The organism is Shinella sp. 20P9.1.1 (assembly GCF_057798995.1).
In genome coordinates, this window is the sequence record NZ_JBYOLC010000001.1 from 283,369 (window position 1) to 395,746 (window position 112,378).

At 63.7% G+C, this 112,378-nt stretch carries 105 protein-coding genes and 2 pseudogenes (2 of these 107 running past the window's edge); 77 read left to right on the forward strand and 30 right to left on the reverse strand.

The window, feature by feature from the left end:
- The 3 genes in view from AC27VQ_RS01290 to phnN are tightly spaced (at most 1 nt apart) and all read left to right on the forward strand, a layout consistent with a single transcriptional unit that may run on beyond the window.
- Positions 1-13: the end of a DUF1045 domain-containing protein gene (locus AC27VQ_RS01290; RefSeq protein ID WP_488714878.1), read on the forward strand. 695 nt of this gene lie to the left of the window's left edge; 13 of the gene's 708 nt are visible here — the last part of the coding sequence; its start codon lies beyond the left edge, outside the window; the stop codon is at positions 11-13.
- 1 nt (position 14) lies between these two features.
- On the forward strand, positions 15-1,148 hold the full coding sequence (locus AC27VQ_RS01295) for an alpha-D-ribose 1-methylphosphonate 5-triphosphate diphosphatase (RefSeq protein ID WP_488714879.1): 1,134 nt from the start codon (positions 15-17) through the stop codon (positions 1,146-1,148).
- Positions 1,145-1,732, forward strand: coding sequence for a phosphonate metabolism protein/1,5-bisphosphokinase (PRPP-forming) PhnN (phnN, locus tag AC27VQ_RS01300; protein ID WP_488714880.1), 588 nt, complete (start codon positions 1,145-1,147; stop codon positions 1,730-1,732). Before AC27VQ_RS01295 ends, phnN begins: the two co-directional genes overlap by 4 nt.
- On the opposite strand, the gene AC27VQ_RS01305 is transcribed toward phnN, so the two are convergent.
- Together AC27VQ_RS01305 and AC27VQ_RS01310 are read right to left on the reverse strand one after the other, a co-directional pair.
- The gene (locus AC27VQ_RS01305; protein ID WP_488714881.1) at positions 1,708-3,147 is read right to left on the reverse strand and encodes a cryptochrome/photolyase family protein; all 1,440 of its coding nucleotides are present in this window, start codon (positions 3,145-3,147) and stop codon (positions 1,708-1,710) included. The genes phnN and AC27VQ_RS01305 overlap by 25 nt on opposite strands.
- A 4-nt stretch (positions 3,148-3,151) precedes the next feature.
- Entirely contained in the window at positions 3,152-3,484 is a 333-nt protein-coding gene (locus AC27VQ_RS01310) for a YbaN family protein (protein WP_488715235.1), read from the reverse strand.
- Positions 3,485-3,657: 173 nt separating this feature from the next.
- Between AC27VQ_RS01310 and AC27VQ_RS01315 the strand changes: the two genes are divergently transcribed.
- From AC27VQ_RS01315 to AC27VQ_RS01325, 3 genes are read left to right on the forward strand one after another with little or no spacing between them, the layout of a single operon-like run.
- Complete coding sequence (locus tag AC27VQ_RS01315; protein ID WP_488714882.1) at positions 3,658-4,470, forward strand: N-formylglutamate amidohydrolase; 813 nt, start codon at positions 3,658-3,660, stop codon at positions 4,468-4,470.
- On the forward strand, positions 4,467-6,365 hold the full coding sequence (locus AC27VQ_RS01320) for a flavohemoglobin expression-modulating QEGLA motif protein (RefSeq protein WP_488714883.1): 1,899 nt from the start codon (positions 4,467-4,469) through the stop codon (positions 6,363-6,365). The genes AC27VQ_RS01315 and AC27VQ_RS01320 overlap by 4 nt, the downstream gene beginning before the upstream one ends.
- Positions 6,366-6,376: 11 nt before the next feature.
- A complete protein-coding gene (locus tag AC27VQ_RS01325; RefSeq protein ID WP_488714884.1) occupies positions 6,377-7,423 on the forward strand; it encodes a glutathione synthase in 1,047 nt (348 codons plus the stop codon).
- A 14-nt stretch (positions 7,424-7,437) separates the two neighbouring features.
- Here AC27VQ_RS01325 and AC27VQ_RS01330 read toward each other — a convergent pair whose 3' ends face one another.
- Positions 7,438-7,755 carry a DUF2934 domain-containing protein gene (locus tag AC27VQ_RS01330; RefSeq protein ID WP_488714885.1) on the reverse strand — a complete coding sequence of 106 codons (318 nt, stop codon included), beginning with the start codon at positions 7,753-7,755 and terminating at the stop codon, positions 7,438-7,440.
- A 217-nt stretch (positions 7,756-7,972) separates the two neighbouring features.
- Here AC27VQ_RS01330 and AC27VQ_RS01335 point away from each other — a divergent pair, with 217 nt between their 5' ends.
- The 8 genes from AC27VQ_RS01335 to AC27VQ_RS01370 all read left to right on the forward strand — a co-directional run bounded on the left by AC27VQ_RS01335 (position 7,973) and on the right by AC27VQ_RS01370 (position 15,939).
- Positions 7,973-8,551, forward strand: a complete 579-nt coding sequence (locus AC27VQ_RS01335; protein ID WP_488714886.1) for a hypothetical protein — start codon at positions 7,973-7,975, stop codon at positions 8,549-8,551.
- A gap of 100 nt (positions 8,552-8,651) precedes the next feature.
- Positions 8,652-11,570 (forward strand): monovalent cation/H+ antiporter subunit A, encoded by a 2,919-nt coding sequence (locus AC27VQ_RS01340; RefSeq protein WP_488714887.1) that lies wholly within the window; start codon positions 8,652-8,654, stop codon positions 11,568-11,570.
- Positions 11,570-11,908 (forward strand): Na+/H+ antiporter subunit C, encoded by a 339-nt coding sequence (locus tag AC27VQ_RS01345; protein WP_117370310.1) that lies wholly within the window; start codon positions 11,570-11,572, stop codon positions 11,906-11,908. The genes AC27VQ_RS01340 and AC27VQ_RS01345 overlap by 1 nt, the downstream gene beginning before the upstream one ends.
- Entirely contained in the window at positions 11,905-13,542 is a 1,638-nt protein-coding gene (locus AC27VQ_RS01350; protein WP_488714888.1) for a monovalent cation/H+ antiporter subunit D, read from the forward strand. The genes AC27VQ_RS01345 and AC27VQ_RS01350 overlap by 4 nt, the downstream gene beginning before the upstream one ends.
- A 1-nt stretch (position 13,543) precedes the next feature.
- The gene (locus AC27VQ_RS01355; protein WP_488714889.1) at positions 13,544-14,020 is read left to right on the forward strand and encodes a Na+/H+ antiporter subunit E; all 477 of its coding nucleotides are present in this window, start codon (positions 13,544-13,546) and stop codon (positions 14,018-14,020) included.
- The gene (locus AC27VQ_RS01360) at positions 14,017-14,298 is read left to right on the forward strand and encodes a K+/H+ antiporter subunit F (RefSeq protein ID WP_313527417.1); all 282 of its coding nucleotides are present in this window, start codon (positions 14,017-14,019) and stop codon (positions 14,296-14,298) included. Before AC27VQ_RS01355 ends, AC27VQ_RS01360 begins: the two co-directional genes overlap by 4 nt.
- Complete coding sequence (gene mnhG / locus AC27VQ_RS01365; RefSeq protein ID WP_488714890.1) at positions 14,295-14,693, forward strand: monovalent cation/H(+) antiporter subunit G; 399 nt, start codon at positions 14,295-14,297, stop codon at positions 14,691-14,693. The genes AC27VQ_RS01360 and mnhG overlap by 4 nt, the downstream gene beginning before the upstream one ends.
- A gap of 70 nt (positions 14,694-14,763) precedes the next feature.
- On the forward strand, positions 14,764-15,939 hold the full coding sequence (locus tag AC27VQ_RS01370) for a GumK N-terminal domain-containing glycosyltransferase (protein ID WP_488714891.1): 1,176 nt from the start codon (positions 14,764-14,766) through the stop codon (positions 15,937-15,939).
- Positions 15,940-15,945: 6 nt separating this feature from the next.
- Here the strand turns inward: AC27VQ_RS01370 and AC27VQ_RS01375 are convergent, their stop codons facing one another.
- Positions 15,946-17,454, reverse strand: a complete 1,509-nt coding sequence (locus tag AC27VQ_RS01375; protein ID WP_488714892.1) for a lipopolysaccharide biosynthesis protein — start codon at positions 17,452-17,454, stop codon at positions 15,946-15,948.
- A gap of 89 nt (positions 17,455-17,543) precedes the next feature.
- Here AC27VQ_RS01375 and AC27VQ_RS01380 point away from each other — a divergent pair, with 89 nt between their 5' ends.
- From AC27VQ_RS01380 to AC27VQ_RS01425, 10 genes are all read left to right on the forward strand, one after another.
- A complete protein-coding gene (locus AC27VQ_RS01380) occupies positions 17,544-18,482 on the forward strand; it encodes an ATP-grasp fold amidoligase family protein (RefSeq protein WP_488714893.1) in 939 nt (312 codons plus the stop codon).
- Positions 18,483-18,661: 179 nt separating this feature from the next.
- Positions 18,662-19,384: a FadR/GntR family transcriptional regulator gene (locus AC27VQ_RS01385; protein ID WP_488714894.1), complete on the forward strand. Its 723-nt coding sequence runs from the start codon at positions 18,662-18,664 to the stop codon at positions 19,382-19,384.
- Positions 19,381-20,553 carry a PLP-dependent transferase gene (locus AC27VQ_RS01390; RefSeq protein WP_488714895.1) on the forward strand — a complete coding sequence of 391 codons (1,173 nt, stop codon included), beginning with the start codon at positions 19,381-19,383 and terminating at the stop codon, positions 20,551-20,553. The genes AC27VQ_RS01385 and AC27VQ_RS01390 overlap by 4 nt, the downstream gene beginning before the upstream one ends.
- A 38-nt stretch (positions 20,554-20,591) precedes the next feature.
- Positions 20,592-21,851 (forward strand): ABC transporter substrate-binding protein, encoded by a 1,260-nt coding sequence (locus AC27VQ_RS01395; RefSeq protein WP_421592285.1) that lies wholly within the window; start codon positions 20,592-20,594, stop codon positions 21,849-21,851.
- Positions 21,852-21,940: 89 nt separating this feature from the next.
- A complete protein-coding gene (locus AC27VQ_RS01400; protein ID WP_421592284.1) occupies positions 21,941-22,864 on the forward strand; it encodes a carbohydrate ABC transporter permease in 924 nt (307 codons plus the stop codon).
- A 4-nt stretch (positions 22,865-22,868) separates the two neighbouring features.
- The gene (locus tag AC27VQ_RS01405; protein ID WP_488714896.1) at positions 22,869-23,699 is read left to right on the forward strand and encodes a carbohydrate ABC transporter permease; all 831 of its coding nucleotides are present in this window, start codon (positions 22,869-22,871) and stop codon (positions 23,697-23,699) included.
- An 11-nt stretch (positions 23,700-23,710) separates the two neighbouring features.
- Positions 23,711-24,778, forward strand: a complete 1,068-nt coding sequence (locus AC27VQ_RS01410; protein WP_488714897.1) for an ABC transporter ATP-binding protein — start codon at positions 23,711-23,713, stop codon at positions 24,776-24,778.
- Positions 24,779-24,885: 107 nt separating this feature from the next.
- Complete coding sequence (locus tag AC27VQ_RS01415; RefSeq protein ID WP_488714898.1) at positions 24,886-27,591, forward strand: DNA translocase FtsK; 2,706 nt, start codon at positions 24,886-24,888, stop codon at positions 27,589-27,591.
- A 253-nt stretch (positions 27,592-27,844) separates the two neighbouring features.
- Positions 27,845-28,888, forward strand: coding sequence for a class II fructose-bisphosphate aldolase (gene fba, locus AC27VQ_RS01420; RefSeq protein WP_488714899.1), 1,044 nt, complete (start codon positions 27,845-27,847; stop codon positions 28,886-28,888).
- Positions 28,889-29,108: 220 nt separating this feature from the next.
- On the forward strand, positions 29,109-30,257 hold the full coding sequence (locus AC27VQ_RS01425; protein WP_313523874.1) for an alpha-hydroxy acid oxidase: 1,149 nt from the start codon (positions 29,109-29,111) through the stop codon (positions 30,255-30,257).
- Positions 30,258-30,264: 7 nt separating this feature from the next.
- Here AC27VQ_RS01425 and AC27VQ_RS01430 read toward each other — a convergent pair whose 3' ends face one another.
- From AC27VQ_RS01430 to AC27VQ_RS01445, 4 genes are all read right to left on the reverse strand, one after another.
- On the reverse strand, positions 30,265-31,299 hold the full coding sequence (locus tag AC27VQ_RS01430; protein WP_488714900.1) for a histone deacetylase family protein: 1,035 nt from the start codon (positions 31,297-31,299) through the stop codon (positions 30,265-30,267).
- Between the two features lie 2 nt (positions 31,300-31,301).
- Positions 31,302-32,690 carry a glutamine synthetase family protein gene (locus tag AC27VQ_RS01435; RefSeq protein WP_488714901.1) on the reverse strand — a complete coding sequence of 463 codons (1,389 nt, stop codon included), beginning with the start codon at positions 32,688-32,690 and terminating at the stop codon, positions 31,302-31,304.
- A complete protein-coding gene (locus AC27VQ_RS01440; protein ID WP_488714902.1) occupies positions 32,687-34,060 on the reverse strand; it encodes a transaminase in 1,374 nt (457 codons plus the stop codon). Before AC27VQ_RS01440 ends, AC27VQ_RS01435 begins: the two co-directional genes overlap by 4 nt.
- 79 nt (positions 34,061-34,139) lie before the next feature.
- Positions 34,140-35,189, reverse strand: a complete 1,050-nt coding sequence (locus tag AC27VQ_RS01445) for a helix-turn-helix domain-containing protein (protein WP_488714903.1) — start codon at positions 35,187-35,189, stop codon at positions 34,140-34,142.
- 266 nt (positions 35,190-35,455) lie between these two features.
- Here AC27VQ_RS01445 and AC27VQ_RS01450 point away from each other — a divergent pair, with 266 nt between their 5' ends.
- On the forward strand, positions 35,456-36,328 hold the full coding sequence (locus tag AC27VQ_RS01450) for a hypothetical protein (RefSeq protein WP_488714904.1): 873 nt from the start codon (positions 35,456-35,458) through the stop codon (positions 36,326-36,328).
- Here the strand turns inward: AC27VQ_RS01450 and AC27VQ_RS01455 are convergent.
- The 4 genes from AC27VQ_RS01455 to AC27VQ_RS01470 form a co-directional block, all read right to left on the reverse strand.
- Positions 36,325-36,732 (reverse strand): DUF3307 domain-containing protein, encoded by a 408-nt coding sequence (locus AC27VQ_RS01455; RefSeq protein WP_488714905.1) that lies wholly within the window; start codon positions 36,730-36,732, stop codon positions 36,325-36,327. The two genes, AC27VQ_RS01450 and AC27VQ_RS01455, sit on opposite strands and share 4 nt — an antisense overlap.
- Before the next feature lie 36 nt (positions 36,733-36,768).
- Entirely contained in the window at positions 36,769-38,001 is a 1,233-nt protein-coding gene (locus AC27VQ_RS01460) for an AGE family epimerase/isomerase (protein WP_488714906.1), read from the reverse strand.
- A 351-nt stretch (positions 38,002-38,352) separates the two neighbouring features.
- Positions 38,353-39,651, reverse strand: a complete 1,299-nt coding sequence (locus AC27VQ_RS01465) for a glycosyltransferase (RefSeq protein WP_488714907.1) — start codon at positions 39,649-39,651, stop codon at positions 38,353-38,355.
- Positions 39,652-39,657: 6 nt separating this feature from the next.
- Entirely contained in the window at positions 39,658-40,599 is a 942-nt protein-coding gene (locus tag AC27VQ_RS01470) for a GntR family transcriptional regulator (RefSeq protein WP_488714908.1), read from the reverse strand.
- 195 nt (positions 40,600-40,794) lie between these two features.
- Between AC27VQ_RS01470 and AC27VQ_RS01475 the strand changes: the two genes are divergently transcribed.
- From AC27VQ_RS01475 to AC27VQ_RS01520, 10 genes are all read left to right on the forward strand, one after another.
- Positions 40,795-41,853, forward strand: coding sequence for a polyamine ABC transporter substrate-binding protein (locus AC27VQ_RS01475; protein WP_488714909.1), 1,059 nt, complete (start codon positions 40,795-40,797; stop codon positions 41,851-41,853).
- Between the two features lie 173 nt (positions 41,854-42,026).
- Positions 42,027-42,827: an ABC transporter permease gene (locus AC27VQ_RS01480; RefSeq protein ID WP_488715236.1), complete on the forward strand. Its 801-nt coding sequence runs from the start codon at positions 42,027-42,029 to the stop codon at positions 42,825-42,827.
- On the forward strand, positions 42,824-43,615 hold the full coding sequence (locus tag AC27VQ_RS01485; RefSeq protein ID WP_314088518.1) for an ABC transporter permease subunit: 792 nt from the start codon (positions 42,824-42,826) through the stop codon (positions 43,613-43,615). Before AC27VQ_RS01480 ends, AC27VQ_RS01485 begins: the two co-directional genes overlap by 4 nt.
- Entirely contained in the window at positions 43,612-44,661 is a 1,050-nt protein-coding gene (locus AC27VQ_RS01490; RefSeq protein ID WP_488714910.1) for an ABC transporter ATP-binding protein, read from the forward strand. Before AC27VQ_RS01485 ends, AC27VQ_RS01490 begins: the two co-directional genes overlap by 4 nt.
- Positions 44,662-44,674: 13 nt before the next feature.
- A complete protein-coding gene (locus tag AC27VQ_RS01495; RefSeq protein ID WP_488714911.1) occupies positions 44,675-45,967 on the forward strand; it encodes a nucleotide disphospho-sugar-binding domain-containing protein in 1,293 nt (430 codons plus the stop codon).
- On the forward strand, positions 45,960-46,322 hold the full coding sequence (locus tag AC27VQ_RS01500; protein WP_488714912.1) for a cupin domain-containing protein: 363 nt from the start codon (positions 45,960-45,962) through the stop codon (positions 46,320-46,322). Before AC27VQ_RS01495 ends, AC27VQ_RS01500 begins: the two co-directional genes overlap by 8 nt.
- Positions 46,323-46,350: 28 nt before the next feature.
- Positions 46,351-46,698 (forward strand): cupin domain-containing protein, encoded by a 348-nt coding sequence (locus AC27VQ_RS01505; RefSeq protein WP_117370281.1) that lies wholly within the window; start codon positions 46,351-46,353, stop codon positions 46,696-46,698.
- A 162-nt stretch (positions 46,699-46,860) separates the two neighbouring features.
- On the forward strand, positions 46,861-48,366 hold the full coding sequence (locus AC27VQ_RS01510; protein ID WP_488714913.1) for an aldehyde dehydrogenase family protein: 1,506 nt from the start codon (positions 46,861-46,863) through the stop codon (positions 48,364-48,366).
- A 263-nt stretch (positions 48,367-48,629) separates the two neighbouring features.
- A complete protein-coding gene (locus AC27VQ_RS01515; RefSeq protein WP_313523828.1) occupies positions 48,630-48,791 on the forward strand; it encodes a hypothetical protein in 162 nt (53 codons plus the stop codon).
- A 299-nt stretch (positions 48,792-49,090) separates the two neighbouring features.
- Positions 49,091-50,848 (forward strand): ABC transporter ATP-binding protein, encoded by a 1,758-nt coding sequence (locus AC27VQ_RS01520; protein ID WP_488714914.1) that lies wholly within the window; start codon positions 49,091-49,093, stop codon positions 50,846-50,848.
- Between the two features lie 28 nt (positions 50,849-50,876).
- On the opposite strand, the gene AC27VQ_RS01525 is transcribed toward AC27VQ_RS01520, so the two are convergent.
- A complete protein-coding gene (locus AC27VQ_RS01525) occupies positions 50,877-51,779 on the reverse strand; it encodes a LysR family transcriptional regulator (RefSeq protein ID WP_488714915.1) in 903 nt (300 codons plus the stop codon).
- Positions 51,780-52,047: 268 nt separating this feature from the next.
- On the opposite strand from AC27VQ_RS01525, the gene AC27VQ_RS01530 reads away from it, so the two are divergent.
- From AC27VQ_RS01530 to AC27VQ_RS01570, 9 genes are all read left to right on the forward strand, one after another.
- On the forward strand, positions 52,048-53,553 hold the full coding sequence (locus AC27VQ_RS01530) for a leucyl aminopeptidase (RefSeq protein ID WP_488714916.1): 1,506 nt from the start codon (positions 52,048-52,050) through the stop codon (positions 53,551-53,553).
- 21 nt (positions 53,554-53,574) lie between these two features.
- A complete protein-coding gene (locus AC27VQ_RS01535; protein ID WP_488714917.1) occupies positions 53,575-54,480 on the forward strand; it encodes a proline iminopeptidase-family hydrolase in 906 nt (301 codons plus the stop codon).
- Positions 54,481-54,494: 14 nt separating this feature from the next.
- A complete protein-coding gene (locus AC27VQ_RS01540) occupies positions 54,495-56,156 on the forward strand; it encodes an ABC transporter substrate-binding protein (RefSeq protein WP_488714918.1) in 1,662 nt (553 codons plus the stop codon).
- A gap of 41 nt (positions 56,157-56,197) precedes the next feature.
- Complete coding sequence (locus AC27VQ_RS01545; RefSeq protein ID WP_488715237.1) at positions 56,198-57,193, forward strand: ABC transporter permease; 996 nt, start codon at positions 56,198-56,200, stop codon at positions 57,191-57,193.
- On the forward strand, positions 57,193-58,164 hold the full coding sequence (locus AC27VQ_RS01550) for an ABC transporter permease (protein WP_488714919.1): 972 nt from the start codon (positions 57,193-57,195) through the stop codon (positions 58,162-58,164). Before AC27VQ_RS01545 ends, AC27VQ_RS01550 begins: the two co-directional genes overlap by 1 nt.
- On the forward strand, positions 58,161-59,120 hold the full coding sequence (locus AC27VQ_RS01555) for an ABC transporter ATP-binding protein (RefSeq protein ID WP_488714920.1): 960 nt from the start codon (positions 58,161-58,163) through the stop codon (positions 59,118-59,120). The genes AC27VQ_RS01550 and AC27VQ_RS01555 overlap by 4 nt, the downstream gene beginning before the upstream one ends.
- Positions 59,117-60,115: an ABC transporter ATP-binding protein gene (locus AC27VQ_RS01560; protein WP_488714921.1), complete on the forward strand. Its 999-nt coding sequence runs from the start codon at positions 59,117-59,119 to the stop codon at positions 60,113-60,115. The genes AC27VQ_RS01555 and AC27VQ_RS01560 overlap by 4 nt, the downstream gene beginning before the upstream one ends.
- A gap of 299 nt (positions 60,116-60,414) precedes the next feature.
- The gene (locus AC27VQ_RS01565) at positions 60,415-61,566 is read left to right on the forward strand and encodes a CaiB/BaiF CoA transferase family protein (RefSeq protein WP_488714922.1); all 1,152 of its coding nucleotides are present in this window, start codon (positions 60,415-60,417) and stop codon (positions 61,564-61,566) included.
- On the forward strand, positions 61,563-62,699 hold the full coding sequence (locus AC27VQ_RS01570; protein WP_488714923.1) for an ABC transporter substrate-binding protein: 1,137 nt from the start codon (positions 61,563-61,565) through the stop codon (positions 62,697-62,699). Before AC27VQ_RS01565 ends, AC27VQ_RS01570 begins: the two co-directional genes overlap by 4 nt.
- A gap of 12 nt (positions 62,700-62,711) precedes the next feature.
- Here the strand turns inward: AC27VQ_RS01570 and AC27VQ_RS01575 are convergent, their stop codons facing one another.
- Entirely contained in the window at positions 62,712-63,500 is a 789-nt protein-coding gene (locus AC27VQ_RS01575; protein ID WP_421592256.1) for an IclR family transcriptional regulator, read from the reverse strand.
- Positions 63,501-63,657: 157 nt separating this feature from the next.
- Between AC27VQ_RS01575 and AC27VQ_RS01580 the strand changes: the two genes are divergently transcribed.
- The 10 genes from AC27VQ_RS01580 to AC27VQ_RS01625 all read left to right on the forward strand — a co-directional run bounded on the left by AC27VQ_RS01580 (position 63,658) and on the right by AC27VQ_RS01625 (position 73,052).
- Complete coding sequence (locus AC27VQ_RS01580) at positions 63,658-64,974, forward strand: type 2 periplasmic-binding domain-containing protein (protein WP_488714924.1); 1,317 nt, start codon at positions 63,658-63,660, stop codon at positions 64,972-64,974.
- A gap of 126 nt (positions 64,975-65,100) precedes the next feature.
- The gene (locus AC27VQ_RS01585; RefSeq protein ID WP_313523789.1) at positions 65,101-65,997 is read left to right on the forward strand and encodes a carbohydrate ABC transporter permease; all 897 of its coding nucleotides are present in this window, start codon (positions 65,101-65,103) and stop codon (positions 65,995-65,997) included.
- 13 nt (positions 65,998-66,010) lie between these two features.
- The gene (locus tag AC27VQ_RS01590) at positions 66,011-66,877 is read left to right on the forward strand and encodes a carbohydrate ABC transporter permease (RefSeq protein ID WP_313523787.1); all 867 of its coding nucleotides are present in this window, start codon (positions 66,011-66,013) and stop codon (positions 66,875-66,877) included.
- A 3-nt stretch (positions 66,878-66,880) separates the two neighbouring features.
- Positions 66,881-67,978, forward strand: a complete 1,098-nt coding sequence (locus AC27VQ_RS01595) for an ABC transporter ATP-binding protein (RefSeq protein WP_421594510.1) — start codon at positions 66,881-66,883, stop codon at positions 67,976-67,978.
- 1 nt (position 67,979) lies between these two features.
- Complete coding sequence (locus AC27VQ_RS01600; RefSeq protein WP_488714925.1) at positions 67,980-69,098, forward strand: mandelate racemase/muconate lactonizing enzyme family protein; 1,119 nt, start codon at positions 67,980-67,982, stop codon at positions 69,096-69,098.
- Positions 69,099-69,101: 3 nt separating this feature from the next.
- A complete protein-coding gene (locus AC27VQ_RS01605) occupies positions 69,102-69,431 on the forward strand; it encodes an L-rhamnose mutarotase (RefSeq protein ID WP_488714926.1) in 330 nt (109 codons plus the stop codon).
- Positions 69,424-70,494, forward strand: a complete 1,071-nt coding sequence (locus AC27VQ_RS01610) for a Gfo/Idh/MocA family protein (RefSeq protein ID WP_488714927.1) — start codon at positions 69,424-69,426, stop codon at positions 70,492-70,494. The genes AC27VQ_RS01605 and AC27VQ_RS01610 overlap by 8 nt, the downstream gene beginning before the upstream one ends.
- A 13-nt stretch (positions 70,495-70,507) precedes the next feature.
- Positions 70,508-70,957 (forward strand): MaoC/PaaZ C-terminal domain-containing protein, encoded by a 450-nt coding sequence (locus tag AC27VQ_RS01615; protein ID WP_488714928.1) that lies wholly within the window; start codon positions 70,508-70,510, stop codon positions 70,955-70,957.
- A gap of 21 nt (positions 70,958-70,978) precedes the next feature.
- A complete protein-coding gene (locus tag AC27VQ_RS01620; protein WP_488714929.1) occupies positions 70,979-71,713 on the forward strand; it encodes an SDR family oxidoreductase in 735 nt (244 codons plus the stop codon).
- Between the two features lie 61 nt (positions 71,714-71,774).
- The gene (locus tag AC27VQ_RS01625; protein ID WP_488714930.1) at positions 71,775-73,052 is read left to right on the forward strand and encodes an L-fuconate dehydratase; all 1,278 of its coding nucleotides are present in this window, start codon (positions 71,775-71,777) and stop codon (positions 73,050-73,052) included.
- A gap of 34 nt (positions 73,053-73,086) precedes the next feature.
- On the opposite strand, the gene AC27VQ_RS01630 is transcribed toward AC27VQ_RS01625, so the two are convergent.
- The 3 genes from AC27VQ_RS01630 to AC27VQ_RS01640 are packed head-to-tail and all read right to left on the reverse strand — an operon-like array spanning position 73,087 to position 74,781.
- Complete coding sequence (locus AC27VQ_RS01630) at positions 73,087-73,860, reverse strand: anti-sigma factor family protein (RefSeq protein ID WP_313523764.1); 774 nt, start codon at positions 73,858-73,860, stop codon at positions 73,087-73,089.
- Complete coding sequence (locus AC27VQ_RS01635; protein ID WP_488714931.1) at positions 73,857-74,423, reverse strand: RNA polymerase sigma factor; 567 nt, start codon at positions 74,421-74,423, stop codon at positions 73,857-73,859. The genes AC27VQ_RS01630 and AC27VQ_RS01635 overlap by 4 nt, the downstream gene beginning before the upstream one ends.
- Positions 74,407-74,781 (reverse strand): COG4315 family predicted lipoprotein, encoded by a 375-nt coding sequence (locus AC27VQ_RS01640; protein ID WP_313523758.1) that lies wholly within the window; start codon positions 74,779-74,781, stop codon positions 74,407-74,409. Before AC27VQ_RS01640 ends, AC27VQ_RS01635 begins: the two co-directional genes overlap by 17 nt.
- Between AC27VQ_RS01640 and AC27VQ_RS01645 the strand changes: the two genes are divergently transcribed.
- The 6 genes and pseudogenes from AC27VQ_RS01645 (at position 74,780) to AC27VQ_RS01670 (ending at position 80,201) form a co-directional block, all read left to right on the forward strand.
- Positions 74,780-74,950: a hypothetical protein gene (locus tag AC27VQ_RS01645; RefSeq protein WP_488714932.1), complete on the forward strand. Its 171-nt coding sequence runs from the start codon at positions 74,780-74,782 to the stop codon at positions 74,948-74,950. The genes AC27VQ_RS01640 and AC27VQ_RS01645 overlap by 2 nt on opposite strands.
- Before the next feature lie 30 nt (positions 74,951-74,980).
- Positions 74,981-75,451, forward strand: a pseudogene (locus AC27VQ_RS01650) (potassium-transporting ATPase subunit KdpA).
- A 274-nt stretch (positions 75,452-75,725) separates the two neighbouring features.
- Positions 75,726-76,241 (forward strand): annotated as a pseudogene (locus AC27VQ_RS01655) (potassium-transporting ATPase subunit B); the annotation flags it as partial.
- A gap of 2 nt (positions 76,242-76,243) precedes the next feature.
- The gene (gene kdpC, locus AC27VQ_RS01660; RefSeq protein WP_488714933.1) at positions 76,244-76,813 is read left to right on the forward strand and encodes a potassium-transporting ATPase subunit KdpC; all 570 of its coding nucleotides are present in this window, start codon (positions 76,244-76,246) and stop codon (positions 76,811-76,813) included.
- Positions 76,814-76,821: 8 nt separating this feature from the next.
- A complete protein-coding gene (locus AC27VQ_RS01665; RefSeq protein WP_488714934.1) occupies positions 76,822-79,518 on the forward strand; it encodes an ATP-binding protein in 2,697 nt (898 codons plus the stop codon).
- A complete protein-coding gene (locus AC27VQ_RS01670) occupies positions 79,515-80,201 on the forward strand; it encodes a response regulator (RefSeq protein ID WP_488714935.1) in 687 nt (228 codons plus the stop codon). The genes AC27VQ_RS01665 and AC27VQ_RS01670 overlap by 4 nt, the downstream gene beginning before the upstream one ends.
- On the opposite strand, the gene AC27VQ_RS01675 is transcribed toward AC27VQ_RS01670, so the two are convergent.
- Positions 80,198-81,217 (reverse strand): LacI family DNA-binding transcriptional regulator, encoded by a 1,020-nt coding sequence (locus AC27VQ_RS01675; RefSeq protein WP_488714936.1) that lies wholly within the window; start codon positions 81,215-81,217, stop codon positions 80,198-80,200. The two genes, AC27VQ_RS01670 and AC27VQ_RS01675, sit on opposite strands and share 4 nt — an antisense overlap.
- Positions 81,218-81,498: 281 nt before the next feature.
- On the opposite strand from AC27VQ_RS01675, the gene AC27VQ_RS01680 reads away from it, so the two are divergent.
- From AC27VQ_RS01680 to AC27VQ_RS01700, 5 genes are all read left to right on the forward strand, one after another.
- Complete coding sequence (locus AC27VQ_RS01680) at positions 81,499-82,545, forward strand: ABC transporter substrate-binding protein (protein ID WP_421594498.1); 1,047 nt, start codon at positions 81,499-81,501, stop codon at positions 82,543-82,545.
- A 91-nt stretch (positions 82,546-82,636) separates the two neighbouring features.
- Positions 82,637-83,446, forward strand: a complete 810-nt coding sequence (locus AC27VQ_RS01685) for an ATP-binding cassette domain-containing protein (protein WP_488714937.1) — start codon at positions 82,637-82,639, stop codon at positions 83,444-83,446.
- Complete coding sequence (locus AC27VQ_RS01690; RefSeq protein ID WP_488714938.1) at positions 83,443-84,687, forward strand: sugar ABC transporter permease; 1,245 nt, start codon at positions 83,443-83,445, stop codon at positions 84,685-84,687. The genes AC27VQ_RS01685 and AC27VQ_RS01690 overlap by 4 nt, the downstream gene beginning before the upstream one ends.
- Positions 84,688-84,713: 26 nt before the next feature.
- Positions 84,714-85,442 carry an SDR family oxidoreductase gene (locus AC27VQ_RS01695; protein WP_488714939.1) on the forward strand — a complete coding sequence of 243 codons (729 nt, stop codon included), beginning with the start codon at positions 84,714-84,716 and terminating at the stop codon, positions 85,440-85,442.
- A gap of 62 nt (positions 85,443-85,504) precedes the next feature.
- Positions 85,505-87,136 carry an FGGY-family carbohydrate kinase gene (locus AC27VQ_RS01700; protein ID WP_488714940.1) on the forward strand — a complete coding sequence of 544 codons (1,632 nt, stop codon included), beginning with the start codon at positions 85,505-85,507 and terminating at the stop codon, positions 87,134-87,136.
- Here the strand turns inward: AC27VQ_RS01700 and treY are convergent.
- Entirely contained in the window at positions 87,133-89,733 is a 2,601-nt protein-coding gene (treY, locus tag AC27VQ_RS01705) for a malto-oligosyltrehalose synthase (RefSeq protein WP_488714941.1), read from the reverse strand. The genes AC27VQ_RS01700 and treY overlap by 4 nt on opposite strands.
- A gap of 165 nt (positions 89,734-89,898) precedes the next feature.
- Between treY and AC27VQ_RS01710 the strand changes: the two genes are divergently transcribed.
- Entirely contained in the window at positions 89,899-91,410 is a 1,512-nt protein-coding gene (locus tag AC27VQ_RS01710) for a malonate--CoA ligase (RefSeq protein ID WP_488714942.1), read from the forward strand.
- On the opposite strand, the gene AC27VQ_RS01715 is transcribed toward AC27VQ_RS01710, so the two are convergent.
- Positions 91,398-92,255: a LysR family transcriptional regulator gene (locus tag AC27VQ_RS01715; RefSeq protein ID WP_488714943.1), complete on the reverse strand. Its 858-nt coding sequence runs from the start codon at positions 92,253-92,255 to the stop codon at positions 91,398-91,400. The two genes, AC27VQ_RS01710 and AC27VQ_RS01715, sit on opposite strands and share 13 nt — an antisense overlap.
- A 131-nt stretch (positions 92,256-92,386) precedes the next feature.
- Here AC27VQ_RS01715 and AC27VQ_RS01720 point away from each other — a divergent pair, with 131 nt between their 5' ends.
- A complete protein-coding gene (locus AC27VQ_RS01720) occupies positions 92,387-93,583 on the forward strand; it encodes a cyanate transporter (protein WP_488714944.1) in 1,197 nt (398 codons plus the stop codon).
- A 51-nt stretch (positions 93,584-93,634) separates the two neighbouring features.
- On the opposite strand, the gene AC27VQ_RS01725 is transcribed toward AC27VQ_RS01720, so the two are convergent.
- Together AC27VQ_RS01725 and AC27VQ_RS01730 are read right to left on the reverse strand one after the other, a co-directional pair.
- Positions 93,635-94,471 (reverse strand): bifunctional allantoicase/(S)-ureidoglycine aminohydrolase, encoded by an 837-nt coding sequence (locus AC27VQ_RS01725; protein WP_488714945.1) that lies wholly within the window; start codon positions 94,469-94,471, stop codon positions 93,635-93,637.
- Positions 94,472-94,550: 79 nt separating this feature from the next.
- Positions 94,551-95,141, reverse strand: a complete 591-nt coding sequence (locus AC27VQ_RS01730) for an ankyrin repeat domain-containing protein (RefSeq protein ID WP_488715238.1) — start codon at positions 95,139-95,141, stop codon at positions 94,551-94,553.
- 283 nt (positions 95,142-95,424) lie between these two features.
- Between AC27VQ_RS01730 and AC27VQ_RS01735 the strand changes: the two genes are divergently transcribed.
- The 9 genes from AC27VQ_RS01735 to AC27VQ_RS01775 all read left to right on the forward strand — a co-directional run bounded on the left by AC27VQ_RS01735 (position 95,425) and on the right by AC27VQ_RS01775 (position 103,253).
- The gene (locus AC27VQ_RS01735) at positions 95,425-96,342 is read left to right on the forward strand and encodes a cation diffusion facilitator family transporter (RefSeq protein WP_313523726.1); all 918 of its coding nucleotides are present in this window, start codon (positions 95,425-95,427) and stop codon (positions 96,340-96,342) included.
- 94 nt (positions 96,343-96,436) lie between these two features.
- Positions 96,437-97,222 carry an ABC transporter substrate-binding protein gene (locus AC27VQ_RS01740; protein WP_488714946.1) on the forward strand — a complete coding sequence of 262 codons (786 nt, stop codon included), beginning with the start codon at positions 96,437-96,439 and terminating at the stop codon, positions 97,220-97,222.
- A 75-nt stretch (positions 97,223-97,297) separates the two neighbouring features.
- Positions 97,298-97,948 (forward strand): amino acid ABC transporter permease, encoded by a 651-nt coding sequence (locus AC27VQ_RS01745; RefSeq protein WP_488714947.1) that lies wholly within the window; start codon positions 97,298-97,300, stop codon positions 97,946-97,948.
- A gap of 3 nt (positions 97,949-97,951) precedes the next feature.
- Positions 97,952-98,611, forward strand: a complete 660-nt coding sequence (locus tag AC27VQ_RS01750; protein WP_488714948.1) for an amino acid ABC transporter permease — start codon at positions 97,952-97,954, stop codon at positions 98,609-98,611.
- Entirely contained in the window at positions 98,608-99,372 is a 765-nt protein-coding gene (locus AC27VQ_RS01755) for an amino acid ABC transporter ATP-binding protein (protein ID WP_488714949.1), read from the forward strand. The genes AC27VQ_RS01750 and AC27VQ_RS01755 overlap by 4 nt, the downstream gene beginning before the upstream one ends.
- 44 nt (positions 99,373-99,416) lie before the next feature.
- Positions 99,417-100,787 (forward strand): aminotransferase family protein, encoded by a 1,371-nt coding sequence (locus AC27VQ_RS01760; protein ID WP_488714950.1) that lies wholly within the window; start codon positions 99,417-99,419, stop codon positions 100,785-100,787.
- Positions 100,788-100,797: 10 nt separating this feature from the next.
- Complete coding sequence (kce, locus tag AC27VQ_RS01765) at positions 100,798-101,727, forward strand: 3,5-dioxohexanoate:acetyl-CoA acetone transferase (RefSeq protein ID WP_488714951.1); 930 nt, start codon at positions 100,798-100,800, stop codon at positions 101,725-101,727.
- Positions 101,728-101,736: 9 nt separating this feature from the next.
- Entirely contained in the window at positions 101,737-102,231 is a 495-nt protein-coding gene (locus AC27VQ_RS01770; protein ID WP_488714952.1) for a GNAT family N-acetyltransferase, read from the forward strand.
- Positions 102,228-103,253: a histone deacetylase family protein gene (locus AC27VQ_RS01775; RefSeq protein WP_488714953.1), complete on the forward strand. Its 1,026-nt coding sequence runs from the start codon at positions 102,228-102,230 to the stop codon at positions 103,251-103,253. The genes AC27VQ_RS01770 and AC27VQ_RS01775 overlap by 4 nt, the downstream gene beginning before the upstream one ends.
- Here AC27VQ_RS01775 and AC27VQ_RS01780 read toward each other — a convergent pair.
- Positions 103,250-104,203, reverse strand: coding sequence for a LysR family transcriptional regulator (locus AC27VQ_RS01780; protein ID WP_313523709.1), 954 nt, complete (start codon positions 104,201-104,203; stop codon positions 103,250-103,252). The two genes, AC27VQ_RS01775 and AC27VQ_RS01780, sit on opposite strands and share 4 nt — an antisense overlap.
- A 92-nt stretch (positions 104,204-104,295) precedes the next feature.
- Here AC27VQ_RS01780 and AC27VQ_RS01785 point away from each other — a divergent pair, with 92 nt between their 5' ends.
- Positions 104,296-104,712 carry an acyl-CoA thioesterase gene (locus AC27VQ_RS01785; protein WP_488714954.1) on the forward strand — a complete coding sequence of 139 codons (417 nt, stop codon included), beginning with the start codon at positions 104,296-104,298 and terminating at the stop codon, positions 104,710-104,712.
- On the opposite strand, the gene AC27VQ_RS01790 is transcribed toward AC27VQ_RS01785, so the two are convergent.
- The 7 genes from AC27VQ_RS01790 to AC27VQ_RS01820 form a co-directional block, all read right to left on the reverse strand.
- A complete protein-coding gene (locus AC27VQ_RS01790) occupies positions 104,709-105,155 on the reverse strand; it encodes a pseudoazurin (RefSeq protein WP_313523705.1) in 447 nt (148 codons plus the stop codon). The two genes, AC27VQ_RS01785 and AC27VQ_RS01790, sit on opposite strands and share 4 nt — an antisense overlap.
- A gap of 122 nt (positions 105,156-105,277) precedes the next feature.
- Positions 105,278-106,366: an ABC transporter ATP-binding protein gene (locus AC27VQ_RS01795; RefSeq protein ID WP_488714955.1), complete on the reverse strand. Its 1,089-nt coding sequence runs from the start codon at positions 106,364-106,366 to the stop codon at positions 105,278-105,280.
- A 10-nt stretch (positions 106,367-106,376) separates the two neighbouring features.
- A complete protein-coding gene (locus AC27VQ_RS01800) occupies positions 106,377-108,623 on the reverse strand; it encodes a glycoside hydrolase family 2 protein (protein WP_488714956.1) in 2,247 nt (748 codons plus the stop codon).
- Between the two features lie 10 nt (positions 108,624-108,633).
- On the reverse strand, positions 108,634-109,449 hold the full coding sequence (locus AC27VQ_RS01805) for a carbohydrate ABC transporter permease (protein WP_488714957.1): 816 nt from the start codon (positions 109,447-109,449) through the stop codon (positions 108,634-108,636).
- Complete coding sequence (locus tag AC27VQ_RS01810; RefSeq protein WP_313523698.1) at positions 109,446-110,342, reverse strand: carbohydrate ABC transporter permease; 897 nt, start codon at positions 110,340-110,342, stop codon at positions 109,446-109,448. Before AC27VQ_RS01810 ends, AC27VQ_RS01805 begins: the two co-directional genes overlap by 4 nt.
- A 100-nt stretch (positions 110,343-110,442) precedes the next feature.
- Positions 110,443-111,699: an ABC transporter substrate-binding protein gene (locus tag AC27VQ_RS01815; protein WP_409530336.1), complete on the reverse strand. Its 1,257-nt coding sequence runs from the start codon at positions 111,697-111,699 to the stop codon at positions 110,443-110,445.
- A gap of 143 nt (positions 111,700-111,842) precedes the next feature.
- Positions 111,843-112,378: the 3' portion of a LacI family DNA-binding transcriptional regulator gene (locus AC27VQ_RS01820; RefSeq protein ID WP_488714958.1), read on the reverse strand. It continues 511 nt past the right edge of the window; 536 of the gene's 1,047 nt are visible here — the last part of the coding sequence; its start codon lies beyond the right edge, outside the window — the gene reads right to left on this strand; the stop codon is at positions 111,843-111,845.

The window sequence follows — 112,378 nt, forward strand, 5'->3', positions numbered from 1 at the left end:
AAAGACCGCCTGACATGACCCGCGAAACCGTTCTTTCCAATGCCCGCATCGTGCTGGAGGACCAGATTCTCGAAGGCACGCTGGTGCTGCGCGATGGCCTCATCGCCGACATTTCCGAAGGTCCTTCGGCGGCCGGCGAGGACATGGAAGGCGACTTCCTGATCCCGGGCCTTGTGGAACTGCACACCGATCACCTCGAAGCGCATTACTCGCCACGCCCCGGCGTGCGCTGGGGCAAGACGGCGGCGATCCAGTCGCACGACGCGCAGGTGGTGACGTCAGGCATCACCACGGTCTTCGACTGCCTGCGCATGGGCTCGGACGCCGATGGCGGCTTCGAGAAGGGCGAGATGCGCGCCATGGCCGATGCCATCGCCGAGGCGCAGAACGAGGACCGTCTGCGCGCGGAACATCTCATCCACCTGCGCTGCGAGGTTTCGTCAGAAAACGTGCTCGATCATTACGAGGAGTTCGAGGACGATCCGCTGGTGCGTCTCGTCTCGATGATGGATCACGCGCCCGGCCAGCGCCAGTTTCAGACCATGGATCAATACATCGTCTATTATAAAAAGAAGCGCGGTTTGTCAGACGAAGAATTCGAGGATTTTTGCAAGCGCCAGCAGGACCAGTCCGCCCGCTATGCCAAGCCCCACCGCGACGCCATCGCTGCGTCCTGCGCGGCCCGCAACATCTCGGTCGCCAGCCATGACGATGCGACATTGGAGCATGTCGAGGAAGCGATCGGCTACGGCATCCGCCTTGCCGAATTCCCGACCAGCTTCGAGGCCGCCAAGGCCTCGCATGGCGCCGGCATGAGTGTCCTGATGGGGGCGCCGAACATCGTGCGCGGCAAGTCGCATTCCGGCAATATCGCCGCGCGCGATCTCGCCGAGATGGGCGTGCTCGACGTGCTCTCCTCCGACTACGTGCCCTTCAGCCTGATGCATGCGCCCTTCATCCTCGCCGACGAGGGCATGGACCTCTCCAAGTCGATCGCCATGGTCTCGACCACGCCCGCCCGCACCGTCGGCCTCGATGATCGCGGGGCCATCGCCAAGGGGCTGCGCGCCGATATCGTGCGCGTGCGCCGCCCGTCCGGCGTTCCGGTCGTGCGTTCGGTCTGGCGGCAGGGCAAGCGGGTGGCATGAGCGTGACCGGCACCATGGTGGTGGTGGTGGGCCCGAGCGGAGCAGGCAAGGACAGTGTCATGTCCTATGCCTTCAGGCACTTCGCCGACGAGGCGCGGGTGAAATTCGTGCGCCGCGTCATCACACGCCCGGCGGATGCCGGTGGAGAGGCGCATCAGGCGATCGACGTTGACGGGTTTCGCCGCCGCGAGGCCGGGGGCGGCTTTGCCGTCTCATGGGATGCGCACGGACTGTCCTACGGCATTCCGCGCGAAACGCTCGATGAGCTTGCCGATGGCGTGACGCTGGTCGCCAATGGCAGCCGCTCCGCGCTGCCGGCTTTCGCGGCAATCTATCCGCGGCTGAAAGTCGTTGTCGTCACCGCACGCCCGGAAATTCTCGCCGCTCGGCTTGCCGCCCGCGGCCGGGAAAGTGCTGAGGCGATTGCAAAGAGGCTCGATCGCGCGGTGCCGGAAATCGTGGTGGCGGCGGACACCGTCGTCATTGACAACAGCGGCGCGCTTGATGATGCGGGCGAGGCCTTCGTGTCGGTGCTCACGGCAGCGATGGCGCGCGCGGATCAATCGCCTTTCAGCGCCTTGTAGGCGCAAAGCGCCCGTTCGCGCGCCTTGGCGTGGTCGACGAGCGGCTTGGGATAGGTTTTTCCCAGTACCACGTCGGCCTTCTTCAGCACACTTTCGGGCGCGTCGAAGGGTTTGTGGATGAAGGCGGCATCCAGCTTTTCGAGTTCAGGCACGAAGTAGCGCACATAGGTGCCGTCAGGATCGAACTTTTCGCCCTGCAGGATCGGGTTGAAGATGCGGAAGAAGGGGGAGGCATCGGCGCCGGAACCGGCGACCCATTGCCAGTTCGCCGCATTCGACGCCGCATCCGCATCGACGAGCGTATCGCGGAACCATTGTTCGCCGCGCCGCCAATCGATCATCAGGTGCTTGATCAGGAAGGAGGCGGTGATCATACGCACGCGATTGTGCATGAAACCGTGTTTCCAGAGCTGCCGCATGCCGGCATCGACGATGGGATAGCCGGTCGCGCCGCGCGTCCAGGCCTTGAAATCCGTGGTGCTGCCTTCCCACGGAAAGGCGTCGAAACGGTCGTTCCAGTTCTTCTCCGCAAGGGCTGGAAAGTGGAAATGCAGGTGATGGCAGAATTCCCGCCAGACCAGTTCCTTGCGGAAATGGATCACATCGACCGTCGGCGCCTTCAGGCCCCGCGTTGCGTGCCATACCCGCGCGGGCGAGATTTCGCCCATGGCCAGATGCGGCGACAGCAGGGAGGTGGCGTCGATGGAGGGGTGGTCGCGTTTGGCCTGATAGCCGTCGATAGCACCCTCCACGAAGGTTTCGAAGCGCTCCATCGCCGCCTCCTCGCCCGGCGTCCAGACCTCGCCGAACGTGGCCGCCCAGTCCGGCTTGCTGGGCAGCAGGTTCCAGTCATCGAGCGTTTCGGATTTCGGTGCCGGATGAAGAGCGACGAGTTTTTCCGGCGCATCGATCGGCTCATGCGGCTCGCCGTGCCGCTCGAAGGCGCGCCAGAAGGGTGTATAGACGCGGTAGGGCTTCGTCTCGCCTGTCAGCAGGCGGGTCGGGTCGTGCAGCAACTCGCCCGCAAAACTTTTCGCGACCAGACCCCGCCCTTTCAGCGATGCCTTGATGTCCGTATCGATCCTGATGCCGACAGGGTCGTGCCGGCGGTTCCAGTAGACTGTCTCGGCGCCGGTTTCCTCGATCAACGCATCCAGAATTTTACCCGCATCGCCGCTGCGCAGGATCAGCGGCGTTCCTAGCGCCTTGAGCGACTTGCCGAGCGCCGTCAGCGAATGGTGCAGCCACCAGGCCTGCGCGGCACCGAGCGGGCCGGTTCCCTCCGCCGCTTCGCAGATATAGAGCGCCACGAGGGGCTGGCCGCTCTCGGCCGCAGCGAAAAGGGCTGCGTTATCATCCGTGCGCAGGTCACGGCGGAACCAGACGATGACGGGCGGCTTGCTTTTGTCCGACATCGTCTCATTTTCCTTTCGGCAGCGGGCGGGTGAGGATGAAAAGGGCGCTGCAGGACAAAACGAGGCCTACGATCACAGCCAGAAGCACCGGTGGCTGGGTGCGGTAGAAGAAGAAGGCGTAACTCGCGACGATCAGGCTGACGGCGACGATCTTGGTGCGGCCGGAAATCGCACCCTCGCGCTGCCAGTTGGTCAGCGGCGGGCCGAACGTTCTGTGGGTCAGCAGCCATTGTTCGAGACGGGGCGAGGAGCGGGAAAAGCACCAGACCGCGACGAGCAGAAACGGCGTCGTCGGCAGGAGCGGCAGGAACGCACCGACGATGCCGAGCGCCGTCATGAAGAGGCCGGCCATCATGTAGATCGTGCGCACAGGGATCCTCGCCGAAAATCGCATCGCTTGTTCAGATAGAGTGCTTCGCGCCTATCTCCAAGGTGCAAGGTGCCGCGGTTTTGGAACGAAGATGATCGTCGGGCATTCCTGTGGCACCTGGGACTGGAGCACGGTGACGCATGTTGGACGATAGCGAATTTACCGGCGATCACGTATGGTGGATGACCTCGCGCGGGCCCTCGCCGATCGTCGGCACCGCTATACACAATGGTCACTCCGTTCGAGAAAACCTCCTCTCCAGGATGGCGCTCGATGACGAAGGGCGGCTGCGCGAAGAAGATCCCTTCACCGCCGAAACCATCCACGACCTTGCCAACCGTATCGTCTTCCAGCGCTCGCGCTTCGAAATCGATCTCAATCGGGCACGGGATGCCGCGGTCTATCAGCGGCCGGAGCAGGCCTGGGGCCTGAACGTCTGGCGCGAGCCGTTGTCCGACGCGGACCTTGCCGAGAGCCTGGCGCTGCACGATGCCTATTACGGCATGCTGGAAAACTATCTGCGCGGCGTCGAGGCGCAATATGGCGCGTTCGTCGTGCTCGATATCCACAGCTACAACCATCGGCGTGACGGTGCTTCGGGCACACCGACGGCGGCAGCCGACGCGCCTGATATCAATATCGGCACCATCTCCATGGACCGCACCCGCTGGGCGCCCGTCGTCGATGCCTTCATGGATTTCTGCGCCGACTACGATTTCCTCGGCCGCCGACTGGATGTGCGCGAAAACGTCGCCTTTCAGGGGCGCGGCGAGCAGACGCGTTTCATCCATGAACGCTTTCCGTCAAGCGGCTGCGCCATCGCCGTCGAGTTCAAGAAGGTTTTCATGGACGAATGGACCGGCGTGCCGGACTGGCAGGCGATCTCCGCGCTCCGCTCCCTCATCGCCGCCTCGGTGCCGGTGCTTGAAAGCGCATTGCGGGAGGTCACATGACCCCAGCCAGGACGGCTCGCAAGCCGCGTGCGAAAAAGAAGGAAAAGAGCCTTGTCGAGGAGGTGATCGCGGCGCTGGAGGCCGGCAAGCCGGTGCGTCGCGAATTCGAAGGCGGACGTCTGCATATCGACCGGCCGCAGCCCTTCCTCTGCCTTCACGTCGGGAATCCCGAGCGGCATGTCGTGGCGCGCGAGGTGGCGAGCGCCAATGCCTCCTATCTTCTCGCCACCGATATTGATGAAGCCGTCGAACTGATCGCGCCGATCGCCGCCGTATTGCGCAAGACGTTCGGCACATTCCTCCTGATCGATGTCGATGAACTGGAGCGCGACCGGCTGCTTTCCGATGACGCGCCCTTTCTCCAGCCGTTCGAGGTGACCCTGTCGACGACACGCGGCATTGCCGCACACCGCGCGATGAAGGCCTTCGAGAGGGCAGTGAAGGCTTTCGAGGCGCGGTTTCGCACACCGCATGTCGATCTTTGCGAGGCGCAGGAGGATCCCTGCGCCCGGCCGGACCTGCTGAAACTGCGCCTGCCGCTCGTCACCCTGCGTTTTGCACCGATCTATCGCGTCACCGGATCGGACGCGACCTACCCGGACCTGCGCGAACGCCTCGTCGACAACTTACTCGATGCCGGCCTGCGTGCCGTCGCCGCCTTTCTAGAAGCCGACGGTTTTCCCAAACCCGTCACCTACCGCGCTTTCGGCCGCAAGGCTTTCGTCGATGCGGTGGAGCGGGCCGATCGCGGGATGGACGATGTCGCCTCCAGCTTCGATTTTCTGCTGTGCGTGACGCCGATCAATGCGAACGCCGCCTGGCGGGAGTTCAAGGCGAACCGCTACGACAAGCCGCCGCGCTTTCTCTACCGGCCGCTGAGCCTGCTGGTGGAGCGGGAAAAGCGGCGGCTCTATTCCATTTCGCTCGACCGCCTCGAAGACCCGGTCCTGCATCAGATCTACCGCGACAAGCAGCAGGAACTCGACCTGCAGCTGACCCTCATCGGCCACCGGGAGAAGGCGCGGTTCGTCGAATTCGGACGCGCACTCTATGGTCCTGTCGAGCCCTCGCTGCTGAAGGCTGCGCGAGAGGTTCTTGAGGGCACCGAAGAGGCGCGGCGCGTACCGGCGCTCACGCCTGACGACGACGAGGTGGTCGACTGTTTCTTCGTCGAGCATCGTGCCCGCACGATGATGACGGATTATCAGCGGCGCTATGACGGCTTCGACGCGGCGATCGAGTTGCGCGACGACGTGCCGCCCGGCCTCCTCGTTTCCGGGCCAAGGCTGCTTATTTCGCGCCGTACGCGCATGATGCGTCACCGTGTCGATGCGCTGCTGAGCCACGAGGTCGGCGTGCACCTGCTCACCTATTTCAACGGTTCGGCGCAGGGGCTGCGCGTCTTCCGCACCGGCCTTGCCGGCTATGAGGGCATGCAGGAGGGGCTGGCGGTCTTCGCCGAGTTCCTGGCGGGCGGTTTCACGCCGGAGCGGCTGCGGCTGCTCGCCGCCCGTGTCATCGGCTGCGATCTGATGCTGTCGGGGGCGTCCTTCGTCGAGAGCTTCCGGCTTCTGACGGGACGCTACGATTTCGATGCGGAAACTGCTTTCGGCCTGCTGCTCCGCGTCTTTCGCGGCGGCGGGCTGGCCAAGGATGCGATCTATTTGCGCGGTCTGCTGTCGCTTCTCAGCCACCTGAAGGGCGGCGGCGCGCTCGATCCGTTCTGGATGGGCAAGATTTCCGCCGCCGATTTCAGCGTGATGGAGGAACTCGGTGCCCGCGGCCTGCTGAAGGCCCCGGTGCTCAGGCCTCTTTGTCTGGAAACCGAACGCGGGCGCGCAAGGCTGGAGCGCGCCCGTGCCGGCCTCACCCCCCTTGCCATGCTCGAAGCTTGAGGAGAGCAACCATGCGTATCGCCTTTTTCGTCAACTCGATCGAAGACGAGACCCCGACCTTCACCACGACGTCGCTTGCAATGGCCGCACTCTCGCGCGGCCACGACATCTGCTACCTCACACCGGGCGATTTCGTGCTGCGCGCCGATGACAGCCTTTCCGTGCGCGGCCGCGTGCTGCCCGGCAAACGCTACAAGAAAGCCGAAAGTTTCCACGCCGCGCTTCAGGGCGACGAGGCAACGATCGAGACCATGGATGTCTCCGAGGTCGACGTGCTGTTCCTGCGCAACGACCCGTCGCTCGATGCCGATGTTAGGCCTTGGGCGGCGCATGTCGGGGCGATGTTCGGACGGCTTGCCGCCGCGCGTGGCACGCTCGTCGTCAACGACCCGGACGGTCTGTCGCTTGCCCAGAACAAGCTCTATTTCCAGGGGTTTCCGCAGGCCGTGCGGCCGCAGACTTTGATTTCCAAGAGCATCGACGAGATCCGCGGCTTCATCGACCTGCACAAGGAGGGCGTCATCATGAAGCCCTTGCAGGGCTCCGGCGGCAAGAACGTCTTCAAGATCGGTTCGACCGGCGAAGCCAACCTGAACCAGATTTTCGAGGCCGTGAGCGGTGAGGGCTATCTGATTGCCCAGAATTATCTGGCGGCGGCGACCGAGGGCGATATCCGCCTGTTCCTGATGAACGGTCGCCCGCTGGAAAAGGACGGCACCTATGCCGCGATCCGCCGCGTGCCGGCCAAGGGCGAGGTGCGCTCGAACATCCATGCCGCCGGAACGGCGGTGAAGGTTGAGATCACGCCGGACATCCTGGCGATTGCCGAAATGGTGCGGCCGAAACTGGTGGAAGACGGCATGTTTCTCGTCGGCCTCGATATCGTCGGTGACAAGATCCTGGAGATCAACGTCTTCACACCCGGCGGGCTGAGTTCGATGTTCGATCTCTACGGCGTGGATTTCTCCGAAAACGTCATCGTCGCGCTGGAAAACAAGGTCACCCAGCGCGACGCCTATGCGGGCGCGATCGCCAACAGGATATTGGCGACGCTCTGATCAGATCGGCCAGATCATATTAGCTTGCTGTTTGCCGCCTTGACGGATTTCGCTTTCGCGACCGCCTTGGCGGCGGCGGCCGGTTTTTCGGCGCCGGCGGTTTTCTTCTTCGGCTTGGTGGCCTCGGCGTCCTTGCCCTTGGAAATCTGGATCAGCGGTTTTTTCGCCGATTTCGCGGGCGCGGCCTCCGGCACGAGGGCCACCCGTTCGAATTCGTCGCGCTCGCGCACGGCCTGTTCCCAGTGGGTGTTGTCTTCACCATGGGGCCGGCCTGCTTCTTCCCAGATCGAATAGGCCCGTTTGCTGATCCATTCCTTGCGTGCATCCGTCATCGTGTATCCCCGGTTGAGAGTGAACTGACGCCGTGCCGGGATGCTGCGGAATGTGCGGGCAGAAACCGGAACACGGAACTCGCTGGACGGCCCCCTAGCCATGACAATGACCATTGGCAGGTCCAGATATTCGACGCACCTTTCGCTCCCGGCGTAAGCCGTGCCGGAGCAGGTCTGCTACATGCGATTCGCACCGGTAGAATGCGCCGAAAGGCCGATGGCATCAAGGCGCGGCGCCTGCGACACCCTTTCCCGCAAGAGGAATGGTCAAGGAAATCCTTGCGCGAAGTGCGATAAATTGCCGGAATTTCGCAAAAGTTTTCCCTTGCGGGTGGACAGTGCCGATCCCGCCAACGTATTGTCCGGACGAGAGAATATTCTTGGACAACGGCAGCGAGAGGCAGGGCGTTTGACAGCAACACGGCAGCAGCATCGACCGGTTCGTCGGGCTCTTGGCCTCTTTTGCACAGCGTTCACCTGCCTTCTTCTGTTGATAACCACGCTGCCGGCGCCATCTGCTGCAAGCAGCGTCGCAAAAGTGCTTCGTTATGGCACGCAGAAACCGGCGGGATACGCCTCTTCCACGAACGAGCGGGATTGCCGCAAGCGCGGCAGCGTCGCCAAAGTCGCTCCCCCGTCGACTGGGAGCGTCGATTTCGCCTGTCTGCCGGGCGCGTTTGCGCTTCGTTTGAAGGCTGTGGAGAGCATTGCCATTGCCACGGTTTCGCCCGGCGGCGCCGGCAGGAGCAATGTTGAGGCGCGGGGTGCCCGTGCCCCTCCGGCGGTTTTTGCCTGACGGCCGTATCGATCTCTGGCATCGATCGCGCGGCTTTCCGATGGTGCCGGTTCGCGGCATTTTAGAGATGCTCTGACGTTCGAAAGCGATCGATCAAACGATGACAGGTGAAATGATTCTGGTCCTGCTGGTCTGCCTTCCCTTCGCGGGAAGCCTGGCGGCGATCGTTCTGCTGAAGACCGATTCGCGCGTCCTTGCCGCGCGCATGGCAGGCGCCGTGACCCTGGTCGCCCTCGTGCTGACGGCGGTGCTCTATCCCTCGGTGCGCGATGGCGGCAAGGTGCGGCTCGACCTCGAATGGCTGCCGCAGCTCGGGCTGAACGTCACGCTGCGCATGGATGGTTTCGCCTGGCTCTTTGCGATGCTCGTCACCGGCATCGGTTTCCTCGTCGTCCTCTATGCGCGTTACTACATGTCCGAGGAGGACCCTGTTCCGCGTTTCTTCTCGTTCCTGCTCGCCTTCATGGGCTCGATGCTCGGCATCGTGCTGTCGGGCAACATCATCCTTCTCTCGGTGTTCTGGGAACTCACAAGCATCTTTTCGTTCCTGCTGATCAGCTACTGGCACAACAATGCCGCCGCCCGCGACGGCGCGCGCATGGCGCTCACCATCACCGGCATCGGCGGCTTCTGCCTGCTCGCCGGCCTGCTCGTGCTCGGCCATATCGTCGGCAGCTACGATCTCGACGTGGTGCTGGCCTCGGGCGACCTGATCAAGGCGCATCCGCTCTATCTCACCGCGCTCGTGCTGATCCTCATCGGGGCGCTGACCAAGAGCGCGCAGGTGCCGTTCCATTTCTGGCTGCCGAACGCCATGGCGGCGCCCACGCCCGTCTCGGCCTATCTGCATTCCGCGACCATGGTGAAGGCCGGCGTCTTCCTGCTGGTGCGGTTCTGGCCGGCACTGTCGGGCACCTATGAATGGTTCATGCTGGTCGGCATCGCCGGCATCAGCACGCTGATCCTCGGCGCCTATTTCGCGATGTTCCAGCAGGACCTGAAGGGCCTGCTCGCCTATTCGACGATCAGCCATCTCGGCCTCATCACCACGCTGCTCAGCCTGGGCAGCCCGCTCGCGGCGGTTGCGGCGATCTTCCATATGATGAACCACGCCACCTTCAAGGCGTCGCTCTTCATGGCCGCCGGCATCATCGACCACGAGACCGGCACGCGCGACATGCGGCGATTAAGCGGGCTTCTCAAATACCTGCCGATCACGGGAACGCTTGCCATGGTGGCGAGTGCCGCCATGGCCGGCGTGCCGCTGCTCAACGGCTTCATCTCCAAGGAAATGTTCTTCGCCGAAGCGGTGGAAACGCATGCCGATTCCGTGCTCGACCGCATCCTGCCCTATATCGCCACACTGGCCGGGGCCTTCTCCGTCGCCTATTCGCTGCGCTTCATCCATATGGTCTTTTTCGGTCCGCCGCCGACCGACCTGCCGAAACCCAAGCCGCACGAGCCGCCGCACTGGATGCGCTTCCCCATCGAGTTCCTCGTGCTTGCCTGCCTTGTCGTCGGCATCATCCCGAGCCTGTCGATCGGCCCGTTCCTGCATTCCGCCGTCATCTCGGTGCTCGGCGATCGCACGCCGGAATACAGCCTCGCCATCTGGCACGGCATCAACACGCCGCTGATCATGAGCCTGATCGCGCTCGTCGGCGGTGCGGCGCTCTATTTCGTGCTGAAGGACTATCTTGCCAAATGCGACGACGGACCGCCGCTCTTCCGGCATCTCGGCGGCCAGCGCATCTTCGAGCGCGTCCTCGTCACCGTTTCCTGGAAGTGGGCGCGCTGGCTGGAAAGCAATCTCGGTACGCGCCATCTCCAGCCGCAGCTCCGCCTCGTCGCGGCCGCGGGCTTCCTGGCCGGCGCGGTCTCGCTCTATCTTGCAGGCTTTTCGCCGAAACCGCTGGTCTTCAAGGATATCGATCCGACCTTCGCCGCCGTCTGGGCTATCGGCGCGTTCTGTGCGCTGGGTGCCGCCTACCAGGCGAAGTATCACCGGCTTGCGGCCCTCGTCCTGCTCGGCGGTGCCGGCATCACCACCTGCATCACCTTCGTGTGGCTCTCAGCACCCGACCTTGCCATCACGCAGCTCGTCGTCGAGATCGTCACGACGGTTCTCCTGCTGCTAGGCCTGCGCTGGCTGCCGAAGCGCTCGGAGAGGGTCGACAATGCCGTGACGTTTTCCGCGCGCAGCCGCCGTTTCCGCGACTTCCTGCTCGCGATTTCCTGCGGCTTCGGCATGTTCCTGTTCTCCTACGCCATCATGACGCAGCCGGTGCCGGATGCGATTGCCAGCTATTTCCTCGACAAGGCCTATAGCGAGGGCGGTGGGCGCAATGTCGTCAACGTCATCCTCGTCGATTTCCGTGGCTTCGACACGATGGGCGAGATCGCGGTTCTGGCGATCGTGGCGCTGACGGTCTTTGCACTGCTGCGCCGTTTCCGCCCGGCGCCTGATAGTATCGAAAAACCCGAGCAGCAGCGCATCCAGAACGCTTTCGATGCGGAGCGCCCCGAGCGTTCGGCGGGCGATACCGTGCGCGACTACCTGCTCGTGCCCTCTGTCATCATGCAGTGGATGTTCCCTGTTATCGCGACCTTTTCGGTCTATCTCTTCCTGCGCGGCCATGACCTGCCGGGCGGCGGCTTTGCCGCCGGCATCACCATGGCGATCGCCTTCCTGCTGCAATATCTGGCGGGCGGTGTGCGCTGGGCGGAGGATCGCCTGCGCATCCTGCCGCTGCGCTGGATGGGCTTCGGTCTCATCACGGCGGCGGCAACGGGCATGGGCGCATGGCTGCTCGGCTATCCGTTCCTGACCACCCATTCGCAATACATAGAGGTGCCGTTCATCGGCAAGGTGCCGGCCGCCAGCGCGCTGCTCTTCGATCTCGGTGTCTTCTCGCTCGTCGTCGGCGCGACGGTGCTGATCCTCATCGCGCTTGCCCACCAATCCGTACGCATGCATCGGGTCCGCGGTCTCGACGCCCCCAAGGCGGAGGAAAACTGATGGAACTCGTTCTCGCAATCGGTATCGGCATCATGACCGGCTCGGGTGTCTGGCTCATCCTGCGTCCGCGCACCTACCAGGTCATCATCGGCCTGTCGCTGCTTTCTTATGCCGTCAATCTCTTCATTTTCGGCGTCGGCGGCGTGAAATCCAATGCGGCACCGCTGCTTGGTGAAGGCGTCGATGTCTCGACTTTGACGGACCCCGTGCCGCAGGCGCTGGTGTTGACGGCGATCGTCATCGGCTTTGCGACGACGGCGCTGTTCCTCGTCGTGCTGCTCGCCGCCCGCGGGCTGACCGGCACCGACCACGTCGACGGCAGGGAGCAGCCGAAATGAGCGACTGGCAGCAACACCTCATCATCGCGCCGATCGTCATTCCGCTGATCGCGGGGGCGCTTCTCCTGTTCTTCGATGAGCGCCAGCGCGTCGTCAAAGCCATGATCAGCGTCGTCTCCACGCTGGCGCTCGCTGCTGTCGCCATCAATCTCTTCCGGCTGGCGAATGGCGGTGGCGAGGCTTTCGACAGCGTCTATCTCCTCGGCAACTGGCCGGCCCCCTTCGGCATCGTGCTGGTCGTCGACCGGCTTTCGGCGCTGATGCTGGTGCTCGCCGCGATCCTCGCCATTCCGGCGCTGGTCTACGCGCTCGCCCGATGGCATGCCGCCGGCGCGCATTTCCACTCGCTGTTCCAGTTCCTGCTGATGGGGCTCAACGGTGCTTTCCTGACGGGCGACCTCTTCAATCTCTTCGTCTTCTTCGAGGTGATGCTCGCCGCCTCCTATGGACTTCTGATGCACGGTTCCGGCCCGATGCGCGTCAAGGCGGGCCTACACTATATCGCCGTCAATCTTGCCGCGGCGCTCTGCTTCCTGATCGGCGTCAGCGCGATCTACGGGTCGGCCGGTACGCTCAACATGGCCGACCTTGCGCTGCGTATCGGCGAGATCGAGGGCGAGCGGCGCATGCTTTTGGAGGCCGGTGCGGCCATTCTCGGTGTCGTCTTCCTCATCAAGGCCGGTATGTGGCCGCTGAACTTCTGGCTGCCCGGGGCCTATAGCGCGGCTGTCGCCCCGGTCGCCGGCATCTTCGCCATCATGAGCAAGGTCGGCATCTACGTGATCCTGCGCCTCTCGCTGCTCGTCTTCGGTCAGGGTGAATCCGCCGGCCTCGGCCTCAATGTGCTGCTCTATGGCGGCATGGCGACCATCGCCTTCGGCACGATCGGCGTGCTCGCCTCCCAGGCGCTTGGCCGTTTGGCGAGTTACTCGGTGCTCGTCTCCTCCGGCACGCTTCTGGCGGTCCTCGGGCTCAGCAATGGCGAGGTCACGGCGGGTGCGCTGTTCTACATGGTCAGCTCCACGCTGACGATCGGCGCCTTCTTCATGCTGATCGAGCTCGTCGAGCGCGGCCAGGATGCCGGCGCCTCGGTTCTCGCGGTCACCATGGAAGCCTATGGCGATGCGGACGAGGAGGAGCAGGAGGTCGAGATCGGCGTGACCATGCCGGGAACGATCGCCGTGCTCGGCACCTGCTTTGCCGCCTGCGGCATCCTCCTGTCCGGCCTGCCGCCGCTCTCCGGCTTCGTTGCGAAATTCGCCATGCTGACGGGCATGATCGGCATGGGCGTCAGCGCGGACCAGCCGGTTCCGGCCTCCGTCTGGTGGATTGTCGGCCTGCTCATCCTCTCGGGCCTTGCCGCGCTGATCTCGATGACCCGTGCCGGCATCCGCACCTTCTGGGCCTCGATGGAAGGAACGGTGCCGCGGGTGCTCGTCATGGAAATGGCGCCGGTCATGCTGCTGATCGCGCTGACCCTGACGCTCACCATCAAGGCCGGCCCGGCGATGCATTACATGGAAGAAACCGTACGCAATCTTCAGCAGCCCGGCACCTATATCAATGCGGTGATCAATGCGCGTCGCGCCGGTGTCGCCGAAGCAAGCGGGCCGGATGGCGGGGGAGGGATCTGATATGCTGCCCTATCCGCTGCTCAGCGCCTCGCTCGTCCTCATGTGGCTCGCCCTCAACGGTTTTACGCTCGGGCATCTCTTTCTCGGCAGTGTCGTCGCGGTCTTCGCCTCCTGGGGCATGGCGGCGCTGCGACCGGCAAAACCGCACATGCCGAAATGGTATCTGCTGCCTAAGCTCGTCGGCATCGTGCTCTACGATATCGTGCGCTCCAACATTGCCGTCGCCTCGATCCTGGTCGCGGGGCGCGGGCGGCGTTTCCGGTCCGGCTTCATCACCGTGCCGCTCGACCTGCAGGACCCGACGGCATTGGCCGTGCTGGCGGTCGTGGTCACAAGCACGCCGGGCACCGCCTGGCTGGAATACAATTCGCTGAGCCGGACCGTGCTGATCCACGTGCTCGACCTGGTCGACGAAGCGGAATGGCAGGTCCTGATCAAGGGCCGCTATGAAGCGCTGCTGATGGAGATTTTCGAATGAGCCACACGATCCTCTCCTGGTCGATGGTGTTTGCGCAAGTCTGCCTCGTCATCGCGATGGCGCTTGCGGCCTTGCGTATGGCGCGCGGCCCCCGTGCGCAGGACCGCGTTCTCGCGCTCGACACGCTCTATGTGAATTCGATGCTGCTTCTGATGGTCTTCGGCATCCGCACCGGCAAGATCATCTATTTCGAGGCGTCGCTGGTCATCGGCATGCTCGGCTTCGTCGCCACGGTGGCGCTCGCCAAATTCCTGATGCGCGGCGAGGTGATCGAATGAGCAGCATCGAACACGCCGCCGATCTGCCGGCCTGGGCGGCGCTTGCCGTCGCCTTCTTCCTCGTCATCGGCGCCGGCCTGACGCTGATCGGCACGATCGGCTTCGTGCGTCTGCCAACCTTCTATGAGCGCATCCACGCGCCGACGCTCGGCACCAGCTGGGGCACCGGCGGCATCGTCATGGCCTCGATGATCTTCTTCACGGTGCTTTCGACAAGGCCTGTCGTTCACGAGATTTTGATCGGCATCTTCGTGACCGTCACGACGCCGGTGACGCTGATGCTGCTGGCCCGTGCGACCCTGCACAGGGACCGGGCCGAAGGAAATCCGGATGTTCCGGGCGAAGCGCCGGCGCAAGCAACGATCGAGGGCGGCACGGCCAGCCAGGCAGATTGACCCGATAGTGCACAAAAAGTTGCCGGCGTTATTCCAGCAATGTTAAGGCTATCGCGTATAACTTTTCGCCATGGACCACAGCCGCTCATTTTCCATCGACCGCGAAACGTCGATCTCGGGGAAGCCGATCCCGGATGGCAGGAAGATTGTCATCCTGTCGTCGCACGTCTTCCTGGAAGGGTTTCGGAAAGCGAGCATCCATTTCGTGGCGCGCCGCTGGGCGTCGGCCGGTAATGACGTGTTCTTCACCACGGTCGGTCACAGCGCGCTGAGCCGCTTCAAGCAAAAGGATCGCTACGAAGCGTTACGCCGAGAGCAGGGCAACCGTTACGCTGAGATCGAGCCCCATCTCTTCGCCGGGGCCTATCTGCCGCCGCTTCATGCTTTCAGCACGGCAAGGCCACTGGTCAATGTGCTGGTAAAGCCGTTCTTCGCGCTTTACGGCCGTCACTTTCCCGCCTTCGTAAGAGACAGGATAGAAGCCGCCGATCTCGTGGTGATCGAAAGCGGCACACCCATCGTTTTCCTAGATGTCGTGCGCCGACTGAATCCGCGGGCCAAGCTTCTGTACTTTTGCCGCGACCTCCTGCGAAGTGTCGGAGCGGCACCCTATCTGCGGGAGGTCGAGCGGCGCGGCATCGGGCTTTTCGACAGCATCTGCGTGCCCTCGCGTCGGCTGGGCGAGATGCTGCCGCTTGGCGGCAAGGTGCATTTCGTGCCGCAGGGCATCGAAGGCGGCGTGTTCGACCGCGCCGAGGTCTCGCCCTATCCCGAGGGCAGCCGTAATGCGGTCGCGGTGGGCGACATGCTGTTCGATCAGGCTTCCGTCGAGGCGATGGCGGCTGCTGCGCCTGAAGTCACCTTCCATCTCTTCGGCATCCGCTGGCGCGGCGATGCGCCGGTCAATATCCGCGTGCATGGCGAACAGTCGTTCGAGACGCTGGCCGCCTATATCCGCCATGCCGATATCGGCCTGGCGCCCTACCGGGTGAACAGCAGCGAAGTCTATCTCGCCGAATCGAGCCTCAAGCTCCTGCAATACGGCTATTGCCGCCTGCCGGTCCTTCTGCCCGACATCATCCCCGTTTCGCGCGGCAACGAGATCACCTATTCGCTCGAGAGTGAGAACGATTGGCGCGCGATTGTCGATGCAGCCCTCGTCTTGCCGCACCGCGAAGCCTATCGTGATGGCATCCTGACCTGGGATGACGTGGCCCGGCAGACGCTCGCCACGGTTTTTGCCTGAAAGCGATCAGCTGGACATCGGCGCTGCGGCGATGAGCCCGACGAGCCGCCGGGCAAGCGGGCGCAATCGTCCCGGCAATCTTCCCTCGACCATGCCGACGATCCGCGCCGCCTCCTCGGCGGCGATCAGGCCGAGCAGCCGGGCCGCGCCGGCATAGACGAGAGCGCCCAGCATCACCGCGACCGGGAGGCCGATGAGACCCGGCAGGACGACCGTCGTCGCGAAGGCGACGACACCGCAGGCGCATGCGGCAACGGATATGCGGGCGAGGCCGCCCCAGGGAACGGTGGGGCCGCCATGGGCGCCGACGGCCATCAGCAGAAGTCCGAGCGTCAGGCCTTCCGAGAGGATGCGCGCCGCACCTGCGCCGAGAATGCCGCCGGTGGGAACGGCAACGACCAGCAGCAGGAAGAGAAGCGCTGCGGAGACGAGCGTCACGCGCAACAGCTGGCCGCCCTGCTCGTGCGCCGCAAGATAGGCCCAGGGTACGACGGCAAGGCCCGCCGGCACGGAAGCGAGCATGAACAGCACGGCGGCACTGGTCGCCGGCCGGAAATCCTCGCCGAAGACGATAGGAATGAGCTCGGCGATAACAGCCGCGCCGCCGATACCGAGCGGCATGACGAAGAGCGCGGTCAGCCGCAGGCTGTTGCGATAGAGTGTATCCGGCGCGCCGGCGCCGTCACCCGCCGTGCGTGCGGCAAGGCCGACGAGGAAGGCCGGCGAAAGCTGCAGCGTCAGCTGGCCGACCAGTCCGGCGAAGACGACGGCGGCGGCGAAATAGCCGACATCCGCATCGCCGAGGAAATAGCCCACGATGAGGAATTCGATGCGTGTGAGAAGAACGATGTCGATCGCATCCGTCGTCCACATGCTGCGCCGGTAGCGGTGCATTTCAGGTGTCAATGCGGCGGGATTGGAGGGTGTGCGGCGGTCGAGATGGTGGGAAAGACTGAAGACCTGCGGAAGATAGCGGGTCAGCATGCCGATGAGCGCGCCGCCCGGGCCGACGAAGACGGCACCGGCGAAGACAACCGGTACCTGGAACAGGCTGCCGACGGCGGTGGTCGCGGCGACCTCGCCGAAATGCCCGCGTCCACGCGCAACTGCCGCCGAAAAGGCGGCCAGCACATAGGCCAGGAAGAGCAGGCTGGCGCCAATCCATATCCAGGGCGCGGGTGCGCCCGAAAGCCTGTGGTAGATGCCGAAGGCCAGCATGACGACGAAGGCGAGGGCGACGGAGGGCAGCAGGGCCGAAAAGGCACGGCGCACGATCGGCGCCCAGGCATCCTCGCCCCTGTCGCGCGCGGCGGCGACATAGCGCAGCACCATCTGCGGAAAGCCGCGGTCGGTAACGGCTGCCGTGCAGACGATGACCCACATGGCATAGGCGACGAGGCCTGAGCCGGCGGGGCCGAGAACGCGCGCATTGATGACGCTGACGAGGAAACCCGCAACCAGCGATACGAGCGTGGCTGCCAGGTTGAGCAGGGAGGAGCCGAGAACGCTGGTCATCCGCCCTTTTCCCACGAAAAGATAACTTTGAATTAAATAAAGCCGGTCATTGGTGAGGTATGACAAAATAAAGGTGTTTGGGGACGATCATGGAGAACCCGGTTCGCAAGGAAACGTTCCTTGTTCCCGGCTACCAGCAGCGGACGCTCAAGGAGATGTTCCGCCATCTGATCTGGCGCATCATCGCGCCGCTGCCGGACAAATCTTATCTGAAGCTTAAATACTGGTCGATCAAGGGCGAGTGGCCCGACATCGACCGCCCCAAGACCTTTTGCGAGAAAGTGCAGGCGCGCAAACTCTATGACCGCAAGCCGATCTACGCCACGCTGGTCGACAAGGCCGGCGTAAAGCCTTTCGTCGCGGAAAAGCTCGGCCCCGCCTATGTCACGCCGACCTATTGGGTCGGAACGGACCTTTCGACGGTGGACTGGTCGACGGTGCCGCTGCCGGCCGTGGTGAAGCCGACCCATGCCAGCGCACAGGGCCGCTTCCTCTACACGCAGGAGGACATAGGCCGGCTGCTCGAAGACAATCCGGTGCCGGCCTGGCTTGCGCTCGATCATGCGCATTACAATCGCGAATGGGCCTATAGCCAGGTCAAGCCGCAGGTCCTCATCGAGGCGATGCTGGTGGTCGATGGCGGCGTACCGTGGGATTACCGTTTCTTCACCTTCGACGGCGTCGTCTCGCATGTCGAGGTGAACCTGCGCGTGGACGGCAAGGGCTATGCCTGCCATTACACGCCGGATTGGCAGCGCCTGCCGTTCCATGATCCCGATTACCTGACGCCCTATCCGGGCGAGGTGCCGAAGCCGGCGCGCTTCGACGAGATGATGCGCATCGCGCAGACGATCGGCAAAGGCTTCGATTTCCTGCGGATCGACCTCTATGCCGCCGACGGCTGGATCAAGCTCGGCGAGTTGACGCTCTATCCGGGCGGCGGCTTCGAGCGGTTCGACCCGCCGGAATACGATCGGCTGCTCGGCGACAAATGGACCCTCGGCTTCGAGATCCCGAAGGTCGCCTGATCTCCCGCTTTCCCCGCGAATTTCAACAAGGGCCGGTCCGAAAGGATCGGCCCTTTGTTCGTTCATGGATGATCGATCTGCTTACGGATGATTAACCTCTTGACAGGAGGAGTTCGCCGCATAATGCTAAGATGTCAGACCAATTTGAGAAGCTGACACGCAACAGGGAAATTGGCGTCATGCCATCAGAACCGAACAGCAGGCCGACGATCGCGCCTTTGCCGCCCATCGACCGTGCGCGGCAGGTGACGGAGGCATTGGCCTCCTACATCGACCGCGCCAGCCTCAAGGCGGGTGACCGGTTGCCGGCCGAACGTGAGCTGATGGCGGCGCTGGTGGTCGGCCGCTCGACGATCCGCGAGGCGATCCGCCATTTCCAGGCGCTCGGCGTCATCGAAAGCCGCAAGGGCAGCGGCACCTACCTCCTGAAGCCGATCACCACGGCGACCGTGCACATGCCGCTCTCCTTCGATGCGGCGCATCTGCGCGATATCCTCCTCCAGACGCTGGAGGTTCGCCGTGGGCTCGAATGCGAGGCCAACATGGTGGCAGCGCGGCGCCGCACGGCCGAGGACCTCGTCATCATCGAGGAAAAGCTCAACGAGATGGAGCGCGTGCATATCGCCAAGGGCACCTCCGGCCCCGAGGACCTGGCCTTCCACCTAGCCATCTACGACGCCACGCACAACCCGTTGTTCAAGCAGCTTCTCGAACAGATGCGGGACGCTTTCGAGCGCTTCTGGGAAGAGCCTTTCGACCGGCAGGATTTCGCCCGCCGCTCCTTCCCGTTCCACCGCACGCTCTTCAATGCGATTGCCGCGCAGGATCCCGAGACCGCGCGCATCGAAACTCTAAAAATCCTCGAAGTCGTCGAGGAAGACATCAAGGAAATGTCCAAATGACCAACGGAGCCGATCCGTTCGAGCTTGCCTCGCTCATCGTCGCCCATGACGAGGCGAATGCCTTCGAGTCCGTGGTGCCGCCGATCGTGCAGACGTCGCTCTTCACCTTCGGCAGCTATGACGAGATGGTCTCGGCCTATCGCGGCGAGATCGTGCGCCCGATCTATACGCGCGGCCTCAACCCGACGGTGCGCGCCTTCGAGGAGATGCTGGCGAAGCTCGAAGGCGGCGAGGATGCGCTGGGCTTTGCCAGCGGCATGGCGGCGATCTCGTCCACAGTGCTCTCCTTCGTCGAGCCCGGCGACCGCATCGTCGCCGTGCGCCATTGTTATCCGGATGCCTTCCGCCTGTTCGGCACGCATCTGAAGCGCATGAAGATCGAGGTGACCTATGTCGACGGGCGCGACGAGGAGGCCATGGACAAGGCCATGCCCGGCGCCAAGCTGCTCTATCTCGAAAGCCCGACGAGCTGGGTGATGGAGGCGCATGACGTGGGTGCGCTCGCCGCGATTGCCAAGCGGCACGGCGCCATCAGCGTCATCGACAACAGCTGGGCAAGTCCGATCTTCCAGAAGCCGCTGTCGCTCGGCGTCGATCTCGCGCTGCATTCGGCGTCGAAATATCTCGGCGGGCACAGCGACGTGGTCGCGGGTATCGTCACCGGTTCGAAGGAGCTGATCGGCCGCATCCGCTCGGAGGCCTATCCCTATCTCGGCGGCAAGCTCTCGCCCTTTGATGCCTGGCTGTTGATCCGCGGCATGCGCACCCTGCCAATCCGCATGAAGGCGCATGAGGCGGCGGGGCTGGAGATCGCCAAGCGGCTGCAGGCGCTCGATATCGTCGAGACGGTCTGCCATCCCGCGCTCGCCAACCGCCTGCCGCCGGGCCTGACCGGCACCTCCGGCCTGTTCTCCTTCATCTTCCGCGAGGGCGTCGATATCAGGGCCTTCTCCGACCATCTCAAGCTTTTCAAGCTCGGCGTCTCCTGGGGCGGGCACGAGAGCCTGATCGTGCCCGGCGAGGTCGTGCTGGAGCAGAAGGCCCAACCCAATTCCGCGCATGCCTTCGGCATCCACGCGCGGTCCGTGCGTCTTCATATCGGCCTGGAGGGAACTGAGGCCCTATGGAGTGATCTGGAAGCGGCGATGACAGCCGCGACCGAAGCCTGACGTCAAAATCCAAAGCAAAGAGAAAAGAGGGAACGACCATGAAGAGACTTTTGACCGCAGCTCTGCTCACCGCCTTGATGGCGACGAGTGCGCTGGCCGACACGACGCTGAAGCTCGTCGAGGTGATCACCAGCCCCGAGCGCACCGAGACGCTGAAATCCATCGTTGGCAAATTCGAGGCAGCAAACCCCGGCACCAAGGTCGAGATCATCTCGCTGCCCTGGGGTGAGGCGTTCCAGAAGTTCGCTACCATGGTCTCGGCCGGTGAAGTGCCTGATGTCGTGGAAATGCCCGATACCTGGCTGTCGCTCTATGCCAATAACGGCATGCTCGAAAGCCTCGAGCCTTATCTCGCCAAATGGGAGTACACAGCCGGCCTGACGCCGCGTGCACTGGAGCTCGGCCGTGATATCAAGGACACGGCCTACATGCTGCCCTACGGCTTCTATCTGCGCGCCATGTTCTACAACAAGAAGCTGCTTGCGGAGGCCGGTGTTTCCGAGCCGCCGAAGACGATGGACGAATTTGCGGAGGCCTCCAAGAAGGTCTCGGCCCTTCCGGGCAAGTACGGCTACTGCCTGCGTGGCGGTCCGGGCGGCCTGAACGGCTGGGTGATGTTCGGCGCCTCCATGGCCGGCTCCAATACGTTCTTCAACGAAGACGGCACCTCCACCTTCAACAGCGAAGGCTGGGTGAAAGGCCTGACCTGGGTGATCGACCTCTACAAGAACGGTTATGCGCCGAAGGACAGCGTCAACTGGGGCTTCAACGAGATCGTCGCCGGCTTCTATTCCGGTACCTGCGCCTTCCTCGATCAGGATCCGGATGCGCTCATCGCCATTGCCGAGCGCATGAAGGCGGAAGACTACGGCATCATGACCATGCCGAAAGGGCCTGATGGCAAGACCTTCCCGACGATCGGTTTCGCCGGCTGGTCGATGTTCGCCTCCAGTGCCAACAAGGACCTTTCCTGGAAGCTGATCGAAACGCTTGAAGGCCCGGAGGGCAATATCGAGTGGAACAAGCGCACCGGCGCATTGCCGGTCCATATGTCCGCCGAGAAGGACCCCTTCTATGCCAGCGAACAGTTCAAGGGCTGGTTCGCCGAGCTTGAAGACAAGGATGCCGTGCCGACCGTCATGCCGACGCATCTCGAAGAGTTCGCCTTCTTCAAGGATTCGCTCGTCATCAAGACCTCGCAGGAGGCTCTTCTCGGCGACATCACCCCCGAGGAATTGGCCAACCAGTGGGCCGATTACCTGACCAAGGCACAGCAGAAGTTCCTCGCCAAGAAATAGGCCTGAGGAACCTCCGGGCGGAGATACGAGGCTCCGCCCGGAGACATTCACGTTCTTGAAACGCCCCGCCACCTAACGGAAGCGAGACGATGACCCTTGCCGCCCATTCGCACGCCGCAAAGCCGCTTCGAAAGCGGATCGCCGACGCGTCGGAACCGTATCTCTATAGCGCGCCAGCGCTGATCCTTGTCGTCGGCATCATGCTGGTGCCGCTGGCGCTCGGCATTTCCTATGCCTTTCGCGATATCCAGCTGTTGAACCCGTTCTCGGGCGGTTTCATCGGGCTGGATCATTTCCGCGCGCTCGGACAGGATCAGGCCTTCTTCCGCGCGTTGCGCAATACGCTCTGGTGGACCGGCGCGTCGGTCTTCCTGCAGTTCATCTTCGGTCTCATCCTCGCACTACTCCTGGACAAGCCCTTCGCCGGACGCGGTCTGGCGCAGGCGCTGGTCTTCCTGCCCTGGGCGGTGCCGAGCTTCCTCGCCGGCCTCAACTGGGCCTGGCTGTTCAATCCCGTCATCGGCCCGCTGCCGCACTGGCTTTACGCGCTCGGCCTGCTCGATGCGCCGAATAACATCCTGTCCGACCCGCAGCTTGCCATGTGGGGACCGATCGCCGCCAATGTCTGGTGGGGCATTCCCTTCTTCGCCATCACGTTGCTCGCTGCGCTTCAGGCGATCCCGCGTGACCTCTATGAGGCGGCGAGCATCGATGGTGCAGGGCCGGTGCAGCGTTTTATGTCGATCACGCTACCGTTCCTGGCGCCGACCATCGCCATCACCATCCTGCTACGCACCGTCTGGATTTCCAATTTCGCCGACCTCATCATCGTCATGACCAATGGCGGGCCGGCGGACCGCACCCAGATCGTCGCGAGCTACATCTTCACGCAGGCCTTCAAGCGGCTCGATTTCGGCTATGCCTCGGCGATCGCCCTCGTGTTGCTCGTGCTCCTGCTCGTCTATTCGCTGCTGATCGTGCTGCTGCGGCAGACGCTGCTCAACAAGGGGTGATGCCATGAGAAGCAAACCCGTCCTCACCATCCTGCATCGCCTGGCGATCCTCGCCTATATCGTCTTCGCACTCTTCCCGCTGTTCTGGCTCCTGAAGGTGTCCGTGACGCCGAACGACCTGCTCTACAGCGAGGGCGTGCGGATGTGGCCGTCGCGCACGACGTTCGAGCACTATGCCTTCGTCATCGCGCACAGCGCCTTCCCGACCTTCTTCAAGAACAGCCTCATCGTCGCCGGCTCCACGGCGGTGACGGTGACGATCCTCGCCTCGCTTGCCGGCTATGCGCTGTCGCGCTTCCAGTTCCGGGCAAAATACTGGATCGTCGCGCTGATGCTGATCACGCAGATGTTTCCGCTGGTCATGCTGGTCGCGCCGATCTTCAAGATGCTCTCGCCGCTCGGCTTGACGAACAGCCTCACCGGCCTCGTCCTCGTCTACACCGCCTTTAACGTGCCCTTCGCCACCTTCCTCATGCAGTCCTTCTTCGACGGCATTCCGAAGGATCTGGAGGAGGCGGCGATGATCGATGGGGCGACGCAGTTCGTCGCCTTCCGCCAGATCATCCTGCCGCTGACGCTGCCCGGCATCGCCGCGACCCTCGGCTTCGTCTTCACTGCCGCCTGGAGCGAACTGCTCTTCGCGCTGATGCTGATCTCCGGCAACGACGCGGCCACCTTCCCGGTCGGCCTCCTCACCTTCGTTTCGAAATTCTCGGTCGATTTCGGGCAGATGATGGCAGCGGGCGTGCTCGCGCTCATCCCGGCCTGCCTCTTCTTCCTCCTCATCCAGCGCTATCTCGTGCAGGGCCTGACGGCCGGCGCGGTCAAAGGCTGAAAGGGCTTCCCATGGCTTCCATCGATATCCAAGGCATCCGCAAAAGCTTCGGCGCCTTCCCCGTCCTGCACGGCGTCGATCTCACCATCCGCGACGGCGAGTTTATCGTGCTGGTCGGTCCCTCCGGTTGCGGCAAGTCCACGCTGCTGCGCATGATCGCAGGGCTGGAGGACGTCACGTCCGGCGACATCCGCATCGACGGCAAACGCGTCAACGATCTCGCGCCAAAAGACCGCGATATCGCCATGGTGTTTCAGTCCTACGCGCTCTATCCGCATATGAGCGTCGCCGACAATATGAGCTACAGCCTGCGCCTGCGCCGCTCCACCAAGGAGAAGATCGCCAGCGCCGTCGGCGGGGCGGCCGCCAAGCTCGGCCTGGAACCGCTCCTGGAACGTCGCCCGAAGGCGCTTTCCGGCGGCCAGCGCCAGCGTGTCGCCATGGGCCGCGCCATCGTGCGCCAGCCGAAGGCCTTCCTCTTCGACGAGCCGCTGTCCAACCTCGATGCCCGCCTGCGCGAGCAGATGCGCGCCGAAATCAAGAAGCTGCATGGCGATCTTCGCGCGACCTCCATCTACGTCACGCACGACCAGATCGAGGCGATGACGTTGGCGGACCGGATCGTCGCCATGCATGGCGGCATCGTCCAGCAGGTCGGCTCGCCGCTCGACCTCTACGACCGTCCGGCGAACCTTTTCGTCGCGGGCTTCATCGGTTCCCCCGGCATGAACTTCTTCGAGGGGCGCTATCTCGTCTCGGGCGACCATGCCGATCTGAGACTCCCGAACGGCACGACGCTTCCCATCCGCAAGCGTGCAGGTCTCGAATCAGGGTCTGCGGCGACGCTCGGCATCCGTCCTGAACATGTGATTCTCGCCGACAACGGTGCGCTGGAGGCCGGGGTCGACCTCATCGAGCCGACGGGCTTCGGCATCATCATGCATGTGACGATCCAAGGCATTCCGATGAAAATTTTTTCGCAGGACAGACGGATGCTGAATCCCGGCCCTGTCGTGCGCGTCGACCTGCCGCAGGACAGGCTTCATCTCTTCGACAGCGAGGGCAGACGGGTGGAATGAAACGGGATCGGCAACACGATTTCCGTCCGTTCCAAAGACATTGTTAACCTTCATTTCCTAACCATCTACGCATCCCTATCGGCAATGATCGTCGAGTGTGCAGGTTCATGCGTATTTCCAGAACAAACTTCTATCCCGTCCTCGAATCCGAAGAGCAGAACGACGAGCAATCGGCGTACTCTTCCTATGAAAACAACGCCTTGCCGGAGATGGCACCGGAAATAGAGGATTGGCACGCCGCAAATGAGCCGGTGGCGAACGATGAAGCCTATCATCCGCGGTTCCGCTCGCCGGCGCTGCGCAGCTACGATCCCGGCCAGTTTTCTGATGGCAGCTGGGAGAGCCATTTCTACATGGCCCCGAACGTGCGTTTTACCCGCACGCCCGACAAGGTCGCGGCGAAGATCGAGGAAGCCGCTGCCGAAGAGGCCCAGCAGGTCCAGCCGGCCACTGAAACGGTCGAGCAGCCGGTTCAGGCCGCCCAGCCCATCCTGACGCCGCAGCTCAGCCAGGCAGAACTGCTTCAGCGCCTGCGCGAGGCTCTTGAGGACCGCCGCCGCCGCTTCGAAGAGCAGCAGGCGGAAGCCGCTGCCGCTGCCCCCGCACCGACCGAACCCGCCCCGCCGCTCGTTCAGGCCGTGGTCGATGCCGGCACGACCGGCACGCCCGCCGAGGCCGCCGTGGTGTTCAAGCCGAGCGCGCCCATTGTCCCGCGCATGGCCGCGCCCGACATTGCCGCGGCAAAGCCCTTTGTGAAGGCGGATGCACGCGCTGCCATCGCCCGCTTTGCCCATCTCTCGGACCATGCCTTCTGGGAAACGTTTGTTCCCGATGAGGATGCTGCCGAAGTCCGGGTAAACCCGGCCGTGGTTGCCACCGTCGTGCGCATGCCGCTGCCGACGCCGGCGCCGGTCGTCGTCCCGCCCGCGCCCATGCCGGTCGCCGAGGCGCGCGCAGAGCCGTCCTCCATCGCATCGCTCTTCCGCGTCGTCGAATGCCGCCCGACAACGGCCCGCACCATCATCGCCGAGCCTGCCGTCATCGTGCCGGAGGCGAAGGTCGAGCCGGTCGCAACTGTCCCGACGCCCGTCGTCGAACCGGTCGCCGAAGTCGTCCTGCCGGTTTTCGAATTCAAGCCGGCGCCCGCTGTTGCCGTTTCCCCGGTTACGATTGCCGAGCCCGCCCGCGAAATGCCGTCCTCGGTGCTCTCCCGCGCCAAGCCGTTCCAGGTCACCATGGCGACGCCGGCCGGCGATACCTATGAGTACCCGCCGCGCGACCTCCTGCAGGAACCGCCGCGCACCGTCGGCTTCGTGCTGACGCAGGAGCAGCTGGAACAGAATGCCGGCCTGCTCGAAAGCGTTCTGGAAGATTTCGGCGTCCGCGGCGAGATCATCCATGTCCGTCCGGGGCCGGTCGTCACGCTCTATGAATTCGAGCCCGCACCGGGTGTGAAATCCTCCCGCGTCATCGGCCTTGCCGACGATATCGCCCGCTCCATGTCGGCGCTTTCGGCCCGCGTGGCGGTCGTGCCCGGCCGCAACGTCATCGGCATCGAACTGCCGAACCAGACACGCGAGACGGTCTATTTCCGCGAGATGATCGAGAGCCAGGATTTCGCACGCACCGGCTTCAAGCTGCCGCTGTGCCTGGGCAAGACCATCGGTGGCGAACCCGTCATCGCGGAACTCGCCAAGATGCCGCACCTGCTCGTCGCCGGCACCACCGGTTCGGGCAAGTCCGTCGCCATCAACACGATGATCCTCTCGCTGCTCTATCGCTTCCGTCCGGAAGAGTGCCGCCTGATCATGGTCGATCCCAAGATGCTGGAGCTGTCGATCTATGACGGCATCCCGCACCTTCTGACCCCCGTCGTCACCGACCCGAAGAAGGCCGTCATGGCGCTGAAATGGGCGGTGCGCGAGATGGAAGACCGTTACCGCAAGATGTCACGCCTCGGCGTGCGCAATATCGACGGCTACAACACGCGTGTTGCCGCCGCCCGCGACAAGGGCGAGACGATCTCGATCAGCGTGCAGACCGGTTTCGACAAGGGAACCGGCGAGGCGATCAACGAGGAGCAGGAACTCTCGCTCGAGCCGATGCCTTACATCGTCGTCATCGTCGACGAGATGGCCGACCTGATGATGGTCGCCGGCAAGGAGATCGAAGGCGCGATCCAGCGTCTCGCCCAGATGGCCCGTGCGGCCGGTATCCACCTGATCATGGCGACGCAGCGTCCGTCCGTCGACGTCATCACCGGCACGATCAAGGCGAACTTCCCCACCCGTATCTCCTTCCAGGTGACGTCGAAGATCGACAGCCGCACTATCCTCGGTGAGCAGGGTGCCGAACAGCTGCTCGGCCAGGGCGACATGCTGCATATGGCCGGCGGCGGGCGCATTTCGCGCGTCCATGGTCCCTTCGTTTCCGACGAGGAAGTCGAGAAGGTCGTGCTGCACCTCAAGGCCCAGGGCCGTCCGGAATATCTGGAGACGGTGACGGCCGACGAGGAGGAAGAGGAAGACGAAAAGCCGGCGGCCGGCGGTGCCGTGTTCGACAAGGGCGATATCGCGGCCGAAGACGGCGACGATCTCTACGAGAAGGCCGTCAAGGTCGTGTTGCGTGATCGCAAGTGCTCGACCTCCTATATCCAGCGCCGTCTCGCCGTTGGCTACAACCGGGCCGCGTCCCTGGTCGAGCGCATGGAGAAGGAAGGTCTCGTCGGCCCGGCCAACCATGTCGGCAAGCGCGAGATCATCTCGGGCGAGCGGGGCAGTTTCCAGCCGCCGGAAGCCGACGACGCGGAATAAGTCTTTCGTCCGGCCGTTGATGGTTTTACGGCGGCGATAAGATTTGTCCTATTTATCTGAATCGGAATGTATTTTTGAAATCCGGCCTGTGTGAACGGGCCGGATTTTTACCCTGTCCACGAGAAATTTATTTCCGCTGCGCCATTTAATCGATTTGGCTTACAATCCGGTCTTTCAGGCCTGTTGCATATGGCGGAGCGTTCTGTGAATAGTGCCGCCACCCGTGAAATCAGCATCCTAAAGGAGGACAGGAATGGCATTGATCACCATGCGGCAATTGCTCGACCACGCAGCGGAAAACGACTACGCACTGCCGGCATTCAACGTAAACAACCTGGAATATGTCCAGGCGGTCATGCGCGCTGCGGATGCGACGGACTCCCCGGTGATCCTGCAGGCAAGCCGCGGTGCGCGCTCCTATGCGGGCGATGCGTTCCTGCGTCACCTCATCCTGGGTGCGGCCGAAGAATATCCGCACATCCCGGTCTGCCTGCATCTCGACCACGGCGACCAGCCGTCCACCTGCATCTCGGCCATCACCAACGGCTTCACCTCCGTCATGATGGACGGCTCGCTGCTCGCAGACGGCAAGTCGATCGCCAGCTACGAATACAATGTCGACGTCACGGCGGAAGTCGTGAAGATCGCGCATGCGGCGGGCGTTTCGGTTGAAGGTGAACTTGGCTGTCTCGGCAACCTGGAAACGGGCGCCGGCGAAAAGGAGGACGGCCACGGCTTCGAAGGCAAGCTGACGCGCGACGAACTGCTGACCGACCCGGACCAGGCGCTCGACTTCGTCTCCAAGACCGGGGTCGATGCACTTGCCGTCGCCATCGGCACCAGCCACGGCGCCTACAAGTTCACCCGCGCCCCCGATGGCGACATCCTGTCGATCGAGACGATCGCCAAGATCCACGCCAAGCTGCCGAACACCCACCTCGTCATGCATGGTTCGTCGTCGGTTCCGCAGGACCTGCAGGATCTTTTCACCGCCTATGGCGGCGAGATGAAGCAGACCTGGGGCGTTCCGGTCGCCGAAATCCAGAAGGCGATCCCGCTCGGCGTGCGCAAGGTCAATATCGATACCGACCTGCGTCTCGCCATGACCGGTACTATCCGCAAGAACTTCAAGGAGAAGCCGGACAATTTCGACCCGCGCACCTACCTGAAGCCGGCGACCGCCCGCATGCAGGAAGTCTGCCGCGAACGTTTCGAGGCCTTCCGCACCGCCGGCAAGGCCTCCAGCATCCGCACCAAGCGTCTGCCCGACATGGCGAAGTTCTACGCCACCAAGTAAGCGCGATCGCAGGATCGTTCCGCGCCCTTCCGGTTCTGCCGGGAGGGCGTTTTTGTTTCCATATGGTTCGTTTCGCTCCGAGTGGAGTATTTTATTGATAAATAGTTCATTTACATTCGATTGTGCCCGCGAGCCCTTGCCGCGTCTCCATCCTGCTCTTAAAGATTGACCATCCCGATGGACGGAATGTCGTGGCCGCGGCCCGACGTGTGAGGACGAGATGAGCGTAGAGCAGGCCCTGACGATCGCAGACCTCAAGGAACAAGCACGTCGTCGTGTGCCAAAGATGTTCTTCGAATACGCGGATTCAGGCGCCTGGACCGAGGGGACCTACCGCGCCAACGAAGAGGACTTCCACAAGATCAAGCTGCGTCAGCGCGTGCTCGTCGACATGACCAACCGGTCGCTCGCCAGCGAGATGATCGGCGAGAACGTCTCCATGCCCGTCGCCATTGCCCCGACCGGCTTCACCGGCATGCAGCATGCCGATGGTGAAATGCTGGCCGCCCAGGCGGCCGAGGAGTTCGGCGTGCCCTTCACGCTCTCGACGATGAGCATCTGCTCGATTGAGGATGTACGCTCGGTTACATCAAAGCCGTTCTGGTTCCAGCTCTATGTGATGCAGGACCGGGATTTCGTGCTGAACCTCATCGATCGCGCCAAGGCTGCCGGCTGCTCCGCTCTGGTGCTGACGCTCGACCTGCAAATCCTCGGTCAGCGCCACAAGGACCTGCGCAACGGCCTGTCCGCTCCGCCGCGCTTCACGCCGAAACATCTCTGGCAGATGGCGACGCGGCCCTTCTGGTGCCTCGACATGCTCGGCACCAAGCGCCGCACCTTCGGCAACATCGTCGGCCACGCCAAGGGGGTCGGCGACCTTTCATCGCTCTCCTCCTGGACCTCGGAACAGTTCGATCCGCAGCTCTCCTGGAAGGATATCGAGTGGATCCGTGAGCGCTGGGGCGGCAAGCTGATCCTCAAGGGCATCCTCGACGAAGAGGACGCACGCATGTCGCTCGGCAGCGGCGCGGACGCGATCATCGTCTCCAACCATGGCGGCCGCCAGCTCGACGGTGCCGCCTCCTCGATCAGCATGCTGCCGCGCATCGTCGATGCCGTCGGCGACCAGATGGAAGTCCATCTCGATGGTGGCATCCGCTCCGGCCAGGACGTGCTGAAGGCACTGTGCTACGGCGCCAAGGGCACCTATATCGGCCGTCCCTTCCTCTACGGCCTCGGCGCCGGCGGCAAGGCGGGCGTGCGCCGCACGCTGGAGATCATCCGCAAGGAACTCGACGTCACGATGGCGCTCTGCGGCGAGCGCGACGTGAAGAACCTGTCACGCAACAATCTGCTCAAGGACGTTTGAGAGCGCCTCAGGCGCCCTCAAACCCCTGCAGCACATTCACCGCGTTGACGCCCAGTGCGTCGACGGCGTAGCCGCCTTCCATCACGAAGAGCGTCGGCAGGCCGAAATCGGCGATGCGGCGGCCGATCGTCAGGAAGTGCTCACTCTCCAGTTTGAACTGGGAGATCGGGTCGTCCTTGAACGTATCGACGCCGAGCGAGATGACGAGGGCGGTCGGGGCGTAGGCGCGGATCTTTTCATGCGCATCCTCGAAGGCGGCCTCCCATTCGCTCCAGGGCGTGCCTGATGGCAGGGGGTAGTTGAGGTTATAGCCTTCGCCCTTGCCGGCGCCGCGTTCGCGGGCATAGCCGAGATGGAAGGGAAACTCGAAATCCGGATCGCCGTGCAAGCTCGCCAAGAGCACGTCGTCGCGGTCGTAGAAGATCTCCTGTGTGCCATTGCCGTGGTGGTAGTCGACGTCGAAGATCGCGACGCGGTCGTGGCCGTTATCGAGGAAGCGCTGGGCGGCGATGGCGGCATTGTTCAGGTAGCAATAGCCGCCGAAGAAATCGCGGCCCGCGTGATGGCCCGGCGGACGGCAGAGCGAGAACGCGGCGCGTTCGCCTGAAAGCACCGTATCGGCCCCGGCAAGGGCGGTATCTGCAGCGCGCTTGGCGGCCTGCCACGTCGTCTCGGTGATCGAGCCGGCCATGTCGAAGGAATAGTAGGACAGGCGCGCGTCGAGGCCGGAGGGTGGGGTATCGATCATCGGCATGGAGCGATGGCGCCAGCTGTAGGGCCACACTTCGCCGTCGCGTCCGGCGGCGCGCCATTCGGCGAAGACGTTTTCCAGGAAGTCCAGGTAGTCCGGCGTGTGGATGCGCTCGATAGCGGCGCGGTCGTAAGGCGCCGGCTCCAGCACGGGGCCGAGGCCGACATCCTGCACGCGTTTCAGCACGATTTCGGCGCGCACCGGCTTTTCGAAGGTTTCGACGATGCGGCCGAAGGAGAGCTCCATGCCGCTGTGATGCAGGTGGTGATCGGCGGTGTAGAAGGTTTTCATGGTCAGACGATCTCGCCGTAGAGCGCGCGTTCCAGCGCGGTCACTTCGCTGGCGAAGCGGCGGTATTCGGCACGCTTGAGGGCGAGGAAGACGTGATGCAACTTCTCGCCGAGCGCCTCCTTGAGGAAAGCGGAGCGGGTTGCCGTATCGATGGCACCGCGCCAGTCCGGCGGCAGTTCGTCGCCCGAGGCTTCGGCATAGGCCGTGGTTTCCGGGCCGGGATCGGCCTTGGCAAGAAGCCCCTTGCGCATGCCGGCCAGCACGGTCGCGCCGACGAGATAGGGGTTGGAATCGATGCCGGCGGCGCGCTGTTCGAGATGGCGGCCGGCAGGCGAGCCGGCGGGGATGCGCACGGCGACGCTGCGGTTGTTGGTGCCCCAGGTCGGCGTGGTCGGCGCGTAGCTCTGCGCGGAGAAGCGGCGCCAGGAATTGAAGTGGGGCGCGAAGACGAGCATGGATTCGTGCATCGTTTCGAGCAGGCCGGCGACGGCGTGTTTCAGCAGGGGCGACAGCGTCTCGCCTTGGTCTGCGAAGAGATTGTTGCCGTCGGCATCGGCAAGGCTCGCATGGACATGCATGCCGGAGCCGGCGCGTCCGGCAAAGGGCTTGGCCATGAAGCAGGCCATCATTCCGTGGCGCACTGCAAGCGCCCGGATAAGACGCTTCAGCATGGCGAGATCGTCAGCGGCGCGCAGCGCACTGCCGTGGCGCAGCGTCAGTTCGAACTGGCCCTGGGCATATTCCGAGATCATCGTCTCGACGGGCAGGCCCTGCGCTTCCGCGCCGCGATAGACCGCGTCGATGAAGGGTTCCAGCCGGTCGAGTTCGGTGACGCCATAGACCTGGATGCCATCCGGCCGCTCGCCCGACAGCGGCAGGCGGAGCGGCTGGAAGTTGCCATCGGCAGTTCGCTCACGATCCAGCAGGTAGAATTCCAGCTCATAGGCGAGGACCGGGTGGAAACCCTCGGCTTCCAGCAGTTGCACCCGGCGTGCCAGCGCATGGCGCGGATCGGCCTCCATCGGCGTGCCGTCGAGCTCGAAGAGCGCGAGGCGGACTTCGCCGCGCGATGGCGACGTCCAGGGCAGGGGAACCAGCGAACCCGGTATCGGCCAGGCGCGGCGGTCGGCATCGCCGTCCGCCCAGACGAGGCCGGTTTCCTCGACATCCTCGCCTGTTACGTCGAGACCGAGAATGGAGCCGGGCAGGTGGCGGCCGGAGCGGAAGATCGGCAGCAGTTCATGCCGCCGGATGATCTTTCCACGTGCGATGCCGTTGAGATCGATCAGCACGAGATCGAAAGACGTGATCTCTGGATGCGCGGCAAGGAAGGCCTCGGCTTCGGCAATGTCGGCGGCCTCAGGCGGGCGGCTAGCGAGGTCACGGCTCACGCGGCGGCCCTCCGTTCCGCGAGGCGGCCGATGACGGTGGCGAAGGCAGCGACGAGGCCGTCGGCCTGTTGCTCCGAAAGGGCAGGGCTGACGAGCACCATGTTGTGGAATGGCGTCAGCAGATAGCCGAGGTTGAGCATGGAAAGGTGCAGGGCAGCCTCGATGACATCGGAGGCTGCGGCACGCGCTTCAGCTGCATTTGTCACCGGCACGGGCGAGAAGACGACCTCCAGCCGCGCGCCGACGCGCGAGACGGTCCAGTCGAGGCCGGCAGCGGCAATCGCGGCCTTGAAGCCCGCCTCGATGCGGTCGGCATTGGCCTGCATCTTGCGATAGGCGTCTTCGGTCATGACATGTTCAAGGCAGGCGCGCAGGCAAGCGAGCTGAAGCGCGCTGCCGGAGAGCGTCGTGCCGATGCCGGAATGGCCGTGGCCGCTATGCTCGCGGCGGATGACATGCAACCTGTCGGAAATCGCCTGGGTCATGCCCCAGACGCTGACGGGCACACCACCGCCGATCGGCTTGCCCATGACGACGAGGTCGGGCTCCAGCCCATGCACCATCGAATAGCCGCCAAGGCCGGTGGAGATCGTGTGCGTCTCGTCGATCAGGAGCAGCGTGCCGGCGGCGCGGGTGAGGCGGCGCAGCGCATCGTGGAAGCCGGGGGCGGGCGGGATCATGCCGCAATTGGTCATGACCGGTTCGGCAAGCACGCAGGCGATGTCGTGTGCGGCAAGCGCCTTTTCCAGCGCGGCTTCGTCATTGAAGGGAATGGAGACGGTGAGTTCGCCGAGATCGCGCACCTGGCCAAGCAGGTTGCGGCGCGAAATGGTCTTGCCGTCGACGAGATCGACCAGCGTGTCGTCCACGGCGCCATGGTAGCAGCCGTCGAAGACCAGCAGCTTGGCGCGGCCGGTGACGGCGCGGGCGACGCGAATGGCGAAACGATTGGCGTCGCTCGCGGTCGCCCCCAGCTGCCAGCGCGGCAGACCGAAGCGCTCGACCAGCAGGCGGCCGACGATCTGGGCATCCGAGGAGGGCAGCATGGTGGTCAGGCCGCGCGTGCCCGCGTTCTTCAACGCCTCCAGCACCGGCGCAGGACCATGGCCGAACATGGCGCCGGTATCGCCAAGGCACACATCGACGATGCGGTTGCCGTCGAGATCCACGAGCTCGACGCCGCTTGCCTGATCGACGACGAGCGGGAAGGGGGTGGGCCAGTCGAGCATCCAATGCTGCGGCACGCCGTCGAAGAAGCCCGATGTCGCCTCGTCATGCGCCGCCTCACAGCGCGGCCGCTTCGCGCGAAAAACTTCAGCTTCCGCCTCGACAAGCGCGCGGGCGCGCGCCTCCAGGTTCGCCCTCTCCATCCCGATCTCCAGCTGGTTCATTCGATAAATGTGATCACATATTGTTTGATGTGATGTCAGCTGTCAAACGGCAAGATGGCTATAAGGATCCGACGATACGCAGCCAGTCATGCACGGAGGCGGCGGTCTGCCGTTGGGCGGCGGTCAGCGCGAGAGGGCCGCGATCGCCCATATCGCGCACTTCGCTCGGGCTCATGCCGAACTGGTGACGGAATGCGCGGGAAAACGCGGAAATATCAGGGAAACCACAGGCATAGGCAACTTCGCCCACGGTACGCTTGCCGTCATTCGTCAACAGGTCGAAGGCAGCGCGCAGACGGCGTGTGCGGATATAGTCGGTCACGCCGCCGACCGGCTCGAAAAGCCGGTAGAGCGTGGCGCGCGACAGACCGAACATCTTGCACAGATGATCGGGACCGAGGTCCTGCTGGGCGATGTTCTGCTCGATGTAGCGGCGGACCTCCATGATCACGGCGCCGCGCACGGTAGGGGCGGACTGGCTGCGATTGCTGACCTGCGGCCCGATCAGGTTAGTGACGAGGTTTGCCGTCGCGGTGACGATCGCCGGCGCTTCGGCCTGGGTGATATCGGAGAGATCCTCGAAGAGCGCACGCAGGTGGCTGCCGATCAGCCGGGCCGTGCTGGTCGAGCGCTTCAGTACGAGACCGTGCAGTGCATCGTTCTGCACGTCCTTGCTGAATAGCATGTGGCGCGGCAAGACGAGCGTGAGGTTGCGGCAGTGCTGTGTCTCCGATTGCATGGGACGCGACAGGTCGAAGAGGGAGATGTCGCCGGCCTCGACCAGGATCGTCTCGCCGTTGACGGTGCGCAGGTCGCTGCCTTCGAGCGTCACCTGCACGAAAATCAGATCGAGCCCGGTGCGGGCTATCCGGCGCATGTCGCGCGAGAACGTGTAGGTCGTGCCCGCCATGTCGGCGACGAAGAACAGCGCCGGTCCCATGAAATAGGTGGAAAGGTCCGCATGGAAATCGTCCGGCCGTTCCGGTGTCAGCAAGGTCGTGCGGAACACAGGGTCGAGGGTTTCGGCAAAGAGCTGGCTTGCGCGGCGCAGGTCAGGACCGGCCTGTGCGGTCACGGAGTTAGACGGCAGCTTGTCGGCAGGACTCATTGCGTCTCACGATTGTTGGCTGCGGGCATACACCTTTCAAGTCGGTGCGACGGGCGAAGGTTCCCGGAAATTCGCAAGGCGTTGAAATTTGAGCGGTTTGGCATTGCGTATCATTCTTTTGTCGCTACGTCTCATATCGCGTTGTCAGACAATTGCCACGATTGACAGTTCGCGCCCACTCGAACCCCATGGAAAATAATGGGTCTATTCAGGCCCGCGGGCGCGCCGAAATGGAACATCGCGCCGGTTCGCATAGGGGGGCAGGCATGGATCAGGTCACATTCGACGATTGCTCGGTCGCGTTTCGCGTGCCGCCGTACCAGTTCTTGAGCGCTCCGGGCTTTGCCGAGGCGCGCGACAGTCTGATTGCCGGCAAGCTGGCGCTTTATGAGGGAAACCACCTCTTCAACCGGCTGATCCTCGAGGAGGGGCGGTTTCTGTGTTACCTCGCGGTGCTCGCGCTGCATGCTGGGCAGGACATCACGCAGTCCTCCACCTGGCTGACGCTCGGCCGGCTTCAGCGGGAGGTGACGGACCTCGGCATCGCCAGCCGCAACCGTGTCGAGGCGCAGGTCTCGTGCCTGCGCAAATACGGTTTTCTCTCCCAGCAGCCCCATGCGTCCGACCGGCGCGTCCGCCTGCTCGTGCCGAGCAACGCGCTTCTTGCGCGCGATGCCAGGGTGCTCGGTCTTCTGCTGGATGCGTTGTCGTCGTTCGGCCTGTCGCCCACCGAAGGGCGGAAGGGATCGCCCGATGCGGCGCTGCACAAGGGCATCCGCCGTGCTACGCTCGGGCATCTGCCCGACATCAGCCGCCTTATCCGCCGGCATCTGCCGCTGGCGCCGTTTTTCGCGCATGACTGCGGCTACATGATCATGCTGCTGCTTCTGCGCGGCGCGCAGGAGAATGACGGCGCGGTCGTGACGACAGGCTATCAGCGGCTGGCAACGCAGACCGGCGTGTCACGCACCCATGTGCGCCGGATCGTCGAGGCGGCGCGCGATGCCGGGCTTGTCGAGACGGATGCGCGCGGCGGCCACGATATCAAGCTGACGCCGCTGATGTGGCATGCCGCCGATCGTTGGTTTGCCGATCAGTTTGCGCTGACAGATCTTCTGCTGCGCGAAGCGCTGGCTTAAGCGGCGGACCCGGCCGCTGCGAGCACGATCGCAAGGCCGATATGCGTAAGGTGATGCAGGCTCTGGTCAAGGCCGAACAGCCACCAAAAGGCTGTCTGGCGCGGTGTCAGCGCCTTTCTGCGGGTTGAAAGGCTCTTCAAGCGGTCGATGGCGCCGTGGATCAGCATGTCGGCGAGCCCGAGCCAGGCCAGCGGCGGCGCGATGGCGAGAAAGAGCGCCGCCGTCATAACACCATGCACGCCGGCATGGGCGGTAAGCGGCAGGAGCCAGCCTTTCGGCCGGTCCTTGCCCGCCGCCATCCAGTCGGTTTGCAACAGAAAATCCGCCAGGAAGTGCTTGATCAGGAACGCCACCGATGCGGCGGCGATCCAGGCGGTCGAGATCTGCTCCGGTATGTCGATCATGTCTCTCCCGCCTGCCTTGCGGCAGAAAGAGGCGGCCTAGCGGCCGCCGGATTCGATGATGCCCTTGGTCAGGCTGCCCGTCGCCGGATAGAGCGGGATCAGGCAGGCCTGCAGAGCATGATAGATGTCCCCCTTGCCGGCGAAAAGGGTGTAGCTCGGCACGAGATCTTCCGTCAGCTCCTCATGCCAGCCGCCGCGGTCCTGATCGAGGAAATGGCGGGAAATGGCATCCCAGATCTTGCGGTACCAGATCTCGTGGAAATCGCTCGGCAGATGTTCGGCGAGGAAGGCAGCAGCACCGACGCCCTCGGCCATCGGCCACCACAGCTTGTTGCGCTTGGCGGGTTCGTCGGCCCAGTCGAGCGTATAGAAGAAGCCGCCCTTCTCCTTGTCCCAGCCGAGCGCGATGGACTGCGAAAAGAGCGCCTTGGCCGCGTCCGGCATCCAGTCGTGCTTCTTGCCGCCGAGCGCATAGAGCTGGAGAATGAGGCGGGCCCATTCCAGCCAGTGGCCGGGCGTGGTGCCGGAGGGGCGGAACATCTCGTTGCCGCGATAGTCCTTGTCGAGCACCCAGTTCTCGTCGAAATGCTCGGGCACGCGGAAACCGTTCTCGCCCGCGCGGCGGCGGATGACGAGGTCGGCGATGCTTTCCGCCTTGTCGAGATAGCTTTTCTCGCCGGTCGCCTCGAAGGCGGCCATCAGGGCTTCGGTCAGGTGCATGTTGGAATTCTGGCCGCGATAGCCGGGAACCGGCGACCAGTCCGCCTCGAACTCTTCGGCGATGGCACCGTGCTTGGCGTCCCAGAAGCGGTTTTCGAGCACGTCGGTAACGTCGGCGATCATGCGGTCGGCGTCCGGATGGCCGGCGAGCTTGGCGCTGGAGGAGGCCAAAAGCACGAAGGCGTGGCCGTAACCCTGCTTGCTCGAATCGAGCAGGCCGGAATTGTCGAGCGACCATTGGTAGCCGCCGCGTTCGGCGTCGCGATGCTTTTCCCAGAGGTATTTCATGCCATGGTCGACGATGTCGTCCGAGCCCGGACGGCCGAGCAGGCTGCCGATCGCAAAGCAATGCACCATGCGTGCGGTGGAATGGATGCCGCGGATCGGATTGCCGGCGTTGAGCGGCCGTCCTTCAGCGTCGAGCTCGTGGAAGCCGCCGAGCGGGTTGAAAGCCCGGTTCTGGAAGAAATCGAACAGGCGGTTTGCTTCCCGCCAGAGCCATTGACGATGGTAGTCGCGCTTGCGCCAGGCCGTGCCAAGATGTCCCATGATGCGTTCTCCTTTTTGTCGGTCCGCATTGTCGTTACCCATGCCGGGGCCAACCGGAGCGCGGGGGGATTTGCCGTGGCGTGAGAGATCACGCACGGCCCGCAACACTCTTGATGACGGCTGGCCTTCGACAGGTGGGGAGCGTTTTATGGCCCAGAACGCATGGCGTCGCAACCCGCAAGCGGTGCCCGCCTCAGGCCGGCTTGATACTAGCCCCAGGGCTCTCGTTGTCGAAGGAGATGATCTGCTTGCTCGAGATAGTCCGAACGCCTTCGCCGTGGGGCGGGCTCGATCACCTCTAACATGCGGCTCCAGAGGGGCGAAACCCAGGTGCGGCCGATGACGAGATGGTCACGCCTTCCTGTCTTCGGTTCGGATGGAGGCCTCGCTCAGCACCCTGACGATTTCCTCCGCAGCGCGGGCGACGCCCGCGGCCTTGTGCATTTTTACCGCATTCGCCTTGAGGCGCTTGTGCATGGCCTGATCGCCGAGCAGGCCTTCGATTGCGGCCGTGAGGTCGGCATCGCTCCAGTCATAGCGGTCGAGCCGCCGGCCGACGCCGGTTTCGGCGGCGCGGGCGGCATTGTCGTGACCGTCCCAGCAATAGGGCATGACGAGCGACGGCACACCGTAATAGAGCGCCTCGCAGAAGGAATTGTTGCCGCCGTGATGGATGAACAGGCTCGCCTGCTCAACCACCGAGGGCTGCGGGAACCAGCTGTCGATGAAGACATTGTCGGGCACGTCGCGATAATCCTCGCGCCAGTGCCCGGCATTGACGAGGAAGCGATAGGGCAGCGTCGCGAAGACGGCGATCATGCGCTTCGTCATCGCCACATCCATCGCGCCGAGCGAGCCGAAGCTCGTAAGCACGAGCGGGGCATCGTTGTGGCTGGCGAAACGCGGCGGCGTATAGGGCGCCTCGTGACGCACGCAGCCATCGAGGAAGACGACGTTCTGGGCATCGAGCGGCGCGCGGCGCGCATGGCGGATGATCTCGGGCGCCAGGAGCAGGTTCAGCCAGGGTGAGAGATCGAGGAATGTCGGAGCAGCCGGAGCCTTGAGGCCGCAGTCGGCCAGGAAGGCGGAAAAGCGTCGGTGGGCAGGGGCGACGGTCTTTTCGTAGCGGCTGGCAAATATGGTCCAAGCCTCGCGTTCATTGTCGCCGCAGCCGGAGAGATAGGGCGGGATGGTCTCGTCGGGAATTTCCGTTTCGGCGCAGGAGACGACGCGGATCCAGGGCACGCCGGCATTGGCGATGGCCGGGAACATCACGACGTTGTCGAGCACGATCGCATCCGGCTTCAGCCGGGCCAGAAGCTGGCGCAGCGGCTCCTCCACCCGCATCGCGGTGTCAACGATCGCCTCCCAGGTCGGGCCGACATAGCTTTCGAGCTGATCGAGCGGCGTCTGGCGGAAGGCGTCCTGGTGGCGTTCGATGAAATCGGTCCAATCCGTCGGTGCGGCGTCCGCCTCGGTCAATTGATACTCGGCAAAACCGTATTCGGCAAAGACGCTGGAAAAGCCCGGATGACAGATGAAGACCGGGCGATGGCCCATGCGCCGCAATTCCTGGGCGATGCCGACACAGTTCAGCGCCGCGCCATAGCTTGCTTCCGGGAACAGGGCGATGGTCTTTGCTGACGCCATGGACGACTAACGCACGACAAGCTTGAAGGCGGGGGGGACGCCGCGGCCGGCGAGCCGGGGGCGCTGCGATTGGGAGAGCTGTATATGCACACGCATTAGATCGGCGGCAAGCTCCATCTGGCCGCGCTCGATCTGCTCGAGGATCTGGATATGTTCGAGGTTCGACTGCATCAGCCTGTAAGCGTTGACGTGGCCGGCCGGCGGACTGGCGCGGCGGCGGCGATGGTGGTTGGCAAGCGCTTCCGCCATGAAGGGATTGCCGCAGGAGCGGGCGATCAGCAGGTGGAAATCGTAGTCCGTGCGGTCGAAGAGCTTGCGGTCGAAATTCGTCTCGTTCATGCCGCGCAGGATCAGCATGGACTGGCGCAGCGCCGTCATCGCCGGGATATCGCGCTTGAAATCCGGCAGGGTCAGCGCCAAAGGCTCCGTCGCGAGACGGAACTCGTAGCTTTTCGCCGCCGCGTCGCCGCTGATCGCGAAGTGTTTCAGCAGCCATTGCTGGCCGGCGCCGCGTTCGGCGAGGTTTTCCTCCGCCAGTTTCATCAATGCATTTTGTACCGTCTGGCGCGACACGTCATAGCGCCGCTGGAGGGCGGCGACGGTCTGGTTTTCGGCAATGCGACCGGCTGAGAGATCGCGCAGGATCGCGGCATAGATTTCGCTTTCGCCGTCACCGTCTGCGATGTCTTCGAGGCGTGCCATCGCGGCCGGATCGACCGCCAGGAGATAGCCGCCCTCGGTGTCCGACGTCACCATCTCGCGCTCGGCAAGTATCTGCAAAGCCTTGCGGATCGGCGTTCTCGAGACTTTGCAGAGCGAAGCCAGCGCCTGCTCGGCCAGCCGCTCCCCGGGTGTCATGCCGCGCTCGCCGGCGACATCCAGTATTTTTTGCGCCAATTCGACATGGCGGAAATTGGGGCGTTTCGGCTCGGGGGTCATTCTTTGCATTTGCCTTCCATTGCCGTGCATGCTGCCCTTTGAGCCGTGGTTTCGCAAGTCCGGAAATACGCGGGCCACAAAAATGCATTTGGCCTATTGACGTATTTTTTTTCTAAATAATACTGCCAGCCGACAGGGAATGAGACCGGAGAACCGGCGCGCCCGTCGAAGAGGTTGGAACAACGTAAAACAAGGGAGTCTTCCGTGACCGTGAAGAACCGACTGACTGCGACCTGCGCGGCCGCGGCGCTGGCTGCCGCATGCCTTGCGGCGGGTACGGCATCCGCCGCCGATCTCGTCATCTCGAACTGGGCCGGCTACATGGCGCCCGATATCGCGGATACCTTCAAGGCCGCGACGGGACTGGAAATCGAGGTGGTCAACCACGCCACCAACGAAGAGGTCATGGGCAAGCTGATGGCGAGCGGCGGCAAGGGCTACGACGTCGTCTTCGTCTCCTCGCCCTTCGCCGAAATCCTGAACGGGCAGGGGCTCGCCGCACCCATCGACAAGGCCGCCGTGCCGAATCTCGCCAATCTCTACCCGGAAGCGACGACGCTCGCTTACGATCCCGGCAACACCTTCTCTGTCCCCTATACCTGGGGTACGACCGGTCTTTGCTATCGCTCCGATCTCGTCAAGGACACGCCGGACAGCTGGCTGAACCTGCTCCAGCCGGCCGATGCCATCAAGGGCAAGACGACGATGCTGGCGACCGACCGCTGGCTGATGGCCGCAGGAGAACTCGCCAAGGGTTTCTCCGTCAACGAGAAGGACCCGGCCAAGCTCGAGGAGGTGAAAAACCTGCTCATCGAGGCGAAGAAGACGCTGCTCGCCTATGACGACACGACCTTCTATTCCAAGCTCGTCTCCGGCGAGGCGTCGCTGGTGCATGCCTGGGACGGCTGGTGCAACTACGGCATCACCGAAAACAAGGACATCAAGTTCGTCGTGCCGAAGGAAGGCTCCGACCTCTGGATCGACACGATCGTCGTGATGAAAAGCTCGGAGAAGCAGGAAGCGGCGATGAAGTTCATCAACTTCATCCTCGATGCCAAGAACCACGCCTGGGCCGCGCAGAACATCCTCTACAAGGTGCCGAACAAGGCGGCGATGGAGAGCCTCGACAAGGCGTTGATCGAGCAGTACCCGACCATGGCGATGGCGCCGGCGGACCTCGTGAAATACGAGCTGCTGCGCGATCTCGGCACGGCGCAGAAGGACTATTCGCGCATCGTGAGCGAGATCAAGGCCGCGAACTGAGCGTGGCCCTTCCCGTGGCGGCCGGGAGGCCGCCCGCTGCCGCGGGCGATTTTTCCTCTGAAATCCATTCATGCGCGATGCCGTGACGGCATTGCGGGAGCGAAGCCTTGTCCTTCAATGCCACCAGACCGTACCTGCTCGCCGCGCCCGGCGTCGCCTGGCTCGTCGCCTTCATGGTGGTGCCCTGCGCGCTGGTGCTGAGCTATGCCTTCTTCCAGCGCGGCGTCTGGGGTGGGGTGGAATACACCTTCACGCTGGAGAATTTCGCCCGCGTCCTCGACCCGCTCTATGCGAAGATCTTTCTCAATTCCGCGCGCATCGCGCTGACGGCGACGGTCGTCGCTATCCTCATCGCCTATCCCGCTGCCTACGCGATTTCCCGTGCGCCGAAAATGTCGCAGCCGATCCTGCTGTTCTTCGCCGTGCTGCCCTTCTGGAGCAATTACCTGATCCGCACCTATGCCTGGATCGTGCTCTTGAACCGCGAGGGCCTGATCAACAACCTGCTGCGCTGGTTGGGTTACACCGGCGAGCCGCTGTCGATGCTCTATACCGAGAGCGCCGTCATCACCGGCCTCGTTTATAACTATCTGCCCTTCGTCATCCTCGCGATCTATTCCACGCTGTCGCGGTTGAACCCCGAGCTGATGGAAGCCTCACGCGATCTCGGCGCCGGGCCGGTGCGCACTTTCCTGCGCGTCACGCTGCCGCTCACTCTGCCGGGCGTCGCGGCCGGTGGCGTCTTCGTCTTCGTGCTTTCCATCGGCAATTTCGTGACGCCGGCGCTGCTCGGCGGCGGGCGGTTCCAGATGGTCGGCAACCTCGTCTATGACCAGTTCCTCACGGCGAACGACTGGCCCTTCGGTGCCGCGCTCGGCGCGGCGCTGATCCTCACCATGATCGTGCTGCTCCTCCTGCAGGCCCGCGCCACGGCGCATGCCAGCGGCGAGCGCAAAGGGGAGGCGACGCAATGAACGCCTCGTTTTCCGGCAAGCTGCCGGGCCGCATCGTGCTGCTTCTGGTCTTCGGTTTCCTCTACCTGCCGATTGCCGTGCTCGTGCTGCTCTCCTTCAACGACAGCGGCCTGCCGACCTCCTGGTCCGGCTTCTCCATTCGCTGGTATGGCGCGCTGCTCGCCAACACCGACATTCTGCGCGCCGCCGGCAACACGCTCATCGTCGCGATCTTCGCCACCGTCATCTCCACCGTGCTCGGCACGCTCATGGCGCTCGGCATGGAGACGCGGCGCCGCAAGAGCAACGGGCTGGAAGCGCTCGCCTTCGCGCCGATGGTCATTCCGGATATCGTGCTGGCCGTGGCGCTGCTCACCTTCTTCTCGCGCCTCGGGCTGGCGATGGGCCTGCACACCATCGTCATCAGCCATGTCATCTTCGATCTCGCCTTCGTCTGCTCGGTGGTGCGTGCGCGGCTCAAACATTTCGATTTTTCGATCGTCGAGGCCTCGCGTGATCTCGGTGCGTCGGGCTGGACGACCTTCTGGCGCGTCACCTTCCCGGTGCTGCTGCCGTCGATCGTTGCGGGCGCGCTGCTTGCCTTCACGCTCTCGGTCGACGAGTTCATCATCGCCTTCTTCACGGCGGGCGCTGGGCGCTCGTCCATCACCCTTCCCATGCAGATCTATTCGATGATCCGCTTCGGCATCACGCCCGAGGTCAATGCGCTCGCCACCATCGTCATGGGCGTCAGTGCGACGGCGCTGCTGATCTCGCAATGGCTCAACAGAGAACAGCAGGTCCCATGAACGCATCCAGCAATCCGATCCTGCGCATCGAGGGCGTCGGCAAGGCGTTCGGCCCGGTGACGGCGGTCGACAATGTGACGCTCGATATCCGCGAGAACGAGTTCTTCGCGCTGCTCGGCCCCTCCGGCTGTGGCAAGACCACGCTTCTGCGCATGCTCGCCGGTTTCGAAAGCCTGAATACGGGGCGTATTCTGCTGGAAGGCAAGGACATTTCCCCGCTGCCGCCGGAAAAGCGGCCGCTCAACCTGATGTTCCAATCCTATGCGCTGTTTCCGCATATGACGGTGCGCCAGAACCTCTCCTACGGCCTCGAAATGGAGCGGCTCTACAAGGCCGAGATACGCCGCCGGGTCGACGAGACCATGGCGACGACGGACCTCACGCAATTTGCCGATCGCAAGCCCGAACAGCTCTCCGGCGGCCAGAAGCAGCGCGTGGCGCTCGCCCGCGCGCTGGTGAAGCGGCCGAAGGTGCTGCTGCTCGACGAGCCACTGGGTGCGCTCGACAAGAAGCTGCGCGAAAAGATGCAGCTCGAACTGAAGCGCATGCAGCACGAGGCCGGCATCACCTTCATCATCGTCACGCACGACCAGGAGGAAGCGCTGGTCATGGCCGACCGCATGGCGATCCTCAGGGATGGCCGCCTGTTGCAGGTCGGCGCACCGGAAGACGTTTACGAGCGCCCGGCCGACCGCTTCGTCGCCAATTTCATCGGCGTCATGAACTTCATCGACGGCAATGTCAGCGCGGATGGCGCGTTCGCTGCGGAAGGCTTGCAGGTCAAGGCAACGGGCAGTGCCGGGGCGGCAACGCTGGCTGTGCGCCCGGAAAACATCACCATCGGCCCGCCCGGAGACCTGCCGGTATCCGGCGCCGTCGTCGATATCGCCTATCACGGCCTCGATCGGGTGCTGCATGTCAAGACGGCCGCCAGTGCGTTGCCGCTTCAGGTCCGCATTCCCGCCAGCGGGGCGGGCAACTGGAAGATCGGCGATGCGCTGAGCCTCAAGATCGATCCGGCGAAATGCCGGCTCTTCCAAGAATAAAGAGGGAAACACCATGTCCAAGACCATCGCATTCTTCCCGGAAGCGGCCTTCGGCCCGGCGCTGAATTCCGTCGGCATCGCCCAGGCCGTCGAAGCGCTCGGCCACAAGGCCGTCTTCCTCTCCGATCCCGGTTTCGTCTCGGTCTATGAGGGCTACGGTTTCGAGGCCCATGCGGTGAACCTTTCCGAGCCGATGCCGGCCGAGCAAATGGCGAAATTCTGGGAGGATTTCATCAACGGCCACATCCCGAACTTCCGCAAATCGCCCTACGACCAGGTCGACAACTATGTGAAGGATTGCTGGACGGCGATCGTCGATAGCGCCAAATGGGCACAGAAGGACCTGCCGGCCGTGCTGGCCAGGATCAAGCCGGACCTGATCTGCGTCGACAACGTCATCCTCTTTCCGGCGATCAAGCAATATGGCACGCCCTGGGTGCGCATCATCTCCTGCTCGGAAAACGAGATCGAGGATCCGAAGATCCCGCCGCATCTCTCCGGTTGCGGCGAGAAGGATTTTGCGGGCCATGCCGCCTATCGCGATCACTTCAACGCCGTCATCAAGCCGATCCACGACGACTTCAACGCCTTTCTTGGCGAAAACAATGAGGCGGCCTATCCGATCGGCCAGTTCTTCGAGGCCTCGCCCTTCATGAACCTGCTGCTCTATCCGGAGGCCGTGAAGTTTGACCGCGAGCATCCGCTCGACCCGAAACAGTTCCAGTATCTCGAAGGCTGTGTGCGCAAGGAGAAGCCCTATGAGGTGCCGGCCTTCGCCGAGAACAACGACAAGCCGCTGATTTACATCTCCTTCGGCTCGCTGGGGGCAGGGGATACGGATCTTCTCAAGCGTCTGATCGCGACCATCGGCAAGCTGCCCTACCGGGCGCTGGTCAATGTCGGCGATTACAAGGACCAGTATGAGAACCTGCCGGGCAACGTCATCGTCGACAGCTGGTTCCCGCAGCCCTCGGTCATCCCGCAGGTCGATGCGGCCATTCATCACGGCGGCAACAACTCGTTCACGGAATGCCTCTATTTCGGCAAGCCGGCGATCATCATGCCCTATGTCTGGGATGGTCACGACAATGCGACCCGCGTCGACGAAACCGGCCACGGCTTCAAGATGCCGCGCTACGACTGGACGGATGCCGACCTCGCAGCGAAGTTGGAGGCCTGCGTCAACAACCCGACCATGAAGACGCGCCTTGCCGCCACCAGCGCTCATATGCAGGCCCGCAACGGCCCGAAGAAGGCCGCCGGCATTCTCGACGAACTCGTGAAGACGGGTGCCTACAATGGTTGAGACGACAAATTCTTCGGCGCCGCATATCTACAATGCGACCACCTTTTCCGACCTCGTCGATTGGGGCGACCAGCCGAACAGCCAGGAGGGGCAATCGCATTCCTCCGGCCGGCTCGTCTTCAAGGGGCCGAACAACCAGCCGGAATCCGGCATCTGGGTCTGCACGCCGGGCCGCTGGCGGCTGTCGATCCCGCGCGACGAATTCTGCCATTTCGTGGCGGGACGGGCAGTCTATCGCTCGGACGAAGGCGAGGTGATCGAGGTCGAAGCCGGCACCGTCGTCATGTTCCCTGGCGGCTGGACCGGCGAATGCACCGTCATCGAGACCATGCGCAACATCTACATGCTGGCCTGACGCAATAGACATTGAAAGGAAAAATCCCATGACCGCGACACCGCTGATGCGCAAGCCGCTGGAAGAAACCGACCTCAAGGACTGGGGTATCATCCCCACGATGATCGAGGGCGAAAGCCGCACCTCCGGCAAGGTCATCCACAAGGGTCCGAACGGCCAGTCCGAATGCGGCCTGTGGATCTGCACCCCCGGCAAATGGTTCTGCCATGTCACCAGCGACGAGTTTTGCCACTTCCTCGAAGGGCGCTGCACCTATGTGCACGAGAGCGGCGAAGTGATCGAGATCACCCCCGACACCGCCGCGTTCTTCCCGAAGGACTGGAAGGGCGAATGCACCGTCCATGAGACGGTGAAGAAGGTCTACATGATCCGGTGAGGCATGGCCTCTGCCCCTTATCCGCCTGCCGGCACCTTCTCCCCGCAGGCGGGGAGAAGGGACTTGCCGTGCCCTCTCATCTCGCTCGCCCCGCTTGCGGGGAGAGGGCGGGGTGAGGGGCAAGCGCCGTTCCGATCCGCAGAACGTCAAGGAAATATCGCCATGTTCAACCCCGCCGAACCCGTGTTCTACCGGCATCCGACCTATCTCCCGAGCCAGGGGACGCGCCATCAGGTGATCGACCCCGCGACGCTCGTCACCGTCGGCACCATCGCCGATACGACGCTGGAGAACATGGAGGCCGTGCTCGATGCCGCTGCCGCGGCGCAGCGCGACTGGAAACGGCTCGACGCCAAGACGCGGGCGACGATCCTGCACCGCATCGCCAACCGCATCGAGGCGACCGACATGCGGCGCTGCGCGGAACTGATGTCGCGCGAGATGGGCAAACCCTATCCGGAGGCGATCGGCGAGGTGGCGAACTGCGCCGGCGCCTTCCGCTATTTTGCGGAAATGGCCCGCGATGAGGGCGGCAAGGTGGCGGGCACCACGCAGGCCGGCTCCTTCCAGCACGCGCGCTACGAAGCGCTCGGCACGAGCGTGCACATCATGCCGTTCAATTTCCCGATCCTGCTGATGTGCTGGACGGTCGCGGCGTCGCTCGCATCCGGCAATGCCTGCATCATCAAGCCGGCGCCGGCGACGACGCTTTCGACTTTGGCCTTCATGCCCGTTTTCGAGGCGTTGCCGGACGGCTTGATCGCCTGCCTGCCGGGTGGCATCGAGCTCGGCAGCGCCTTGATCGCCTCTGCCAAAACCCATGCGGTGGCGTTCACCGGCTCCGTTGCGGCAGGCAAGGCCGTGGCGATGGCCGCCGCAGCGCAGATGAAGCCCGCCGTCATCGAGGCGGGTGGCTCGGATCCGATGATCATAACCGCAAATGCACCGCTCGATGTCGCCGCCGCCGGCGCCGTCACGGCCGCATTCCATATGTCCGGCCAGGTCTGCACCTCGGCGGAGCGGTTCTTCGTCGTCGATGCCGTGCATGACGCTTTCGTCGAAAAGTTCGCCGCCGAGACGCGGCGTCTGCGCATCGGCAACGGCCTCAGCCGGGCCGAGATCGGCCCGCTCGTCAGCGAGGCGGCGCGGGCCAAAGTCATCCGGCTGGTGGAGGACGCCAAGGCCAAGGGCGCGACGGTGGTGCTCGGCGGAAAGATCCCGGACAGCGAGCCGACGGGCTGGTTCTACGAGCCGACCATTCTCACAAACTGCACGCCCGACATGGCGATCCTGCGTGAGGAGTGTTTCGGCCCGGTCGCCGCCGTCATGCGGGTGAAGGATTTCGACGAAGCGATCGAACGGGCCAATGACAGCGAATTCGGCCTCGGCGCTTCCGTCTTCACCACCTCGCTCGAAGAGGCGATGGAGGCGGCGGACCGGCTGGAGGCCGGCATGGTCTGGGTCAACAATCCGCTCATCGACAACGATGCGCTGCCATTTGGCGGCTGGAAGAAATCCGGTCTTGGCCGCGAGCTGTCGAAACTCGGCCTCGATGCCTTCCGCCGCTCGAAAATGGTCATCATCGACCACAAGCCGGTGATCCAGGGCTGGTGGTATCCCTATCCGGACGACTGGTTTTACGAGGAGGGCGGGCGCAAGCACGTCTGAAGGACGGGCCGCTATTTTCTACGGAAAGCTGTTTGGAGGCGGCAATCCATGCCTTCAAACGCGGAAAGGGAAAATTTCGTATCGCGAAGCCTGCCGCATGACAGAAGTATGAAACGCGAATTTACGAGTATGGCGAAATTGAGAATAAATACCCTACCAAACTTATAGGGATCCTATATAACTTCCTTCCAGAGAAAGGGGCGGGCATGACTGCACGCCTCCGGAAGGCTCGAAAACGGGCCTCCAAGAAGGGATGATGGCGAATGAGCAATGCGAAACTCGACGGCCGTTCCACCTATGGCGCGCTTGGCGCCATCAACGATCGTCGTGCACGCCGTGCCGAGCGGCAGATTCTCATCAGCAACATCGCCGTCGTCGGCGCTTTCCTCTTCGTCAGCGCCGTCATTTTCGGCTTCGTCGGCTGATATCGGCCGCCATTCGGACTAGGTGGCAATAGCGCCAGCCGGAGCGGTTGTGGCGCTTGCAGCCGTTTTCATTCTTTCACGACATTTGTTGGCCGAGACCCGGACACGGTTTTCCATTGTCCGCCCCGCGCATGCGCATCGCATGCGCGTTATTTCTGCTTTGGCCAGAGAGCGAATGCCCCAAACGAGGCAAGCCGCGCGCAAAAAACCGATCCACCGACCAAAATTTTGTCGCGGATGTGGAAGAGACGGGGTAGTTGATCGTCATAGTCGCAGTGCCGATACTGAAAGCCTGATTGATGTCCGACCTTTTGAAGCGTTTTGCCGCCTATTATCGCCCGCACCGTGGCTTGTTTGCGCTCGATTTCACGTCCGCCGTCGCCGCCGGCCTGCTGGAGCTCGCCTTCCCGGTTGCGGTGACGCTGTTCATCGACCGCCTTCTGCCCACCGGCCAGCTCGAGATGATCGCGCTTGCCGCTGTCGGCCTTTTTCTCATCTATTTCTTCAATGCAGGCCTGCAGGTCATCGTTACCTATTGGGGCCACATGCTCGGCGTGCGCATCGAGGCCGAGATGCGCCGCAAGGCTTTCGATCATCTGCAAAAGCTTTCCTTCGGCTATTTCGACAACCAGAAGACCGGCCATCTCGTGGCGCGGCTGACCAAGGACCTCGAGGAGATCGGCGAGGTCGCCCATCACGGACCGGAAGACCTCTTCATCGCCATCATGACGCTGGTCGGCGCCTTCATCCTGATGCTCTGGGTGCATGTGCCGCTGGCGCTGATCACCGCCGTCATCGTGCCGCTGACGGCCTGGGTCACCACGCATTACGGCGCGCGCATGACGACCACCTGGCACGCGCTCTATGGCCGCGTGGCCGATTTCAATGCCCGCATCGAGGAGAATGTCGGGGGCATCCGCGTGGTGCAGGCCTTCGCCAACGAGGATCACGAGCGAAAACTGTTTGCCGAGAGCAACAACAATTATCTCACGACCAAGATGCAGGCCTACAAGGTGATGGCGGCATCCGCCTCGCTCTCCTACCTCTCCATGCGCTTCGTGCAGGTCGTCGTGATGCTGGCGGGCGCCTGGTTCGTCGTGCATGGCGAGCTTTCGGCCGGCGGCTTCGTCGGCTTCCTGCTGTTGATCAACGTGTTCTTCCGGCCGATCGACAAGATCAACTCGATCATCGAGACCTATCCGAAGGGCATTGCCGGCTTTACGCGCTACACGAAGTTCCTCGACACAGAGCCCGATATCCGCGACCGCCCGAATGCAAAAGAGGTGAGCCGTCTCGAGGGCGATATCGAATACCGCAACGTCGGTTTCGGCTACAGCGCCGACAAGGCGGTGTTCGACGGGCTGAACGTGTCGATCAAGGCGGGCGAGACCATCGCATTTGTCGGTCCCTCCGGGGCCGGCAAGACGACGATCTGCTCGCTTCTGCCGCGCTTCTACGAGATCACGACGGGCACGATCGCCATCGACGGCATCGATATCAGGGACATGACGCTCAGGTCGCTGCGCTCCAATATCGGCATCGTGCAGCAGGACGTCTTCCTCTTTGCCGGCTCGGTGCGCGAAAACATCGCCTATGGCCGGCTCGATGCGACGGAAGCGGAAATCCTGGATGCGGCCCGGCGCGCGCGCCTCGACGACGTGATCGCCAATCTTGCCGACGGGCTCGACACCGTCATCGGCGAGCGCGGCGTGAAACTCTCGGGTGGCCAGAAGCAGCGGCTTGCCATCGCGCGCATCTTCCTCAAGAACCCGCCGATCCTCATTCTCGATGAGGCGACGTCGGCGCTCGACACGGAGACGGAGCGGGCGATCCAGCAGTCGCTCGCCGAGCTTTCGGCCGGACGCACGACGCTGGTCATCGCGCATCGCCTTGCGACCATCGCCAATGCGGACCGCATCCTCGTTGTCGATGATGGCCGTATCGTCGAGAGCGGCAACCATGCCGATCTCATCGCGAAGAAGAACGGCCGCTACCGCAATCTCCAGGCGGCCCAGAGCGAAGGCGGATCGGTGCATCCGTTCCAGATCAAGGGATAGGCGCGGGCTTTCGCGGCCCCGCCCACTGCTATTCGATGTCCATCGCCCGCTTGTGTTCGGCGACCTCGGCGAGCAGCCAGTCCTGGAAGACGCTGGTGCCGGCCTTGTTGCCGACGCTACGACGCTGCTGGAGATAGTAGCCGGCCGGATAGGCATGGCGGGCGGCAAAGGGGGCGACCAGCTTGCCCTGCCGCAACAGGTCTTCCGCCATGATCGTGTCGGCCAGCGCCACGCCGGCACCATTCATCGCCTCGCGCATGATGAGAGTGCAGTCGTGCAGGGTGGAGCTCGCCGGAATGCCGGCGTCGGAAACGCCTTCCTGCTCCAGCCATTGTTTCCAGCGCGTCGTCTCGCATTCGTGGATGATATGGTGGTGCACGAGATCGGCCGGCGAACGCAGTGGTGCCGGCCCTTCCAACAGAGAGGGCGCGCAGACCGGCGTCAGCAGCAGCGGGATCATCAGCGTCAGGGCCGGGCCGGCCTTGTAGACGAACTCGTCGATGATGGCGAGGTCGACATTGGTCCGCTTGCCCGAGGTGGAGATTTCCAGATCGACGCTCGGATGCAGGCGGCGGAAGTTCGGCAGGCGATCGGCCAGCCACAGATTGAGGAAGGTCGGCTCGCACATCAGCTTGACGCGCTGCGCCTTGTGGCTGCGCGGCCCGTCCTGAAGGCTCACATCCTCCGTCGCGCGCCAGATCGTCTCGAAGGCTTCCGAAAGCGTGCGGGCATAGTAGGAGCCGCGCATCGTCGGCGTCACCTGGCGGAAGCCGCGCTCGAACAGTTCCTGTCCCAGTGTCTTTTCCAGAGTGCGGATATGCCGGCTGACCGCCGAAGGCGTCAGATGCAGCTCTTCCGCCGCGTCCTTGATGCTGCCGAGGCGTGCGGCGGCCTCGAAAGCGCGCATGCCGTTGAGTGAAGGTAGGGCCATGGCGGGACCATGGATTATCACCTGAGTTTTTGTCAATCGATATGGTCGAAATTGACGCTTGAACGCCCGCCCCCTTCGGCGCTACCGATTTGAAACGAGCCTCTAAGTCGCCATGAGAAAACGTTTATTTGCTCTGGCACCCATTCGCCATCGGTGATGGCTGGTTTCCGGCACGGCCATCGTTTGCGGACTGGCGAGATACATCGCCCGCGCGGTGGGACATGTCCGTGCAGCCAGCCTTGCGTTGCTGTAACAGGAAGTAGTCTTCATGCCCCAATCGCCCGTCCCGGTCTTCGAAGCGGCTGACGCCATCGCCAAGGATGCGCCCGTCATCGTCATCCTGAAAGCCGACGGACAGGGCCTTGGCCCGCGCGCCGCAGAGCTCGATGCCGCGGCCGGCGGGATTGTTTCGCGCGCCTGTTCCGCCGCTGCCGATGCCGGCACTTGCATCGACCTCGTTCCGCCGCAGGGTGTCGCGGCTCACCGCATTATCGTGCTTTCGCTCGGCAAGGCCGAGGCCGTCAGCGCGCTCTCGCTGGCAAAGGCCGGCGGCAGCCTTGCCGCACATCTGGAGGACAAGGGCGAGGCTGCGGCGACGCTGGTCCTCGATCCCATCGCGGGTGCGGCCCTTTCGGAGGCCGAAATCCTCGCCCGTGTCGCGCTCGGCCTGCGGCTCAGGCGCTATCGCTTCGACCTGCGCAACAAGCGGCCAATCGCGGCCGACGACAAGGCCTGGAAAATCCAGCTGGTCGGCGCGGACAAGACCGCGCTCGATGCCGCGCTGGTGCGTGCCAATGCCGTGGGCGAAGGCGTCGAATATGCCCGCACCCTCGTCAACTTGCCGCCGAACCATCTCCACCCCGACAGTTTCGCCGAGCATCTCGAGCCGCTGCGCGCAGCCGGCATCGAGGTCGAGGTTCTGGACGCCGACCGGCTCAAGGATCTCGGCATGAACGCGATCCTGGCGGTCGGTTCCGGCTCGGTGCGGGCGCCGAAGATCGCGGTTTTGCGTTATCGCGGCGAGGGATCCGGCGAGCAGCCGCTCGCCTTCGTCGGCAAGGGGGTCTGCTTCGATTCCGGCGGCCTCTGCATCAAAGGCGGCGCGCAGATGTTCGACATGAAGGCCGATATGGGTGGCGCTGCCGCCGTCGTCGGTCTCTTGTTGTCTTTGGCGCGGCAGAAGAGCCCGGTTCATGTCGTCGGCGTTCTCGGCATCGCCGAAAACCTGCCCTCCGGCACGGCGCTGAAGCCGCGCGAGATCATCACCACAGGCTCGGGCCAGACGGTCGAGGTGTTCGATACCGATGCGGAGGGACGGCTGATCCTCGCGGATTGCCTCTATTACACCGCCACGCGCTTCGAGCCGTCTGCTATCGTCGATCTCGCAACGCTCACCTATTCCGTCATGCGCGGTCTCGGCTCGATCTTCGCCGGTCTGTTCAGCACCGATGATGCGATTGCCGCCCAGATGATTGCCGCCGGCGAGGTCGTCGGTGAGCGCTTCTGGCGCCTGCCGCTTGACCCGGCCTATGACGAGGGCTTGAAATCGCCGCTCGCCGACCTGCGCCACCATGCCAAGGACATGGAGGACGGCGACGCGCCCTATGCGGCGGCGTTCCTGCGCCATTTCACGGAAGGCCGCCCCTGGGTGCATCTCGATATTGCTGGCAAGGAACTTTTCCCGGAGGATCGTCCGTTCGGCCGGGAAGGCGCCAGCGCCTTCGGTGTGCAGATGCTGGAGGAATGGGTGCAGACGAACAGGCTGGGCGCCTAGGCGGCCATGGGAGGAGGAAACATGGCGGCTCATATCAACAGCATCGAGGGACGCGCGCCCTTCCGGGGTTATGAAACCTGGTATCGGGTGACCGGCGATCTCGGCAGCGGCAAGCTGCCTCTGGTCATCCTGCATGGCGGTCCGGGCGTCGCCCATAACTATGTCGATGCCTACAAGCTGCTCGCCCGCGATGGCCGCGCCGTCATCCATTACGATCAGCTCGGCTGCGGCAACTCCACCCTGCTGCCGGAAAAGGGTGCCGATTTCTGGACGCCGCAGCTCTTCATCGACGAGCTGGAAAACCTCGTCGATCACCTCGGCATCCGCGTCGGCTTCCATGTGCTCGGCCAGAGCTGGGGCGGCATGCTGGGTTCCGAATATGCCGTCCTGCAGCCTGACGGCCTCGCCTCGCTGACCATCGCCAATTCGCCCGCTTCCATGAAGCTCTGGGTCGAGGAGGCGAACCGCCTGCGCGCTGACTTGCCACAGGATGTGCAGGACACGCTGACGCGGCATGAGACGGCCGGCACGACGGATCACGCCGACTATCAGGCGGCGACCATGGTCTTCTACGAGCGGCATGTCTGCCGCGTCGTGCCGTTCCCGCCCGAGGTGACGGCGAGCTTCGAGCAGGCGGCGCGCAATCCCACCGTCTATACGCTGATGAACGGACCGAACGAGTTCCACGTCATCGGCACGCTGAAGACCTGGAGCGTCATCGACCGCCTGCCATCCATCGACGTGCCCACGCTCATCATTTCCGGGCGGTACGACGAAGCCACGCCTGCGACGGTGCAGCCCTTCAAGGACGGCATCAAGGGCGCGCGCTGGGAGATATTCGAACAGTCCAGCCACATGCCGCATGTCGAGGAGCAGGAAGACTGCATGCGCGTCGTCGGCGACTTCCTTAATCAGAACGATCGATAGAAAAGGGGACAAACATGAAAAAACTGCTTTTGACGGCGTCGGCCGTCGCCCTCCTCGCTGGCGCGTCGCTCGCCCCGGCGCAGGCCGAATATCTCAAGGAACATCGCGGCGGCACCATGCGCCTGCTCGCCCGCTCGGCGGCCGGCACGCTCGATCCGCATATCAACTACACCGATCAGGGCTGGCAGATGTACCAGCCGATCTATGACGGCCTCGTCGCCTTCCGCAAGGCCGAGGGCATGGACGGCTTCACCATCGTTCCCGATCTCGCCGAGGCGCTTCCCGAAGTCTCCAACGACGGCAAGACCTTCACCTTCAAGCTGCGCAAGGGCGTCATGTTCTCCAACGGCCAGGAGGTCGGCGTGAAGGACGTGGTCGCCTCGTTCCAGCGCATCTTCAAGGTCTCCGGCCCGACTTCCGGCACCTTCTATGCCGGCATTGTCGGTGCCGACAAATGCCTTGCCGACACCAAGAGCTGCACGCTGGAAGGCGGCGTCGTGGGTGACGAAGCCGCCGGCACGGTGACGATCAACATCGTCAAGCCGGATGCCGAACTTCTCTACAAGCTCGCGCTGCCCCATGCCGTGACGCTGCCTGCCGATACGCCGGCCGAGGATGCCGGCTCCGTGCCGATCCCGAGCACCGGCCCCTACATGATCTCGGCCTTCGACCCCAACAAGGGCATGACCGTCTCGCGCAATCCGCATTTCAAGGAGTGGAGCGCTGACGCCCAGCCGGACGGCTACCCCGACGTGGTGCAGTACGATTTCGGCCTTTCGGAAGAAGCGGCCGTGACGGCGATCCAGAACGGCGAAGCCGACTGGATGTTCGACGCCTTGCCGAGCGATCGTCTGGGCGAACTCGGCACCAAGTACAAGGACCAGCTGCACATCGCGCCGCTGTCGGCCTGGTGGTATGCGCCGCTCAATACGCGCATCGCCCCCTTCGACAACGTCAAGGCCCGCCAGGCGGTCGCCTTCGCCATCGACCGCAACACGCTGGTCAAGCTGTTCGGCGGCAAGGTGCTTGCCTCGCCGGTCTGCCAGGTCCTGCCGCCGGACTTCCCCGGCCATGTCGACTATTGCCCCTATACGAAGGATCCGGGCGCCAAGTGGTCGGCGCCTGACCTCGAAAAGGCCAAGCAGCTGGTCGAGGAATCCGGCACCAAGGGCCAGAAAGTCACGATCATCGTCGAGGATACCGCGGTTTCCCGCTCGATCGGCGTCTATCTGCAGAGCGTGCTGACGAGCATCGGTTATGTCGCCGACGTCAAGCCGATTTCCGCCAACATCCAGTTCACCTATATCCAGAACACCAACAACAAGGTGCAGATGTCGGTGACGCAGTGGTACAAGGATTATCCGGCGGCCTCCGACTTCCTGCACATCCTGTTCGGCTGCGCCTCGTTCCGCGAAGGTTCGGACGCTTCGATCAACATTGCCGGTTTCTGCGATGCGAAGATCGATGAGAAGATGCAGAAAGCGCTCGACCTCGGCGTGACCGACCAGGTTGCTGCCGATGCGATGTGGGCGGAGATCGACCGTGAAGTGACCGATCAGGCACCGGCCATCGGCCTCTTCACGCCCAAGCGCCTTGACTTCGTCAGCAAGCGCCTCGGCAATTTCCAGTTCAACCGTCAGTTCAACTGGATGATCACCCAGTCCTGGGTGCAGTAACACCCGTCGGAGGGGTTTGCGTGTCGAATGAAGCCGTTGCCGTGCAGCGCCGGACGCGAGGGCCTTGGGCCCTTGCTTTCGCGCGGTTGAGACGCAACAGGGCCGCCATGGCGTCCCTGGCCATCGTCGTCGTCATCGTCCTTTCCTGTCTCAGCGCGCCGCTTTATGCGCGCTGGGCGGGCGTGGATCCGTTCACATCGACGCTCGATGCCGTCATCCATGTCGATGGCGTCGAGGTCCCGGTGATGGAGGCCTCCACGGAAGGTCTCGGCCTCGGCTACACGCCGATCGGCCCGACCTGGGAGCTCGGCAATTATTTCCTCGGCGCGGACAACCAGGGCCGGGACGTCATGGCGCGCCTGCTCTATGGCGGCCTGAGCTCGCTGATGATCGCGGCCGCCGCCACGGTCTTCACGCTGATCGTCGGAACGACGGCCGGTCTCGTCGCCGGCTATTTCGGCGGCGTCACGGATACGATCCTGTCGCGGCTGCTCGATATCCTCTGGGCCTTCCCGATCTATCTCCTGGCGATCTCGCTATCCATCGTCACCATCACCGCCGGCATTTCCATCGGGCCGGTTACCATTGAGTCCGGCAGTCTTTGGCTGCCCGTCATCATCATCGGCATCGTCTACGTGCCCTATGTGGCGCGGCCCATTCGCGGCCAGGTGCTGTCGCTGCGCAACAGCGAATTCGTGCTGGCCGCGATCAATCTCGGCGTGCCCGGCTGGCGCATTCTCTGGCGCGATATCCAGCCGAACATCACGACGACGCTCATCGTCTTCGTGCCGCTGATGATGGCGCTGAACATGCTGACGGAATCGGCCCTGTCCTTCCTGTCGATCGGCGTTCAGCCGCCGGCCGCAAGCTGGGGCACGATCATCCAGGACGGCCAGGCGCTGCTCTACACCCGCCCGCTCGTGGCACTGGCGCCCGGCATTGCCATTGCGCTGGCCGTGATGGCGCTCAACGTCTTCGGCGACGGTCTGCGCGATGCGCTCGACCCGCGCTCGAAGGTTCAACTGGGGCGCACCTGATGATCTACGCCATCCTGCGCCGCTTCTGTCAGATGCTGTTCGTGATGTTCGGCATTTCCGTCATCGTCTTCCTGATCTTCTTCGCCACGCCCGGTTCCGATCCCGCCGCGCGCATCGCCGGCCGCAATGCCTCGCCCGAGGTACTGGAGGCCGTGCGCCACTCCTTCGGCTTCGACCGGCCGCTCTATGTCCAGTACGGCCTGATGATGCAGAAGATCTTCGTCACCGGCGATCTCACCTCCTTCGTCAATCGCGGCTGGAAGGTCGTGCCCGCCGTGCTCGACGCTATCCCGGTCACGCTGTCACTGGTCTTCGGCGCGGCGATTCTTTGGGTCGTGGTCTCCGTGATCATCGGCATCGTGGCGGCCGCTACGCGCGACAGCTGGCTGGACAAGCTCCTGATGGCGCTCGGCCTTATCGGCATCTCCATGCCGGTCTACTGGCTCGGCGAGGTGATGAACCTCATCACCCAGAGCCGCTATCACGATACCTGGCTGTTTTCCTGGGTGCCGCCGCTCGGCTACAAGCCGCTGATGAGCGATCCGAAGGGCTGGTTCCTGACGCTGGTCATTCCTTGGATCACGCTCGCCGTGCTCTATATCGGCATCTACGGCCGGGTGCTGCGTGCAGCGATCATCGAATCCATGCAGGAGGACTTCATCCGCACCGCGCGGGCGAAGGGTCTCTCGGAGACGCGCATTCTGCTGCGCCATGCGCTGCGCACCTCGCTGATCGCCTTCGTCACCCTGTTCGGCCTGGATTTCGGCGCGCTCGTCGGCGGTTCGGCCCTGCTGACCGAGGTGGTCTTCGGCCTCAACGGCATCGGCAAGCTCACCTATGACGCGATGCAGAACCTCGATCTGCCGATGATCATGGCGACGGTGATGTATGCCTCGATGTTCGTGGTCATCGCCAATGCGGTGGTCGATTTCGTCTATATCCTTCTCGATCCCCGCGTGAGGACGTCATGATGCTCTCCGTGCGCGACCTCAAGGTCTCGTTCCGCACCGAAGACGGCCTCGTGCGGGCCATCGACGGCGTCTCCTTCGATCTCGAAGAGGGCGAAATCCTCGGCGTCGTCGGCGAATCCGGCTCCGGCAAGACCGTCTCGCTGCTCGCGGTCATGGGATTGATCACCGATCCCAACGCGGCGATCGAAGGCTCGATCCGCTACAAGGGCCGCGAACTGATCGGCCTGCCGGCGAAGGAGCTGCGCCGCCTGCGCGGCAACGAGATCGCCATGATCTTCCAGGACCCGATGACGGCGCTGACGCCGGTCTATACGATCGGCTGGCAGATTGCCGAGCAGATCCGCGCCCACCAGAACATCAGCAAGGCGAAGGCGCTGGACCGGGTGGAGGAACTGCTTGCGGAGGTGAACTTCCCCAATCCGCGCGAGGCGATGTCGCGTTATCCGCACCAGCTGTCCGGCGGCATGCGGCAGCGCGCCGTCATCGCCATGGCGCTCTCCTGCAACCCGGCGCTGCTCGTTGCCGACGAGCCGACGACGGCGCTCGACGTCACCGTGCAGGCCGGCATTCTCGATCTCGTGCGCAAGCTGCGCACCACCTATAATTCGGCGGTCGTCTTCATCACGCATGACATGGGCGTGGTGTCCGAACTCGCTGACCGGGTGATGGTTATGTATGCCGGGCGCGTGGTGGAGCGCGGCAGCCGGGCCGCGTTGTTTTCCGATCCGCGCCATCCCTATACCCGCGCATTGCTCGGCTCTATCCCCCCGTTGACTGGCGAGAAACCGCGTCGCCTGCCGGCCATTCCCGGCTCGCCCCCCTCGCTGCTGCGCCTGCCGCAGGGCTGCGCCTTCGGACCGCGCTGTCCCGTGCGTTTCGACGCCTGCGCGGCCGAAAAACCCGCCCTTGGGGATGGCCTCCACGCCGCCGCCTGCCTTCGGGAGGTGCAAGCATGAGCGACATGATGACGACGACAGAAGGCCCCATCCTCGAAACCCGCGCGCTGATGAAGCGTTTTTCGATCGGCACGCGTTTCTCGGCGGAGGGACGGCGGACCGTGCATGCCGTCGACAATGTCTCGCTGAAGGTGCGGCGTGGCGAAACGCTCGGGCTCGTCGGTGAATCCGGCTGCGGAAAGTCGACGCTCGCCCGCTGCCTCGTCCGGCTCTACGACATTACCGGCGGCCAGCTGTTCTTCGAGGGCGATGACATTACCGGCAAATCGCTGCGGGAGATGCGGCCGCTCCGCCGCCGTCTCCAGATGGTGTTCCAGGACCCTTCGGCCTCGCTCAATCCGCGCCGCCGCGTCGGCGATCTGGTCGCCGAACCGCTGCGCATCCACACCAAGCTCTCGTCTGCCGAGATCGACAGGCGCGTCGCCGAACTCTTCGACATCGTCGGCCTCCTGCCGGATCATGTTAAACGCTATCCGCATGAATTCTCCGGCGGCCAGCGCCAGCGCGTCGGCATCGCGCGCGCCATCGCCCTCAATCCGGACCTCGTGGTGCTGGACGAGCCGGTCTCGGCCCTCGACGTGTCGGTGCAGGCGCAGATCGTCAACCTGCTTGCCGATCTCCAGGAAAAGCTCGGTCTCACCTATATTTTCATCGCCCATGACCTGTCGGTGGTGCGGCAGGTCTCGACGCGCATTGCGGTGATGTATCTGGGCTCGGTGGTCGAGGAAGGTCCGGCGGAAGCGGTGTTCTCCGCGCCGGCCCATCCCTATAGCCAGGCGCTGATCTCGGCCGTGCCGGTGGTGGAAACGACGCCGGGCGGATCGCGCAAGCGCATCCTGCTGACCGGCGACGTGCCGAGCCCGCTCAACCCGCCCTCCGGCTGCCGCTTCCACCCGCGCTGTCCGATTGCCCAGGATCGCTGCCGCACCGAGCGCCCCGAGCCGCAATCCTTTGGCGTGGGTCGCAAGGTCGCCTGCCATTTCCCGACGCTATAGACGGCGGCTTTCGGGACAAGGACGTAAAAGGGAGCACGCGAACGGCTCCCTTTTTTCGTAGAGGGCACCCCTTAATCCGGGAGTATTTTTCTCTTCCCGATACGATCTTTCTCCCTGTCGCTTTTGAAGCTCCAGATTGCTTTTCGCGCCACGACATCGTGCTTGCACGGGCATAGGGCCGTGCGCTCTCTGCAGGTTCACAACCATCGCCTTGACAGCATTCCATGCGCCCTCATATATAAACGAAGAATTCACATAGAAATTGCGCGAAGCTTTCAGGTTTGGCGCGGGGGGAGAAAATGGACGACAACGGACTGTTGGCCGGCCTAACTGTCATCGATATGAGCCAGTTTCTGTCGGGGCCCTATTGCTCGCTGCGGCTGCTCGATCTTGGCGCCCGCGTCATCAAGATCGAGCGGCCCGACGGCGGCGATCTTTCGCGGCGGCTCTATCTCAGCGATACCGAGGTGGGTGGGGATTCGACCCTGTTCCACGCCATCAACCGCGGCAAGGAAAGCCTAGGCATCGATCTGAAGAATGCCGATGATCTGGCTTTCCTGCGCAAGCTGATCGGTGAGGCCGATGTTGTCATCCAGAATTTCCGGCCCGGCGTCATCGAGCGGCTCGGCTTGGATTACGACGCGGTGAAAGCGATCAATCCGGCCATTGTCTATGCCTCGATCAGCGGTTATGGCGAGGAGGGGCCCTGGGTCATGCGGCCGGGGCAGGATCTTCTGGCGCAGGCGCGCTCGGGGTTAATGTGGCTGAACGGCGACGAGCAGCAGGGGCCGGTGCCCTTCGGTCTGGCGGTTGCCGACATGCTGGCCGGCGCCAATACCTGCCAGGGCATTCTCGCGGCGCTGGTGCGCCGGGGCATTTCCGGCAGGGGCGCGCATATCCAGACCAGCCTGCTGGAAAGCCTCGTCGATTTCCAGTTCGAGGTGCTGACCACCCATCTGAACGACGGTGGCCGCAAACCGAAACGCTCCGGCTTCCGCAGCGCGCATGCCTATCTGTCCGCGCCTTACGGGGTCTATCCGGCCAAGGACGGTTATCTCGCGATCGCCATGACGCCGCTCGGCCGCTTGCAGGACCTGCTGGATCTCGAAGCGCTCGCGGTCTATCGCGACGACGCCAAGGCCTGGTTTACCGAACGCGATACGATCAAGCAGATCATTGCGGCGCGCATCGCCACGGAGACGGTCGACCATTGGCTGTCCATCCTCGAGCCTGCTGATATCTGGTGCTCGAAGGTGCTGGAATGGCCGGAGCTTTTGACGAGCGAAGGCTTCCAGATCCTCGACATGCTGCAGACCGTGACGCGCGAGGACGATGTCGCCATCGGCACGACGCGCTGCCCCATCCGTGTCGATGGCGCGCGGCCGTCCGGTGGCCGGGCTGCGCCGCGTATCGGCGAACACACAGCGCGCATTCGAGAGGAATTCGCATGAGCGCGATCACCCTGAAAGGCATGACGTGGAGCCATCCGCGCGGGTACGATCCGATGGTGGCCTGCTCCGCGGATTGGCTGAAGCGGACCGGCGTGCGCATCGAATGGGACAAGCGTTCGCTGCAGGATTTCGAGAGTTTTCCCGTCGAGGAGCTTGCCCGCCGCTATGATCTCATCGTGATCGACCATCCGCATGTCGGCCAGATCACGGCGGAGAATTGCCTTGCGCCGCTCGATATGCCCGGCCGGGAGGCGGAATTTGCGGCCCTTGCGGCCGGAAGCGTCGGGGCCTCCTTCCCGAGCTACAACTGGCAGGGCGCGCAATGGGGCTTTCCGATCGATGCCGCCACGCAGGTGCTGGCCTATCGACCCGACCGGCTGAATGCCGCGCCCCGGACCTGGGGTGAGGTGCTCGACCTGGCGAAGGACGGGGAGGTGTTGCTGACGCTGCGCCCGCCGCATTCGCTGATGTCTCTCTTCTCGCTTTGCGGCAATCTCGGCCGGCCGTGTTCGGTCGAGAAGGATCGAGCCTTCGCCGATGCGGAGATCGGCATTCAGGCACTTGAGATGATCCGGGAGCTGGCAGCACTGGTCGATCGCGCCTGCCTCGGCATGGATCCCATCGCGGCGCTCGACCGGATGGGCGAGGCGGGCTCGCCCTACACCGCCTCACCGCTGATCTACGGCTATGTCAGCTATTCGCTGGATGGATTTCGCGCGAACCGCATCGCCTTTTCGGATATGCCCGTGGCAGGCGGGGCAGGGCCGTCAGGCTCGGCGCTCGGCGGCACGGGCATTGTCGTTTCGGCCTTCTCCGAAAACCGCGCGGCGGCCATCGACTTCGCCTACTGGATCGCAAGCGGGCCGGTGCAGGCTGACCGCTACTGGCGTTCGGGCGGCCAGTGCGGCCACGCTGCGGGCTGGGAGGACGACGGGGCGAATGCCGCCACGCTTGGCTTTTACCGGCAGACGCGCAAGACGCTGGAAGGCGGCTGGCTGCGGCCGCGCCACGATGGCTACATGCCGTTCCAGGCCGCGGCGTCAGAGCGCATCAATCAGGCTGTGACCAGCAACGAGCCGGCGGCCAAGGCGATTGCCGACCTGAATGATCTCTTCGTGAAGAGTTTCCCGTAGGCTTACAGCGCCTCAATCCTCGGCCGAAAAGCCGGCGCCCGCCATGTCCGACAGCGTCTTGGTCGCCTCCATGAGGAGTTGGATCGACGTCGAGATATCGGGCGCCGCCGGCGCATTGATCAGCGTGATATAGGGCACGGTGAGGGCCGCAATCGCGGTGCCGTCGGCGCCGAGCACGGGGGCCGAAAGGTTGATGACGCCGGCCGTCTGGGCGCTCGGCATCATCTCGTAGCCGCGTGAGCGGATGAGGTCGAGGCGCGCCAGGAATTCCGGCGTCGCACGCCCGTCCTCGCCGCCGCTGCCGACATTTTCGGCGATCATGCGCATGCGCTCCTGCGGCGAGCGGAAGGCGAGCAGGGCATGGCCGGAGCCGGTCTCGAACAGGCTGATGCGCGAGCCGACGCGGATGGAAATGCCCCAATAGCCGGGCGCTTCCTGCTGGGCGATGACGACGGGATTGCCGCGGTCGAACACGACGAGCTGGTTGGCCTGCCGCGAGGTCTCGGCAAGCTCGCGCATCAGGGGAACGGCGAAGGAGACGAGGCGCCGCACCGGGGCATGGAGCTGCGCGAGGCCGAAGAGTTTCAGCGTCAGCGAAAATCGGTCGCCGTCGATGCGCGTGACATAGCCGCGTTTCACCAGCCGATCGAGCATCCGGTAGAATTCGTTAGGGCTGCGATCAAGCCGCTTGGCGATCTCCGCCTGGGTCAATCCGCCATCCACGGCAGCAAGGAGTTCGAGGATATCCAGGCCCTTGTCGAGCGCCGGCGCCCTGTAGCGATCATTTTCGTCTTCTGACACGCGGCATCCCCTGTGAATAAGCAATTTCATATACGCACAAACCAGTCATGACAATCGGCCGTTTTCAGTTATCGCTTGACGACAAGTGAATAAATGGTTTGTATATGAATGAAGCTCTTATTGGTAAGGGCTGGCGAAAAGCCAATGGGAGGAGAGAATGACGAGATTTCTAGCCGGCGTTGCCGCCGGTGCCGTGATCTGCGCCTGGGCGGGTGCCGCGCTTGCTGCCGATCTGCCGGGTAAGTTTGAAGGTGTCACCGTCGATGCGAAGCTCATCGGCGGTCAGCAGTATGAGGCGCTCTATGCGCGCATCGCCGAATGGGAAAAGGCGACCGGCGCGAAGGTGAACGTTCTCTCGAAGAAGAACCATTTCGAGCTGGACAAGGAGATCAAGTCGGACATCGCGACCGGCAACATCACCTGGTGCGTCGGCTCGAACCATTCGTCCTTCGCCCCGCAGTACCCGGATATCTACACCGACCTGAACGCGCTCCTGCCGAAGGAAGAGATCGACGCTTTCGTGCCGGCCAACATCGCCTCCTCGACGCTCGGCGGCAAGCTGGTCATGCTGCCGCGCGCGCAGTTCGACGTGTCCGCGCTCTACTACCAGAAGAGCCTCTATCAGGACGATGCCAAGAAGGCGGCGTTCAAGGAAAAGTACGGCTACGACCTTGCGCCGCCGGATACCTGGCAGCAGGTCACCGACCAGGCGATCTTCTTCTCCAGCCCGCCGGATTTCTACGGCACGCAATATGCCGGCAAGGAAGAGGCGATCAACGGCCGCTTCTATGAGATGCTGGTCGCCGAAGGCGGCGAATATCTCGACGCCGACGGCAAGCCGGCCTTCAATTCGGAAGCCGGCGTGCGCGCACTCGACTGGTTCGTGAACCTCTACAAGGCCAAGGCCGTACCGGCCGGCACGACCAACTATCTCTGGGACGATCTCGGCCAGGGCTTTGCCTCCGGCACCATCGCGGTCAATCTCGACTGGCCTGGCTGGGCGAGCTTTTTCAACGACCCGAAGTCGTCCAAGGTTGCCGGCAATGTCGGCGTGAAGGTGCAGCCGGCTGGCTCTTCCGGCAAGCGCACCGGCTGGTCCGGCCATCACGGCTTCTCGGTCACGGAAAGCTGCGCCAACAAGGAAGCGGCCGCCTCGCTCGTCTGGTTCCTCACCAACGAGGACAGCCAGAAGCTGGAATCCGCCGCCGGCCCGCTGCCGACGCGCACGGCCGTCTGGGAATACAACATCAAGCAGGCTGAGAGCGATCCCTATCGCAAGGAAGTGCTGAGCGCCTTCCAGGAGGCCGCAAAACACGCCTTCGCGGTGCCGCAGACGGCGTCGTGGATCGAAATCTCCAACGCCGTCTATCCGGAGCTTCAGGCCGCCATCCTCGGCGACAAGACCTCCAAGGAAGCGCTGGATACCGCCGCCGCCAAGGCGACGCAGATCCTCGAAGACGCCGGATCGCTCTGAGCCTATCCTGTGGCGCCGCTTTGCGGCGCCACTTGCCACCCCTCGTGACATTTCGGAAAACGAGAGAACGCCGCCAGTTTCGGCAGGCGGGTTTTCCTTGCATTCGTGAAGACAGGAGAAGCCGATATGAAAGGCTGGAGGCCACCGGCACCGTTTCTGCTTCTGCTGCCCGCCGTTCTGGTGCTCGCAGCCGTCGTCATCATTCCGCTGATCCTGTCGCTCTATTCGAGCTTCACGCCCTTCCGGCTGACGCAGCCGGCGTCGCTCTTCACGCTGATCGGCTTTCGCAACTATGTGCGCATCCTGACGGATATCGAGTTCTGGACGGCCTTCGGCCGCACCGTGCTGCTGCTCACCGTCGCGCTCAATCTCGAGATGCTGCTCGGGCTTGGCCTTGCCATGCTCGTGGAGAAGGCGACGCGCGGCCAGCGGCTGCTGCGCACCATCATGATGTTCCCGATGATGTTCTCGCCGATCCTCGTCGGCTTCCAGTTCAAGTTCATGTTCAACGACAATATCGGTCTCGTGAACAACGCGCTGCAGTCCCTCGGCCTGACGGATCAGGCGATCCCGTGGCTGATCGATGGGTCGCTCGCCTTCTTCGCGATCCTCGTCGCCGAAATCTGGTCGTCCACCTCGGTCTTCGCCATCCTCATTCTGGCCGGCCTGCTCGCCATGCCGAAGGAGCCGATCGAGGCGGCGCGCGTCGATGGCTGCACGCCCTGGCAGACGTTCCGCTACGTCACCTGGCCCTTCATCATGCCCTTCGCCTATATCGCCATGACGATCCGCTCGCTCGACGTCGCCCGCGCCTATGACATCGTCAAGATCATGACGGATGGCGGGCCGGCCAAGCGCACGGAGCTGCTCTGGACGCTCATCTCGCGCACCGCCTATGCCGATGCCCGCATGGGTCTCGCCAATGCCATGGCCTATGTCGCGATCCTGCTGTCCATCCTCTTCACCGTCTATTTCTTCCGCAAGCTTTCGGCCGCGCGGACACAGATCGCAGCCGAATGGTAGGAGGAGTGGTCAGATGAACGAGAACGCAAAAGCCCGTTTCAACGGCTTCCTCCTCTCCGCCGCCCACAAGATCGGCCTCTTCCTGGCGATGGCGGTCATCTGCCTGCCGGGCCTGTGGATCGTGCTCGCCTCCTTCCGCCCGACGGTCGAGATCATGGCGAAGCCGCCGGTCTGGATCCCGCAGGACCTGTCCTTCGATGCCTATGTCGCGATGTTTTCCGGTGTCGGGCAGGGCGGCATCCCGATCATCGAATATTTCCGCAATTCGCTGATCATCTCCGTCACCTCGACGGCGATCGCGCTCGCCATCGGCATGGCCGGCGGCTATGCGTTCGCACGCTTCCGCTTCAAGGCGAAGTCGTCGATCTTCCTTGGCCTGATGCTGACGCGCACCGTGCCCGGTATCGCGCTGTCACTCCCGCTGTTCTTCGTCTATTCGAAGCTCGGCATCATCGACACGCATTTCGGCCTGATCACCGCCTATGTCGCGCTCAACGTGCCCTTCACCATCTGGCTGATCGACGGCTTCTTCCGCCAGGTGCCGAAGGATTTGGCCGAGGCCGCGCAGATCGACGGCTGCACGCGCTGGCAGGCCTTCTGGCAGGTGGAGTTTCCGCTCGCCGGCCCCGGCATCGCATCCGCCGGCATCTTCGCCTTCCTCACCGCGTGGAACGAGTTCGCGCTCGCCTCGCAGCTCACCCGTTCCGTTACCTCCAAGACCCTGCCAGTCGGCCTGCTCGACTACACCTCGGAATTCACCATCGACTGGCGCGGCATGTGCGCGCTGGCGGTGATCATGATCATTCCGGCCCTCGTCCTGACCTTCATCGTGCAGAAGCATCTCGTTTCCGGCCTCACCTCCGGCGCAGTCAAAGGATAATCCATGGCAACCGTTTCCCTTGAAAAGCTGGTGAAGCGCTACGGCTCGCTCGAAGTGGTGCACGGCATCGATCTCGAAGTCGCGGACCGCGAATTCATCGCGCTGGTCGGCCCTTCCGGCTGCGGCAAGTCGACGACGCTGCGCATGATCGCCGGCCTCGAGCCGGTCTCCGACGGCAACATCAAGATCGGCGGCCGCGTGGTCAACGATCTGCCGCCGCGCGCCCGCAACCTCGCCATGGTCTTCCAGTCCTACGCGCTCTATCCGCATATGACCGTGCGCGAGAATATGGGCTTCTCGCTGAAGATTGCCGGCCAGAAGCCGGAGGATATCGCCCCCCAGGTGGAAGAGGCGGCCAAAACGCTCGATCTCACGCACCTGCTCGACCGCCGTCCCTCGCAGCTTTCCGGCGGCCAGCGCCAGCGCGTCGCCATGGGCCGCGCCATCGTGCGCAATCCGGATGTCTTCCTGTTCGACGAGCCGTTGTCGAACCTCGATGCAAAATTGCGCACCCAGATGCGCGTCGAGATCAAGAAGCTGCATGCCAAGGTGCAGTCGACGGTCATCTACGTCACGCACGACCAGGTGGAGGCGATGACGCTCGCCGACCGCATCGTCATCATGCGCGACGGCTATATCGAGCAGGTCGGCACGCCGGAGGATGTCTTCCAGCGGCCCAAGTCGAAATTCGTCGCCGGCTTCATCGGTTCGCCGCCGATGAACCTCAAGGATGCGGAGGTCGCGGATGGCCATGTGGTTTTCGCCAATGGCGACCGCCTGCCGCTACCGGCCCGCTTCAGGGACCGCGTCACAGCAGGCCAGAAGGTGACCTTCGGCCTGCGTCCGGACGATCTCTACCCCGCCGGCCACGGCATTCATTCAGGCGAAGATGCCGATGTGCACAAGCAGGACCTGCGCGTCATCCTGACGGAACCGCTCGGGAATGAAACGCTTGTTTTCTCCGATTTTGCCGGCGCCGAATGGGTCGGCCGCATGCTGAACCCGCGGCGGCTTTCGCCGGGCGAGGCGCTGCCCTTCTGCTTCGACCTGTCCCAGGCCCATCTCTTCGACCGCGAAAGCGGCCGCACGCTGAGAGGCTGACATGGCAAAGATCGAACGCGTCGAGCTGAAAATGGTCGACCTTCGTCCGAAGGTCGAGCGCACCGATGCCATCCAGAGCTTCGTTTCGCAGGAAACGCCGCTCGTTACCATCACCGACAGCGACGGCGCTGTCGGCACCGGCTACAGCTACACGATCGGCACCGGCGGCTCCTCCGTGATGCGGCTGCTTGCCGACCATCTCGTGCCCCGTATCATCGGCCGCGACGCGGATCGGATCGAGGCGATCTGGCACGAGCTGGAATTCGCCACCCACGCCACGACGATCGGCGCGATCACCGCGATCGCGCTCGCCGCCATCGACACCGCGCTCTGGGATTTGCGCGCGCGAAAGCAGAACCTGCCGCTCTGGAAGCTTGCCGGCGGTGCGAAGGATCGCTGCCCGCTCTATACGACCGAGGGTGGCTGGCTGCATATTCCTGTCGAAGCGCTTGTCGAGGACGCGCTGGACGCCAAATCGAGGGGTTTTACCGGCTCGAAGGTAAAGATAGGCAAGCCGCATGGTTCCGAGGATGTTGCGCGCCTTTCGGCCGTCCGCAAGGCGGTCGGCGATGGCTATGAGATCATGACCGACGCCAATCAGGGCTTTTCGGTCGACGAGGCGATCCGCCGGGCGGAGCGCCTGCGCGATCTTGATCTCGGCTGGATCGAAGAGCCGCTGCCGGCCGATGACATCGGCGGCCATGTGCGCCTCAACCAGTCCACATCGACGCCGATTGCCATTGGTGAATCTCTCTATTCGATCCGCCATTTCCGCGAATATATGCAGAAGGGCGCCTGCTCCATCGTGCAGGTCGATGCCGGCCGCATCGGCGGTATCACGCCCTGGCTGAAGGTGGCGCACGCGGCGGAGGCCTTCGGCATGCCGGTCTGCCCGCATTTCCTGATGGAGCTGCATGTCAGCCTGACCTGCGCGGTGCAGAACGGCAAATATGTCGAATACATCCCGCAACTCGACGATATCACCACCTCGCGCCTGAAGATCGAGAACGGCATGGCGCTCGCGCCGACGGTGCCGGGCCTCGGCATCGATTGGGACTGGGACGCCATCCGCGCCCGCTCGATTGGCGAATTCGAGCGTGAAATCCGCAAGGGAGCCTGAGGCATGCAACGCATCGGCATGGTGATCGGCGTCAAGCCGGAGAAGATCGAGGACTACAAGCGCCTGCACGCCGCCGTCTGGCCGGAGGTGCTGGCGCGGATTTCAGCCTGCAACATCAGGAATTATTCGATCTTCCTGAAGGAGCCGGAAAACCTGCTTTTCTCCTTCTTCGAATATCACGGCACCGATTATGCCGGCGACATGGCGAAGATGGCCGCAGACCCGAAGACGCAGGAATGGTGGGCCGTCTGCATGCCCTGCCAGACGCCGCTCGACACCCGCAAGGAAGGCGAGTGGTGGGCGAACATGGAAGAGGTGTTCTTTCATGCCTGATTTTGATCCGACATCGCTGGCTCAGTCCTGGCCGCTCCCGTCAAATCCCCGCCCGATCGTCACCTTCGGTGCCGGTTCGATCGTCGGCGATGCGCATTATCCGGCCTATCGCAAGGGCGGTTTTCCGATTGCCGGGGTCTATGACCCCGATCACGACAAGGCCAAGGCGCTGGCCGAAAAATGGGAGGTCGCAGCCTACCGCTCGGTTGAGGAAGCGGCCTCCGTTGAAGGCGCGATCTTTGATCTCGCCACGCCGCCGGCGGTCCATGCGAAAGTGCTGGCCGCCCTGCCGGATGGTGCGGCGGCGCTGATCCAGAAGCCAATGGGTTCGGATCTTGCAGCGGCGACGGAAATCCTGCGCATCTGCCGCGACAAGAAACTCAAGGCGGCCGTCAATTTCCAGCTCCGCTTCGCGCCGATGCTGCTGGCATTGAAGGATGCGATCGCCAAGGGCCTGCTCGGCGAAGTCGTCGATTTTGACGTCTATCTGGCGCTCGATACGCCGTGGGAACTCTGGTCCTTCCTCGAAGGCCTGCCGCGCATCGAGATCGCCATGCATTCGATCCACTATCTCGACGCCATCCGCCAGATCCTGGGCGATCCGCAAGGCGTGCACGCCAAGTCGATCGGCCATCCGAACCACAAGATGGCGCAGACGCGCACCACCGCGATCCTCGATTACGGCGACCGGGTCCGCTGCGCGCTGTCGATCAACCATGACCACAAATTCGGCCGCCGGCATCAGGCTTGCGAGTTTCGCGTTTCGGGCACCGAGGGTGCGGCCTATCTCCAGCTCGGCGTCAATCTCGACTATCCGCGCGGCGAGCCGGATATTCTGGAAATCTATCCGAAGGGCGGCGATGGCTGGGTGCCGGTGCCGCTTCAGGGTACCTGGTTCCCCGATGCCTTTGTCGGCCGCATGGCCAATCTCCAGCGCTTCGTTGCCGGCGAAGACGCCGAGCTCATCTCCTCGGTCGAGGATGCCTGGATGACCATGGCGCTCGTCGAGGCCGCCTATGCCTCCAGTGCTGCCCCCGCCACACCGCTTGCCGTGCGACCCTGAACAGGAACAGCAGATGGAACAGGTCAAATATTTTGAAGACTACGAGATCGGCGAGGGGCGCATGACGAGCGGGCGCACGATCACCGAGACGGATTTCGTCGTGCATGCCGGCCATACCGGTGATTTCTTCCCGCATCACATGGATGCCGAGTTCATGAAGACGCAGCCCTTCGGCCAGCGTATCGCGCACGGCACCATGGTGTTCTCCATCGGCGTCGGCCTGACGGCGAGCGTCATCAATCCGGTCGCCTTTTCCTACGGCTATGACAGGATGCGTTTTGTCAGGCCCGTCTTCATCGGCGATACGATTCACACCCGCGTGACGATATCGGCCAAGGAGGACGATCCGAAACGCGCCGGCTCCGGCCGCGTCATCGAACGCACCGAGGTCATCAACCAGAAGGGCGAGGTCGTCCTCGCCGCCGACCATATCTACGTCGTCGAGCGCCGCCCGAGTGCCTGACGCCTCACGCAAGGAGCAACCATGAGCCTTTCCCTCGAAAACAAGCGTGTCCTCCTCACCGCCGCCGGCCAGGGGATCGGCCGGGCGAGCGCGCTGGCCTTCGCGCGTGCCGGTGCCAAGGTCATTGCGACCGATATCAATGCCGAAGCGCTGAAGAGCCTCGCAACCGAGGCCAATATCGAAACCTATGTGCTTGACGTGCTGGATGCAGAGGCCGTCAGCCGCGTGGTCTCCGCGACCGGACCATTTGACGTGCTGTTCAACTGCGCGGGCTTCGTGCATGCCGGCTCGATCCTCGACATGGCAGACAAGGATCTCGATTTCGCCTTCGATCTCAATGTCCGCGCCATGGTGCGCATGATCCGTGCCGTGCTGCCGGCGATGCTGGAAAGGAAGGACGGTGCCATCATCAACATGGCCTCCGTCGCCTCCAGCATGAAGGGCGTACCGAACCGCGCTGCCTATACGATCACCAAGGCGGCCGTCGTCGGCCTCACCAAGTCGGTCGCCGCCGACTATGTCGCCCAGGGCATCCGCTGCAACTGCATCTGCCCCGGCACGGTGGAAAGCCCCTCGCTGCAGGACCGCCTGCGCGCGCAGGGCGATTTCGAGGCCGCGCGTGCCGCCTTCATCGCCCGCCAGCCGATCGGCCGCATCGGCACGCCGGAGGAAATCGCCGATCTCGCCGTCTATCTCGCCGGCGCCACCTATACGACGGGCCAGGCCTACGCCATCGACGGCGGCTGGACCATCTGACCGATCAACGGCTGTCGGCATCGCGTCGATGGCCATCCGACCATTTCCAAGGGCCGCTTCCATGACCAAGATCACCAGCCTCCGCTCCATCGACCTGCGCTTTCCCACCTCGCAGAGCCTCGACGGCTCGGATGCCATGAACCCCGATCCGGATTATTCGGCCGCCTATGTCGTGCTCGGCACGGATGGAGCGGGGCTGGAAGGCCACGGCCTCACCTTCACCATCGGTCGCGGCAACGAGATTTGCTGCGCGGCGATCGATGCGATGAAGCATCTCGTCGTCGGCCTCGATCTCGACTGGGTGCGCGAAAATCCCGGCCGCTTCTGGCGTCATGTGACCAGCGACAGCCAGCTGCGCTGGATCGGCCCGGACAAGGGCGCGATGCATCTGGCGACAGGTGCGGTGGTCAATGCGGTCTGGGACCTGCTCGCCAAGCAGGCCGGAAAGCCGGTCTGGCGCCTCGTCGCCGAGATGAGCGCGGAAGAAATCCTCGACATTATCGACTTCCGCTACCTCACCGACGCGCTGACGCCGGAGGAGGCGCTGGCCATCCTCAAGAAGGCCGAAGCGGGTAAGGCGGAGCGCATCGCAACACTCGAGAGCGAAGGCTACGCCTGCTACACGACGTCGGCCGGCTGGCTCGGTTATGACGACGAGAAGCTGCGCCGTCTCTGCCAGGAGGCGGTCGATCAGGGCTTCACCCATATCAAGATGAAGGTCGGCCGCGACCTTGAGGACGACAAGCGGCGCCTGCGCATCGCCCGCGAAGTGATCGGCGACGAGCGCACCATGATGATCGACGCCAACCAGATCTGGGAGGTCGGTCAGGCGATCGACTGGGTGAAGGAGTTGCAGCCCTACAAGCCGTTCTTCATCGAGGAGCCGACGAGCCCCGACGATATCGCCGGCCACAAGGCGATCCGCGACGCGATCCATCCCGTGAAGGTGGCGACCGGCGAAATGTGCCAGAACCGCATCGTCTTCAAGCAGATGATCGCCGGTGGCGCGATCGACATCGTGCAGATCGATTCCTGCCGCATGGGTGGCCTGAACGAGGTGCTGGCCGTGTTGCTGATGGCCGCGAAATACGGCCTGCCGGTCTGGCCCCATGCCGGCGGCGTCGGGCTCTGCGAATATGTCCAGCATCTCTCGATGATCGACTATATCGCTGTGTCGGGCACCAAGGACGGACGGGTGATCGAATATGTCGACCATCTGCATGAACATTTCCTCGATCCCTGCCGCATCGAAAACGCCGCCTACATGCCGCCATCGCTGCCGGGCTTCTCCATCGAGATGAAGCCGGAGTCGATCGCGACCTATACGTTCCGGCCGTAAAGCGGTCGGCGCTCCCGGAAGAGGGAGCGCCCTCTCAGGTCGGGAACTGCCGGTAACATTCCTCGGCGATCTGCTGGAGCAGGTCGCGGGGAATGTCGCCGGTCACGGCGTAGCCGAGTGCGCCGTCGATCCAGTAGAAGGTTTCCACATTCTCCGCCGAGGCGAAGCGGAAGCTGGTTTCCCGGTTGTCCTCGTTGCGACCCACCAGAACGGTGATGCGCTGGCCAGTCTCGTTTTCGTACATGAACATCGCGCCCGGCTTGTCCGCGACTGGCAGCAGGCGGCCGCCGACGAGCTTGAAGCCGAGCGTTTGCAGGTTCGGCACCTTCATGTCGTCGATTGAGAGGCGTTTTCCAAGCCACGTTGCCAGATGCGCTTCCTGATCGGCGAAGACTTCGACGGGGTGGCGGACCTCGCTTGCATAGATCAGATAGGCATTGCGCGCCTCCTGCGGCAGCGCCTCTATCGCCGTCTGCGGCGTGGGTTTCCCGAAAATCTGCGGCCCGAAATGACCGGCGAGGCCGCCGAGCGAGAAGACCAGCACGGTAGCGGCCACCATGGCAAGGCGGTGCGGCGGGCTGGCGGTTTTCGCACCCGCGACGAGCTGGAGATCGGACGGCCGCGTGGTGGCATAACCGGCGAAGGCATTGCGCAGCCCGTCGTTCTGCGCCTGCCAGTCGGCGACCATGCGCGCCGCTTCCGGATGTTCGGCGAGATGGGCCTCCACGCGACTACGCGCGGCCTCGTCGAGCAGGCCGTCGGCATAGGCGTGCAGGTCGGCTTCGGCAACGGGATGCGTCTCGCTCATCTCGGGCTCCGCAACTGGATCACGTTTTCCTCCTGCAGCTTCTGCCGCAGCATCTGGCGGGCGCGCGACAGGCGCGACATGACGGTGCCGAGCGGGATGTCCATGATATCGGCGACCTCCTGATAGGAATGCCCTTCCACCGCCACCAGCATCAACACCGCCCGCGCATCTTTGGGAAGGTCTTCCAGTGCCCGCACCAGCCGGTTGCGCTCCAGCGGATCGGCCGCAAGCGTGTTCGACGCGACACCCTCCGCCTCCTCGATGCCGACGGAGGGACGGCGGGCGATGGCGCGGCGCGCGTTGAGGTGAAGGTTGGTCATGATGCGATAGGCCCAGGCGCGGATATTCGCGCCACGCCATTGCGCGCGGTTGACGAGCGCCTTCTCGACGCAATCCTGCAGCAGGTCCTCGCTCTCGGCATCCGAGCGCGTCAGGCTGCGCGAATAGCGCCGGAGCTGTGGCAGGAGCGCCAGGATCTGGGCGTCGAAGGACGGCGGCGGGGAGGTGATGCCCTCCCGCCTGCTTTTCTCGGGCTTCTGCGGCTGGTCAGGGCTTGGCGACATTCCAGACGCCGTTCATGCCGTCGCCGGTCGCATCGCCTTGCTTCTTGTCCTTGACCCAGTAGTAGAGCGGCATGCCATCCTTGGCCCATTGTTTGGCGCCATCCTTGCGGGTGACGAGCGAATATGCACCGTCCGCCTTCGCATCGGAAGCGGCAATGGCCGGCGGCCAGTTGGCGGCGCATTTGTCGTAGCAGTAGGATTCGCCCTTCTCGTCCTTCTTGAACGTATAGAGCGTCATGCCCTTGTCGCCGGCGAGAACCTCGCCCTTGTCGGTCTTGACCGTCTTGAAAGGTTCGGCGGCAAAAGCGCTGCCGGCAAAAGCGGCAACGGCGAATGGCAAAAGGATCAGCAACTTCATGGTCGTCTCCTATCGTTACGGCGACGTTTTCCGTGCCGCCGATGTCAAGACACCGATGCTCAGGGGATTATTCCATCGCCGCTGGAAAAATGCGGGGCAGGCGTCTTTATCTTTTCTTTATGCCGCCAGCCCGCCTTCCCAATCGAAACCTGACCCGCGCCGCGCCTAGTCTGTCCTCCGCATAGACAGGAGAACGGACATGTCCGATTTTATCTTCCTCGCGGTGCTCGTCACCATCAGGCCGCTCGGCCTCTATATCGCCCGCGTCTTCGCAGGCGAGCGCATCGCGCTATCGCCGATGCTTGGTCGCCTCGAGGCCAGCCTTTACCGCATCTCCGGCATCTCGCCGGACAAGGAGCAGGGCTGATTGGCCTATACGCTCTCGATGCTCCCTTTTCCATCGCCGGCTTCGTAGCGCTAAGCCTATCTGCCGCTCAACCCGTAGCGTTTTGCCGGCATTGCGCCGGACCTCGCCTTCAACACGGCGGTCTCCTTCGTCACCAACACCAACTGGCAGAACTATGACGGGGAAACCAGGCTCAGCCATTCCAGCCAGATGGCCGGCCTGACGGTGCAGAACTTCCTCTCCGCCGCGACCGGCATGGCGCTCGCCATCGCGCTGACGCGGGCGCTGGCCCGATCCAAGATCTCGACGCTCGGCAACTTCTAGGTCGATATGACGAGGGCGACGCTTTATGTGCTCCCTGCTGATGACCGCGCTCGTCGTGAGCTCGTCGGCACCTGCGGCAGGGCTGGGCTATCATCAGCGCCATGGCCGTCCTGTTGATATCGGGTGTCGCCGTGATCTACTGTGCGGAGTCCGCGGGTAATCCGATCCTGACGGCTGCCGGCGTCGATCCCACGCTCGGCATCGCCATGCTGTTCGCCGCTTCGCCTATGTCGTGCCGGTCATGGCGATCGCCCGCTCGCTTGCCGAGGCGGCGCTGATCGCCATGTGCGGCGGCGGCACTAATGATGCGCCTGCCCCTCGCCTAGGCCTATGTCGGCGTCGCCATGCAACCGGCACGCAGGCGGCGCGCGAGGCGGCAAACATGGTGGACCTCGATGCCAGCCCGACGAAACTCATCGAGATCGTCGAGATCGGCAAGCAGCTCCTCATGACGCGCGGCTCGCTCACCACCTTCTCGATCGCCAACGACGTCGCGAAATATTTCGCGATCATACCGGCGCTGTTCGTCGCGACCTATCCGGCGCTGGCCGCACTCAACGTGATGAATCTCGCCTCGCCGCAATCGGCCATCCTCTCGGCCGTCATCTTCAACGCGCTGATCATCGTGGCGCTGATCCCGCTGGCGCTGCGCGGTGTCGCCTATCGCCCGGCGGGTGCCGCCGCCCTGCTGCGCCGCAACCTCCTCGTCTATGGCCTCGGCGGCCTGATCCTGCCTTTCGCGGGCATCAAGGCTATCGATCTTGCCGTCAGCGCCCTACATCTGGTGTAACCATGCTGAACCATCTTCGCCCCGCCATCACCCTCGTCCTCGCCCTGACCGTGCTGCTCGGGATCGGCTATCCGCTTGCCGTAACGGGCGTCGCGCAGGCCGTGATGCCTGCCGCGGCCAATGGCTCGCTCATCGAACGAAGCGGCGCCGTCATCGGCTCCGACCTGATCGGTCAGGCCTTCACGACGGAGCGATACTTCTGGCCGCGCCCGTCCGCGACCGGACCGGATGCCTATAATGCCGCGGCCTCCTCCGGCTCGAACCTTGGCACGACCTCGGTGAAACTGCGGGATCGTGTTGCGGCCGATGTCGAAAGGCTCAAGGCGGCGGGTCTCGTTACCCCCGTGCCGGCCGATGCCGTGATGACGTCCGGCTCGGGTCTCGATCCGCATATTTCCCCGGCTTTCGCCCATGCGCAGATAGCGCGTGTTGCAAAGGCGCGGGGACTTTCGGAAACGGAGATAGCGAACCTTGTCGAAAATCGTATAGAAAGCCGTCTTTTCGGCGTCATCGGCGAACCGCGGGTGAACGTGCTACAGCTTAATCTCGCGCTCGATGCGCGCGGACCTTGAGAGTGAGAATGACGGAAAACGAGCGAGACGACAGTCTGAGGCCCGATCCCGATGCATTGCTTGCCTTGGCGGAGAAAGACCGCCGGGGCAAGTTGAGCGTTTTTCTGGGAGCGGCGCCGGGCGTGGGCAAGACCTACGCCATGCTGACGCGCGCCGGGCGGCTGAAGGCCGAAGGCGTGGACGTTGTCGTCGGCCTCGTGGAAACCCATGGACGCGGCGAGACGGCTGCGCTCGTCGACGGTCTTGAAGTGCTACCGCGTGTCGGTATCGAGTATCGCGGCAAGGTGTTGCAGGAATTCGACCTCGACGGTGCGCTTGCCCGACGCTCCAAGATCATTCTGGTCGACGAACTTGCCCATTCCAACCCCGAGGGAAGCCTTCATCCGAAGCGCTACCAGGATATCGAGGAGCTGATCGCCGCCGGCATCGATGTCTGGACCGCGCTCAACATCCAGCATCTTGAAAGCCTTTCCGACGTCGTGGCGCAGATCACCGGCGTGACGGTGCGTGAACGGGTGCCTGATGTGGTGCTGAAAAAGGCCGACGAGGTGTTGCTGGTCGATCTGCCGCCGAACGACCTGATCGAACGGCTGAAGGAGGGCAAGGTCTATCTGCCCGAAAGCGCCAGCCGCGCCGTCGACCGCTTCTTCCGCCTCGGCAATCTGACCGCTCTGCGCGAACTGGCGCTGCGCCGCACCGCCGACCGCGTCGACGAGCAGGTGGTCGATTACCTCAAGCAGAACGCCATCGAGGGGCCTTGGGCCAGCGGCGAACGGCTGCTGGTTTGCGTCGGGCCGGATGACCTCTCGGAAAAGGTCTTACGCGTGGCCAGCCGTCTCGCCTCCGGCCTCAATGCGCCCTGGATCGTCGTCTCCATCGAGCGCGCGGACCGGGAGGTCGAGACGACCGAACGTCTGCAGCGCATGGAAGCACTCTTCCGGCTCGCCGAACAGCTCGGTGCCGAAACACGCCGGGTGGTCGGCAACGACTTCGTCGAGGAGATCCTGAAGCTCGCCCGCCGCGAGCATGCGACGCAGATCGTCATCGGCGCGCGGCGTAATCGTGGCTGGCGGAAATTCCTGCTGCCGTCGCTGCCGGATGCCCTGTCGCGCAAGGCCGCGGGCCTTGGCGTGTATTTCGTGACGCCCGACAAGACGGAAAAGCCGCCGGCGCCCGCCCGCTTCGCTTTGCCGGGCATCGCATCCTACAAACAGTCGGTGCTGATTGCCGTGGCGCTCAGCGCGGCCACGGCGGCCGTCGGCAAGCTCGTCTATGTCTTCGCAGAACTGCCCAACATCTCGCTGCTGTTCCTGCTTGCCGTTCTCGGTGCCGCGGTGCTTGGCGGCTATGTCTCGGCCTTTATCGCGGCGGTGCTGTCTGCGCTCGCCTACAACTTCCTCTTCATCGATCCGCTGCACACCTTCACGATCACCGCGCCGCATGAGGTCTTCGCGCTGATCGTCTTCCTGTCGGTGGCGATCATTGCCGGCGGCTTCGCGTCGCGCATCAAGGAGCAGGCGGAGGTTGCCCGCGTGCGCGCCACCGCCTTGCAGTCGCTCTATGAATTCTCGCGCAAGCTCTCGACGGCTGGCAAGTCGGACGATGCGATCTGGCTCGCCGTCTCCCATCTCCAGGCGAGCCTCAAGCGCAACATCGTGCTGCTCCTGCCCGACAAGAGCGACCTGAGGGTCGCCGCCGTCTGGCCGCCGGATACCGAACTCGACGTCACCGACTTCACCGCCGCGCGCTGGACGCGCGACAAGCAGGAGGTGGCGGGTGCCGGCACAGGCACGCTGCCGAATAGCCGCTTCGAGTTCCGACCCCTGATGGGACCGCATGGCCTTGTCGGCGTTTGCGGCATCCAGCAGAGCGAAGAGCAGCTTGGTCCGAATGCCGAGCGCGCGCTGTCGGCCATTCTCGACCAGACCGCGATTGCGCTCGACCGCGCGCGCCTTTCGGAGGAAAGCCTGCAACAGGCCGCGCGTCTGGAGGGCGAGCGCTACCGCGAGGCCCTGCTGTCCTCGATTTCGCACGACCTGCGCACGCCGCTCGCCACCATCATGGGCGCCGTCACCAGCATTCGCCAACTTGGCGACAAGATGGAGCCGGAGAGCCGCGACGATCTGTTGGAATCGATCGAGGAGGAGGGCGGCCGTATGAGCCGCTTCGTTTCCAATCTGCTCGACATGACGCGCATCGAGGCCGGCACGTTGAAGCCGAAAAGTGACTGGATCGACGTCTCCGACGTCATTCATTCTGCCGTCGAGCGGGCGCGCAAATATTTCCCGGGCACGGTGATCGAGACGGGCATCGCACCCGACCTGCCGCTGATCGAGGGCGACAATGTGCTGCTCGGCCAGGTGCTGTTCAACCTGCTCGACAATGCCGTGAAGTTCGGCGGCGAGGAGCCGGTCAATGTCTATGCACGGCGCGACGGGCAGGATGTGCTGATCTCCGTCACCGACCTCGGCAAAGGCATTCCGCCGGCCGAGATCGACCGTGTCTTCGAAAAATTCTACCGGCGCGGCAAGCCGGACGGGCGTTCGCCGGGCACGGGGCTCGGCCTTTCCATCGCCCGCGGCTTCGTCGAGGCGATGGGCGGCAAGATCCAGGCGGAAAGTCCGGCCGTGAAGAAGCGCGGCACGCGCATCGTGATCCGCTTCCCGGCGGGCGAGGCGGCAAAGGCTGAAAAGGCGAAGGGATGAGCGAACGCATCCTCGTCGTGGATGACGAGCCGCAGATCCAGCGGTTCCTCAAGCCCGCCCTCAAGGCGGCGGGCTACGACGTGGTGGAAGCACTGACCGGCAGCGAGGCGCTGAAGGCGGTGGCGACGGCCGCACCCGACCTCGTCATCCTCGATCTCGGCCTGCCCGACATGGACGGCAAGGATGTTCTGACGAGCCTGCGTGGCTGGACGACGATCCCGGTCATCATCCTCTCCGCCCGCGAGCGCGAGAGCGAGAAGATCGCTGCCCTCGATCTCGGCGCCGACGATTATATCGAAAAGCCTTTCGGCATCGGCGAACTCACCGCCCGCATCCGCACGGCGCTGCGCCATCGGGAGCGGGCGGCGGCCGCGCCTGCGGTCATCACCACCGACGGCCTGGTGATCGATACGGTCAGGCGTTTGGTGACGCGCGGCGAGGAGACGGTGCGGCTGACACCGAAGGAATACGATCTGCTGACATTGCTGGCGCGCCATGCCGGCCGCGTCGTCACACACAAGACACTGCTCACCTCGGTCTGGGGGGTAGCGCATGGTGAGGACCTGCACTATCTGCGCGTCTTCATCGGCCAGCTTCGCCAGAAGATCGAGCGTGACCCGACCCGGCCCGCCATCGTGCGCACCGAACCCGGTGTCGGCTACCGGCTGGTCATTGACCTCTAGCCTATCTTTTCGACGATGGGCGGTATCTGCACTACCGTGATATCCGTCGCGCCGGAATCGATAATGCCGAAGACGGCCTCCAGCATTTTCGGCACGTCCTGCCGCACCATCTCGATGTGATCGCCGAGCATGGCGACGAAGGGATCCCAGTCGAAGCAGCCGAGATGCGGCATGCGCTCGGCATAGTGGCCGGAGCGGCAAATCCAGCGCATCACGCCTTCCAGCGAAATCGTCGAATTGACGAACATGCCGCGCGGCAGGGTGCTCGTGCGCTCGGCAAGCTGCTTCATGACGGTCTCGGCCTTTTCCGGTGCGTAGCCGCATGTCTGCACCAGTGCCTCGTCGACGGCAATGCCGGCCTCCGCATGGGCGTCGCGGAAACCGCGCACGCGCTCCATCGTGTTGTGATCCGTGCCGCGGCCGCCGACGAAGAGGAGAGGGGCTTTTTCGCCGAATTCCCGCTCGCAATTGGCCAGAACCCGGCGCGTCAGTTCCAGCGCGCCGCCATAATTGTCGGAGATGACGGAGGGGGCGCGGGAGCCGGGCAGGTCGAGATTGATGGTGCGCACGCCGGCGCCGGCGCAGAGATCGACGATGCGGTCGGGATCGGTGGCGCCGGTCGCGATCAGGCAGTCGACCTGATAGGACAGCATGGCGCGTGCCGCCTCCACCTCCAGCGCCGGGTCGCGCCGGGTGCAGGTGATGATCGGGAACAGGCCGCGCTCGCGCGCCAGATTTTCGAACTGCTCGACGATCGAACCGAAATAGCGGTTGTCGTATTTCGGCACGATCATGCCGATGATCTTCGAGCGTTCGCGCCGCAGCACGCTCGCCTGCATGTTGACCGCGTAGCCCTGTTCTTCGGCCAGTTTCGTGATCTTTTCCGCAAGCTTGGCGCTGATGCGCCGCTTCTTCCAGTTGCCGTTGAGAACGGCGCTCACAGCGCTGGCGGAGGTGCCTGCCAACTCTGCCAGATCATAGATGGTCGTCCTTTTCGCTGATGTCGTGCGATTCACATGTCATCTCCATTTCGAAAGCCACCTTGACACCAATCCCGTTTGGTGACAATTCTTGCTTCATCGATTGAGCACGCTTGCTTCATCGATGAAGTTGCCTGAACAGCAAGGCTGACCCAAGGGAGGAGTCAGACGGAGCATCGACGAACCGGACGTTGCGGCATCGCTGCAGCGAACGATGATCTGCGCGCTTATGGCGTGTGGAAGGGTCGAGCCCTGTCGCCCTTGGCGGCTTGTGGTCGCCGGCGAACCGAACTGAAAATCAACTGTGGAGGAACCCCATGAAGACGCTTAACATCCTGCTCGCCTCGACCGGCCTTGCCCTGTCGCTCGGCAGCGCCGCCCTTGCCCAGGAAAACGCGACCGTCGCCTTCCTGATGCCCGACCAGGCCTCGACCCGCTACGAGCAGCACGACTATCCCGGCTTCAAGGCCGAGATGGAAAAGCTTTGCGCCACCTGCACGGTGATCTACCAGAACGCCAATGCCGACGTGGCGCTCCAGCAGCAGCAGTTCAACTCGGTGATCGCGCAGGGCGCCAAGGTCATCGTGCTTGACCCGGTCGATTCCGCCGCTGCCGCAGCCCTCGTCGAAATCGCTCATTCGCAGGACGTCAAGGTCATCGCCTATGACCGCCCCATCCCGGACAAGCCGGCCGACTACTACGTTTCCTTCGACAACCAGGGCATCGGCAAGGCCATCGCGCAGTCGCTGGTCGAGCATCTGAAGGCCAAGGGCGTTCCGGATGGCGCTGGCGTGCTTGAGATCAACGGTTCGCCGACCGATGCGGCCGCCGGCCTGATCCGTGACGGCATCCACGAGGCGCTTTCGGCTTCGCCCTACAAGACGCTCGCCGAATTCGACACGCCGGAATGGGCGCCGCCGAAGGCGCAGGAATGGGCCGCCGGCCAGATCACCCGCTTCGGCGACGAGATCAAGGGCATCGTCGCCGCCAATGACGGCACGGGTGGTGGCGCCATCGCGGCTCTGAAGGCCGCCGGCGTCAAGGAAATGCCGCCGGTGACCGGCAACGATGCGACGATCGCAGCCCTTCAGCTGATCATCTCGGGCGACCAGTACAACACGATCTCCAAGCCGTCGGAAATCGTGGCCGCCGCTGCCGCCGGTATTGCCGTCAAGCTCCTGAAGGGCGAGACGCCGGAAGCCACCCAGAAGCTCTACGAAACGCCGTCGCAGCTTTTCGTTCCGGCGGTCGTGACGGCAGAAAACATCAAGGCCGAAATCTTCGACAAGGGCATCAACAAGCCGGAAGAAGTCTGCACCGGCGAATATGTTGAAGGTTGCCGCAAACTCGGCATCATCAACTAATTGCGCCCAGCGTGTCCGGCCGTGGCCTCCCGCGGCCGGACATTCCGATCAGTCGTAAGGTCTTTTTGAAGGTGCAGGGGCCATGACAGCCATGCAGAGTCTTCCCGCCAAGGGGCAATCGGTGATGCGTCTCACCGGCGTATCCAAGAATTTCGGGGCCGTATCCGCGCTGACGGATATCGAGCTCGACGTCAAGGCCGGCGAAGTCGTCGCGCTGGTCGGTGATAACGGAGCCGGCAAATCGACGCTGGTCAAGGTGCTCGCCGGCGTGCATCAGCCCTCGTCCGGCACGATCGAATTCTGTGGTCAGCAGGTGTCGCTCGACACGCCCGCCAAGGCGCTGGACCTCGGCATTGCCACCGTCTTCCAGGACCTTGCGCTCTGCGAAAACCTCGACGTCGTCGCCAACCTCTTCCTCGGCCACGAAATGTCGCCCTGGGCGCTCGATGAAGTGGCGATGGAAGTGCGCGCCTGGACGCTGCTGCGCGAGCTTGCCGCACGCATCCCGTCCGTCCGCGAACCCATCGCGTCGCTCTCCGGCGGCCAGCGCCAGACGGTGGCGATCGCCCGCTCGCTGCTGCTCAATCCGAAGCTCATCATGCTGGACGAGCCGACGGCTGCCCTCGGCGTGGCGCAGACGGCCGAGGTGCTGAACCTCATCGAGCGCGTGCGCGATCGCGGCCTCGGCGTCATCATCATCAGCCACAACATGGAGGACGTGCGCGCCGTGGCGGACCGGATCGTCGTGCTGCGGCTGGGCAAGAACAACGGCGTCTTCACGCCTGATTCCTCCAACCAGGACCTCATTTCCGCCATTACCGGTGCCACGGACAACTCCGTCTCGCGCCGCGCCGACCGCAAGGCCGGCGAAGCACACGAACATCACGGGGGAGCAGCATGAACCAGAATCCGTCCCAGCCGATGCTGGACCGCAGCGACGAGCGCGTGCGTCACGACGACAGCCTCGCCGCCATGGCCAAGGGCTTTTTCGACCGCGTGCGCTCCGGCGACCTCGGCATGCTGCCCGTGGCCGTCGGCCTCGTCGTCATCTCCATCGTGTTTTCCGCGCTGAACCCGATCTTCCTCGCGCCGAACAACCTCGTTAATCTGTTGTTCGACTGCGCCACGGTTGGCGTCATCTCGCTTGGCATCGTCTGCGTGCTGGTGCTCGGTGAAATCGACCTGTCGGTCGGCTCGATGAGCGGCCTCGCCTCGGCCATGGTCGGTGTGCTCTGGGTCAACCAGGGCTGGCCGATCGCCGGCGCCATTCTCGCGGCCCTTGTCGTCGGAGCGGGCGTCGGCCTGCTCTATGCGACGCTCTACAATCGTCTCGGCATGCCGAGCTTCGTCGCCACGCTTGCCGGCCTGCTCGCGCTGCTCGGCATGCAGCTCTACATTCTCGGCCCGACCGGCTCGATCAACCTGCCTTACGCCTCCTCTCTGGTGCGCTTCGGCCAGATCCTGATCATGCCGGACTGGCTGTCCTATACGCTGGCACTTCTGCCCGGTCTCGTCATGATCGGCCGTGGTCTGCGCACCCGCACCCAGCGTCTCGCCGCCAATCTGTCGGCCCAGCCGATGCGCGCGCTGATCCTCAAGGCTGTCGTGCTGACGGTCGTGCTGGAAGCCGCCGTGTTCTATCTCAATCTCGGCCGCGGCATGCCTTGGATGTTCGCACTCTTCATCGCGCTTGCCGTCATCCTCAACTATGCGCTGACGCGCACCCAGTGGGGCCGGTCGATGTTCGCCGTCGGCGGCAACAAGGAGGCGGCGCGCCGCTCGGGCATCAATGTGCGCCGCATCTATATGAGCGCCTTCATGCTCTGCTCGACGCTGGCGGCACTCGGCGGCATCCTCTCGGCCTCGCGCCTTGCCTCTTCCAGCCAGCAGGCCGGCACGGGCGACGTCAACCTCAATGCGATCGCCGCAGCCGTCATCGGCGGCACGAGCCTCTTCGGCGGACGCGGCAGCGCCTATTCGGCCCTGCTCGGCATCATCGTCATCCAGGCGATCTCGAATGGCTTGACGCTGCTCAACCTGTCGTCTTCGCTGCGCTACATGATCACGGGCGGCGTTCTCGCCATCGCCGTCATCGTCGACTCGCTCGCCCGTCGCTCCCGCGTCAGCCACGGCCGCGCCTAACGCATATTGAAATGGAGTTTTAGACCATGGCTGACCTCATGAAGGGCAAGATCGCCGCCATCACCGGTGCCGCCTCCGGCATCGGCCTCGAATGCGCCAAGACGCTTTTGGCCCAGGGTGCGAAAGTGGTGCTGGTCGATCGCGCCAAGGACAAGCTGGAGCAGCTCTGCAAGGAGCTCGGGCCGAATGCTCTGCCGCTCGTCGTCGATCTGCTGACGCCGTCCGACGTCTCCGGTATGCTGCCGCGCATCCTCGAGATCGCCGGCGGGCTGGATGTCTTCCATGCCAATGCCGGCGCCTATATCGGCGGTCCGGTGGCGGAAGGCGATCCCGACGCCTGGGACCGTATGCTGAACCTCAACATCAACGCCGCCTTCCGCTCGGTCCATGCGGTGCTGCCCTACATGATCGAGAAGAAGACGGGCGACATCCTGTTCACCTCGTCGATTGCCGGCGTCGTTCCCGTCGTCTGGGAGCCGATCTACACGGCCTCGAAATTCGCCGTGCAGGCCTTCGTGCATTCGACGCGCCGCCAGGTGGCGCAGCATGGCGTGCGTGTCGGTGCAGTCCTGCCGGGTCCGGTCGTCACGGCGCTGCTCGACGACTGGCCGAAGGAGAAGATGGACGAGGCGCTGGCCAATGGCAGCCTGATGCAGCCGAAGGAAGTGGCCGATGCCGTGCTCTTCATGCTGACGCGGCCGCGCAACGTTACGATCCGCGACCTCGTCATCCTGCCCAACAGCGTCGATCTCTAAGCGTGTGGCAAGCGGCATGACGCCGCTTGCTCCAAGAACTCCTGATTGCAGGCGGTAGACCCATGACCACTCCTTCCTCCGCGCAGCCTCCGGGCGGCGAACGCTACCTTGTCGGCGTCGATGTCGGCACGGGCAGCGCCAGAGCCGGCCTCTTCGATCTTTCCGGCCGCATGCTGGCCTCGGGAAAACGCGATATTTCGCTGTTTCGCGAACCGGGTGCGATGGTCGAGCAATCGAGCACGGAAATCTGGGCCGCCGTCTGCGCTTCGGTACGCGAGGCGGTCGAGAAGGCGGGTGTCGCACCGGAAACGGTTGCCGGCATCGGCTTCGATGCGACCTGCTCGCTGGTCGTGCTCGGGGAAGGGGGCAAGCCGCTCCCGGTCGGTCCTTCGGAAGACCCGGAACGTGACATCATCGTCTGGATGGATCACCGCGCGGTCGATCAGGTCAAGCGCATCAATGCGGGTGGCTATGATGTGCTGCGTTATGTCGGCGGCATCATCTCGCCGGAGATGGAGACACCGAAGCTCCTGTGGCTGAAGGAAAACCGCCCCGAGGTCTTCGAGGCCGCCTGGCAGTTCTTCGATCTCGCCGATTTCCTGACCTGGCGCGCGACGGGTGATCTTGCCCGCTCCACCTGCACCGTCACCTGCAAATGGACCTATCTTGCGCATGAAAAGCGCTGGGACCCCACCTATTTCCACGGTATCGGCCTTGGCGTTCTCGCCGACGAGGATTTCGCCCGCATCGGCCAGCACGTCGTCGAGCCTGGCACGCCGCTCGGTCGCGGCCTGACCGGGACGGCGGCTGCCGAGCTCGGCCTTGTCGAGGGCATTCCGGTCGGCGCCGGCATGATCGATGCCCACGCGGGTGGCATCGGCACGGTCGGTGTGGATGGCCCGCCGGAAAACAATCTCGGTTATGTCTTCGGCACGTCCTCCTGCACCATGACCTCGACGCACAAGCCGGTCTTCGTGCCCGGTGTCTGGGGGCCGTATTTCTCCGCCATGGTTCCGGGCATGTGGCTCAACGAGGGCGGCCAGTCGGCGGCAGGTGCCGCCATCGCGCAATTGCTTTCGTTCCACCCGGCGGCGGGTGAGGCCGAAGCATTGGCAAAATCGCGCGGCCTTTCCCTGCCGGTGCTGCTGGCGGAGCTGGCTGCGGAGAAGGTTGATACGCTCTCCGACGTCGCCAAGCTGGCGGATGGCCTGCATGTCGTGCCGGAATTTCTCGGCAACCGCGCACCCTTCGCCGATCCCCATGCCCGTGCGGCCATCGTTGGCCTCGGCATGGAGCGCGACCTCGACAATCTCGTCGCGCTCTACATCGCCGGCCTCTGCGGCATCGGCTACGGACTGCGCCAGATCATCGACGCGCAGGCTGCGGCCGGCGCACCGGTCGACAAGATCGTCATCAGCGGCGGCGCCGGCCAGCTCGATCTCGTGCGGCAGCTTCTGGCGGATGCCACCGGCAAGCCGCTGCTGGCCACGCAGGCGGAAGAACCGGTGCTTCTCGGCGCCGCCATTCTCGGCAGCGTTGCCGGCGGTGCCTTCCCGGATGTGCGGGATGCCATGGCCGCCCTTTCGGCCGTCGACCGCACCTACCATCCGGCCGGCGCGGAAACCAAGGCTCTGCACGCCAGGCGCTACGACGCCTTCCGGCGATTGCAGGATCTGGCGCGGGATATCCGCTAAACGCTGACGAGCAGCGCGACGGGCTCGCCGGAGAGCACGTCCGCAAGCGGCATCGCGCCGCCGAGCGTAATCGTACGGCCATCGAGCACTGACCGTACCGTTCGCCCTTCGAAACCGATGGGGATGAGCAGCGAAATATCCTGCATCGCCTCGTCGTGCAGCCGCAGGCTGTCATGCGCCGTCTTGCCGAAGGCGAGCCGCGGCACGACCGTGATCGCAAAGGCTTCCGGCGTGCCGCGCAGAAAGGCGAGGGCCTGACGGCCGCCATCGGAAAAGTCCAGAGGAAGATAAGGTCCGTCGAACGGTCGGGGCGTCTCGTTGCGCGCGGCAAGCACCGTTGCGGTGAGCCATTGTTTGTAGTCGGCGAAGGTTTCGCGACTTGGGCGCACCCTTTCGGGAACCGCCAGCGAGGCTACATCCAGCAGCGGCCGGTTGTCCGGATCGACCAGGGAAAAGTCGCCGCGCTCACTGCCCTGATAGAGATCGGGAATACCCGGCGCCGTCAGTTTGATCAGCGTCTGCGACAGCGAATTCAAAAGCCCCGCATCGATGAACGGCGACAGCGTTTCCGCAAAGTCGTCCAGAAAGGCCTCGTGAAGCAGGATATCGTCGACGAAACTTGCGACCTTTTGTTCATAGTCGGAATCCGGCCGGTTCCAGTTCGTGCCGATTTTGGCCTCGCGCAACGCCTTCTCCATGTAGGCGGTCATGCGCTTGCCGAGGTCCGCGCGGCCTGATAACGGCCAGATTCCGGCAAGTGCCTGATAGATCAGCCACTCGACATCCGGCTCCGGCACCGTCCTTCCCTGGTGCATGCGGCGGAAACGGTCGTTGAGGCTGGTCCAGCGCGCCACGGCAGCGATCCAGCGCTCGGGGGCTTCGCTGAGCGTGTAGAGGCGCGCCCGCGCGTCCTCGCCGCGTTTCGTGTCATGTGTCGATGTTGCGGAGAGACCGTGCGGCATGGTTTCCAGCCGTGCCTGCATGGCGGCGTGGAACGCGGCTGGGCCGCCCGCCGGCTCGCCGGGATTGCCGCCGACCTCGTTGGCCGCAATGAACGCGTTTTCGCGATAGAAAAGCGTGTCCTCCAGCGCCTTGGCCATGATCGGGCCGCTCAACTGCTGGAAGCGGCTGCGGAATTCGGCGCAGGACGCGTAGGTACCGGCGACGCAGTCGTCGACAAGGATCTCCCAGATGAAATCGATCGCTTCTCGCGCCTCCGGCAGGGCGCGTTCCTGGGCGGCCTGACGCGCGGCTGCAAGAAGCTGGCGATCATGCTCCGTCACCCCGGCCGGCGTGATATAGGTGCGATAGACGGGTAGCGCGATGATGATCGCACGGATCGCCTCGGTCAGCGCACTGCGCGAAAAGTCGGCTTGGGAACGGTCGGCAATGCCCTTCGCCAGCGCGGCCAGGCGATGCATTTCGCCCTCGAAATTCTCGGTCAGCATCTGCTGCTTGCTGGCTTTCGCCTCTTCGGCGTAGCCGTTGCGATGCTCCTCGTTTTTCAGGGGCAGGAAAGCCGCCGCGAGCCGTCCGCCTTCCTGTTCGTCGACAAGGACATCGGCAAGCGCGGCGATGAATTCGTAGCCCGTCGCCCCCGCCACCGGCCAGTCCGGAGCGAACGGCTCGTGTTTCTCGAGGATCTTTTCCACGACGATATAGACGTCAGGCCCGACGGCTGCACGCAGGCGCTCCAGATAGCCGGCGGGATCGGCAAGTCCGTCGACATGGTCGATGCGCAGGCCGTCGACGATGCCGTCGCGGACGAGATCGAGCGTCAGCCGGTGGCTGTCGTCGAAGACGGCGGGGTCCTCGACGCGCAGGCTCGCGAGGCCGGCAATCTCAAAGAAGCGGCGGTAGCTGAGATGCCGGCTCGCCGTCTTCCAGTCCGTCAGTTTCCAGGGTTGCGCTGCGTGGATAGCCGTGATCCGGTCGCGTAGCGCCGAGAGGGTGCCGAGATGGTTTTCCAGCGCGCTGCGGGCGGCGGGATCGAAGAGCACGGCAGAGAGAGCCTTATTGCCCTGCGGATCTGTTGATGGATGCGAAAGCGGAACGGTGATGCCCGCTTCCTGCAAAAGTGTCTGGCAGGTCTGGGGATGCAGCGGATAGAAAGTGTCGTGATAGGCAAGCGCGATCGCATCGTGCTGTGGATCGATCTCGAGCCGGATCGTGCCATCCGCCAGTTCCTCGGCAAACCCCTTGCCGAGAAAGGGCAGCGTCAGTTTCTGCGACCAGTCGATATCGAAATGACGGGCGAAGACGCTTTCGGCGCCCCAGGCAACGATGCTGCGCCACCAGGGGTTTTCGAGGCTCGCCGCCATATGGTTCGGCACGATGTCGAGAACGAGGCCCATATCCTGGTGGTGGAGCGCATCCGCCAGTTCGCGTAGGCCCTCGAGGCCGCCGAGCACGGGATCGATCTCGTTTGGATCCGTGACGTCATAACCGTGCGTCGAGCCGCTGACGGCAGTCATCAGGGGGGAGGCATAGAGATGGCTGATCCCCAATCGCTTGAGATAGGGAACCAGCTGACGCGCCCGTGCGAAGTCCATGCCATTGCGGAACTGCAGGCGGTAGGTAGAGCGGGGAGATGTCATAAAGCCCAGAAGATGCGAGTAAAGCCCGCCCTACAACGCAGATCCACCCGCTTTGTTCCAAAAAATCTTTCAGCCCTGGGGACCGCGCTTTTGCGATCACCGTTCCCACTGGCGCGCGCCGCGCCCGATGTGACAAGGTATAGGCAGCAGGGAGAGGGCGCATCCATGGGCAATCATCTTTTCGACGCGATCCGGGCGATCGCAAAGCCGCAAGCCGTTTTCATCGAGACGGCCGATGGCCGGCGATGGACCTATGGCGACATGATCGCGCTTTCCGGCCGGCTGGCGGGCACGCTTCGCACGCTCGGCGTGCGGCCGGGCGATCGTGTCGCGGTGCAGGTGGAAAAGAGCCCGGAGGCGCTGATGCTCTATCTCGCCTGCGTCAGGGCGGGCGCGGTCTATCTGCCGCTGAACACCGCCTACACGCTGGCGGAACTCGATTATTTCATCGGCGACGCCGAACCAGCGCTCGTGGTCGTAGGGCCGAAAACGCGCGAGGGTGTCGAGGCGATCGCCAAGGCCCATGGCAGCCGCGTCGAGACGCTCGATGCCGCCGGCCACGGGAGTCTCACCGAGCGGGCAGCGGACGAGAGCCCTGAATTCGCCGATGTCGAGCGCGGGCCGGATGATCTGGCGGCGATCCTCTACACATCGGGCACGACCGGCCGCTCCAAGGGCGCGATGCTGACGCATGACAACCTGCTTTCGAATGCGCTGACGTTGCGCGACTATTGGCGTTTCAGCAGCGAAGACCGGCTGATCCATGCCCTGCCGATCTTTCACACGCACGGTCTCTTCGTCGCGTCGAACGTCACGCTGCTATCAGGCGCGTCGATGTATCTACTGCCGAAGTTCGATGCCGACGAAGCCTTGAAGCTGATGGACACGGCGACGGTCATGATGGGCGTGCCGACCTTCTATGTCCGGCTCGTGCAGCATGCCGGCCTGACCCGCGAGGCGACCGCGAAGATGCGCCTCTTCGTTTCCGGTTCCGCGCCGCTTCTGGCGGAAACCCATCGGGCCTTTTCGGAAAAGACCGGCCATGCCCTGCTCGAACGCTACGGCATGACCGAGACGAATATGAATACATCAAACCCCTATGACGGCGACCGCATCGCCGGCACGGTGGGCTTCCCGCTGCCCGGCGTTTCGCTGCGGGTCAGCGATCCGGAGAGCGGCGCGCCGGTGCCGGATGGCGAGACGGGCATGATCGAGGTCAAGGGGCCGAACGTTTTCAAGGGCTACTGGCGCATGCCGGAAAAGACGGCGGCGGAGTTTCGCGCCGACGGTTTCTTCATCACCGGCGATCTCGGCAAGATCGACGCGCGCGGTTATGTGCATATCGTCGGCCGCGGCAAGGACCTCGTCATTTCGGGCGGCTACAACATCTATCCGAAGGAAGTGGAGACCGAGATCGACGCCATGCCCGGCGTCATCGAGAGCGCGGTCATCGGCGTGCCGCATCCGGATTTCGGCGAGGGCGTGACGGCGGTGGTGGTGCTTTCGAAGGATGCCGCGCTCGATGAAAAGGCGGTTCTGGACGGCCTGAAGGACCGGCTGGCGCGCTACAAACAGCCCAAACGCGTGCTCTTCGTCGATGACCTGCCGCGCAACACGATGGGCAAGGTGCAGAAGAACGTGCTGCGCCAGACCTACGAGGATCTCTACAAGGCCTGATCGTAGGCGAAATGCCGCCGCAGGATGTCGAGCACCTCGGTTGCAAGCTCGCCGACGATGCCGTTTCGCTCCCACGAGTAGAGCGAGGCGACGACGGGCGGTTCCGGCGCGAAATCGGCCAGCGGCTTGATCCGCCACCCTTTCGCGGCATCGACCGGCAGCAGGGAGAGGCCGAGCCCGGCTTCGATGGCCATCAGCACGTTGCGCAGGCTGGCGGAGGTGAAGGCGACGTACCAGCGTCGCCGCTCCCGTTCCAGCCGCTCGAACATCGCGTCGCGATAGAGACCGCCGGGCGGGAAGGTGACGAGGGGGACGGGATCGGGAAGGTCGTTTGCCGCATCCATGGCCGCGTACCAGGCGATGGGTTCGGCGAAGCTCGCCCAGGCGTCGGCGTTCGGCGTATCCTCCTTCAAGACCACGATGTCGAGTTCGCCGGCCCTATAGCGTCGCGTCAGGTCGGAGCGCAGGCCGGTGGTGACGTCGAGCCGAGCTTCCTTGTGGCGCTTGGTGAAGCCGGCGAAGACGCGGGCCATTTCGGGGGTCGCGATATCGTCGGGCATGCCGATGCGCACCGAGGTCGTTCCGGATGTCTCGGCCACCAGCGTCAGCGCTTCGCTCTGGAGCGTGAGGATGCGCCTTGCATGGCCGAGCAGGCGCTCGCCCGTCACCGTCAGGCGCACGGGGCGGGCGGCGCGGTCGACGAGGTCGCGGCCGATCGCCTCTTCGAGACGGGCGATCTGCTGGCTCATCGTCGACTGGGTCATGTGCAGGCGGTCGGCGGCGGCCGTGAAGCTGCCGGCATCGGCGACCGCCACGAAGGCCCGGAGCAGGCGCGGATCGAGCACGATACCTCCATCGAAAATCGGAATGATGGGTATCTAAACATGTAATTTGCGCATGATTCAAGCGAATGGTAGCGATGTCGGAAGGGTGGCGCGAGTCCGCGAGCCGCCCGGCATCAGCAGAAAGTCGAACCATGGCAGATACCACGCAACCGCGCCCGGCTCGCGATTGGGCAATGCTCGGGCTGGTCGTCCTTGTCGCTCTCAACCTTCGGCCCTTCATCGCCGCGCCCGCCCCGATTCTCAATGAGATCGTGGCGGATACCGGCCTCGGACTTGGCGGGCTGTCGCTCCTGACGCTGCTGCCGATGTTCCTGATGGGTGTCGGTGCCTTCATCGCACCGGGGTTGCAGCTGCGCATCGGCACGCGACGGGGCCTGCTCGCAGCACTCGCCATTCTTCTTGCCGGCTCGGCGCTCCGTTTCTATGCCGGCAGCGGTGTTGCGCTGATTGCGACGGCCGGGCTCTGCGGCATCGGCGTCGCCTTCATCCAGGCTGCCTTTCCCGGCATCATCAAGGCGCGCTTTCCGACGAGCGTGCCCGTCGTGACCGGGCTCTATTCCGCGATGATCATGGCGGGCGGCGCCTTCGGTGCGCGGCTGATGCCGGTTCTCACCCATGCGGGCTATTCCTGGCGCATGGCGCTTGCCTGGCTGGCCGTTCCGGTCGCCATCGCGCTTGCCGCGGCCTGGAGCATCCTCTCCGACACCAAGGCGAGCCGCCCGGACGGCACGCTTACGCGCAAGCTTTTGGCGCGGCCGCGCACCTGGGTGCTGATGGCCGCCTTCGGCCTTGTCAATGCCGGTTATTCCTCGATGATCGCCTGGCTGGCCCCCTATTATCAGGCGCAGGGCTGGACGAGCGCCGACAGCAGCGGTCTCGTGGCGATCATGGCCGCCTGCCAGGCGATGGCCGCCCTTGGCCTGCCGACGCTGGCGCGTGGCAATATCGACCGCCGCCGCTGGCTGTGGCTGACCATCGCCTTTCAGCTCATCGGTTTCTTCGGACTGGCCAACCTGCCGGGCGCGGCACCCGCTGTTTGGGCGGGGCTTTGCGGTGCCGGTCTCGGCGGCAGCTTCTCGCTTGCCATCGTCACCGCGCTCGATCATCTGCCGCGACCCGAACAGGCGGGCGCGCTGGCCGCCCTCATGCAGGGCGGCGGGTTCCTCATCGCAGCACTCGGCCCCTATGCGGTCGCCCTGCTGCATGACTGGACGGGCGGCTTCGCGGCCGGCTGGCTGCTGCATTTCGGCTGCGTGCTGGTGACGGCGCTGCTCTATCTGCGCTTCGACCCGCGCCATTACACGGTGGCGATGCCCTCCGCCGGTTGAACGAAAAAGCCCGCGCCGGTAGCGCGCGAGCTTTAACGGAACTGCTAACGTTTAGCGACGGCCGCCGAACGGCTTCAGCGCCGCATGGCGGTTGACGTCCTTGTAGAGCAGGTAGCGGAACGGGCCGGGGCCGCCGGCATAGCAGGCCTGCGGGCAGAAGGCGCGCAGCCACATGAAGTCGCCGGCTTCCACTTCCACCCAGTCCTGGTTCAGGCGATAGACCGCCTTGCCCTGCAATACGTAGAGACCATGCTCCATGACATGGGTTTCGGCGAAGGGAATGACGGCGCCGGGCATCAGCGTGACGATGGTCACATGCATGTCGTGGCGCAGGTCGTTCGGATCGACGAAGCGGGTCGTTGCCCAGCCGCCATTCGTGCCGGGCATTTCCGACGGCTTGATGTCCTTTTCGTTGAGGATCAGCGGCTCGGGATGCGGCAGGCCTTCGACGGCCTCATAGGACTTGCGGATCCAATGGAAGCGCGCGTGCGCCCCCGAGCGGTTGCGCAGCGACCATTTCAGGCCCGGCGGCAGGAAGGCATAGCCGCCCGGTTCCAGCGTGTGCGTGCCGGTCGGGATCGTCAGTTCCACCGTGCCGTCGACGACGAAAAGCACGCCTTCGGCATCCGGGTCCTGCTCCGGATTGTCGCTGCCGCCATCAGGCGCCACTTCCATGACATATTGCGAAAAGGTCTCGGCAAAGCCGGAGAGCGGGCGAGCGATGACCCAGAGCCGCGTGTTGTCCCAGAAGGGCAGGAAGCTGGTGACGATGTCCTGCATCGTGCCCTTGGGCAGCACCGCATAGGCCTCGGTGAAGACGGCGCGGCCGGTCAGGAGGTCGCTCTGCGGCGGATGGCCGCCGAGGGAGGAATAGTAGCTTCGTTGCATCGTCTCAGGCCCTTTTGCTGTGAGTGTTTCCGATTTTTTATGAACGCAGCCTTTTCCGCCGCGCCGTTTTTGGGGAGCGTTACTTAGCCCTAGCCTTTTCGAGAAGCGCGACGATCTCGCTATAGCCGCGCCCGCGCGCATGCTGCAGCGGCGTCACGCCGTCATTGTCCGCAAGGTTCACATTCGCGCCGGCCTTGATCAGCAGGTCGACGATCTCGACATGCCGCCGGCCGCCGTCGCCGAGGATGACGGCCTCGAGAAGCGCCGTCCAGCCGAGCCGGTTGATATGGTCCACATTCACGCCGGCCTTGATGAGGGTATCGACCGTCTCGACATGGCCGCGCTCGGAGGCGGGGATAAGCGCGGTGCCGCCGTAGCGGTTGATGCTCTTGAGATCGGCGCCATATGCGAGCGTCAGTTTCAGGATGTCCAGATGGCCGCGCGCGCCGGCATAGAGATAGGGGCTGTCCTCGATGCCGTCCTTGGCGTTGACGTCAGCCCCGGCCTCGATCAGCGCGCGGGCGGCATCCACATTGTTGGCGTGGGTGGCGACGAGAAGGGCGGTGGCGCCGCTGCCGTCGCGCGCGTCGATGTCGGCACCTTTGCCGAGCAGAGCCTCGATTGCGGCCACATCATTGGCGGCTGCCGCCTTGTGCAATTGAAGGTCCATGGCATCACCGGCGGCAAGAAGGGAAGAGGAGAGGGCTGCGAGGAAGAGCCAGGCCGACAGCAGGGAGAATTTCAGCATGCGCCATCCCATGGGGTTACGCCGGCAAAATTAACAGGCGCGCGCGCCATTTAAAAATTAAATGTATAAATCCCTATCATGCAGAAGATGGAATTTGTCGATGATCGGCGCGCTCGCTCGATATCTCCTCCAGAAGGCCGGTAGCCAGCTTTCCGGCAAGTGCTCTATAAGCAGGAAACACCGGGAACACGGAAAGGACTGAACCATGCAGACGGAACAGGGGCTGTTGCGCATTTCGATTGCGGTCACCATCGTGCTGGCCGGCGTCGGCATCCTGTTCGGCATTCTCTCGGGCTCCTTCGCCATCGTTTTCGACGGCGTCTATGCGCTGACGGATGCGGTCATGACCGTGGTCGCCCTGCTGGTCTCCAATCTCATCGCCGCCTCGGCTTCTGGCAGCGGGCGTTTCGTCAAGCATTTCACCATGGGCTTCTGGCATCTGGAGCCGATGGTGCTCGGCTTGAACGGCATCATGCTGACGGGCGCTGCCATCTACGCCCTGATCAACGCCATCGGTTCCATCATGGATGGCGGCCGGCCGCTCGATTTCGACCAGGCGATCATCTATGCCGTGCTCACCATTATCGTCACCGTCGTCATGGCAATCGTCGGTACACGCGCGAACCGCACCATCCAGTCGGATTTCGTGGCGCTCGACGCCAAGGCCTGGATCATGTCGGCGGGGCTGACCAGCGCGCTGCTTGTCGCCTTCGTCATAGGCTACTTCATCCAAGGCACGGAGCACGAATGGCTGTCGCCCTATATCGACCCGGTGGCGCTGGCGCTCGTCTGCCTCGTCATCATTCCTATTCCAGCCGGCACGATCCGCCAGGCGCTGGCCGACATCCTGCTCGTCACGCCCTCGGACCTGAAAGGTCATGTCGATGCGATCGCAAAGGCGATCGTGGAGAAACATGGTTTTCTGTCCTACCGCGCTTATGTCGCCCGTGTCGGCCGCGGCCGGCAGATCGAACTCTATTTCATCGTACCGGAAAACTTCCCAGCGCAGAAGCTGCAGGATTGGGACCAGATCCGTAACGAAATCGGCATCGCCATCGGCGATGAAGGCCCGGATCGATGGCTCACCATCGCTTTCACGACCGATCCGGAATGGGCGGACTGATCATTCCTTTGCGGAATGCTTGGTATTGTGACTATCTATTTGTGTAATGCATGGTCCTGTCCGATCTTCCTCTCAGCCAACCAAGGGGAACGACATGCTCAAAAGCCTTCTATCCTTCGCCACGGCCGCGGGCCTTGCTCTCTCCGTTCTCGCGACGCCTTATGCGGCGAGCGCCGACGACTTGGAAACCATCAAGGTCGCCGGTGAATTCAAGTTCGCCAACAGCGGCGCTTACCCGCCCTTCAGTTTCGTCGACGACAGCAACCAGACCGTCGGCTTCGACGTCGATATCGGCAACGAGATCGCCAAGCGCCTCGGCGTGAAGGGCACCGGCCTCAGCACTGCCTGGGACGGCATCATCGCCGGCCTGCTCGCCGGCAAGTACGATTCGGTCATCGGCAGCATGACCATTACGCCCGAGCGTGAAAAGGCCGTCGATTTCGTCGGCCCCTATTACAAGTCCGGCCGCGGCGTCTTCGTGCTGGATGGCTCTGAGGTCAAGTCGATCGACGACCTCAAGGACAAGACCATCGGTGTGACGCTCGGCGAAACCCACGAGAAGTGGGCCCGCGAGCGCGGCGGCTGGGAAATCCGCACCTACAAGGGCCTGCCGGAACTCTTCCTGGAACTGAAGGCCGGCCGTATTCAGGCGATGATCGTCGATGCCGTTCCGGTGTCGATCGCCATCAAGGAAACCGGCGAGAAGTTCACCAAGCTCGACGTGCCGGAATTTGCGGGCACCGAAGACAAGATCGGCATCGCCATCCGCAAGGGCAATCCCGAACTGAAGGCCGCCATGCAGAAAGCGCTCGACGACATGATGGCCGATGGCACCTATGAGGCTATCGCCATGAAGTGGATCGGCTCGGACATCCGCTGATCGTTTTCGCATCCTGAGACGGCTGGCCGGCGGGAAAACCCGCCGGCGGCCTGACCGACTGCCGAGGATCCGGGAATGGACATCGCTCTCATCGGCCGCATCATCCCTGTCTTCGTCCAGGCGGCCTGGACAACCGTTCAGATTTCGCTGCTTTCGCTGGTCCTCGGCCTTGCCGTGGCAGCGCTGATCGCGGGCCTGCGGCTTTCGCATCTCTCGGTGTTGCGCTTCATCGGGGCTGCCTATGTCAGCGTCTTCCGCGGCACGCCGGCACTTCTCCAGATATTCCTGCTCTATTTCGGTGGGCCACAGCTCGGCATCCAGCTCGAACCCTTCGCGGCGGGCGCCATCGCGCTCGGCCTCAACATCGCGGCTTACATGGCGGAATCGATCCGGGGCGGCGTGCTCTCGGTCGATCGTGGGCAGATGGAGGCGGCGCGGTCGCTCGGCTTCGGCGAGGGACAATCCATGCGCTGGATCGTGCTACCGCAGGCCGCCAAGCTGATGATCCGTCCCCTCGGCGTCAATGCCGTGGCGCTGGTCAAGGGCACGGCGCTCGTCGCCACCATCTCGGTCGTGGAGCTCACCTATACGGCGCAGCGCTTCATCGGCTCCACCTACAAACCTTTCGAGATCTTCGCGGTGACGGCAGTGCTCTACATGATCATGGTCTATGGCCTGACGCTCGTCATCGACTGGCTCGACCGCGCCTATGCCGAGGAGGCGTAAGCCATGCAGGGTCTCGATTTCAGCATCGTACCGGAATACCTGCCGCTGATCGGCAAGGGCCTGTGGTGGACGGTCGTCATCTCCGCCGTCTCCGCGCTTTTCAGCATCGTCGCCGGCATGGGCTTTGCCCTCATCGTGCTCTATGCGTCGCCCGTGGTGCGCTATCCCGTGCGCCTCTTCATGTGGCTCTTCATGGGCACGCCGCTGCTGTTGCAGTTGTTCCTCATCTATTTCGGCCTCGTGCAGATCGGCATCGATATTCCCGCCCTCTGGTCCGGCATCATCGGCCTCAGCCTGCATTTCGCCGTTTACAATGCCGACATTTTTCGCGCCGGCATCGCCTCGCTGGACAAGGGGCAGACGGAGGCGGCGCGTTCGCTCGGCTTCGGCGCCTGGCAGACGCGGCTCTACATCGTCGTGCCGCAGGCGCTGCGCAACACGGTGCCGGCCGTCGGCAACATGATGATCGCGCTGCTCAAGGAAAGCTCGATCGTCTCGATGATCGGCATCGCAGAGCTCGTTCACAGCGCCCAGCTCGTCATCAGCGAGACTTACCGGCCCTTCGAATTCTACCTGACGGCTGCTGCCCTCTATTACGTCCTCAATCTCATTCTCGAAGCGGTCCTCCGGGGGATCGAACGGAAAGTGGAGCTTTCGCGATGACCGATGTCCGTCCGATGATCGAGGTGCGCGGCGCGCGCAAATTCTTCGGGCCGCTGGAGGTGCTGAAGGGCATCGATTTCAGCGTGGCGCGCGGCCAGATCGTCGCCGTGATCGGCCCGAGCGGTTCGGGCAAGAGCACGCTGCTGCGCTCGATCAACCATCTCGAAACGCTCGACGGCGGCGAGGTTTGGCTGGATGGCGTTCAGGTCAACCAGACGCTCTCCCGCCGGGCCTTCGAAAAGCACATCAACAGCGTGCGCCAGCAGATGGGCATGGTTTTCCAGCATTTTAACCTCTTCCCGCATCTGAGCGTGGCGGAAAACATCGCCATCGCGCCGATGAAGCTGAAGCGCATGGCGAAGGCGGATGCCCGCGCATTGGCGCTCAAGATGCTCGACAAGGTGGGCCTTGCCGACAAGATCGATGCCTTCCCGGCGCGCCTTTCCGGCGGGCAGAAGCAGCGTGTCGCCATCGCCCGGGCGCTCGCCATGCAGCCGAAGGTGATGCTGTTCGACGAGGCGACCTCGGCGCTCGATCCGGAGTTGGTGGACGAGGTGAACCTCGTCATGAAGCAACTCGCGGCCGAGCACATGACCATGGTGATCGTCACCCACGAAATGCGCTTTGCCGCCGAGGTCGCCGACCGGGTGATCTTCATGGCGGACGGCGCGGTCGTCGAGGAGGGAAAGCCCGACGATCTCTTCCGAAATCCGGTGCAGGAACGCACCCGCAGCTTCCTCAAGAAGTTCCTCAACGGCTAGACTGTCTCCGGCCGCTCAATTTTGTCTTCTTCAATGGATCGATCATGAGCCAGCAATCGACTGCGCCCGGTGAACGCCCGGCATCGCATCTCTTCTACCAGTCCCGCATGCGCCGGCCGCTCGCCGACCGCGCCGAGGGCATCTACATCTGGGACGAGCATGGCCGTAAGGTCATCGACGGTTCAAGCGGCGCGATGGTCGTTAATATCGGCCATTCCAACCGCAACGTGCTCGACGCTATGAAGCGGCAGATGGACAAGGCGACCTTCGCCTATCGCCTGCATTTCGAAAACCAGCCCGCGGAAGATCTGGCACGCCGGCTCGCCGGCCATATGCCCGAGGGGCTTGACCGGGTGTTCTTCGTCTCCGGCGGTTCCGAAGCGGTGGAATCCTGCCTGAAACTTGCCCGGCAATGGGCGCTCGCCACCGACCAGCCTGAGCGCTGGAAGGTCATCTCGCGCTTCCCCTCCTATCACGGCTCGACGCTCGGCGCGCTCGCCGTCACCGGCTACGACGCGCTGAAAAAGCCCTTCCTGCCGATGCTGCGCGACATGCCGAACATCAAGGCGCCGACCGCCTATCTCGACCGCGACAATTTTTCGATGGAAGAGCGCGGGCTGCGTTATGCCGACATGCTCGAGGAGAAAATCCTGGAGGAGGGGGCCGAAAGCGTGCTCGCCTTCATCATGGAGCCGATCGGCGGCGCCTCCACCGGTGCGCTGGTAGCACCCGACAGCTACTATCCGCGCATCCGCGAGATCTGCGACAAATACGGCATCCTGCTGATCCATGACGAGGTGATGAGCGGGGCGGGCCGCACCGGCCGCTATCTTGGCGGCGATCACTGGAACTGCCGGCCTGACATCATCGCCCTTTCCAAGGGCCTCGGCGCCGGCTATTGCCCGCTCGGCGCGATGATCGCCCATTCGAAGCTGGTCAAGCCGGTGCTCGACCGCGGCGGCTTCGCGCATGGCTATACCTATGCCGGCAATCCGCTCGCCTGCGCCGCCGGCCTTGCCGTGCTCGACGAGATCGAGCGGCAGGATCTGCTCGGCAACGCCAGCCGCATCGGCGACCTGATGAAGGCCGAGCTTGAAGGACTGGCGGAACGCTACCCCTTCATCGGCGACGTGCGCGGCAAGGGCCTGCTGCTCGCCGCCGAATTCGTTTCCGACCGCGAGACCATGGCGCCGCTGCCCAAGGCGCTCGATGCGCACCAGCGCGTCGTCGACATCGCCTATGAGCGCGGCCTGATCATCTATTCCCGCCGCACGCGCGGCGGCGTGGAGGGCGACCATTTCCTCGTCTGCCCGCCGATGATCACGACGGAAGAACAGGTCGGCGAGATCGTCACCATCCTCGACGCTACGCTGGCGCAGCTTGCCGGCGAACTGTCGCTGCCGGTGCGGAAATAAGGGGCGGGCCATGAAATCCAGAAAGGTTATCATCACCTGCGCCGTGACGGGCTCGGTGCACACGCCCTCCATGTCGCCGCACCTGCCCTACAAGCCGGAAGACATCGCAGCGCAGGCCATCGAAGCGGCCGAGGCCGGGGCGTCCATCCTGCATCTGCATGCCCGCGACCCGGAAAACGGCCGACCGACGGCCGACCCCAAGGTTTTCATGCGCTTCCTGCCCGTCATCAAGCAGGCGAGCGATGCGGTGATCAACATCACCACCGGCGGCTCCTCCTTGATGACGTTGGAGGACAGGACGGCGGCGGCGTTGGCGGCCGAGCCGGAAATGTGCTCGCTCAACATGGGCTCGATGAATTTCGGTCTCTACCCCATGCTGGACCGCCCGCGCGAATGGCAGCATGCCTGGGAGCCGGAGCTTCTGGAGGCGACGCGCAACACGATCTTCCGCAACACGTTCGGCGACATCGAGACGATCCTGAAGCGGCTCGGCGAGGGCTGCGGCACGCGCTTCGAGTTCGAATGCTACGATGTCGGGCATCTATACACGCTCGCGCATTTCTGCGACCGCGGCCTGATACCGGGCACGCCCTTCATCCAGTTCGTGCTCGGCATTCTCGGCGGCATCGGCGCCGATCCAGAGAACCTCATGCACATGAAGCGCATAGCAGACAAGCTGTTCGGCGATGACTACCGCTTCTCCGTGCTGGCCGCTGGCCGCAAGCAGACGCCGATGATCACCATGGCCGCGACTCTGGGAGGCAGCGTGCGCGTCGGGCTGGAGGACAGCCTGTTCGACGGGCGCGAGCTTGCCACCTCCAATGCCGTGCAGGTGCGCCGCATCCGCGCGATCCTCGAAAGTCTGTCGCTTGAGGTCGCGACGCCCGACGAGGCGCGCGCTATGCTCGGCCTCAAAGGCGGCGATCGCGTCGCATTCTGAGGAGACACCATGCAGGACGATATCCGGATCCGATCCGCCGCCATCGATGATGCCGAGACCATTCACGCGGCTTTGCGCTTGATGGCCGAGGGTATGAAGGCGGGGCCGAAATTCGTTTCGACGGTCGAGGATATCAGGCATCACGGCTTTGGCGTCGCGCCGGCCTTCGAGGTGCTGATTGCGGAAGCGGGGGACGCCTTCGCCGGCCTCTGCCTCACCTTCCCGAGCTTTTCGACCTGGATGGGCACGCCGGGCATCTATGTGCAGGACCTCTTCGTCACTGACGCCTTTCGTGGCCGGCGCATCGGCGAGCGCCTTCTGCACGCCGTCGCAAGGCGCGGCCGGGAGAAGGGGGCACGCTATCTGCGGCTCTCCGTCGACGTGGAAAATCCGAGGGCGCAGGCCTTTTACGACCGTATCGGCATCCGCCATTCGCGCGATGAGCTGATCCACATGATCAAGGGCGCAGATTTCGATGCCTTCGCCGGTGAGGACAAGACATGAAGACCTTTTTTGCCGAGGAACAGAAGCGCCACAATCCGAGCTTCTTCCTGTCGAGTGGCGCACCGCAGCCGAACCCGGAACAGCCGGAGCGTGTCGAGCGTCTGCTGTCCGGCGCCAGGGTGGCGGGCATGGAGATTCTGCGGCCGAAAGACCATGGTCTCGGCCCGGTCTCGGCCGTGCACACGCCGGAATACCTCGATTTCCTGCGCCGCATCTATGAGCGCTGGCAATATATCGAGGGCGCGTCGGCTGAGGTCATCCCCAACATCCATCCCATCGCCCGCACCGGCAGCTATCCTGCCTCCGCCGTCGGCCAGGCCGGCTACCATATGGCCGATACGTCCTGCCCGATCTCCGAACACACCTGGGAAAGCGCCTGCTGGAGCGCCTCCACCGCAGTCTCTGCGGTCGAAGCCGTCATGGCCGGCGACGCGTGGTCTTACGCCCTCTGCCGCCCGCCGGGGCATCATGCCTTTCGTGACGTTGCCGGCGGTTTTTGCTTCTTCAACAATTCCGGCATCGCCGCGCAACATCTGCTGCAACAGGCAAAACGCGTCGCCATCCTCGATGTCGACCTGCACCATGGCAACGGCACACAGGGCATGTTCTACGAGCGCGCCGATGTGCTGACCGTGTCGATCCATGCCGATCCAGTGCGCTTCTATCCGTTCTTCTGGGGCCATGCGGACGAGCGCGGCGAGGGGCTTGGCCTCGGCTACAATTTCAACCTTCCGCTCGCCCGCAAATCCGGCGATGCCGTCTATCTCGAAGCGCTCGCCGCGGCGATCCGGCGTATCGAGGCGTTTTCGCCGGATGCGCTGGTCGTGGCGCTCGGCCTCGATGCCTTCGAGAAGGACCCGTTCGGCGGCCTCTCGGTCTCGACGCCCGGCTTCGCCCGCATCGCCGAGGCGATCGCAAAGCTCCGCCTTCCATCGGTCATGGTGCAGGAGGGCGGTTATCTTTGCGACGAACTCGGCGACAATCTGACGGCCTTTCTTACCGGTTTCGGCGCGACGGCTTAAAGGTAGGTCCGTTGCTCGAAGGGGATCGTCGCAATCGCCTGGCGCAATTCCGCCAGCAGCAGGTTTTCGGCGCGGCTGCGGCGGGCCGCACCGTCATAGACGACATGCACGTCAATGACGGGCGTGTTCTCGTAAGGCGGCAGCCGCCAGAGGCGGCCGGCGCGCACGTCCTCCTCCACGACATGGATCGGCAGCGGTCCGAAGCCGAAACCGGCGATGATCAGTCGCTTGACCTCCTCAAGGTTCGAGGAGGTGCCGACGGTCTGGCCCTCGAAACCCTCCTGCTGGCGCAAGAGTGCCACCGGCCAGAGCGCGCCGGACATCTGGTCCGTCTTGAAGGAGACATAGGGCTCCTGCCGCAGGGCCGAGATCGGCAGGTCTTTCACGCCGAACAGCGGATGTCGCTTGCCGCAGAAGTAGCCGAAGGTTTCGCGGAACAGCACGTCATATTCCAGCCGCGGATGGCGCTCCTGCATCAGGCAGATGCCGAAGCAGACGTCGCGGTTCAGCACCGCGGCCACCACATCGTTGCTGGAGGCGACGGAAAGCGACAGCGTGACCTGCGGAAAGGCGCGGTGGTAGGCGGCCAGCGCCTCGTCGAGGATCGGGCAGACGACATGGCTGGCGAGCGCGATCTCGATATGCCCGGTCAGGTCGCCCGGCTGTTCCTCCATCTGCTGCGGCAGTCCGGAGACGATGTCGAACAGCGCGACGCATTCGCTGTAGAGCCGCTGGCCGGCCGGCGTTACGGCGAAATGCGAGGCGTTGCGCTCGATCAGCCGGCTGTCCATGTGGGTTTCGAGCCGTTTCAGCGCATTGCTGACCGTCGGCTGCTTCAACGAAAGCTTTTCGCCGGCCGCCGTCAGCCCGCGCTCCTGCACGATCACCATGAAGGTCCGCAGCAGGTTCCAGTCGATTTCCCAGACGAAACGCCGTCTTTGCCGGGCCATGCGCATCATTCCCCAAAACTATGCTCTCGGGAAAAGCTATTGCATGGTGCGATCCGGCATCAAAGTCCCGTGACGGACAAAGGAGGTTTGCCGTGCCGCTTCTGACCTATCAGGGCGTGGTCTATCCCGCGCAATGCGACGCGATGGGGCACATGAACGTGCAATACTATATCGCCGCCTTCGACCAGTCGCTCTGGCACCTGATGGCGGCGGCCGGCTATTCCGCGGATTGGATCAAGGATCGCAGGGAAGGCTGGGCGGATCGCCGCTACGAGATCGATTTCCGGCAGGAGTTGCCGGTCGGCAGCCTGTTCGAAATCCAGTCTTCTGTGGTCAAGGTGGGGCACACATCGCTCACCACAAGGCACACGCTGACGAACAAGGCGGATGGGGCGTTCTGCGCGGAACTCCTCGCCGTCTCGGTCTATTTCGATCTTGCCGCGCGCCAGTCCCTGCCGTTGTCGGCCGCAATCGTCGCTGCAGCCGGCAATCTCGTCGAGCCTTCCTAGAGACCGGCGGCCGCGATGGCGGCATCGAGGCGTTCGCGGGCCTTCTTCGGCAGCTTGCCGGTCTTGACGGTGTCGAGGTTGGCCGGCGCATCGCCGACGACGACAAGACCCACCATGCCCATGCCGACATGCGGCGTGCACTTCACGCCATAGGCGCCGGGCTTGTCGAAGGTGACCTTGTAGGTCTCGTTCATCTTGCTCTTGAAGGCTTCCGCGCCGTCGGGGATGAAGTCCTTGATCGTCTCGACATTGTGGCCCTTGTCGGTGGGGATGAAAGTGACCGTGTCGCCGGGGGCGACCTTCACGAAGGCGGGCTCGAACACCATGGCGCCCTCGGCACCCTTGTTGAGCATGTGCACTTCAAAATCTGCCGCACCGGCGGGAAGGGCGAGCGCGAAAAGGACTGCTGCTGCGCCGACGATGCTCTTTGCCATGATACGCACTGGAATTCTCCTTGCTGACGAACGTCAATCGTTCATGCGCAAGAGATAGGCCCGCGAGGGGCCGCCTTCTTTGACTTTGGTCAAACAAGACGGCGATGCGGCGTGGCGAGCTGTCGCAGGCGTCAGCGGATGCGGGCGCCTGCGCTGTCGAAGAGGAACGACTTCGCAGCGGAGAGGCCGACGGTCAGCCGGTCGCGGCTATCGGCCCCACGGGACCCTTCATGCTCGACGATGATGCGCTCCTCCGGCGAGACATTGGCATAGACATAGCTGGTATTGCCGAGATGCTCGGCCACGTCGACATCGAGCACCAGATCCACATCGCCGTTTCCGGCCGGCAGGAAATGCTCAGGCCGAACGCCGAGGCTGACCGCGTCACCGGGTTTTGCGGTGGCCGATTGGATGGGAAGGCTGAGTTTGACCTCGGGCTGGTTTACCAGCGATACCGTGACATATCCGGCGTCGGCGGCGACCACGCGGGCCTTCAAAAAGTTCATGCGCGGCGAGCCGATGAAGCCGGCGACGAACGTGTTGTCGGGATCGTCGTAGAGATCGAGCGGCGCACCCACCTGCTCGACGATGCCGGCGCGCAGCACGACGATCTTGTCGGCGAGCGTCATCGCCTCCACCTGGTCGTGCGTTACGTAGATGATGGTCGATTTCAGCGCCCTGTGCAGCTTGGCGATTTCCACGCGCATATGCACGCGCAGCTCCGCGTCGAGGTTCGACAGCGGTTCGTCGAAGAGGAAGACATCGGGATTGCGCACGATGGCGCGGCCGATGGCGACGCGCTGGCGCTGGCCGCCGGAAAGCGCCTTGGGCTTGCGCTCCATCAGCGGCCCAAGTTCGAGGATGCGGGCGGCGTCGTTGACGCGCCGCTCGATCTCCTCTTTCGCCATGCCTGCGAATTTCAGCGCGAAGCCCATGTTCTCGCGCACCGTCATATGCGGATAGAGCGCATAGGACTGGAAGACCATGGCGATGCCGCGCTTCGACGGATCGACATCGTTCATGACGGTGCCGCCGATGGTCAGTTCGCCGGAGGTGATGTCTTCCAGGCCGGCGATCATGCGCAGCAGCGTCGATTTTCCGCAGCCCGAGGGGCCGACGAAGACGACGAATTCCCCTGTCGTGATCGAGAGGTCGACACCCTTGATGATCTCAAGGGAGCCGAAACGCTTGCGAATGTCGGTAAGGCGAACATCGGCCATGGGCTAAACCTCAGCTGACGGTGAAGGTGATGGACTGGGGCAGCAGGCGGCGTGTCGAGACGGTCAGGTAGAGCTTGGCCTTCTCGTCGCCGGCCTCCACCCAGAAGCCGGTTGCGCCGCCTTTCAGCGTGTGCTCGGTCGGGCCGATGATGCGGCCGGGGCCGGAGAGCACAAGCGATACCGGTTCCTCGAAATAGGGTAAGAGGTTGCCGCACTGGTCGAGCACGCGCACGACGACGCGCACCGCGTCCTTTTCGCCGGCGCGTAGCGCCGTGTCGTCGGCCACGACTTCGAGCGTCGTCGGCACCGGATCGGCCGGCAGCGTCATGGTGGTCACCGCCTTGCCGTCGACATAGCCGGTGAAGATGCCCTCGCGCCAGACGCGGCCCCAGGTGCCGAATTCCTCCGGCGTGACGGAGCGCAGGTCGAGCACGACGGGCGGGTGCGCCAGATGCGGATAGTTTTCCTTATCCGGATAGACGCGCTTGGCTGGCCATTCGCCGAACTTCACCTCGACATAATCGCAGTTGGTGAGAATGATCAGCGGCAGCACGCCGCCGATATTGCGCTCCCCGCGCGCCCAGAAGGTCACGGGCTGCATCACGACCTTGTCCTTCGGATCGCCCTGCGAGGCATAGGCATAGGCGGCGAATTTCGGGATGCGGTACATGTCGAGCACGCCGTGATAGCAGACGCGGTCGCCGGAGCCGAAATCCTTGTGCGTGTTGTAGTCGAACATGCACCAGCCGGTGGAGCCGGAAATGTCGCTGTCGCCGGCGACAGCGTTGAGGATCAGGAGATGGCGGGTGACGTGCTCGGCCTGGCGCTGCTCCTGATCGAAGCGCTTGGTCGGGTACATGTGGCCATTGTATTCGGTGATCATGTAGGGGATCGGCTTGGTGATGCCCGTCGTCTCCACCCGGTCGCGCAGCACGACGCGGCCGCGGTTGTTGCCGGGCATTTCCTCCTGGCCCAGGATGAAGTCGTTCATCGTATAGACGTCTTCGAGCATCTCCGAATTGGTGATGAAGCGCACGCCGCCGGTCTGGCGCGTCGGGTCGAGTTCGCGGGCGAGACGGTTCGTCTCGGCGTAGAAGGCGTGGTTGTCCTGGCTTTCGTTGATGCGCACGCCCCAGATGATGATCGAGGGATGGTTCCAATCGCGCTCGATCATGCGGCGGACATTGGCAATGGATTCCTGCTGCCAAGCCTCGCCGCCGATATGCTGCCAGCCGGGGATTTCCTCGAAGCAGAGCAGGCCGATCTCGTCGCAGCGCTCGATGAACCATTTCGACTGCGGATAGTGCGAGGTGCGCACGATGTTGCAGGCGAGGTCGTGTTTCAGGATGTCGGCATCCTTCTCCTGCGCGCGCCGGCCCATGGCATAGCCGGTATGCGGCCAGGCCTGATGGCGGTTGAGGCCGCGCAGCTTCAGCGGTCGGCCGTTGAGCAGGAACCCGTCCGGCGTGAACTGGGCGGTGCGGAAGCCGAAACGCTGCGTCAGCACGTCTTCGCCATGGGCGGTGGTGAGCTTCAGCGAGAGCGCGTAGAGGGCGGGGTTGTCGATATCCCAGAGCTCGATGCCGGTGAGGCCGGAGAAGGTCAGGGTCGCTTCGTTGCCGTCGATGGCAACCGAGGTCGCCGCGACATCGCCGCCGCCCTTGCGGCGGATTTTTGCGTCAAGCGTGCCGGAGATGGCGAGACCCTGCGGATTGGCGAGGAAGACGCGGGCGGTGACGGTCTTGGCGTCGGCCAGCGCATCCGGCGTCTCGATCTTCACATTGGCGATGGAGACGGGGCTTGCCACCTTGAGCCACACGTCGCGATAGATGCCGGCATAGCAGAGATAGTCGATCTGGCCGCCGAAGGGCGGGATTTCCGGGTTTTCGGAGCCGTCGATCTTCACGGTGATGAGGTTTTCGCCCTGCTTTAGATGCGGCGTCAGGCGTGCCTCGAAGGGCGTGTAGCCGTCCCTGTGGGCGATGATCTCCTTGCCATTCAGATAGACGACGCTGTCGGCCATGGCGGCGTCGAAGACGAGGGAGACTTCTCGACCCTCGAAATCCGCCCGCCAGTCGAGCACCTTCTGGTAGGTGAAGGGCTTCTGGTACTCCGTCTCGTCGAAATAGTTATAGGGCAGCTCGACGGCGCTGTGCGGCAGGCGCACGGTCTCGCCCTCCTGCACCACGCCCGCGCGAGTGGCGTCGAAACCGTGGCGGAAGAGCCAGTTGCCATTGAAGTTTTCGGTAATGCGCATGGGGGTATTCCTATTTGACCGAGCCGAGCATGCCCTGCACGAACTGGCGCTGCATGACGAAGAAGACGAAGAGGGTGGGGAGGGTGGCGAGGATCGTGCCGATCATGACCACGCCGTAATCGGGATAGTAGGCGGAGGCGAGCGAGGAGACGACGAGGGTGATCGTCTTGGTCTCGTTCGACTGGAGAACGATGAGCGGCCAGAGATAGTTGTTCCAGTTCGTCATGAAGACGATGACGAAGGCGGCCGCATAGGTGGAGCGCATCACCGGCATGTAGATGTAGAAGAAGATCTGCCATTCCTTCAGCCCGTCCACCTTGGCCGCGTCACGCAACTCCGTCGGGAAGGCTTTCGTCGACTGGCGGAAGTAGAAGATGATGAAGGCCGACGCGATGGTGGGCAGCATGATCGCGATATGCGTGTTGATGAGGCCGGTCTTCGCCATCATCATGAAGAGCGGGATCATCAGCGCGCCGAAGGGGATCATCAGCGTGAGAAGCACCAGCGAGTAAACGCGCTCGCGCGCCTTCGACTTGAACATCTCGAAGCCGTAGCCGGCAAGCGAGGAGACGACGATGGTGAGAACAGTGGCGAGCACCGCGACCTTGGTCGAGTTCCAGAACACCAGTGGCACATCGACCTGCGTGAAGAAGTTCGCCACGTTAGTGGTAAACGCATCACCGAAGCTGGTCTTGCCGCCGATGATGTCGATCGATTTATTCGAGGCGCTGATCACCATCCAGAAGAACGGGAAGATCGAGAGGAAGGCGGCAAGCCCGAGAAAGGCATATTGCAGCGCCGTGCCCAGGATACGCGAGGTATTCATGACCGGTCCCTCGCGGCATAGAACTGGAGGAAGGAGAACAGCGCCACCATGATGACGATCACATAGGAGATCGTCGCCGCATAGCCGAAGCTCGGCATGAAGCGGAAGGTGAGGTTGTAGATGTAGAGCGAGAGCGTGATGGTCGAATTGGCCGGGCCGCCCTTGCCCTCGGTGAGGTTATAGACCTCGTCAAACAGCTGGATCGTGCCGATGGTCGAGATGATCGTCGTGAACAGGATCACGGGTTTGAGCATGGGAACGGTGATGTAGACGAACCGCGCCCAGGCCGGCACGCCGTCGATCCTCGCCGCCTCATAGATCGACTTGTCGATATTCTGGAGGGCCGCGAGATAGAAGATCATGTTATAGCCGGTCCAGCGCCAGGTGATGGCGAGGATGACCAGAACCTTGGCCCAAAAGGGCTCCGTCAGCCAGCCGATCGGCGAGCCGATCAGGCCGATCGCCATCAGCGCCTGGTTCACCACGCCGTCGACGGAGAACATGCTCTTGAACAGCACGGAATAGGCGACGAGCGAGGCGACGCAGGGCAGGAAGATCGCGGTCCGGAAGAAGCCGATGAACTTCAGCTTGTCGTTGTTGAGCACGGCCGCCAGCATCAAGGCCAGCAGGATCATGATCGGCACCTGCACCACGAAGAAGGTGACGGTGTTGGTCAGTGCCTGGATGAAGACCGGGTCGTTCCACAGACGGACGACGTTTCCGAAGCCCGCGAACTTCATCATCATGCCCTTGCCGGAGAAGAAGGACAGATAGAGTGAGCGGAAGATCGGATAGACGAGGAAGACGCCGATCAACAGGACGGACGGGGCGATGAACAGCCAGCCGTTCAGATCGTGATAGCGCTTCAATCCGCCTGTTTTGCCGGAAGCCATGGGACGACCTTGTGTGCAGGAGACAAGGACCGGACCTCCTGCCCTGAGGACAGGGAAGGTCCGGCAGTGGGGCGGGCGTCAGACGCCCGCCGGGAGGATCTTACTGGATCTGGCCCTGTGCCTGGCTGTCGATCGCCTTCAGGACCTCATCGATATTGGCGCCCTGGCCGAGCGACGGCAGATGTGCCGTGACGGCGGTGTCCACCTCGTTGGTGAAGACGCCGTAATTGACCGAGGGAACCTTTGCGAGCCAGTCGGAGAAGTTCTGCCAGACCTTTTCGCCGCCGAAGAAGGCGTCGGCCTCGGAATAGGCTGCACCCGTGCGGGCGGCGAGCAGCGAGCCGACGGCGCCGCGATCCGCCAGGATCTTCTGGTAGAAATCGACGTCCTTGGCATAGACCTCATTGAGGAAGTCGATCGCCTCGTCCTTTTCCGCCGAGCCCGCCGTAACATACCAGCTGGAGCCGCCGAGGTTGGAGGCGTGGGTTGCGCCCTCGACATTCAGCTTCGGAATGGGGGCGACACCCCATTTGCCGCTCTGGTCGGCCTGCGCCTTGACGGTGCCGGTGATCCACACGCCCGTCGTGACGGTCGCGACATCGCCCGAGGTAAAGGTGTTGACCCATTCCGTCCAGCCGGCAGCCGGCTTGTGGATATTGGCCTGCAGGATCTTCTGCTCGGTTTCGAGCGCGGCCTTCAGCGCGGCATTGTCGGCGATGGACAGGTTGCCGTCCTTGTCGAAATACCAGCCGCCGGCCGACTGCATCAGGATGCGGACGAAGCCAGCATCGTTGACGTCGAGGCCGAGCATCTTCTTGCCGGTCTTGGCTTCCACGGCCTTGCCGATCTCGATGAAGCGGTCCCAGGTCAGGTCCTGCATGTCCTCGGGTTTGAAACCGGCCTGTTCGAGATAGTCCTTGCGGTAATAGAGGCCGGTGACGCCGGAATCAAAGGGCATGCCGTAGACGGCGCCGTCGAGCGTCATCAGCTGGACCTTATAGGGCGCAAAGCCCGAGAAATCGATCTTGCTCGACAGTTCGGCGAAGGCGCCGGGGAAGGACTGGAGGTATTTCTGCGCGCCGTAGTCTTCGATCAGCACAATATCCGGCAAAGCGTCCGTGGTGCCGGAAGACAGGCCCGTCTGAAGCTTCTGCTCGACGTCGGCCTTGGCGAAATCGACGATGTTGAAGGTCGTGTCCGGATGCTTCGCCGTATAGCGCGCGGCGGCTTCCTTCATAATGGCGACGTTGAAGTTCGGGTCCCAGCACCAGACGGTGACTTCGCCGGCAAAGGCGGCCGTGGATGCCAAGAGGCTCGCACCGGCAAACAGGCCGGCGGCAAGGCGCGACAGAATCATCTTGTTCATCGTTTCCTCCCAAGAAACCTATGCGGCAGGGATCTCCTCTCCCGCCGTCGGAGGGAAGATTTACCGAATTTCAGGAAACGCGCAAGGAAAATTTAGTAAATATTTATTGCGCCTGCGAAGGTATCTGAAAAGTATTATAATTCCAAGGGCTTGCGGCAGCTGTCGCGCCAGATCAGTTCGGTGGCGATGCGCACCTGCTTGCCATAGCTGCGCCCGGACAGGCGTTCCAGCAGCAGGTCGACCGCCGTCTCGCCGATATGCTCGCCGTGAATGCGCACGGTGGTAAGCGGCGGGGTGAGGAACTGCGCGACGGGGATGTCGTTGAAGGAGATGACGGCAATATCCTTGGGGATGGAGAGGCCGGCTTCCTGTAACGCGCGATAGGCGCCGATCGCCATGTTGTCGTTCGAGGTGACGATGACGTCGGGCCGCTCCGCCAGCGCGAGGAGATCCTGGGCGAGTCGGTAGCCGGTGTCGAGCCGCAGACTCTGGCCGTTGGAGCAGTCGGCGAGCACCAGGAGGTCCGGGTCGAAGGTGCCGTTCTTCTTCTGCCAGTCGATGAAGGCGACGCAGCGTTTTTCCGCGAAATGCTGCACGCTGCCGTTCAGGCTCTCATGGCTGCCGATGAAGCCGACACGCTTGTAGCTGCTGGATTTCAGGGAATCGAGGA

Excerpts from the sequence above, each read along its gene's own strand:
- AC27VQ_RS01295 (WP_488714879.1), top strand. The coding sequence starts at position 15 with ATGACCCGCGAAACCGTTCTTTCCAATGCCCGCATCGTGCTGGAGGAC.
- phnN (WP_488714880.1), top strand. The coding sequence starts at position 1,145 with ATGAGCGTGACCGGCACCATGGTGGTGGTGGTGGGCCCGAGCGGAGCA.
- AC27VQ_RS01305 (WP_488714881.1), bottom strand. The coding sequence starts at position 3,147 with ATGTCGGACAAAAGCAAGCCGCCCGTCATCGTCTGGTTCCGCCGTGAC.
- AC27VQ_RS01310 (WP_488715235.1), bottom strand. The coding sequence starts at position 3,484 with ATGACGGCGCTCGGCATCGTCGGTGCGTTCCTGCCGCTCCTGCCGACG.
- AC27VQ_RS01315 (WP_488714882.1), top strand. The coding sequence starts at position 3,658 with ATGTTGGACGATAGCGAATTTACCGGCGATCACGTATGGTGGATGACC.
- AC27VQ_RS01320 (WP_488714883.1), top strand. The coding sequence starts at position 4,467 with ATGACCCCAGCCAGGACGGCTCGCAAGCCGCGTGCGAAAAAGAAGGAA.
- AC27VQ_RS01325 (WP_488714884.1), top strand. The coding sequence starts at position 6,377 with ATGCGTATCGCCTTTTTCGTCAACTCGATCGAAGACGAGACCCCGACC.
- AC27VQ_RS01330 (WP_488714885.1), bottom strand. The coding sequence starts at position 7,755 with ATGACGGATGCACGCAAGGAATGGATCAGCAAACGGGCCTATTCGATC.
- AC27VQ_RS01335 (WP_488714886.1), top strand. The coding sequence starts at position 7,973 with ATGGCATCAAGGCGCGGCGCCTGCGACACCCTTTCCCGCAAGAGGAAT.
- AC27VQ_RS01340 (WP_488714887.1), top strand. The coding sequence starts at position 8,652 with ATGACAGGTGAAATGATTCTGGTCCTGCTGGTCTGCCTTCCCTTCGCG.
- AC27VQ_RS01345 (WP_117370310.1), top strand. The coding sequence starts at position 11,570 with ATGGAACTCGTTCTCGCAATCGGTATCGGCATCATGACCGGCTCGGGT.
- AC27VQ_RS01350 (WP_488714888.1), top strand. The coding sequence starts at position 11,905 with ATGAGCGACTGGCAGCAACACCTCATCATCGCGCCGATCGTCATTCCG.
- AC27VQ_RS01355 (WP_488714889.1), top strand. The coding sequence starts at position 13,544 with ATGCTGCCCTATCCGCTGCTCAGCGCCTCGCTCGTCCTCATGTGGCTC.
- AC27VQ_RS01360 (WP_313527417.1), top strand. The coding sequence starts at position 14,017 with ATGAGCCACACGATCCTCTCCTGGTCGATGGTGTTTGCGCAAGTCTGC.
- mnhG (WP_488714890.1), top strand. The coding sequence starts at position 14,295 with ATGAGCAGCATCGAACACGCCGCCGATCTGCCGGCCTGGGCGGCGCTT.
- AC27VQ_RS01370 (WP_488714891.1), top strand. The coding sequence starts at position 14,764 with ATGGACCACAGCCGCTCATTTTCCATCGACCGCGAAACGTCGATCTCG.
- AC27VQ_RS01375 (WP_488714892.1), bottom strand. The coding sequence starts at position 17,454 with ATGACCAGCGTTCTCGGCTCCTCCCTGCTCAACCTGGCAGCCACGCTC.
- AC27VQ_RS01380 (WP_488714893.1), top strand. The coding sequence starts at position 17,544 with ATGGAGAACCCGGTTCGCAAGGAAACGTTCCTTGTTCCCGGCTACCAG.
- AC27VQ_RS01385 (WP_488714894.1), top strand. The coding sequence starts at position 18,662 with ATGCCATCAGAACCGAACAGCAGGCCGACGATCGCGCCTTTGCCGCCC.
- AC27VQ_RS01390 (WP_488714895.1), top strand. The coding sequence starts at position 19,381 with ATGACCAACGGAGCCGATCCGTTCGAGCTTGCCTCGCTCATCGTCGCC.
- AC27VQ_RS01395 (WP_421592285.1), top strand. The coding sequence starts at position 20,592 with ATGAAGAGACTTTTGACCGCAGCTCTGCTCACCGCCTTGATGGCGACG.
- AC27VQ_RS01400 (WP_421592284.1), top strand. The coding sequence starts at position 21,941 with ATGACCCTTGCCGCCCATTCGCACGCCGCAAAGCCGCTTCGAAAGCGG.
- AC27VQ_RS01405 (WP_488714896.1), top strand. The coding sequence starts at position 22,869 with ATGAGAAGCAAACCCGTCCTCACCATCCTGCATCGCCTGGCGATCCTC.
- AC27VQ_RS01410 (WP_488714897.1), top strand. The coding sequence starts at position 23,711 with ATGGCTTCCATCGATATCCAAGGCATCCGCAAAAGCTTCGGCGCCTTC.
- AC27VQ_RS01415 (WP_488714898.1), top strand. The coding sequence starts at position 24,886 with ATGCGTATTTCCAGAACAAACTTCTATCCCGTCCTCGAATCCGAAGAG.
- fba (WP_488714899.1), top strand. The coding sequence starts at position 27,845 with ATGGCATTGATCACCATGCGGCAATTGCTCGACCACGCAGCGGAAAAC.
- AC27VQ_RS01425 (WP_313523874.1), top strand. The coding sequence starts at position 29,109 with ATGAGCGTAGAGCAGGCCCTGACGATCGCAGACCTCAAGGAACAAGCA.
- AC27VQ_RS01430 (WP_488714900.1), bottom strand. The coding sequence starts at position 31,299 with ATGAAAACCTTCTACACCGCCGATCACCACCTGCATCACAGCGGCATG.
- AC27VQ_RS01440 (WP_488714902.1), bottom strand. The coding sequence starts at position 34,060 with ATGGAGAGGGCGAACCTGGAGGCGCGCGCCCGCGCGCTTGTCGAGGCG.
- AC27VQ_RS01445 (WP_488714903.1), bottom strand. The coding sequence starts at position 35,189 with ATGAGTCCTGCCGACAAGCTGCCGTCTAACTCCGTGACCGCACAGGCC.
- AC27VQ_RS01450 (WP_488714904.1), top strand. The coding sequence starts at position 35,456 with ATGGATCAGGTCACATTCGACGATTGCTCGGTCGCGTTTCGCGTGCCG.
- AC27VQ_RS01455 (WP_488714905.1), bottom strand. The coding sequence starts at position 36,732 with ATGATCGACATACCGGAGCAGATCTCGACCGCCTGGATCGCCGCCGCA.
- AC27VQ_RS01460 (WP_488714906.1), bottom strand. The coding sequence starts at position 38,001 with ATGGGACATCTTGGCACGGCCTGGCGCAAGCGCGACTACCATCGTCAA.
- AC27VQ_RS01465 (WP_488714907.1), bottom strand. The coding sequence starts at position 39,651 with ATGGCGTCAGCAAAGACCATCGCCCTGTTCCCGGAAGCAAGCTATGGC.
- AC27VQ_RS01470 (WP_488714908.1), bottom strand. The coding sequence starts at position 40,599 with ATGCAAAGAATGACCCCCGAGCCGAAACGCCCCAATTTCCGCCATGTC.
- AC27VQ_RS01480 (WP_488715236.1), top strand. The coding sequence starts at position 42,027 with ATGGTGGTGCCCTGCGCGCTGGTGCTGAGCTATGCCTTCTTCCAGCGC.
- AC27VQ_RS01485 (WP_314088518.1), top strand. The coding sequence starts at position 42,824 with ATGAACGCCTCGTTTTCCGGCAAGCTGCCGGGCCGCATCGTGCTGCTT.
- AC27VQ_RS01490 (WP_488714910.1), top strand. The coding sequence starts at position 43,612 with ATGAACGCATCCAGCAATCCGATCCTGCGCATCGAGGGCGTCGGCAAG.
- AC27VQ_RS01495 (WP_488714911.1), top strand. The coding sequence starts at position 44,675 with ATGTCCAAGACCATCGCATTCTTCCCGGAAGCGGCCTTCGGCCCGGCG.
- AC27VQ_RS01500 (WP_488714912.1), top strand. The coding sequence starts at position 45,960 with ATGGTTGAGACGACAAATTCTTCGGCGCCGCATATCTACAATGCGACC.
- AC27VQ_RS01505 (WP_117370281.1), top strand. The coding sequence starts at position 46,351 with ATGACCGCGACACCGCTGATGCGCAAGCCGCTGGAAGAAACCGACCTC.
- AC27VQ_RS01510 (WP_488714913.1), top strand. The coding sequence starts at position 46,861 with ATGTTCAACCCCGCCGAACCCGTGTTCTACCGGCATCCGACCTATCTC.
- AC27VQ_RS01515 (WP_313523828.1), top strand. The coding sequence starts at position 48,630 with ATGAGCAATGCGAAACTCGACGGCCGTTCCACCTATGGCGCGCTTGGC.
- AC27VQ_RS01520 (WP_488714914.1), top strand. The coding sequence starts at position 49,091 with ATGTCCGACCTTTTGAAGCGTTTTGCCGCCTATTATCGCCCGCACCGT.
- AC27VQ_RS01525 (WP_488714915.1), bottom strand. The coding sequence starts at position 51,779 with ATGGCCCTACCTTCACTCAACGGCATGCGCGCTTTCGAGGCCGCCGCA.
- AC27VQ_RS01530 (WP_488714916.1), top strand. The coding sequence starts at position 52,048 with ATGCCCCAATCGCCCGTCCCGGTCTTCGAAGCGGCTGACGCCATCGCC.
- AC27VQ_RS01535 (WP_488714917.1), top strand. The coding sequence starts at position 53,575 with ATGGCGGCTCATATCAACAGCATCGAGGGACGCGCGCCCTTCCGGGGT.
- AC27VQ_RS01540 (WP_488714918.1), top strand. The coding sequence starts at position 54,495 with ATGAAAAAACTGCTTTTGACGGCGTCGGCCGTCGCCCTCCTCGCTGGC.
- AC27VQ_RS01550 (WP_488714919.1), top strand. The coding sequence starts at position 57,193 with ATGATCTACGCCATCCTGCGCCGCTTCTGTCAGATGCTGTTCGTGATG.
- AC27VQ_RS01555 (WP_488714920.1), top strand. The coding sequence starts at position 58,161 with ATGATGCTCTCCGTGCGCGACCTCAAGGTCTCGTTCCGCACCGAAGAC.
- AC27VQ_RS01560 (WP_488714921.1), top strand. The coding sequence starts at position 59,117 with ATGAGCGACATGATGACGACGACAGAAGGCCCCATCCTCGAAACCCGC.
- AC27VQ_RS01565 (WP_488714922.1), top strand. The coding sequence starts at position 60,415 with ATGGACGACAACGGACTGTTGGCCGGCCTAACTGTCATCGATATGAGC.
- AC27VQ_RS01570 (WP_488714923.1), top strand. The coding sequence starts at position 61,563 with ATGAGCGCGATCACCCTGAAAGGCATGACGTGGAGCCATCCGCGCGGG.
- AC27VQ_RS01580 (WP_488714924.1), top strand. The coding sequence starts at position 63,658 with ATGACGAGATTTCTAGCCGGCGTTGCCGCCGGTGCCGTGATCTGCGCC.
- AC27VQ_RS01585 (WP_313523789.1), top strand. The coding sequence starts at position 65,101 with ATGAAAGGCTGGAGGCCACCGGCACCGTTTCTGCTTCTGCTGCCCGCC.
- AC27VQ_RS01590 (WP_313523787.1), top strand. The coding sequence starts at position 66,011 with ATGAACGAGAACGCAAAAGCCCGTTTCAACGGCTTCCTCCTCTCCGCC.
- AC27VQ_RS01595 (WP_421594510.1), top strand. The coding sequence starts at position 66,881 with ATGGCAACCGTTTCCCTTGAAAAGCTGGTGAAGCGCTACGGCTCGCTC.
- AC27VQ_RS01600 (WP_488714925.1), top strand. The coding sequence starts at position 67,980 with ATGGCAAAGATCGAACGCGTCGAGCTGAAAATGGTCGACCTTCGTCCG.
- AC27VQ_RS01605 (WP_488714926.1), top strand. The coding sequence starts at position 69,102 with ATGCAACGCATCGGCATGGTGATCGGCGTCAAGCCGGAGAAGATCGAG.
- AC27VQ_RS01610 (WP_488714927.1), top strand. The coding sequence starts at position 69,424 with ATGCCTGATTTTGATCCGACATCGCTGGCTCAGTCCTGGCCGCTCCCG.
- AC27VQ_RS01615 (WP_488714928.1), top strand. The coding sequence starts at position 70,508 with ATGGAACAGGTCAAATATTTTGAAGACTACGAGATCGGCGAGGGGCGC.
- AC27VQ_RS01620 (WP_488714929.1), top strand. The coding sequence starts at position 70,979 with ATGAGCCTTTCCCTCGAAAACAAGCGTGTCCTCCTCACCGCCGCCGGC.
- AC27VQ_RS01625 (WP_488714930.1), top strand. The coding sequence starts at position 71,775 with ATGACCAAGATCACCAGCCTCCGCTCCATCGACCTGCGCTTTCCCACC.
- AC27VQ_RS01630 (WP_313523764.1), bottom strand. The coding sequence starts at position 73,860 with ATGAGCGAGACGCATCCCGTTGCCGAAGCCGACCTGCACGCCTATGCC.
- AC27VQ_RS01635 (WP_488714931.1), bottom strand. The coding sequence starts at position 74,423 with ATGTCGCCAAGCCCTGACCAGCCGCAGAAGCCCGAGAAAAGCAGGCGG.
- AC27VQ_RS01645 (WP_488714932.1), top strand. The coding sequence starts at position 74,780 with ATGGTCGTCTCCTATCGTTACGGCGACGTTTTCCGTGCCGCCGATGTC.
- AC27VQ_RS01640 (WP_313523758.1), bottom strand. The coding sequence starts at position 74,781 with ATGAAGTTGCTGATCCTTTTGCCATTCGCCGTTGCCGCTTTTGCCGGC.
- kdpC (WP_488714933.1), top strand. The coding sequence starts at position 76,244 with ATGCTGAACCATCTTCGCCCCGCCATCACCCTCGTCCTCGCCCTGACC.
- AC27VQ_RS01665 (WP_488714934.1), top strand. The coding sequence starts at position 76,822 with ATGACGGAAAACGAGCGAGACGACAGTCTGAGGCCCGATCCCGATGCA.
- AC27VQ_RS01670 (WP_488714935.1), top strand. The coding sequence starts at position 79,515 with ATGAGCGAACGCATCCTCGTCGTGGATGACGAGCCGCAGATCCAGCGG.
- AC27VQ_RS01680 (WP_421594498.1), top strand. The coding sequence starts at position 81,499 with ATGAAGACGCTTAACATCCTGCTCGCCTCGACCGGCCTTGCCCTGTCG.
- AC27VQ_RS01685 (WP_488714937.1), top strand. The coding sequence starts at position 82,637 with ATGCAGAGTCTTCCCGCCAAGGGGCAATCGGTGATGCGTCTCACCGGC.
- AC27VQ_RS01690 (WP_488714938.1), top strand. The coding sequence starts at position 83,443 with ATGAACCAGAATCCGTCCCAGCCGATGCTGGACCGCAGCGACGAGCGC.
- AC27VQ_RS01695 (WP_488714939.1), top strand. The coding sequence starts at position 84,714 with ATGGCTGACCTCATGAAGGGCAAGATCGCCGCCATCACCGGTGCCGCC.
- AC27VQ_RS01700 (WP_488714940.1), top strand. The coding sequence starts at position 85,505 with ATGACCACTCCTTCCTCCGCGCAGCCTCCGGGCGGCGAACGCTACCTT.
- treY (WP_488714941.1), bottom strand. The coding sequence starts at position 89,733 with ATGACATCTCCCCGCTCTACCTACCGCCTGCAGTTCCGCAATGGCATG.
- AC27VQ_RS01710 (WP_488714942.1), top strand. The coding sequence starts at position 89,899 with ATGGGCAATCATCTTTTCGACGCGATCCGGGCGATCGCAAAGCCGCAA.
- AC27VQ_RS01720 (WP_488714944.1), top strand. The coding sequence starts at position 92,387 with ATGGCAGATACCACGCAACCGCGCCCGGCTCGCGATTGGGCAATGCTC.
- AC27VQ_RS01725 (WP_488714945.1), bottom strand. The coding sequence starts at position 94,471 with ATGCAACGAAGCTACTATTCCTCCCTCGGCGGCCATCCGCCGCAGAGC.
- AC27VQ_RS01730 (WP_488715238.1), bottom strand. The coding sequence starts at position 95,141 with ATGGACCTTCAATTGCACAAGGCGGCAGCCGCCAATGATGTGGCCGCA.
- AC27VQ_RS01735 (WP_313523726.1), top strand. The coding sequence starts at position 95,425 with ATGCAGACGGAACAGGGGCTGTTGCGCATTTCGATTGCGGTCACCATC.
- AC27VQ_RS01740 (WP_488714946.1), top strand. The coding sequence starts at position 96,437 with ATGCTCAAAAGCCTTCTATCCTTCGCCACGGCCGCGGGCCTTGCTCTC.
- AC27VQ_RS01745 (WP_488714947.1), top strand. The coding sequence starts at position 97,298 with ATGGACATCGCTCTCATCGGCCGCATCATCCCTGTCTTCGTCCAGGCG.
- AC27VQ_RS01750 (WP_488714948.1), top strand. The coding sequence starts at position 97,952 with ATGCAGGGTCTCGATTTCAGCATCGTACCGGAATACCTGCCGCTGATC.
- AC27VQ_RS01755 (WP_488714949.1), top strand. The coding sequence starts at position 98,608 with ATGACCGATGTCCGTCCGATGATCGAGGTGCGCGGCGCGCGCAAATTC.
- AC27VQ_RS01760 (WP_488714950.1), top strand. The coding sequence starts at position 99,417 with ATGAGCCAGCAATCGACTGCGCCCGGTGAACGCCCGGCATCGCATCTC.
- kce (WP_488714951.1), top strand. The coding sequence starts at position 100,798 with ATGAAATCCAGAAAGGTTATCATCACCTGCGCCGTGACGGGCTCGGTG.
- AC27VQ_RS01770 (WP_488714952.1), top strand. The coding sequence starts at position 101,737 with ATGCAGGACGATATCCGGATCCGATCCGCCGCCATCGATGATGCCGAG.
- AC27VQ_RS01775 (WP_488714953.1), top strand. The coding sequence starts at position 102,228 with ATGAAGACCTTTTTTGCCGAGGAACAGAAGCGCCACAATCCGAGCTTC.
- AC27VQ_RS01780 (WP_313523709.1), bottom strand. The coding sequence starts at position 104,203 with ATGGCCCGGCAAAGACGGCGTTTCGTCTGGGAAATCGACTGGAACCTG.
- AC27VQ_RS01795 (WP_488714955.1), bottom strand. The coding sequence starts at position 106,366 with ATGGCCGATGTTCGCCTTACCGACATTCGCAAGCGTTTCGGCTCCCTT.
- AC27VQ_RS01800 (WP_488714956.1), bottom strand. The coding sequence starts at position 108,623 with ATGCGCATTACCGAAAACTTCAATGGCAACTGGCTCTTCCGCCACGGT.
- AC27VQ_RS01805 (WP_488714957.1), bottom strand. The coding sequence starts at position 109,449 with ATGAATACCTCGCGTATCCTGGGCACGGCGCTGCAATATGCCTTTCTC.
- AC27VQ_RS01810 (WP_313523698.1), bottom strand. The coding sequence starts at position 110,342 with ATGGCTTCCGGCAAAACAGGCGGATTGAAGCGCTATCACGATCTGAAC.
- AC27VQ_RS01815 (WP_409530336.1), bottom strand. The coding sequence starts at position 111,699 with ATGATTCTGTCGCGCCTTGCCGCCGGCCTGTTTGCCGGTGCGAGCCTC.